Below are 115,343 nucleotides of genomic sequence, written 5' to 3'. Positions count from 1 at the left end.
TGCCCGCGTACCTGAACGCCCTCTCCGGCGACGGCGTCCACCTCATCACGGTCAACGACTACCTGGCCGAGCGCGACTCCGAGATGATGGGCCGCGTCCACAAGTTCCTGGGCCTGAGCGTCGGCTGCATCCTGGCCAACATGACGCCGGCCCAGCGCCGCGAGCAGTACCAGTGCGACATCACGTACGGCACGAACAACGAGTTCGGCTTCGACTACCTGCGCGACAACATGGCGTGGTCCAAGGACGAGCTCGTCCAGCGCGGCCACAACTTCGCCATCGTCGACGAGGTCGACTCCATCCTGGTCGACGAGGCCCGTACGCCGCTGATCATCTCCGGCCCGGCCGACCAGGCCACCAAGTGGTACGGCGACTTCGCCAAGCTGGTCACGCGCCTGAAGAAGGGCGAGGCGGGCAACCCGCTCAAGGGCATCGAGGAGACCGGCGACTACGACGTCGACGAGAAGAAGCGCACGGTCGCCATCCACGAGAACGGCGTCTCCAAGGTCGAGGACTGGCTGGGCATCGACAATCTCTACGAGTCGGTGAACACCCCGCTCGTGGGTTACCTGAACAACGCCATCAAGGCCAAGGAACTCTTCAAGAAGGACAAGGACTACGTCGTCATCGACGGCGAGGTCATGATCGTCGACGAGCACACCGGCCGTATCCTCGCCGGCCGCCGCTACAACGAGGGCATGCATCAGGCGATCGAGGCGAAGGAAGGGGTGGACATCAAGGACGAGAACCAGACGCTCGCCACGATCACCCTGCAGAACTTCTTCCGCCTCTACAAGAAGCTGTCCGGCATGACCGGTACGGCGATGACCGAGGCCGCCGAGTTCCACCAGATCTACAAGCTCGGCGTGGTCCCGATCCCGACGAACAAGCCGATGATCCGCAAGGACCAGTCGGACCTGATCTACCGCACCGAGGTGGCCAAGTTCGAGGCGGTCGTCGACGACATCGCCGAGAAGCACGAGAAGGGCCAGCCGATCCTCGTCGGCACGACGTCCGTCGAGAAGTCGGAGTACCTGTCCCAGCAGCTCAGCAAGCGCGGCATCCAGCACGAGGTGCTGAACGCCAAGCACCACGAGCGCGAGGCCTCGATCGTCGCCCAGGCCGGCCGCAAGGGCGCCGTGACCGTGGCCACCAACATGGCCGGCCGTGGTACGGACATCAAGCTCGGCGGCAACCCCGAGGACCTCGCCGAGGCGGAGCTGCGCCAGCGCGGCCTCGACCCCGAGGAGCACATCGAGGAGTGGGCGCACGCCCTGCCCGCCGCTCTGGAGCGTGCGGAGCTCGCGGTCAAGGCCGAGAAGGACGAGGTCGAGGAGCTCGGCGGTCTCTACGTGCTCGGCACCGAGCGGCACGAGTCGCGCCGTATCGACAACCAGCTGCGCGGTCGTTCCGGCCGTCAGGGCGACCCGGGCGAGTCCCGCTTCTACCTGTCGCTGGGTGACGACCTCATGCGTCTGTTCAAGGCGCAGATGGTCGAGCGCGTGATGTCCATGGCCAACGTGCCGGACGACGTGCCGATCGAGAACAAGATGGTCACGCGCGCGATCGCGTCCGCGCAGTCGCAGGTCGAGCAGCAGAACTTCGAGACCCGTAAGAACGTCCTGAAGTACGACGAGGTGCTCAACCGGCAGCGCGAGGTCATCTACGGCGAGCGCCGCCGCGTCCTGGAGGGCGAGGACCTGCACGAGCAGGTGCAGCACTTCATGGACGACACGATCGACGCGTACGTCGCCGCCGAGACCGCCGAGGGCTTCCCCGAGGACTGGGACCTGGACCGGCTGTGGGGCGCCTTCCGGCAGCTGTACCCGGTGAAGGTCTCCATCGAGGAGCTGGAGGAGGCGGCCGGTGACCGCGCCGGTCTGACCGCCGAGTTCATCTCCGAGTCCATCAAGGACGACATCCACGAGCAGTACCAGTCCCGTGAGACGCAGCTCGGCTCCGAGATCATGCGGGAGCTGGAGCGGCGGGTCGTGCTGTCGGTCCTGGACCGCAAGTGGCGCGAGCACCTCTACGAGATGGACTACCTCCAGGAGGGCATCGGCCTGCGCGCGATGGCGCAGAAGGACCCGCTGGTCGAGTACCAGCGCGAGGGCTTCGACATGTTCACCGCGATGATGGACGGCATCAAGGAGGAGTCCGTCGGCTACCTGTTCAACCTGGAGGTCCAGGTCGAGCAGCAGGTCGAGGAGGTTCCGGTCGAGGAGGTCCAGCCGGTGGCCGAGGGTGCCGTCCAGGACACGGTGCCGGCGCAGGCGGGTGCGCGTCCGGAGATCCGGGCCAAGGGGCTGGATGTTCCGCAGCGGCGGGATCTGCACTTCTCCGCGCCCACCGTGGACGGTGAGGGCGGCATCCTTGAGCGGGACCTCGAGGACGACGAGCCGGTGCGGTCCGAGGCGGACGGGCTGACGCGGGCGGAGCGGCGCCGGCAGGCCAAGCAGGGTGGGCGGCGCCGCAAGAAGTAACGCGACCTGCGGTGCCTTAGCCGTGGCCCTGGGGCCGGGCTTCCTTCGGGGAGCCCGGCCCCTTGGCTTGGGCCACTACGAGGGCCTGTGGGGTGTCAGTCCTCGGGGGTGCGTGGGGGGAGGGGGATGCCCAGGTCTACTGCTGTGCAGCGCCAGCGGAGATCTGGGCCTTTTTCGAGGCGGAAGGCCATGGCGCGGAGTCGGGAGCCGGCGGCGATGCGGGCGAAGACTTCCAGGGCGCCGGCGCTGGGGACGTAGTAACCGATGTCGTGGACGACGGGTCGGGTGCCGCGCGTGCGCAGCGGGCTGTGTTCGGCGAGGTGGGCGAGGTCGTCGTAGGCGCGGCCCGCGGTGTGGCGGAGCATCCAGTGGACGGGGCGCCGGCCGCTCAGGACGGCCAGCAGACGGTCGGCGAAGAGGTCGGTGGGCCGATAGGCCGGGACGGCTGTCGTAGTCGCCGTGGGAGGCGTGTGCGCGGTTCGGGTGGAGGGGGTCGTGCTCTGCTGCTTCGCGGTGGTGTCGCCGTTGCCCCTGATCGGAGTCCGGGGCGGTGCGCTGCCGGGGCGGCGGGAGTCGCGGCGGGTCGGTGGGCGGTGGCGCGGGCGTGGTTGCGGCTGGGGCTTGCGGCTCATGACCTTGTTCATACGGGTCCCCGTTCGGCCGGCCCGGGCGATACCGGGCGGTAACTCGCTGGTGGGGATCTTGTACGGGGGCCGGGACCAGCAGGGCAAGGAAGACGCGGCCGCGGGTCAGGGGCCTGGCGCGTTCACTTATCCGGGTGGTGCGGGAAGGCGGAATCCCCGTGGCTGCGCAGCTGGACCGGGTGAGGTGCGGGGCGTGGGGTGGACGTCGTCAGGGGTGCGGGCGGGGACTCGAAAGGGGACGGCCGCACGTATCCTGAAGGCCCGTCGGTGACCAGGAAAGAGCGGCCAGCCATGCGCGTCTACGTCCCCCTGACCCTCCCCGGTCTCGCCGAGGCGCACAAGACGGGTGAGCTGGGGAGCGGCCCCTTCGTCGCGTACGCCGTCACGCCCGCGCTGCGCGAGTGGTACGTCTCCGACGACCTCGAGGAACTGGAGTACGCCGCGCTCAGCCGGGCCGCGCTGGCCTCGCTGCGGCTGCTGGCGGTCGACGCGGGCGCGGTACGGCGCCGGGTCGTGGTCGCCGTGGACGTGCCGGACAGCGCGGCGCGCGTGGACCCGGACCGGGGGCTCGATCCGGCCACGCTGGGCGAGGTGACAGTGTCCGTCACGGTCCCGCTCGCGAAGGCGGCCGCGGTGCATGTCGACGCCGATGACGCGCAGGAGGACGTGGCCGCGGCGGCGCGGGCGCTGGAGGCGGCCGACGCCGGGGACGACGACGCGCAGTTCGTCGTGGACGGGGCCGACGACCATGAGCTGCTGTGGTTCGCCACGCAGGAGATCCCGAACCTGGTGGACCTGGGCTGACCTGCGGCGATCCGTCGCCTGCCGGGATTGTCAGAGGTGGCGGGTACGGTTCTGGGCATGGGGAAGCACGGAAGCGCGCACATTGTCTGGGACTGGAACGGGACGCTGTTCCACGACAATGACGCGATCATCGGGGCGACGAACGCCGCCTTCGCCGAGCTGGGGCTGGCGCCGATCACGCTGGAGCAGTACCGGGCGCTGTACTGCGTGCCGGTGCCGAAGTTCTACGAGCGGCTGCTGGGCCGGCTGCCGACCGATGCCGAGTGGGAGCTGATGGACAGGGTCTTCCATCAGCACTATGCCCAGCACCGGGTGCGTTGCGGGCTGACCGAGGGGGCGGCCGAGCTGCTCGCGCAGTGGGGGTCGGCGGGGCACAGCCAGTCGTTGCTGAGCATGTACGGGCACGAGGAGCTGGTGCCGCTCGTGCGGGGCTTCGGTATCGAGGCGCACTTCATACGCGTCGACGGGCGGACGGGGCCGTCCGGGGGAAGCAAGGCGCAGCACATGGTGCGGCATCTGGAGGCGCTCGCCCTGGTGGCCGGTGGGGTGCAGGCTGCGCGGACCGTGGTGATCGGGGACGCGGCGGACGACGCGGTGGCCGCTCGGCACGTGGGGGCCCGGGCCGTGCTCTACACCGGGGGGTCGCACGGCCGGGCCAGCCTGGAGGAGGTCGGGGTGCCGGTGGTGGACACGTTGGCCGAGGCGGTGGCGGAGGCACAGCGGTTGGTGGCGTGAGCGAAGCGCCCGGCCGCGGCGGCCGCGGCCGGGCGGAGATGGGCTTCGCCCGCCGCGCACAGGGCGCCCGCCGCGCACCGCCAGCCGCCCGGCGTCGGCCGCCGCTCGCCGCCTGGCGCCGCTGGCCGTCAGGTCGCTCGCCGTCGGCCGTCCGCCGCACCGTGGGGCGTCAGGTCACTGGCGCCTTGGCCCGGAGGACCTTCAGGAACTCCCGCATCCATGCCGGATGGTCCGGCCAGGCACGGGCCGAGACCAGGGTGCCGTCGACCACCGCCTCCGCGTCCTCGAAGTGGGCCCCGGCGGACTGCATGTCCAGCTCCAGCGCCGGGTACGCCGTGACCCTGCGGCCGCGCAGGCTGTCGATCGCGGCGGTGACCAGGGGGCCGTGGCAGATCTGGGCGACAGGCTTGTCCGCGTCGAAGAAGGCCTTGAGGATCTTGCGTAGTTCGGGATCGTTGCGCAGATACTCGGGGGCACGGCCGCCCGGGACGACGATGGCCGCGTAGTCGCCGGGGTCGACCTCGGAGAAGGCCAGGTCGGCGGGCCAGGTGTAGCCGGGCTTCTCGGTGTAGGTGTCGAAGCCTGGCTCGAAGTCGTGGACGACGAAGCGGAGCGTCTTGCGGGTGGGGGCCGCGATGTCGACGTCGTAGCCTTCCTCGCGCAGGCGCTGGTAGGGGTAGAGGACTTCCAGGGACTCCGCTGCGTCGCCGGTGATGATGAGGATCTTCGCGGGCATGTCGGCTCCTCCTGCACGGGCCGTACTGGGCACGGCCCCTCCGCGGGGGACGGGCGCTGTCCACGGCAACGTGCCTCGGCGCGGCGCGCTTGCCAAGAGGGCCCGTCGCTTTCAGGGTGCGTCCCCGGCCGTCCGGACGCGACCGATGCGCACGGGATCCGCGGCCTCGCAGCCCTGCACCCTGCCAGCCGGCCCCTCCCCCCGCATGCAGGCCCTGCACCGCGCATGCACCCGGCACGCAGGCCCCTGCACCCCCGTGCATCCCGCATGCACGCATGCACCCGGCACCGCCGCCACCCGCCAGATGGCTGAATACGTCACCCGGCCCCGCTCCGCCCCTGTGCAGAACGTCAAACTTCACCCCTCGGTTTTGTACACATACGGCTCATGACGGGCCCGGGGTAATGAGCGATAGCCTGGTGGCGTGATCAGCGCGATATCTCGCGGGGGCGCTTCCGCTCCTGCCCTGCGCCCGGGTTGCACGGAACACCTCCGTGACCGGGCGGCGGTCGCTGGTCCTCGCGGGCGGGACGGGGGCGCCGAAGCCCCCAGGACGCCGACGGCGGTCCGGGAGACGGCAGTGCCGAGAGCAGCGTCACACCCGGCGGATGTGTCGACAATGGCCGAATTCCCCCCGCTCATCTCACCTCGCGGCATAGCGTCGGATCGGACCGGACATCCCGGGCCGTGGCGTCGAGCCGGAGGGGAAAGCACCGTTTTTCCTTCTACGTCACGCAACGGCGCGCGACAGGAGCCAGAGGACAATGCAGACCAAGCTGGACGAAGCCAAGGCCGAGCTGCTCGAACGGGCCGCTCGGGTAGCTGAGAACAGCCCGGTCGGGGGGCACCTACCGACTGGGACGACGAGCGAGGGCACAACCGGCACCCCGGACAGCGAATCCGTGCTCGCGTTCCTCCAGCGCTACTACCTGCACACCGCACCGGAAGACCTGGCCGACCGCGACCCGGTCGACGCCTTCGGTGCCGCGGTCTCGCACTACCGTCTCGCCGAGAACCGCCCCCAGGGCACCGCGAACGTCCGGGTGCACACCCCGACCGTGGAGGAGAACGGCTGGACCTGCAGCCACACGGTCGTGGAGGTCGTCACCGACGACATGCCCTTCCTCGTCGACTCGGTCACCAATGAGCTGACCCGGCAGGGGCGCGGCATCCACGTCGTCATCCACCCGCAGTTCGTGGTCCGCCGTGACCTCACCGGCAAGCTCATCGAGGTGCTGCCGACCGCGCCCACCGGCGACCTCCCGCACGACGCGCACATCGAGTCCTGGATCCACGTCGAGATCGACCGGGAGACGGACCGCGCCGACCTGAAGCAGATCACCGTCGATCTGCTGCGCGTGCTGTCCGACGTCCGTGAGGCCGTCGAGGACTGGGAGAAGATGCGGGACGCGGCGACCCGGATCGCCGACGAGCTGGAGAGCGAGCCCCATCCGGTCGACCTGCCCAAGCCCGAGGTCGAGGAGGCCCGCGAGCTGCTGCGCTGGCTGGCCGCCGACCACTTCACCTTCCTCGGCTACCGCGAGTACCAGCTGCGCGACGACGACACGCTCGCCGCCGTGCCCGGCACCGGTCTCGGCATACTGCGCTCGGACCCGAAGCACGCCGAGGACGACCAGCACCCGGTCAGCCCCTCCTTCGAGCGGCTGCCGGCCGACGCCCGCGCCAAGGCCCGCGAGCACAAGCAGCTGGTGCTGACCAAGGCGAACAGCCGCGCCACCGTGCACCGCCCGTCGTACCTGGACTACGTCGGCGTGAAGAAGTTCGCCGCGGACGGCAGCGTCATCGGCGAGCGCCGCTTCCTCGGCCTGTTCTCGTCCGCCGCCTACACCGAGTCCGTCCGCCGCGTCCCGGTCATCCGGCGCAAGGTCGACGAGGTCCTGCACCGCGCCGGCTTCTCGCCCGACAGCCACGACGGCCGCGACCTGCTCCAGATCCTGGAGACCTACCCGCGCGACGAGCTGTTCCAGACCCCGCCCGCCGAGCTGCAGGCCATCGCGACGAGCGTCCTCTACCTGCAGGAACGCCGCCGGCTGCGGCTCTACCTGCGCCAGGACGAGTACGGCCGCTACTACTCGGCCCTCGTCTACCTGCCGCGCGACCGCTACACCACCGGCGTCCGGCTGCGGATCATCGACATCCTGAAGGAGGAGCTCGGCGGCATCAGCGTCGACTTCACCGCCTGGAACACCGAGTCGATCCTGTCCCGGCTGCACTTCGTGATCCGCGTCCAGCCCGGCACCGAGTTGCCCCAGCTGTCCGACGCCGACAAGGAGCGCATCGAGGCCCGCCTGGTCGAGGCCGCCCGCTCCTGGGCCGACGGGTTCGCCGAGGCGCTGACCGCCGAGTGCGGCGAGGAGCACGCCGCCGAGCTGCTGCGCCGCTACAACAACGGCAACTCCTTCCCGGAGGGCTACAAGGCCGACCACACCCCGCGCGCGGCGGTCGCCGACCTGGTCCACCTGGAGCGGCTCAGCGACGAGGAGGGCAACGACTTCTCGCTCAGCCTGTACGAGCCGGTGGGCGCCTCCCCGGACGAGCGCCGCTTCAAGATCTACCGCAAGGGCGGCTCGGTCTCCCTGTCCGCGGTGCTGCCGGTGCTCAACCGCCTCGGCGTCGAGGTCGTGGACGAGCGGCCGTACGAGCTGCGCTGCGCGGACCGCACCACCGCCTGGATCTACGACTTCGGCCTGCGCTTGCCCAAGTCGTCGGTCGGCGGCACCGGCGACTACCTCGGCGAGGGCGGCCGTGAGCGGTTCCAGGACGCGTTCGCCGCGACCTGGACCGGCAAGGCGGAGAACGACGGCTTCAACGCCCTCGTGCTGAGCGCCGGGCTGACCTGGCGGCAGGCGACGGTGCTGCGCGCGTACGCCAAGTACCTGCGGCAGGCCGGCTCCACCTTCAGCCAGGACTACATGGAGGACACCCTCCGCAACAACGTCCACACCACCCGGCTGCTCGTCTCGCTGTTCGAGGCGCGGATGTCCCCGGACCGGCAGAAGGCCGGCCTGGAGATCACCGACGCGCTGCTGGAGGAGCTGGACGCGGCCCTGGACCAGGTGGCGAGCCTCGACGAGGACCGCATCCTGCGCTCCTTCCTGACCGTCATCAAGGCCACCCTGCGCACGAACTTCTTCCAGGAGGCGCGCGGCGGGCAGCCGCACGAGTACGTGTCCATGAAGTTCGACCCGCAGGCCATCCCGGACCTGCCCGCGCCGCGCCCGGCGTACGAGATCTGGGTGTACTCGCCGCGGGTGGAGGGCGTGCACCTGCGCTTCGGCAAGGTCGCGCGCGGCGGTCTGCGCTGGTCCGACCGGCGCGAGGACTTCCGGACCGAGATCCTGGGCCTGGTCAAGGCGCAGATGGTGAAGAACACCGTCATCGTGCCGGTCGGCGCCAAGGGCGGCTTCGTCGCCAAGCAGCTGCCCGACCCGAGCGTGGACCGGGACGCGTGGCTGGCCGAGGGCATCGCCAGCTACAAGACGTTCATCTCGGCGCTGCTCGACATCACCGACAACATGGTGGCCGGCGAGGTCGTGCCGCCGCAGGACGTGGTGCGCCACGACGAGGACGACACCTACCTGGTGGTCGCGGCCGACAAGGGCACGGCGACGTTCTCCGACATCGCCAACGGGGTCGCCGAGAAGTACAACTTCTGGCTCGGCGACGCCTTCGCCTCCGGCGGCAGCGCGGGCTACGACCACAAGGGCATGGGCATCACCGCCCGCGGCGCCTGGGAGTCCGTGAAGCGGCACTTCCGTGAGCTGGGCGTGGACACGCAGACCGAGGACTTCACGGTCGTCGGCATCGGCGACATGTCCGGTGACGTGTTCGGCAACGGCATGCTGCTCTCCGAACACATCCGCCTGGTCGCCGCCTTCGACCACCGGCACATCTTCATCGACCCCACCCCGGACGCGGCCACCTCCTACGCCGAGCGCCGCCGTCTGTTCGAGCTGCCCCGTTCCAGCTGGGCCGACTACAACACCGAGCTGCTGTCGGCGGGCGGCGGGATCTTCCCGCGCAGCGCCAAGGCGATCCCGCTCAACAGCCACATTCGTGAGGCGCTGGGCATCGAGGACAAGATCGCCAAGATGACCCCGGCCGACCTGATGAAGGCGATCCTGGGCGCCCCGGTGGACCTGCTGTGGAACGGCGGCATCGGCACCTACGTGAAGTCGTCGGCGGAGTCCAACGCCGACGTCGGCGACAAGGCCAACGACGCCATCCGTGTCGACGGCGGGGACCTGCGGGTCAAGGTCGTCGGCGAGGGCGGCAATCTGGGCCTGACCCAGCTCGGCCGCATCGAGTTCGCCAGCCACGGCGGCAAGATCAACACCGACGCGATCGACAACAGCGCCGGCGTGGACACCTCCGACCACGAGGTGAACATCAAGATCCTGCTGAACGGCCTGGTCGCCGACGGCGACATGACCGTCAAGCAGCGCAACAAGCTGCTCGCCGAGATGACCGACGAGGTCGGCGCGCTGGTGCTGCGCAACAACTACGCGCAGAACGTGGCGATCGCCAACGCCCTCGCCCAGTCCAAGGACATGCTGCACGCGCAGCAGCGGTACATCCGCCACCTGGTCCACGAGGGCCACCTGGACCGGGCGCTGGAGTTTCTGCCGACCGACCGCCAGATCCGCGAGCGCCTCGGCGCCGGGCACGGCCTGACCGGCCCGGAGACGGCCGTCCTGCTGGCGTACACGAAGATCACGGTCGCCGAGGAGCTGCTGGCGACCTCGCTGCCCGACGACCCGTACCTGCGCGGCCTGCTGCACGCGTACTTCCCGACGGCGCTGCGCGAGCGGTTCACGGAGGCCGTGGACGGCCACCCGCTGCGCCGCGAGATCACCACGACCGTGCTGGTCAACGACACGGTCAACACGGGTGGTACGACGTACCTGCACCGCCTGCGCGAGGAGACCGGCGCCTCGCTGGAGGAGATCGTCCGCGCCCAGACCGTGGCCCGCGCGATCTTCCGCTCGGCACCGGTGTGGGACGCGGTCGAGGAGCTGGACAACAAGGTCGACGCGGCCGTCCAGACCCGCATCCGGCTGCACTCGCGCCGTCTGGTCGAGCGCGGCACGCGCTGGCTTCTCAACAACCGGCCGCAGCCGCTGGAGCTCGCCGAGACGGTCGACTTCTTCGCCGAGCGGGTCGAGCAGGTCTGGCAACAGCTGCCGAAGCTGCTGCGCGGCGCAGACCTGGAGTGGTACCAGCACGTGTACGACGAGCTGTCCGCGGCGGGCGTCCCGGACGAACTGGCCGCCCGCGTGGCCGGGTTCTCCTCGGCCTTCCCGGCGCTGGACATCGTCTCGGTGGCCGACCGCATGGGCAAGGAGCCGCTGGACGTCGCCGAGGTCTACTACGACCTCGCCGACCGCCTCGGCATCGCCCAGCTCATGGACCGCATCATCGAGCTGCCCCGCGCCGACCGTTGGCAGTCCATGGCGCGCGCCTCGATCCGCGAGGACCTCTTCGCGGCCCACGCGGCGCTCACGGCGGACATCCTCGCCGTCGGCAACGGCACGTCGACGCCCGAGCAGCGCTTCAAGTCCTGGGAGCAGAAGAACAACGCGATCCTGACCCGGGCGCGCACCACCCTGGAGGAGATCCGCAGTTCGGAGACCTTCGACCTCGCCAACCTGTCGGTGGCGATGCGGACGATGCGGACGCTGCTGCGCACGCACTCGTAGGCGTACGAGGTAGCCGTACGGCGGTGATGGCCGTACGACGCTGAAGGCGCCCCGGGCCGGTCAGGCCCGGGGCGCCTTTCTTCTTGTCTTCTTGCCGACCCTTAGGCAAAAACGCGCGGTGAATTTACCGTTTCCTGCTGATCGGTGCTTTTCCGATAGGGTCTGCGCTGTGACAGCGAACCTCACCGAGACCCGCCCGGCAGTACCGGCGCCCGCATCGGCTCCGGTCTCCGCTCCGGCCCGGTCCGTCACGCGCGTCGCGCTGGAGATCGTGAAATTCGGGATCGTCGGCGGCAGCGGTGTCCTCGTCAATTTCCTGGTGTTCAACCTGCTGCTGCACGGCCTGCTTTGGCAGGCGATGTCCGCGACGGTCCTGGCCAGCTGTATCGCGATGGCGACCAATTACCTGGGCTTCCGCTTTTTCGCCTATCGCGACCGGTCCTCGCGCACCCGCCGCCAGATCGTGCTGTTCTTCGTCTTCAGCGGACTCGGCGTGGTGATGGAAAGCGGCCTGTTCTGGATCGGTTATCGCGGGCTCGGACTGCACAGCGCGTTCGAATCGAATGCCGTGAAGGCTGGGTCGATCGTGCTGGCCTCCGCGTTCCGTTTCCTGGTCTACCGCACCTGGGTGTTCCAGCAGGATGCGCGCCGAGCCGCGTAGTGCGACGAGCGCCGGCCGGGCGCTGCCCCAGGCCGCCGCCGCGCTCGTCCTGGTCCTTGTCCTCCTGGTGATCGTCCGCCTGCCCTGGGCCGGCGACCTCGGCATGCACGCGGCGACCGTGCAGCGGCTGCGGCACAGTCTGCTGCACCCCGGGAACCCGCTGGTCGACGCGGACACGCCGAGCCCCTACTACTCGCCGTGGATGCTGGTGCTCGGCTGCGTCGCCAAGCTCACCGGACTGTCGGTCTTCGTCGTGCTGCGCCTCGGCGCGCTCGTCGGGCTCGGGCTGCTGGTCACCGGCGTCTGGAGCTACGTCCGCACGTTCACCGCCCACCGCGCGGCGCCCGCGCTGGCACTCCTGTGCCTGCTCTTCCTGTGGGGCCCGGTCCTGTTCAACTGGAGCGGCTTCATCGGCCTCAACTCCCTCGCGCTGACGGTGGCGTACCCCAGCGTGTTCGCGATCGGGCTGTCCTTCCACTTCTGGGCATGGCTCACGCGGGCGCTGCGCGCCGAGACCGGCTGGGGCGAGTGGCTGGGGCTGGGTCTGCTGTGGGCGCTGATCCTGCTGTGCCATCAGTTCACCGGCGTGGTGGCGTCCCTCGGCGCACTGGCGACGGTGATCGCGGCACGGCCGGGGAGACGGACGCTGCTGCGCCTCGGCGCCGCTCTCGCGGTGGGCGTGCTGCTGCTGGGGCTCTGGCCGTATTACGACTTCTTCTCCCTCTTCTCCGCGGGCACGGACCTGGAGGCGATCCACCGCTCCCTGTACCGCCACGTGCCCGGGCGGTTCGGCCTGATCCTCCTCGGCGTCGGGGCCCTTGTCCTGCGCTGGCGGCGGGACCACCGGGACCCCCTGGTCCTCTTCTTCCTCCTCGGCGTGCTGGTGTTCGCCGCGGGCGGCCTGACCGGGCACTACTCGTGGGGCCGCGCCCTGCCGGCGGTCCTGATCCCGGCTCAGCTCGCGGCCGCGCTGGAGGTGGTGTCGGCCGGCAAGCGGGCGGTCCGGGTCGGCTCGGCGTGCGTGCTCGGCGCCGCGCTGGCCGTGGGGGCGTGGGCGCAGGCGGGAACGCTCGGATACGTCGTCGGACGGGACGCGCTCCCCGGTGCGGTCGCGGCGAAGTACCGGACGCCGTGGGTGGGGTACCACTGGATCACGCCCTGGGTGAAGTACGGGGACGTGGTCATGGCCCCGAAGTTCCCGGCCCGGCAGATCCCCGCGTACGGGGCGTACACCGTGGCTCCCGGGTATCCCGACGTGTTCCTGCCGGATGCGGCGCGGCGGGACGCGGCGGTGCGGGAGTACTTCGCGGCGGATACGTCGTCCTCCGGGCGGCGGGCGATAGTGCGGGAGTACGGGGTGCGGTGGGTCGTGGGTGGGTCGGCTGAGCCGTGGCTCCGCAAGGTGGCCGGTGGCCCGGGCGGGCAGGTGCTGTACGAGGTACAAGGCTGACCGGCGCTGCAGCCGGCCATGGGCGGGGACGCTTACCGGCGCTTGCCGGGTGCTGGGTATCGGCCCAGCTACTTCAGCACGCTTGCCACCAGCCGCGCGGCCTCTCGGACTTTCGGGCGGGCGACTTTTTGGACCATCGGTCGGATCACGCGGGCCGTCACGCCTGCCGGGCGCCAGCGGATCTGGAGGCGGCCGGGGTTGCGGCCCTCCGGTTCGATGGTGACGTCATGGGGGGCGGTGCCGGAGCGGTAGTCGACCCGGGCAGTGGTGGCGGGGAAGTCCAGGGGGGCGAGCAGGAGGCCCGAGTGGGCCAGGCCCTGCTGTTCCAGGCGGAGCAACGGGTGGCGGATGCCCTCGAAGCCGTGGAGGGGGAGCTGAGCCCTGGTCAGGTCCAGGTGGACGCGGCCCTCGAAGACGCCGGGACGGACCGGGTCCAGCCGGAAGGGGACGGTCAGGCGGCGCCGGCCGGGGGCCAGCACCAGTGCCGCGCGCTGCGGGCCCACGGGGAGTCGTAGACCGGGGTCGTACGTGCGGATCGCGAGGGTCACCGCGGCGCCGCTCCCGCCGAAGGTCAACCCCGTGATCTCGTGCCGGAAGTGCGCGCTCGGAAACGGTCGGGTGTCCAACTCCAGGTCCGTGACGTCCAGTTCGCGGCGGGCCCGGGCCGAGGAGGGGACGGTGTCGCCCCAGTACGTGGCGCCCGTGCCGTCGGCGGTGACCCGCCTCGGCGCCACCCCGTGGCCGAGGCCCCGCGCCGCCGGCCGTACGTCGTCGAGGCGGCCGTCGCGCAGGAGTTGGAGGACCACCCGCTCCGGGCGCGGAAGGCGGGCGTACGCGCCGTCCGCCAGCGTGTCCAGGTACGGCTTCATGATCTCCGCGAAGGACTCCAGCCACTCGTCGTCCCGGTAGGGCAGGTCGCCCGCGTACATCCGGAAGTCGTGCTTGAGGAACTTGAAGTCCTTGTCCTCGCGCAGGGATCCGTGCCCCCTGCTGACGAGGAACTCGTCGATCAGGCGCTGCACATGCACCCGGTCACGGACGTTGGAGATCTTGTGCCGCTGGTTCGAGATCGACGCCGACGCCGCTTCCGCGAACGGCTCGATGTACCAGACGTACACCGGGTCCGGAATGATCGTGAACGCCCTTGCCAGGCAGTACGCCTGAGCCGAGAACAGCTGGTCCTCGTAGTGGATGCCCTCGGGGAAGCGCAGCCGGTGGCGGTCCAGGAACGCCCGTGCGTACATCTTGCTCGTCGACAGGTGCTCGAACAGCAGCCGGGGGTCGGACTCGATGCCCTCCACGGTCCGGCGCTCGGCGACCAGGTGCGGCATCCAGGTCGAGCGGCGTCCGTTGTCCACCCGGACCCGCCGTACCGCGCCCATGGTGAAGTCCACCTCGCGCTCGCGGTGGGCGGCCAGCAGCAACTCCACCGCTTTCGGCGGAAGTTCGTCGTCACTGTCCAGGAACATCAGGTACGGCGCCCGGGCGATCTCGACGGCCCGGTTGCGCGGCGCGCTGCAGCCGCCGCTGTTCTCGGGCAGGCGCAGGTAGCGGATGCGGTGGTCCTGGGCGGCCAACTCCCGCGCCACCGTGGGCGTCTCGTCGGTGGAGTGGTCGTCGCTGATGATGATCTCGATGTTTGCGTGGGTCTGCGCGCGCAGGGAGGCGACCGCGCGGGGCAGCCGGGCCGCGTCGTTGTAGACGATGACCGTGACCGTCACGTCGGGGGTCGTCATGCGGTGGCCTCCTCGGGGGTCGGGGCGGGGGTGCGGTCCTCGATCGGGAGCACCGGGGGCAGCGCGTCCTCGGGTTCGCCGAGGAACACCCGTCGTACGACCCTTTCGGCGGCGCGTCCGTCGTCGTACTCGCAGAACCGGCGCCGGAACGCGGCCCGCGCCTTGGCCGCGCCCTCGTCGCGCCAGGTGCCCGAGAGGAAGATCTCCGCCAGTTCCTCCTGGGTGCGGGCGACCCGGCCCGGCGCCTCGGCCATCAGGTCGAAGTAGACGCCCCGGGTGGTGCGGTACGTCTCCCAGTCGTCGGCGTAGATCACGATCGGGCGGTCGAGGTTGGCGTAGTCGAACATGATCGACGAGTAGTCCGTGACCAGCGCGTCGGCGGCCAGGCACAGCTCCTCGACGGGGTCGTAGGAGGAGACGTCGATGATCCGGCCGGAGCGGCGCAGGCCGGTCAGCGGGGAGGCGGCGCCGCCGTAGAAGTAGTGGGCGCGGACGAGGAGGACCGTGTCCTCGCCGAGGCGGTCGGCGAGGGCGGCGAGGTCGAGGCGGGGGGTGAAGCCGGCCTCGTAGTCGCGGTGGGTGGGGGCGTAGAGGACGGCCTTCCTGCCGGGGGCGATGCCGAGGCGCTCGCGGGCGGCGCGGACGTCGGCTGCGCCGGCGGTGTAGAAGACGTCGTTGCGCGGATAGCCGTGGTCCAGGGAGGTGTAGCGGGCCGGGTAGGCGCGCTGCCACATGCGGGTGGAGTGGCTGTTGGCGCTGACGCTGTAGTCCCACTTGTCGATGCGGGCGAGCAGCGCGGCGAAGTCCAGGCCCTTGGCGGCGGCGGGGTGGTCCATCTGGTCCAGGCCCATGCGCTTGAGCGGGGTGCCGTGGTGGGTCTGGAGGTGGATCGCGTCGGGGCGTTTGACCACCGAATTGGGGAAGTTGACGTTGTTGGTGAGGTACTTGGCGGTGGCCAGCGTCTCCCAGTAGCGGCGGGTGCCGGGGACGACGTGGTCGGTGCCGGGCGGGAGGAGGGCCGTGTTCTCCTTGCTCACCACCCACACGCTGCGGATGTGCGGGGCGAGTTCGGCGAGCTTGGCGGCGATCGCGGCCGGGTTGCAGGAGATCCCGCGGTCCCAGTAGGCCGTGAACACGGCGAGGTTCGGATCGACCGGGCGGCTCAGCGCGCGCCGGTACTGGTGGTCGCGGACCTTCGCGCCGAACTGGCGCCTACGGGACCGCACGGCCTTCCGGGCCGCGCGGCGGGTGCGGTTGGCGGCCTGGAAGGCGCGGTACCGCGTGTAGGCGCCCTCTTCGAGCAGCGCGTGCCGGATGCCCTCCAGGCCGGCCGGGCGCCGGTGGCCCTCGGGGCGCCAGCGGACGGCGGCCAGCGAGGCGCGGCGGAAGAACTCGCGGGCCACGGCGTCGGGCAGGTCCTCGCGGGCGAAGGTGCGCACCAGGTCACGGACCATCAGGTCGTACAGCACGACGCGGGCGGCGCGGCGGTCCCGGGCGAGCGGGAGCAGCGACTCGTAGCGGTCGATCAGCGCGAACCGGTCCTCGGCGCCGCGCGGCGGCAGGCTCTCGGGGCGCAGCACCCGGTTCTCGTACGCCGCCTGGTTCAGGCAGGCGACGCGGCCGGCGTACAGCAGGGCCGCGAGGGCGGCGTACGGCTCGTCGTCGGTGGTGAGCCGGTCCTCGTGCGCCCGCCAGAACGCGGCGCGCAGGACGCGGGTGCCGAGCAGCGGGGTGAGGCGGAGCAGGTCGGCCGCGTCGTTCAGGGCGAGGTCGGTGCGGCCGGCGCCGGCGAGGAGGCGGCCGTCGCGGGAGGGGGTGGCGGCGGTCCGCCAGGTGGTGGTGACGTGGTCGAGGAGGAGGACGTCCACGGCGCGCTCGGCGCTGTCCGCGTCGTCCAGCTCGGCGGTCCGCTCGATGATCAGCCGGGACGACCCGGCGGGCAGGCCGTCCTTGGCGTGGACGAAGTGCAGCCAGCGGCCGGACGCCCGCGCGGCGCCCGCCGCCCGGGCCGCCGCGTCACCGGTGCCGTCGGGCAGGGGCACCACGACCGTCTCGGGGGCGTGGGCCTCGGCGGTCTCCCGCGCCCAGTCGCCGACCGCGGCGACGATCAGCTCGGTGTCCGGGACCGGGCGGGCCTCCAACGAGTCGAGTAGCTCGGTGAGATGCCCCTGGGCGTTCGGTCCGTAGACGATCACGCTGAGTTGGGGCATCACGGAGGACTCCTTCGGCTCGTCGTCTCAGGGGCACCTTTCCTAACATACTGTGACTAGAGGGATGAAAGGGATAACCACGCCTGAGGTAAGAGCTTTGCTTACGAAGTAAGACGAGCCGAGGGCGCTTCAGGTTGTGGGTGCCGGGGCGGCTTTTTTCGGCGCGGGCTTTTTGGCCTTGTCGCTCTTGTCTCCGGTGAAGGCCTCGTACTCCTTCAGGACGTCCTCGGTCGGCCCGTCCATGCGCAGCTCGCCGCGCTCCAGCCACAGCACCCGCTCGCAGGTGTCGCGGATGGACTTGTTGTTGTGGCTGACCAGGAACACCGTGCCGGCCTGCTTGCGCAGCTCGCGGATGCGCTCCTCGGAGCGCACCTGGAACTTGCGGTCGCCGGTGGCCAGGGCCTCGTCGATGAGCAGGACGTCGTGGTCCTTGGCCGCGGCGATGGAGAAGCGCAGGCGGGCGGCCATGCCGGAGGAGTACGTCCGCATGGGCAGGGTGATGAAGTCGCCCTTCTCGTTGATCCCGGAGAAGTCGACGATGTCCTGGTAGCGCTCCTTGATCTGCTCCCGGGACATGCCCATGGCGAGGCCGCCGAGGAAGACGTTGCGCTCGCCGGTGAGGTCGTTCATCAGGGCGGCGTTGACGCCCAGCAGGGAGGGCTGGCCGTCGGTGTAGATGCGGCCGTTCTCCACGGGCAGCAGGCCGGCGACGGCCTTGAGCAGGGTCGACTTGCCGGAGCCGTTGGTGCCGATGAGTCCGATCGCTTCACCCTTGTAGGCGACGAACGACACCTTCTTCACGGCGTGCACCTTGCGCACGCCGGCCGCCTTCTCGGCCTGCTTGCGGCGCAGGATGCGGTTGAGGGCGGCGGTGGCGGAGCCGCGGCCCGCGCCGGTGCCGTTGACCCGGTAGACGATGTCGACGCGGTCGGCGACGACGGTGGGGATCTTGTCGTTCGCGGTGTCAGCCACGGCCGTACCTCTCCTCAGCCTTCCAGAAGTAGATGAAGCCGCCGACGCCGGCGAGCAGGGCCCAGAACAGGGCGGTGGCCCACACGTGCGGGGGCAGCTGGTGTGCGTGGAAGCTGTCGATCAGCGCGAACCGCATCAGGTCGATGTAGACGGCGGCCGGGTTGGCCTGCAGCAGGATCGTCACGACGTGCGGGAGATCGCCCTTCTTGGTCAGCTTGTCGATGCTCCACATCACGCCGGAGACGTACATCCAGGTACGCAGGATGAACGGCATCAGCTGGGCGATGTCCGGGGTCTTCGCGCCCATCCGCGCCATGATCATCGACACGCCGGCGTTGAACACGAACTGCAGCACCAGCGCGGGGATCGCGAGCAGCCAGGAGGCGGAGACCGGGACGCCGAAGCAGAGCAGGATGACGAGCAGCGCGGCCATCGAGAACAGCAGCTGCTGGAGCTGCTGGAGCGCGAAGGAGATCGGCAGGGCGGCGCGCGGGAAGTGCAGGGCGCGGACCAGGCCGAGGTTGCCGGAGATCGCGCGGGTGCCCGCCATGATCGAGCTCTGCGTGAACGTCCAGATGAACACGCCCGTGACCAGGAACGGCACGTAGTCGGGCACCTGCTGCTTGGTGCCGAGCAGGACGCCGAAGATGAAGTAGTAGACCGCCGCGTTCAGCAGCGGGGTCATGACCTGCCAGACCTGGCCGAGCTTCGCCTGGCTGTACTGGGCGGTGAGCTTGGCGGTGGCGAAGGCGGTGATGAAGTGACGGCGGGCCCACAGCTGGCCGACGTACTCCGGCAGGGAGGGGCGGGCGCCGCTGACCGAGAGGCCGTGCCGGGCGGCCAGCGCCGCGAGGTCGTCGTCGGCTGAGACCTGGGTCGGGGGCGGTGTGTCGAGGACCTGGCTCACATCCGCTGCTTTCGCTCGGGGGAGGGGGGTGGTGCGGGGTCCGGCTCGCGCCGGGCCTGTGCGGTCCCCGTCCGTCGCCCGGCGTTTCCTTACGCTTCTCTTCACGTTCTCTTACGTCGGGACGGGACCGTATCGTCGCAACGCGAGACTAGGCCCATCCGACGTCGGAACGCAACCGTTTCGTCGTAACGCCCTATGCTGGTCCGCATGACGACCAACGCCGACGAGCCCTCGACGCGTCCGCGCCGCCGGGCACCCGCCGGGGCCGCCGTGCTCCGGGAGGACGTGACCGAGGCCATCCGCGCGGCCGTCTTCGAGGAGCTGGCGGCCGTCGGCTACGCCCGCATGTCCATCGAGGGCATCGCGCGGCGGGCGGGTGTCGGCAAGACGGCGGTGTACCGCCGCTGGCGCTCCAAGCTGCACCTCGTCCTCGACGTGGTCTCGGCCATGGCGGTCCTGGGCCTGCCGGTCCCCGACACGGGCTCCCTGGAGGGCGACCTGCGCCTGCTCTACGAGGTGACCTCCCGCGCCCTGCGCCACCCCGTCGCCTCCCAGATCATCCCCGACCTCCAGGCCGAGGCGGCCCGCAACCCCGACATCGCCGAAGCCCTGCAGAAGGCCCTCCGGGACGGCCAGGACGGCGTCGCCAGCAAGATCGTCGCGGCGGCGGAACAGCGGGGCGAGGTCCGCGCCGGCCTCGACGCCGACCTCGCCCTCGACCTCATCTCCGGCCCCCTGTACTGGCGCTCGGTGGTCATCCGCACCCCCAAACTGCCCAAGGGCTACCTGGACAACCTGGCCCGAGCGACAGCGGGCGCACTGAAGGCGCTGTAAGAGGACCCTGCACTGCGGCAGGCCGGGGGCGTTCTGCTCGCGGTCACGCCAGTCGCCGGGCGAGGTCGGTCAGATCCCGCGCCCGGAGCACCCGCTCGCCGAACCCCGGCAGGGGCACGTGCACGGCCTCGGCCCAGCGCGGCGGCACCGCCCCGGCCCCGTGGACCGCTCCCGCCAGCGCCCCGGTGACCGCCGCCACCGTGTCCGTGTCGCCGCCGAGGTCGACGGCCGCGCGGACCGCCTCCTCGTAGGACGCCGTGGTGCGCAGGGCCCAGACCGCCGAGCCGAGGCAGGGCCAGACCGCGCCGTTGAACTCCGTGGCCAGGTCGGGGTGCCAGTCGGGGGCGAGAACGGTCGCGTACCGGTCCCGCTGGTCGGCACGGAGGACGGCGAGGGTGTCGGGTACGGCTGCGAGCGGATCCGTGCCGGTCAGGGCGACCCGGACCAGCTCGTGCAGGACGGCCGTGCCCTCCCAGGCCGCCGGATCGCCGTGGGTGAGGGCGGACAGCCGGCGGGCGGCGTCCATCGTGGCCTCCCGGCCGTGGCGGGCGAAGTGCACCGCCGAAGGGGCCGCCCGCATCAACGCCCCGTTCCCGGCCGCCCGTTGGCTGACCTGAAAGTGCAGAGCCGCCGCCGTGTCCCAGGGATCGCCGCTGCTCAGCACGGCTTCCGTCTGGAGCCCGATGTCCTTCGGCTCGGCCGCCGCCCACCGCTGGAAGCGCCGGAAGAGGTCCGGCAGGTCCAGCCCGCCCCGCTCCAGCAGCGACTCGGCGGTCAGTACCGCCATCTGCGTGTCGTCGGTCGCCTCGCCGGGATCCCAGCCGCCGCCCCCGCACATCTCGCCGCCGTGCCCGGGCCGCGGGAAGCGGGCCGAGAAGGCGCCTTCGGGGCCGAACTCGAAGGGCGCCCCCAGGGCGTCGCCCACGGCGGAGCCGAGAAGGGCGCCGACGGCGCGTTCGGTGCGTGAGAGAGCGGTCATCCGGGGAGCTTACGACCGCCGATCCGGAGAGCTTTCGGCCGCCCGTCCGGGGGAGCCTACGCTCGCGCCGCTTCTGGGTGGAGGCGGAGCCAGCCTTGCCAGGATGAGGTGATCATGTCGGAGAGGTCGTACTTGGCCTGCCAGCCCAGTTCGGTGGAGATGCGGGTGGCGGAGGCGACGACGCGGGCGGGGTCGCCGGGGCGGCGCGGGGTGACGGTGGGGGGCCGGTCGTAGCCGGTGAGCGCGTTGATCTGGTCGATCACCTCGCGGACCGAAACGCCCTCGCCGCGGCCGACGTTGAGGGTCAGGGCGCGGCCGGGGGTGGAGTGGAGGGCGCGGGCGACGGCCACGTGGGCCTCGGCCAGGTCGACCACGTGGATGTAGTCCCGGACGCAGGTGCCGTCGGGCGTGGGGTAGTCGTCGCCGAAGATGCGTGGAGGCGCGCCCTCGGTGAGCTTCTCGAAGACCATGGGGATGAGGTTGGAGACGCCCGTGTCCGCGAGCGCGGGGGTGGCCGCGCCGGCCACGTTGAAGTAGCGCAGGGAGGCCGTGGCGAGGCCCGTCGCCCGGCCCGTCGCGCGGACCAGCCACTCGCCGGCCAGCTTGGTCTCGCCGTAGGGGGAGAGGGGGAGACAGGGGGTCTCCTCCGTGACCAGGTCGACGTCCGGCATGCCGTACACCGCGGCGGAGGAGGAGAAGACGAAGGTGGGCACGTCGGCCGCCGTCACCGCTTCCAGCAGCACGCGCAGGCCTTCCACGTTCTCCCGGTAGTAGTCCAGCGGGCGGTCCATGGACTCGCCGACCTGCTTCTTCGCGGCCAGATGGACGACCCCGGTCACCTCGTGCTCGGCGAGCGTGCGCGCCACCTTCTCGCCGTCCAGGACGGAGCCCGCGACCAAGGGGACATCCTGCGGTACGCGCGCGGCGGCGCCCGAGGACAGATCGTCGTAGACGACGGTCCGCTCGCCCGCCTCCGTCATCGCGCGGACGACGTGCGCCCCGATGTATCCGGCGCCGCCGGTGATCAGCCAGGTCATGTGCGGGCGTCCCCTCGTCGGCCGGCCTGTGGGGGCCGGTGGTTCTCAGTGAAGCAGGCGGCGGAGGCGGCTGCGTGCGACGGTCAGGGCTCCTCCAAGCCCCGTCGCCACGCGCAGCGCGAGCGCGCCGGAGTGGGTGGCGTACGGCTGGACCAGCAGCAGACCGTGCCGGGCGCTCGGGACGGCGTGCCGGCGCAGGCGGCCGGCGCCCGCGCGCGCGTGGGCGGTGCCGTGCCGCCGCGTGCCGTCCGCGAACCGCACCGTCAGGCGCAGGTCCCAGGTGCCCGCGCCGAGCGCGGCCAGGTCGACGGGCACCTCGGCCGACCAGGTGTCGGTGCCGGACGGCGTGAGGGCGGTCGTCGTGCGCTGGGTCGCGCGCCCGTTCTCCCGCGACCGCCATTCCAGCTCCACCTCGCGCGGGGCGGCCTCGGCCACCCGCCCGTACAACTCGTGCAGCCGCAGACGCAGCCGGGTGTCACGCGCGCGGGGGCGCAGTTCCGCGTCCAGCGCGAGGGGCAGGACGGAGGTGGGGCGGGTCAGGAAGGGGGCGAGAGCGATCTGGGGGAGGTCGGCGGACCAGACGGGTGTGCCGTCGGGAGTGCGGGCGTAGGGCGGGAGCAGCCGGGCCGGGCGGGCCGCGAGTTCCCTCAGCCGGGGCAGGTCGACCGGCTCGGGGGACTCCAGGACGACCCGGGCGATCAGCCGGCCCGACGCCGTCGGGTCCGGTTCCCAGTCGGCGGCGTCGTAGCGCGCGAGGTACTCGCGGGTGTGCGCCCACCACGCGCGCCGGTAGTCCGCGTCGCGCAACCCCAGCTCGCGCGCGTACATGCGCATCTCGTGGTCGAGGAACTTCGCCCGCGCGGCCCGCGCCAGCTCCGTCTGCCCGGCGCCCCGCAGGATGTCGTACGCCAGCGCGCACGCCTCCGTACGCGCCTTCCAGTTGTCGATACGGTCCCGGTCCAGGGAGAGCGACAGCTGCTCGGCGGACCGGCGTACATGCCACACGTACACCCGGTCCGGTACGAGCGCGATGCGCGGCGCGGCGGCCAGCACGCGCGCGGTGAAGACGAAGTCCTCGTAGAGGAAGCGCCCTTCGGGGAACCGGATGCCGTGCTCGCGCAGGAAGCCGGTGCGGTACAGCTTGTTGACGCACAGCGTGTCGTGGACCAGCCGGGGGTGCTCGGAGGGGTGCGCGAGGACGCTGTGCGCCGTGTAGAGGGACGCCTGCCAGGGCTGTTCGCGGCCCGAGGGCAACTCCCGGCGCACGCACAGGCCGCTCGCGACCTCGGCGCGCGCCCCCGTGGCCGCCCGCAGCAGGGCGTCCACCGCACCGGGCGGCAGCACGTCGTCGCTGTCCAGGAACATCACGTACGGCATCGTCACCGCGTCGATCCCCGTGTTGCGCGGGCTGCCGCAGCCACCGCTGTTGACCTCCCGGCGCACCACCCGCAGCCGGGGCTCCTCGGCGGCCAGCCGGGCCAGCAGCTCTCCGCTGCCGTCCGTGGAGCAGTCGTCCACGGCGACGACCTCACCGACGGCGGGCCCCTGGGCGAGCGCCGAGCGGACGGCGTCGGCCACGTGGGCGGCGTCGTTGTAGCCGATGACGACGACCGCGGCCTGCGGCGCGGGGCGCTGATCCCGCGGGTCGCGTTGGTCTCGCGGGTCTGTCGGGTCTGTCGGGTCTTGCGGATCTGCCGGGTCTCGCGGGTCTGCCGGGTTTTTCGGGTCTCGCGGGTCTGGGTGCATGGGGTCCACGGACGGGGAGCGTAGAAATGTTCGGTAATACGCCGTTAAGAGATGCTCAGCACGCGCTCAGGAAGACGGTCGGAATCCGGCCGGGGTTGCGTTGTCGGCGCCGTCTTTCCGGACGGGGGCCGCGCCGCGCGCCACAGCCGGACGAAGGACAGCACGGCCGCCGCGGTCAGCAGCCCGTTGCGGGCCAGCGTCAGCAGGCAGCCGGTCCAGGTGCCGGCGACCACCTCGGCGTAGTACATCGGGAAGACCACGCTGCTCAGCGCGCTCGCCGCGAGGACGAGCAGTGCCACCGGGCGCTGGCTGGTGTGCCGCGAGGTCAGGCACACGGCGGCCAGCCCGAGCAGCCAGACCAGGTACTGGGGGCTGATCACCCGGCTGGTGACGGTGAACAGGAGCACCGCGGCGAGCGCGGCGTCGTACGGCGTGGCCGGGCTCCAGTGCCGCGCCCGCGCCCTCCACAGCACCAGCAGCCCGAACGCGGCCGCCGTGAGCGCGAGGGAGAGCGCGGCGACCGCCTCCACGTGCGGACCCACCAGCTCGATCGCGCCGTACTGGTAGTGGGCCCGGCCCGACCATCCGGCGTGCCGCGCCAGGTTGAGCGCTGTACCGCCGAGCGACTCGATCTGCACGCCCCGGCCGCCCTGCTGCCGCAGAAAGGTGAAGGGATTGTTGAACGAAACCGCCAGCAGGGCCAGGGAGGCGCCCCCGGCGGCCATCGCCCACGTCCATGCCGTCCGCGTCGCCCGCCCCCGGGGCGTGCCCAGCAGCACCAGCGCCGGCCATACCTTCACCAGGGCGCCCAGCGCCCCGAACGCCCCGCCCGCGCGCGGGAACCGCCTCAGCGTCAACAGGGAGATGACGGCGAGCGCGGTGACCTGCACGTCGTAGCGCGCCAGCGGAAGGTGCAGCAGCAGCGGCAGACCGCCCGTCCACAGGGCCGCGCCGCGCAGGCTCCGCCCGGGCCGCGTCCCCGCGCCGGCCAGCACCGCGGTGATCAGCGCGTCCGTGGCCAGCGTCAGCGCCACGAACGCCTCGAAGTACGTCAACCCCGGTACCAGGTCCGGCAGCAGCCCAGGCGCCAGCAGCACCGGTCCCGCGCCCGGAGGGTACTGCCAGGTCGTGTCGTCCACCGGGAAACTGCCGTGCGACAGAAGGCCGTACCAGTGCGCGTACAGACGCCACACCTCACGCGTCACCGAACCCTTGCCGAGCAGGCGCGCGCCGCCCTGGACGAGCAGCCACAGCATCAGGCCGCGGGTGGCGAGCCAGGCGGCGGTGAGGGCGAGGACCGGGCCGGAGGTGACACGGAGACGGTTCATCGCGTGGGAGCCTAATCCGCGCGGATGGTGTATCCCCGCAGATACGCCGTCATTAAGTGGAAAATATTGTCTCATCGTAAAAGAACGGGCCGTGGTGGACGTCGGGCCTCTCGTGGAACCACAGCCGCGTCGGGCGGCTGGAGCAACAGATGTCGCACCGGTCGGTGCGCCGGCCGGCGAGCCGGGACGAGTGCCGGGGCGCGTCCGGCGGGCCGTGGCCGTGGCCGTGCCCGCGCTGGTCATGTCCGGGTTCGGGCTCTGGGGGCTCGACCGGGGCGGGATATGGCGCGACGAGGCCGTCACCTTCCAGGTCGCGCGCCGGACGGTCCCGCAGATCTGGCGGCTGCTGCACGGCGTGGACGCGGTGCACGGCCTGTACTACCTCCTCATGCACGCCGTCCTCGCCGTCCACCCCGGCGAGGTCGTCCTCAGGCTCCCGTCGGTGTGCGCGGCCGCGGTCACCGCGGGCCTGGTCGCCGCGCTCGGCGCGCGGCTGGCGCGGCCGCGGGTCGGGTTGTGGGCCGGGCTGCTGTACGCCGTCTCGCCGATGGCCGGCCATTACGCGCAGGAGGGCCGCTCCTACGCCTTGGTCGCCGCCGGTGCGACGGGGGCGACGCTGCTGTTCGTACGGGCCGCGCGGGGCGGGCCCTGGTGGGCGTACGGCGTCCTGCTCGGACTCACCTGCTGGCTGCACGAGTTCGCGGTCCTGCTGCTGCTCGCTCATGGGGTGTCGCTGGCGATCGCCCGGGCGGGGGTGCGGGTGTGGCGGGGCTGGGGGTGTGCGGCGGTCGCGGTGGGGGTGCTGCTCGTGCCGATGGCGTTGGTGTCGCGGGCCCAGTCCGCGCAGTTGGCGTGGGTGCGGAGGCCGACGGTGGAGACGGCGCAGGGGGTGTTGCGGACGTTCTTAGGGCCGACGGACGGGGTGTACTGGACGTGCCTGGGGTTGGCCGTGGTGGGGATGGTGGGGTTGGTGGGGCGGAGGGGGGAGCTGACCTGTGCGGGGGTTGCGCTGCCGTTGGTGGTTGTGCCGCCGGTTGTGCTGATGCTGGTGTCGCAGGTTTCGCCGCTGTATGTCGATCGGTACGTGCTGTACGCGCTCAGCGGGGCGCCGGTGTTGGTGGCGGCGGGCGCGGATCGGGTGGCCGGGGTCGTCGGGCGCCTGCGGCCCGGTGGTCGCCGTGTGCCCACCCGTTCCGCCCTGCGGAACGATTGCCCACACGACGACGGCAAGTCGTATGCGCTCCCTCTGCTGCAGTCCCTCCTCACCCTCGCCGGCGTCCTCGCCGTTCTTCTCGCTGTCGTTCAGCAGTTGCCCCTGTTGCGGGACGACCGGGTTCCCGTTCACCGGCCGGATGATCTTGCCGCTGTCTCCAGGGCTGCCGCGCGGGTGTTGCGGCCCGGGGAGCCGGTGTTGTTTCTGCCGGTGCAGGCGCGGAATGCGGCGCTTGCGTATCCGGGGGCGTTCCGGGGGGTGCGGGACGTGGGGCTGGGGGTGTCGGCGGCGGAGTCGGGGACGCTGTACGGGCAAGAGGCCGATGCGGGGACCCTGCGGCGCAGGGTGGCCCGGCTGGACCGGGTGTGGGTCGTGGCGGACCGGAATCTGCTGGCGGGGCGCTGGAGCCCCAATAGCCAGGCCGAGCAGGCCAAACTCGCCCTCCTGACCCAGGAGTTCGTGCCCGTCGAGGAGTCGGTCAGCGGGGCTGTGACCGTACGGCTCTACGTCCGCCGGTCCGCCGTCAGCCGCAGCCCGGCGTCTCCTCCAGCGCCGCCGGGTCCAGCGCTGCCGAGTCCTGCGTCGCCGCGTCCAGCGCGTCGGTGAGGCGGTCGAGGCGTTCGCGCAGCTCGCCGATCTCCTCCGGCGCGAACCCGGTCGCCGCCGCGATGCGCCGCGGCACCTGAAGGGCCTGCTCGCGCAGCGCGGCGCCCTCCTCGGTGAGGCTCACCTGGACCGAGCGCTCGTCCTGCGCGCTGCGCTCCCGGCGCACGAGGCCGGCCGTCTCCAGCCGCTTGACCAGCGGGGACAGCGTGCCGGAGTCGAGGCGCAGCTGCTCGCCGAGCTTCTTGACCGGCAGCTCGCCCTGCTCCCACAGCACCAGCATCACCAGGTACTGCGGGTAGGTGAGCCCGAGGTCCTTGAGGACGATCCGGTACACGCTGTTGAAGGCGCGCGACGCGGCGTTCAGGGAGAAGCAGATCTGGCGGTCCAGGCGGAGCCAGTCCGTGTCGGGGGCGGCGGGGGTCTGGGTGGCGGTCATGGGTCCAGGGTAGCTCTTGCGAGCCATTTAGTTGTGCACAACTTAATTGTGTGCTTCACTTGCGGTCGTAACGGACCCACAGGGACCCAGGCTCAGACCCAGACTCGTAAAGGGATGGTCTTCATGGACGCGCTCTACACCGCCGTCGCCACCGCCACCCACGGCCGCGATGGCCGTGCCGTCTCCTCCGACGGCAAGATCGACCTCAAGCTGGCCCCGCCGGTGGAGCTGGGCGGCAACGGCGAGGGCACCAACCCGGAGCAGCTCTTCGCCGCCGGTTACGCCGCCTGCTTCGGCAGCGCCCTCGGCCTCGTCGGCCGGCAGGCGAAGGTGGACGTCAGCGACGCCGCCGTCACCGCCGAGGTCGGCATCGGCAAGCAGGGCGAGGGCTTCGGCCTGAAGGTGACGCTGCGCATCGAGCTGCCCGAGACCGTGGACGAGGCGACCGGCCGCAAGCTGGTCGAGACCGCCCACCAGGTCTGCCCGTACTCCAACGCCACCCGCGGCAACATCGAGGTCGACCTCGTCATCGAGTAGATCGAGCAGATCGACTCGTCAGCGAGCGGTCCCCGGGGTCAGCAGGTCACCGCTGACGGCCTGCCCCGGGATCCGCACCGACGCGGGCCCGGTCATGGACTCGCCCAGCAGCAGCGTCCGTACGACACGCTCGGCGGCGTGCCCGTCGTCGTACTCGCAGAACCGGGCCCGGAAGTCCGCCCGCAGTCGCGCGGACTCCTCGTCCCGCCAGGAGCCCGAGCCGAACAGCCGGGCCAGCTCGCGGTAGGAGTGCGCGACATGGCCCGGCGCCTCGGCCGTGATGTCGAGATAGGCGCCCCGGCTCGCGGTGAACGCGGCCCAGTCGTCGGCCAGGACCACGATCGGCCGGTCCAGGTTGGCGTAGTCGAACATCAGGGCCGAGTAGTCGGTGACCAGCGCGTCGGCGGCGAGCAGCACCTCCGCCACGTGCGGTTCGTCCGTCGCGTCGACCACGATCCCGCGCCGGGCCAGCTCCGCCAGGCCCATCCCGCGCGCGGGACCGCTCGCGAGCGTCGGATGCAGCCGCACGACGAGGGTGTGCCCCTCGCCCAGGTCGGCTGCGAACCGGGCCAGGTCGACGCGGTCCACGTGCCCGGCGCGCCGGTAGTCCCGGCGGGTCGGCGCGTACAGCACCACGGTGTGGTCCTCGGGGATGCCGTGCCGCAGCCGGAAGTCGCTTCCCTGCCCGGAATCCGCCCGCACCAGCACGTCGTTGCGGGGGCTGCCGGTGCGCACCGAGGTGAAGTGGCACGGGTAGGCCCGCTCCCAGACCAGCTCGGAGTGGCGGTTGGCGACCAGGCTGTAGTCCCAGCGGTCGGCCCGGCGCAGCATCTGCGGCACGTCGAAGCCGAGCCGCGCGCCGGGCTTGTCCAGCAGATCGGCGCCCATGTACTTCAGCGGGGTGCCCTGGTGGGTGTGGATGTGCACACTGCCGGGACGCTTGGCCAGCGTGCCGGGCCAGTTGACGTCGTTGACGAAGAACTTCGCCCGCGCGGCGACCTCCAGGAAGCGCCGGGAGCCCAAGAGCACGTGCTCGACCCCGGGCGGCAGCTCCGCCGCCGTCTCCTCGTCCCGCACCACCCACACCCCGCGCAGCTGCGGCGCGATCTGCTGGGCCTTGCGGTAGACGGCCGCCGGGTCGCCGAGCACGCCCCGGTGCGAGGACGCCGAGTACACCACCAGGTGCTCGTCCAGCGGGCGGTGCGCGTGGAGCCCCGCCCAGCCGCGTCGGGCCCGGTCTCCGGCGGCCTTGCGTACCTCGGCCGCCCGCCGCGCCGCCTCCCGGCCGGCCCGCGCCGCCTGCCGCTTCAGCCGGTACCCGGCGTAGCCGCCCTCCAGCAGGGCGACCTCCCCGTCCACGAGGGCGCCCTCCGGCCGGTGCCTGCGGAACATCTCCGCCGTACGCCGGAAGAACTCGCCCTTGTCGGCGGGCGGCAGCCGGTCCGGCTTGGCCAGGATGTCCAGGCAGTGCTCGCCCATCTTGCGGTGCAGGTACGGCCGCCAGGCCGCCAGCTCCTCGTGCCGGTCCACGAAGGCGAAGACCCGCTCGTACTGGTCGTGGATGTCGAAGTGCTTGCGGCTGGTCGTGGACAGGATGTTGCCCTGCCGGCGCTGCCGGTAGTTCAGGCAGATCCGGTCCAGGGCGGCGATCCGCCGGGCGCTGAGCAGCACCGGGAACGTCCAGGGCGTGTCCTCGTAGTACCCGGGCGGGAACGCGAAGCCGTGCTCCTCGACGAAGTCGCGCCGGTAGACCTTGTTCCACACCACCATCAGCAGGTCCAGCACCTCCGGCCGGCCGGCGGCCGTGAAGGTGTCCGCGCCGGCCTCCGCGAGCACGTGCGCCAGCACGTTGCGCCGGGTGCCGCCCCACCAGTAGGTGCGCGCGTAGTCGAAGAGCAGCACGTCCGGGTCGTCGGCCTCCGCCAGCCGGTCGGCCATGGCGCGCAGCGCGTCCGGGGTGAGTGTGTCGTCGCTGTCCAGGAAGAACAGGTAGTCGCCGGTGGCGTGCGGCATCCCGGCGTTGCGGGCGCGGCCGAGGCCGACGTTCTCCGGCAGGTGCAGCACCTTCACGCGCGGGTCGCGCTCGGCGTACTCGTCGAGGATCGCGCCGCAGCCGTCCGGCGAGCAGTCGTCCACGGCGATCAGTTCGAGGTCGCCGAAGGACTGCGACAGCACCGAGTCCAGGCACTCGCGCAGGAAGCCCTGCACCTTGAAACAGGGGACGATGACACTGAAGCGGGGCACGGCGGATCAGCTCCTCACGAGGGTCGCGGCGGCGGGGGCGGGGAGGCGCTCCGCGAGCGGGATCACCGGCGGGATCGCCTCCGGCGGCTCGCCGAGCAGCACCCGCCGTACGACGCGCTCGGCGGCCTGCCCGTCGTCGAACTGGCAGAACCGCTCCCGGAACGCGGCGCGCAGCGCCCTGGCCTTGGGCCCGGCCCACGAGCCGTCCCGGAAGAGGCGTGCCAGCTCCTCGGGGGTGCCGGCGACCGGCCCGGGCGGCTCGGCCATCAGGTCGAAGTAGACGCCCCGGGTCTCCCGGTAGACGTCCCAGTCGTCGGCGTACACGACGATCGGCCGGTCCAGGTTGGCGTAGTCGAACATGATCGACGAGTAGTCCGTGACCAGCGCGTCCGCCGCCAGGCACACGTCCTCGGCGGAGCGGTGCGCGGAGACGTCGATGATCCGGCTGATCCGGCCGGTCCGGCCCGATGCGCGGGAGAGCCCCCGGTCGTAGAAGTAGTGGGCGCGCAGCAGGACGACCACGTCCTCGCCGGCCGCCGCGCAGAACGCCTCCAGGTCGAGGCCGGACTCGAAGCCGGTGTGGTGGTCGCGGTGGGTGGGGGCGTACAGCACGGCCGTGCTGCCCTCGGGCACGCCCAGTTCCCGCCGGATCCGGGCGACGTCGTCGGCGGCCGCCGTGTAGTAGACGTCGTTGCGCGGATAGCCGTACTCCAGATGCTCGTACGAGCCGGGGAAGGCGCGCTCCCACATCTGGGTGGAGTGGCGGTTGGACGAGAGGTTGAAGTCCCAGCGGTCCACCCGCCCCAGCAGTTTGGTGAAGCTGCCGGACTGCGCGGCCACCACCGGGTACGTCGACTGGTCCACGCCCATCGTCTTCAGCGGGGTGCCGTGCTGGGTCTGCAGATGCACGCTGCCGGGCCGCTTGACGATCCCCTCGGCGAAGTTGGCGTTGTTGATCAGGTATTTCGCGCGGGCCAGCACCTCCCAGTAGCGGCGGGAGCCGATCACCGCGTATTCGACGTCCTTCGGCATCGCGTGCGCCTGGTCGGCCTCCACCAGGAACACCGAGCGGATGTGCGGCGCGAGTTCGCGGGCCTTGGCGTGGATGGCGGCCGGGTTGCAGGCGTAGCCGCGGCCCCAGTAGGCGCAGTAGACGGCGAGGCCGGGGTCGAGCGGGCGGCGCAGGTCGAGGGCGTAGCGCAGCCGGGTGCGCAGGATGCGGGGGCGCGGGACGCGCTCCAGGGTGCCGGCCGCCGCCTGGTTGGCGCCGCGCAGCGCCCGGAACGCCGTGTACGCGCCCGCCGCCAGCAGCCGGTGCTGCACGCCCAGACTGCCGCCCGGTGGCCGGAAGCCGGCGGGGCGGTGGCGGCGGTACAGCCGGCAGGCCCGGCGGAAGAACGCCCTGTGCCCGGAGGGCAGCCGCTCCGGCCGCGATGCCGTCTTCAGCACATGCGTGAACAGCTGCTCGAACAGCGCCCCCGTCCGCTCGGCGGGCAGTCCCGCCTCGGCCGCCCGGCTCAGCACCAGCTCCACCTGGTCCAGCACGGCGTGCTGGTGCGGCCCGGGCAGGTTGAGACGGCTGCCCTGCCGGCGCAGCCGGTGCCGTACGACGGGCCGGCGCAGCACGGCGATCCGCTCGGCGGCGATCGTGGTCAGGCCGCCCCAGCCGAGGTCGGTGAAGTGGCTGTCCGGGAACGCGAGTTCGTGCTCGGTGAGGAAGGCGCGGCGGTAGGCCGCGCTCCAGGCGGGCAGTTGCACACCGGTCAGCCCGGGCGCGTCACCGGGGTCGAAGGCCCCCTTCGGCGCCTTCGCCAGCAGCGGGGCCGCCGGGTTGCTCGGTTCGCTGTCCCACCAGGGGGTCCGCTCGTGCTCGACGTAGAGGATGTCGACGCCGGCGGTCTCGGTCAGCCGGGCGTCCAGCGCCGCCAGCGCGCCCGGCAGCAGCAGGTCGTCGCCGTCCAGGAACAGCACGTACGCGCCGGTCGCCGCCCGCATCCCGGCGTTGCGCGCCCCGCTCAGACCGGCGGACGGTGGTGAGTCGACCGGTGTCACCCGGGAGTCCCGCTCGGCGTGTCCGGCGGCGACGGCGGCCGCCGGGGCGTCGGGGGCGTCGCGGACCGGGATCAGCTGCAGGTCGCCGAAGGACTGACCGAGGACCGAGTCCAGCGCCTGGGACAGCCGGCCCGAGATCCCGTGGGACGGGACGATAATGCTGAAGCGGGGCATTCTGTTCTTTCTGTCGTCTTGCGGACGCGGCCGGGCCGTCCGGCGGGACGCCAGGTGGGCGGCCGGATCGGAGTGGGCCGCGTCGAGTTGAGGGGCATGGGAACTCCCGGAAGGACCAACGGTGTTCAGCGGCTCTCGGTGACGGGGAGAGGACGGGAAGGTTGCGGCACGGTGGCCAGCGGGGTGCGCCCCGACATGGCCGCCGGCACCGGATGGCGCTCGGCGAGCGGAACGAACGGCGACAGCCCCTCGGTCTCGCCCAGCACGACATGTCGTACGACGCGTCTGGCGGCGCGTCCGTCGTCGTACGGGCAGAACCGCTCCCGGAACGCGGCCCGCAGCTGGTTGGAGCGGGAGCCGCGCCAGTGGCCGGTGGCGAAGACGTCGATCAGCTCGTCCTCGGTGCGCGCGACCGCGCCCGGTGGAAAGTCCCGCAGGTCGAAGTAGATGCCCCGGGCCGCCTCGTACACCTCCCAGTCCTCGGTGTGCACGACGATCGGCCGGTCCAGATTGGCGTAGTCGAACATGATCGACGAGTAGTCGGTGATCAGCGCGTCCGAGGCCAGGCACAGGGACTCCACGCTCGGGTGGTCGCTGACGTCGATGATCCGGGGGCCGTCCCCGAGTGGACGCCCGTGCGAGTAGTGGGCGCGGGCCAGGATCACGAAGCGCGGGCCCAGGCGGCGCACGACCCGGTCCAGGTCGACGACGGGGTGCTGGGTGCGGCGGTGGTCGCGGTGGGTGGGGGCGTACAGCAGCGCGACCGTGCCCCGCGGGATGCCGAGCGAGGAACGGATACGGGCCACATCCGCCGAGGTCGCCCGCTGGAAGATGTCGTTGCGCGGATAGCCGTACTCCAGTGTGGTGTAGCGGCCGGGGTAGACGCGCTCCCAGGTCAGGGTGGTGTGGCGGTTGGCGGACAGGACGTAGTCCCACTTGTCGACGCCCCTCAGCAACTCCTCGAAGTCCATGTCTCCGGAGGCCGCCGGGCGTTCCTGCAGGTCGAGGCCCATGTGCTTGAGAGGGGTGCCGTGCTGGGTCTGGACGAAGACCTGGCCGGGCCGCTTCTTCAGCCGCCGGTCGAAGTTGACGTTGTTGACCAGGTACGTGGAGCGGGCCAGCGCCGTCCAGTAGGCGAAGGTGCCCGGGCGCAGCCGGCGCGGGCCCGGCGGGATCGTGTGCTGGTGCTCGGGGTGGGCGATCCACGCGGTGCGGATGTGCGGGGCGTGGGTGCGGAACGCCTCTTCCAGGGCGCCGGGGTTGCAGCCGTATCCGCGGTTCCAGTAGGCGGCGAAGACGGCCCGGTCGCGACGCAGGGGCAGGCGCAGCTGGATGCGGTAGTGCAGCTGGAGGACGACAGCCTTGAGGGCGCGGGTGAGCTTGTGGGCGGCCTTGAGGGTGCGGCGGCGGGCGGACATCGCCAGCTGGAGGGTGCGAAAGGTGCGGTGCAGGCCGTAGCGGACCAGGCCGTGCCGCAGTTGGGAGCGCAGGGGAACGCGGACGCCCGGGGCGCGGTGACGGCGGCAGTGGGCGCGGGCTTGGCGCAGGAACTCGGCGCGGGCGCCGCGCGGCAGCCGGTCCCGCTTGGTGAACACCGTGGAGAAGTGGTCGATCATGCGGCGGTACAGCACCGGCCGCCACCGGGCGAGCGCGGGCCGCTCGTCGAGGAACGCGAACACCCGGTTGTACTGGTCGAAGATGTCGAAGTGCCTGCGGCTGACGGTGCTGAGGATGTTGCCCTGCCGACGCTGCCGGTAGTGCACGCACACCCGGTCGAGTGTCGCGATCGACTCGGCCGCCATCAGGACCGGGTAGGTCCAGGGGGTGTCCTCGTAGTAGCCGGGCGGGAAGCGGAAGGCGTTCGCCTCGACGAACTCCCGCCGGTACGCCTTGTTCCAGGCCACCATGACGACCTTGAGCAGCCCCGGGCGGTCTTCCAGCCGGAAGGGTACGGGACCCTTCTCGGTCAGCTGGGCCGCCATCTTGTTGCGCTTCGCCTCGCCCGTCCAGTCGGTGCGCGCGTAGTCGTAGACCAGGACGTCCGGCTCGCCGGTCTCCTTGATCCGGTCGGCGACGGCGCGCAGCGCGTCCGGGGTGAGGGTGTCGTCGCTGTCCAGGAAGACCAGGTAGTCGCCGGTCGCCAGGGCCATGCCCGCGTTGCGGGCGCGGCCCAGGCCCTGGTTCTCGGCCAGGTGGACGGCCTTGACGCGCTCGTCGCGGGCCGCGTACTCATCGATCAGTGCCCCGCAGGCGTCCGGGGAGCAGTCGTCCACGGCGATCAGTTCGAGATCGTCGTACGACTGCGAGAGCACCGAGTCCAGGCACTCCGACAAGTACGCCTGGACCTTGTACGCGGGGACGATGACACTGAACCTGGGCAAGGGACATCCATGGGTCGGTCGGTTCGGGCGTTTTGCCCGGGAACGGCCGATAGGGTGGCCTGGTTACGGTTCGTGCGGCAAGTGGGGGACAAGGGTGCCGTGTTCTCCGGGGGGCACCCCCAGGCCCACGGCGAAGGGGCGGGCACCTGAAGGCCCGCCCCCCGGAGAGTGCCCCTTCCGGGGCTACTTGACCGCGCCTGCCATGACCCCGGACACGAACTGCCGCTGGAACGCGAAGAACACGACCAGCGGGATCACCATCGAGATGAACGCGCCCGGCGCGAGCACGTCGATGTTGTTGCCGAACTGCCGTACCTGCGTCTGCAGGGCGACCGTGATCGGCTGCGAGCCGGACTTGGTGAACACCAGCGCGACCAGCATGTCGTTCCACACCCACAGGAACTGGAAGATGCCGAGGCTCGCGATCGCGGGCCCGCCGAGCGGCATCACCACCCGTGCGAACAGCCGCAGTTCACCGGCGCCGTCGAGCCGGGCCGCCTCCAGCAGTTCCCTCGGGATCTCCGCGAAGAAGTTCCGCAGCAGGAACACCGCGAACGGCAGGCCGAAGCCCACGTGGAACAGGATCACCCCGAAGATCGTCCCGAACAGGCCGATGTCGCCGAACAGTTCGGCGATCGGGATCAGCGCCACCTGCACGGGCACGACCAGCAGGCTGACCACGCCGAGGAACCACCAGTCCCGGCCAGGGAACTCCATCCACGCGAACGCGTAGCCCGCCAGCGAGCCGATCACGACGACCAGGACCGTCGCCGGGACCGTGATCAGCACGGTGTTCACCAGGGAGTTGGTGATGTCGCTGTTCTCCAGCAGCTTCTGGTAGCTGTCGAAGGTCAGCTGGGACGGCTGGGAGAACACCTTCCACCAGCCGCTCGCGCTCATGTCCTCCGGTGAGCGCAGGGAGGAGATGAGCAGACCGATGGTCGGCACCAGCCAGAACAGGCCCACCACGATGAGGAAGACGCGGACCAGTCCGCCGCTGAGCTTCTCGGTGATCTTCGATCCGAGGGATTGCCGGGCCTTCACCGCCGTGTCGGCGGGTGCCACCTTCCCGACGCTTCCGGCGGTCGCCGTCATCGCCGCACCTCCCGCCGCAGCCTACGGACGTTGAACAGCATCACCGGGATCACCAGCAGCAGCAGGAACACCGCGATGGCGCTCGCGATGCCCGGCTGGCTCTCGGCGAAGCCCTTGCGGTACAGCTCCAGGGCCAGCACGTTCGCGTCGTCCTGGGAGGAGCCGGGGGCGATGATGAAGACGAGGTCGAACACCTTCAGCACGTTGATCATCAGCGTGACGACGACCACCGCGAGCACCGGCGCCAGCAGCGGCACGGTGACCCTGCGGAACACCTGCCACTCGTTGGCCCCGTCCACGCGCGCGGCCTCCAGCAGTTCCCGGGGCACCCCCGCGAGCCCCGCCGCGATCAGCACCATCGCGAAGCCCGCCCACATCCACACGTACGACCCGATGATCGCGGGGGTGACCAGCGACGGGCCGAGCCAGTCGAGGCCGTTGTACGGCTCCTTGAAGTTGCTCGCCGGAAGCCGTAGTCGGGCCCCGTCGGCCGCCGCCGGCAGCGTGAAGGTGCCGTCGCCCGCGGCCTTGGTGGAGGCAACGACCTTGCCGTCCTTCACCGCCTCGATCCGCATCCCGGCGTAGCCCAGCTCGGACGGGTCGGGGGAGCCCAGCTTCCCGACGCCCTTGCCGCGCGTGAAGTCCTGCCAGGTGGTGCCGGTGATCTTCCCCGGCTCGGCCTTGGCCGCCACGGCCTTCTTCGCGCCGTCGGGCATCTGGTCGGGGGCGACACCGACCAGCGGGAGCGTGACCGGCTGCCCGGCGTGCACCGGGGCCGTGGTGACGAACCCGCCCTGGTCCGGCCTGAGCGGCGAATCGCGGCCCGGGTGTGCCTTCGGGAACGCCGAGGACTGCGCGAACGTGTCGTGCACGCCCACCCACACCGCGTTCGCGACCCCCTTGTCCGGGTCCTGGTCGTACACCAGCCGGAAGATGATCCCGGCCGCCAGCATCGAGATCGCCATCGGCATGAAGACGACGAGCTTGAACGCCGTGCCCCAGCGCACCCGCTCGGTCAGCACGGCGAAGATCAGGCCGAGCGCGGTGGAGACCGTGGGCGCGAAGACCACCCAGATGATGTTGTTCTTCAGCGCCGTACGGATGCCGTCGTCCGTGAACAGCGCCTTGTAGTTGTCGACCCCGGCGAAGCCGTCACCGGAGGCGTTGTAGAAACTGCGGACGACCGAGTACCCGATCGGGTAGACCACGAGCGCGCCGAGCAGCACCAGCGCCGGCAGCAGGAACAGGGCTGCCACCGTCCGGCGCGTGCCGGTCACGCTCTTGCGGCTCTTCGGCACGGCGGGACCCGCGGGGGTCCCCGCCGCCGCTGCCGACGTCATCGCCGGATCAGCCCCCGTTCCCGTACGCGGCCGCCGCGTCCTTCTCCAGCTGCGCCTGGGCGCCCGCGACGTCCTTGGGGTTCTTCAGGAAGTCCTGCAGATCCTTCCACTCGCCCTTGCCCGGCGTGCCGCCGAAGGCCTGCGGGGCCTGGTCGGACATGTCGAAGCGGAAGTTGTCACCGGACGCGATCAGCGCCTTGGCGATGGTCTGCTGCACCTGGTTCGGGTACGCCGACACCGGGACGTTCTTGTTCGGCGAGAGATAGCCGCCCAGCCTGGCCTGGATCGTCGCCGCGTCCGGGGAGGCCAGGAAGGTGACCAGCGCCTGCGCCGCCTTGGAGTCCTTGAGGATCACCGCCGCGTCGCCACCGGAGACCACCGGCGCGCTGGAGCCGACCGCCGGGAACGGGAACACCTTCGCGTCCGTTCCCACCTTCGCCTTGGTGTCACCGATGTTGACCTGCACGAAGTCGCCCTCGTAGACCATCGCCGCCTTCGGCTGGTCGCCTCCGGTGAAGGTCTGCGTGACCGACGCCGGGAACTCGGTCTGCAGGGCGCCGTCCGCGCCGCCCGCCACATAGTCCTTCTTGCCCCAGATCTGGGCGAGCGTGGTCAGGGCCTGCTTCACCGACGGATCGGTCCACTTGATCTTGTGCTGGGCGAGCTGATCGTACTTCTCCGGACCGGCCTGGGAGAGATAGACGTTCTCGAACCAGTCCGTCAGCGTCCAGCCGTCCGCGCCACCCACCGAGAACGGCGTGACCCCGGAGTCGTACACCGCCTGCGCGGTGCTCAGCAGCTCCGGCCAGGTCTTCGGCTCCTTGGCCCCCGCGTTCTCGAACGCCTTGGCGTTGTACCAGATCAGCGACTTGTTGGCGGCCTTGTAGTAGGCGCCGTACTGCTTGCCGTCGACCTTGCCGATGTCCTGCCAGCCCTGCGCGTAGTTCTTCTGCAGCTCCTGGAGCGCCTCCGGGCCGAGGGGCTTGGCCCACTTCTTCTCCACGGCCTGCTTGATCGCGCCCGGCTGCGGCAGGAGCGCCACGTCCGGCGGCTGACCGCCCGCGATCTTCGAACCGAGGAAGTTGATGATCGGGTCCTGCGCGGGCACGAAGGTCACCTTCGCGCCGGTGCGCTTCTCGAACTCCGCGAGGACCTTCTTGAAGTTCGCCTGTTCGGTGCCGGTCCAGACGGCGGCGACCTCCAGGCTCTCGCCGTTCAGTTTCGGCAGGGAGACGGTGGAGCCGCTCGCACTGGCGCTGCTCTTGTCGCCGCTGTCCTTCTTGTCGTCGCTGCTGGAGCACGCGGTGAGCGCGAGGGCTCCCGCGAGCAGCGCGGCGAGGGTGGTGACGGTCCTGCTTGTCCGGATGGTGCTGCTCTGGTTACGCATCACTTCCCCGTTCGTCGTTCTCCGTTGAACGTCAGAAGACTGTCCCGTGCGCTCCGGTCTACGCCGGGCCGCACAGGGGCGGCAAGAGCGCCGACGCCGTCCGGCGGGTCATCGTGACCCGCTCGTGATCAGGGACGTATGCGTGCCGGTTCCGGCTACAGCAGCGAGGGCACCTCCGCCGCCGAGACCTCGCGGGCCGCCCGCTCCACGGCGCTGGCCAGCAGGGCCAGGTCGGTGGGGCCGTTGCCCAGCTCGCGCACCGGCCGGCGGGCCGGCGGATCGCCCATCCGCTGCCACTCCAGCGGCAGCACCGTGGGCCGCTGGGTCGCGGTGCGCGGGATGCGGCCCGTCACCCGGCCGCCCTGGAACGCGGTGCCCCGCCCGTCCGGGTGCGTCAGCCTGCCCCGCCCCGGCGCCGGGTCGTCCGGTCCGGCGGACGGCGCGTCGAGCGTCACCCGGAGCGTGGCCCGCCGGGCCGGTTCCGTCTCCGCCGTACGACCGCCCGTCCCGGCCGCCGCCACCAGGTGCACGCCGAGCCGCTCGCCCTCCCGGGCCACCGCCTCCAACGCCCGCATCACCGACCCGGCGGCGGGCCGGCCCGGCGACCCCAGCGCCGGGGAGACCAGCGCGTCCAGGTCGTCCACGACCACCACGAGCCGGGGCAGCGGCGGCGCCGCCTCGGTCCGCTGCCGGGCCGCGGCACCGGGCCGCAGCCGCAGCGTGGAGCTGGGCGGCGCGTCTATGTCGCCGGCACCGGAGCCGGGTGCGGCCGGCCGCCCGCCCGGGGTGCGCTGCGCGACGATCCGGCCCGACACCTCGCGTCCCGTGTGCCACTGGGCGAAGTCGGTCATGCCCAGCAGCTCGGCCCGCCGCTTCAGCTCGGCGCTCAGCGACTGCGCGAACTCCCGCATGCGCACAGGGTCGTTGGCGATCAGATGGGTCGTCACATGGGGTATGTCCGTGCACACCCGCAGTCCCTCGCCGCGGCCGGCGGCCGTGCCGACGCCGTCCCGGCCGTCGATCAGCACCATGCCCAGCCGGTCGGGCCGCTCGGCGGCGGCCAGCGAGGCGACCACGGCCCGCAGCAGCTCGGTACGGCCACTGCCGGCCGGGCCCTCGATCAGCAGATGCGGCCCCTCGGCCACCAGGTCGGCGGTGAGCGGGCCGCGCGGCCCGGCACCGAGCACCGCCCGGGCCCGGCCGCCCAGCGACTCCGTGTCGTCCGCCGCGTCTGCCCAGCGGGCCATCAGGGACGCCGGGGTGGCCCGGGCCAGCCCCAGCTCGTCCAGCAGACGGGCCGACTGCGGCAGTGGTACGGCCACGCGCGCGTGCCGCTCTCCGGCGGGGCCGTCCGGACGCAGCGGCGCGAGCGCCCGCGCGAACCGCTCCGCCCACGCGGGGGAGACGGCGTCCACGGCGGCGAGCACGCCCGGGCCGACGGGGCCGCCGCGCGCCACGCGCATCAGATGCAGCACGCTCGCCACATCACCGCCGAGCAGCGCCGCGGCCCCGCAGTGCCGGAAGGTGGGCGTCACCGCGCAGGCGGCCTCGTACACCTCCGCGACCGGAGAAGAGGGGGAGGCGGCCGGGGTCTCGGCGAGGCACACCACGTGGATCCCGGCCCGCGGCCCGGCCACGGCCAGCCGCGCCACGGCCTCCCGCAGCGCGGCCCCACCGGGATCACCGTCCACGACGACCACGGTGTACGGCCCCGGGTACCCACTGACACCGTCCGGACCGGCATCGTCGCGGGCCCAGGAGGGACGGCGGGTTCCGTGGGCGGGGGTGGCGTTCGGGTGGGTGGTACCGGGCGAGGCCGTGGCGGCGGGGGCCGTGGCCGTCGGGGACGCGTCGGCGCCGAGCGGGCCCGCGCCTGCCGGCGAGGCCGCCCCTGTGGGCGTCGGAGCAATCCGTGCCGTCGCCGGCCGGGCCGCGCTTCTGCCCGTCGCCGCGTGGTCCTCGACCCGGCGCAGGAGTTCCTCCGTGCGGGCCGCCGCCTGTTCGCGGTCGTAGGCCAGCAGCAGGCGGCAGTCCTGGCCGTGGCCCGGACGGACGTGCGGGAGCCAGCCCAGCCAGGACCACTCGGCCGTGCGCTCCTCCACCGGGCGGGAGCGGTCCGCGCTGATCAGCACGATCTCCAGCAGGTCGGGGGAGTGCAGCGCGGCGAGCTGGGCCAGCACCGCGCGGGCCAGCCCGGACAGCCGGGGGCGCGGACCGGCCAGGCCCAGCGCGCCCGCCTCGCGCAGCGCTGCGGTCACCGGTACGGCGGGCAGCAGACCCGAGCCGTCCGGCGCGGCCCGGTCGGCCGTCCCGAGCCGTACCACCAGCGTCTCCGGATGCCCCGCTCCCCGCTCCCACAGCCGGGGCCCGGGCCCCAGTGCCGTCAGCAGCAGCGCGGCGGGGTCGGGCCAGGTGTCGGGCTGCTGCGGGACGGCACCGGCCGGGGTGCCGGCGGTACCGGTGGCGGCGGCCCCGGCTCCGTAGGCCTTCTGCTCGGCCGCCGTCTGCTCCCCGCGCCCCCCGGCGAGCCTGCGCGCCCACGCACCGAGTCCACCCCGGCGCCGGGCGCCCTGGGGAACGTCGGTGCCTCGGACGGGAGTGCTCTTACGACCACCGGAGCCGGTGTTCCCGCCCGGGTGTGCGCCGTTGTCGCGCGGCCCTGGGCCGCCGGTCGTCGTACCGGCGTACGGGTCCTGGGACGGCCCGCCGGAACCCGTGCTGCCGACGCCCGCGCGCGAGCCGGTGTCGTGCGGCATCGGGGCGTGGGCCGTCGTACCGGCTGCGTACGGGCCCTCGGCCAGGCCGCCGGGGCCACAGATGCCGTGGCGTCCCGCGTGCGTGTCCCCGCTGCCGGAAGCCGGGCCGGGAGTCCCGGGCGTCCGGAGATCCCTGCCAGGCTCGCCCGCTCCGAAGCGGACCGCGCCCGTGTGGCCATCGGGGGCCGTGACGGAACCGGATGCCCCGGCCGCCCCGAGTCCGCCGCCGAGACCGTCGGTCCCGAGGGGGCCCGCGGTCGTGTACCCGTGAGCCGAGCTCACGGCCGAACCAGGTGCCCCTGCCGATGCCCCGGCCGACCGCTGCCCACTGCCCGGCTCGCCGGTCCCGGAGCCGCCAGTGGCCCAGCCGACAGAAGCCGTGCCCGCGCCCCGGCTCTCGATGCTCGGTGTCCCCGCCTGGCCGGGGACGGAGGGCTGCTCGCCGTACCCGTGCTCCTGGGCGCCCGCGCCCGAGGCGCCCCAGGCCGCCGTGCCGTACGCGTGATGGATGGGCCCGGACGGGCCCGTGGCCGCGGAGTGCTCCACGCGCGCGTGCCCCGCGTCGACGCCGGCTCCGGCGCCTTCCGCCGTACCGACCGTGGCGCCCGTACCGGCCGTATCGACCATGCCGCCCGTCGCGCCCGCCGCACCCGCACCGCCCGTACCCCGAGACGTCCCCGCGCCCGGTACCGCGTCAGCTCCGGAACCGGCGGACGTGCCCGGCGCGCCGGCGCCCTCCGCGCTCCCGGCCCCCAGCGGGAACCGTACGCACCCCTCGCCGTCCGGGACCGTGCGCACGCGGGCCCCGGGGCCCCCGGACGGCGTAACTCGCAGGGCGGATTCGCCGAGCCTCAGCAGGGCCCCCGCGGGGAAGCGCTGGGGGCGGTCGGTGACACGGGCGCCGTCGAGGGTGGTGCCGTTGGTGGAGCCGAGGTCGGTGACGGAGACGGCGCCGTCGGCGGCGACCGTGACCGCGCAGTGCAGGCGGGAGACGTCCGGGTCGTCCAGCGGGACGTCGGCGTCGACAGAGCGGCCGACCGTTATGCGGCCGCCGTGCAGGAGGTGGACGCCGCCCGCGTCCGGGCCCGCGACCACGTGCAGCTGGGTCGGGGCGTCGTCCAGCTCGGGATGGGGCTCGGGGGCCGCAGGGGCGCCCAGGGACAGCACGGCGCCGTCGACCAGCGGGGGCTCGCCGAGGGTGCGGCGGCGGGCGTCCAGCCGCTCCGTGCCCGCGTACAGGACCACCGGCGCGCCGGAGGCCTCCCGGCCCGCGCCGCCGTCTCCGGTGACCGCCGCGGCCAGCGCCGACGCCACCGCAGCCAGGTCCGTGCCCACGGGCGCCGTGACCAGCACGTCCCGGCTCGCGGGGCGGCTCCGCTGCGGGGCCGGGCCCAGCGGGTCTACGACGGTCAGCCGGATCTGCATCGCCGTCAGCGGTCCCTTCTGCCCGGGCGCGGACTCCCCACCCCACACGAGCACGTCGGCCAGTACTGCAGGCATCCTCGCACCTGTCACTGACAACACGCCCGCGACCCGGCATCAAGTGATCTTGATTGGTCAGCTCTGCCCCCAAAAGTGCCTGACCAGGACCGCGTCGGCGATCACTTGAGATCGGTCACGTCCCGGACCTGGCAACCAGGGGACCGAGGTGAGCGTCTTTCCTTCGAACATGGACGGGAACGCTTACGTAGTGCCCTGGGGGGCGGCACTACAGTGGAGCGGAACACCGGAACCACAGCCGAACAGACAGCAGGGAGCGCGGAACGTGCGGCCAGTCGGCAGCAAGTACCTGCTCGAGGAGCCGCTCGGACGCGGCGCCACGGGCACCGTCTGGCGTGCCCGCCAGCGCGAGACCGCGGGCGCCGAGGCGGCCGTGCCCGGCCAGCCCGGCGAGACGGTCGCGATCAAGGTCCTCAAGGAGGAGCTGGCGAGCGACCCGGACATCGTGATGCGCTTCCTGCGCGAGCGCTCCGTCCTGCTCCGCCTCACCCACCCGAACATCGTCCGGGTCCGCGACCTGGTCGTCGAGGGCGATCTGCTGGCCCTGGTCATGGACCTCGTCGACGGCCCCGACCTGCACCGCTACCTGCGCGAGAACGGCTCCTTCACGCCGGTCGCCGCCGCGCTGATGACCGCGCAGATCGCCGACGCGCTCGCCGCGAGCCACGCCGACGGCGTCGTCCACCGCGACCTGAAGCCCGCCAACGTGCTGCTCCAGCAGTACGACGGCCGGATGCACCCGATGCTGACCGACTTCGGCATCGCCCGCCTCGCCGACTCCCCGGGCCTGACCCGCACCCACGAGTTCGTCGGCACGCCCGCGTACGTGGCGCCGGAGTCCGCCGAGGGCCGCCCGCAGACCTCCGCCGTCGACATCTACGGCGCCGGCATCCTGCTGTACGAGCTGGTCACCGGCCGTCCGCCGTTCTCCGGCGGCACCGCCCTCGAAGTGCTGCACCAGCACCTGAGCGCCGAGCCGCGCCGCCCCTCCACCGTCCCGGACCCGCTGTGGACGGTCATAGAGCGCTGCCTGCGCAAGAACCCCGACGAGCGGCCCAGCGCCGAGAACCTCGCGCGCGGGCTGCGGGTCGTGGCCGAGGGCGTCGGCGTGCACGCGAACGCCGCCCAGATCGCCGCCGCCGAGGGCGTCGGCGCCCTGCTCGCGCCCGACCCGGCCCCGACCGCCGTCCCGGGCGTGCCCGGCGCCGCCGACCCCACGCAGGTGCTGCCGACCAACGCGCCGCAGGGGTCGTACGGCGGGCACGATCCGAACGCGGCGACCAGCGTCCTGCCGCACACCGGGGGCCCCGGCGACCCGATGGGCGCCGCCGACCCCACCGCCGTGCTGCCGAACACGGGCGCGGCCGACCCGACCGCCGTCCTCCCGCCGATGCCCCAGGGCCGGCCGGGACAGCAGGGCCAGGGGCCCCAGCCCGAGCAGCCGCACCCCTGGCAGACCCAGCTGCGCGCCGCCCGCGACCGCAACGAGCAGACGCAGATCCAGTACCTCGACCCGAACGAGGACCCGCTGCGCCGCCGCCCCCAGCGGCAGGTCGCCCGCCCGCAGCAGCAGCCGCGCCAGGCCCCGCAGGCCCGCCCGCAGCAGCCGCAGCAGCGCCGTCCCGCCGGGTACGGCCACGCGCCGCAGCAGCCCCAGCAGTACGCCCCGCAGCCGCAGCAGTACGCCCCCCAGCCGCAGCGGTACGCGCCGGAGCCGCAGCGGCCCGTGCGCGAGCCCCGGCCGCCGCGGCAGCGCAGCGCCAACCCGATGAAGATCCCCGGGCTCGGCTGCCTCAAGGGCTGCCTGTTCACGATCGTCATCCTGGTCGTCGCGAGCTGGCTGGTCTGGGAGCTGACCCCGCTGCACACCTGGGTCGGACAGGGCAAGGGCTACTGGGACCAGATGAGCGACTGGGCCGGAAAGGTCGGCCACTGGGTCAAGAAGCTGGGGAGCTCCTCCGGCAACGGCAACTGATCGCAGGGCGCCAACTGATCGCAGGTTTGGGGATTTGTCGACATCTGGCGGGTGATTTCTGTCTCCGCGGTGAAGGTTGGCTCGTCGGACGCGTAGTTTTAACGACACCACGCGACAACACGCGTCTGTAGGAGCAGTCTTGGCACGGAAGATCGGCAGCCGGTACACCGCGAACCAGATCCTGGGGCGGGGCAGCGCCGGCACGGTGTGGCTGGGCGAGGGACCGGACGGTCCCGTCGCGATCAAGCTGCTGCGCGAGGACCTCGCGTCCGACCAGGAGCTCGTGGGGCGCTTCGTGCAGGAGCGCACCGCGCTGCTCGGCCTGGAGCACCCGCACATCGTCACCGTGCGCGACCTGGTGGTCGACGGCAACGACCTGGCGCTGGTCATGGACCTCGTCCGGGGCACGGACCTGCGCACCCGGCTGGAGCGGGAGCGGCGGCTCGCGCCGGAGGCGGCCGTGGCGATCGTCGCGGACGTCGCCGACGGGCTCGCGGCCGCGCACGCCGCCGGGGTCGTCCACCGGGACGTGAAGCCCGAGAACGTCCTGCTGGACATGCAGGGCCCGCTGGGGCCGGGCGGGGCGCACCCGGCCCTGCTGACGGACTTCGGCGTCGCCAAGCTGATCGACTCGCCCAGGCGGACCCGGGCCACGAAGATCATCGGTACGCCGGACTATCTCGCCCCGGAGATCGTCGAGGGCCTGCCGCCGCGGGCCGCCGTGGACATCTACGCGCTGGCCACGGTCCTGTACGAGCTGCTGGCCGGCTTCACCCCCTTCGGCGGCGGGCATCCGGGCGCGGTCCTGCGCCGGCACGTCACCGAGACCGTCGTACCGCTGCCCGGCATCCCCGAGGAGCTGTGGCAGCTGATCGTGCAGTGCCTGGCGAAGGCCCCCGCCTCCCGGCTGCGGGCCTCGGAGCTGGCGGCGCGGTTGCGGGAGCAGCTGCCGACGCTCGCGGGGATGCCGCCGCTGGACGTGGACGAGCCGGAGTCCGAGGCGGCCGAGGAGGGCCCGGAGGAGGCGTCGGCACCGCCGGCCGACTCCGGGGAGCCCGTACGGCGCCGTGGCGCGGTGTCGCTGGTGCCGGGCGCCAAGCCCGACTCCAACCGGGACACGCACACCTCGATGCGGGTACCGGGGCCCGACGAGCTGGCGGGCGGCGCGCGCGGTACGGCCCGGGCGCCGCGGGCCTCGGGAGCACCACGGCCCGGCTCCGCCCGCCACCGCGCGGCCGCCCGGCGCCGCAGGATCACCCTGAGCGTCGCCGCCGTCGTCCTCGCCGCGGCCATCGGCATCGGCGCCTGGGCCGCGACCTCGGACGACGACACACCTCCCCAGGACACCCACAGCACCTCCACCCCGTGAACCCCGGGCTCCGCCCCGTGAGCCCCGGGCTCCGCCCCGTGAGCCCCGGGCTCCGCCCGGTGACCCAGGGCTCCACCCCGTGAACCCAGGGGGCTCCGCCCGGTAACCCACAGGGGGCTCCGCCCGGTGACCCCGGGCTCCGCCCTGTGAACCCGGGGGCTCCGCCCCGTGAACCGCTCCGCCCTGTGAACCCGGGGGCTCCGCCCCGGACCCCCGCCCCGCACGCCGCTTCGCACCCGCTCCCGTCCAGCGAGCGGTGCCGTCGATCAGCCCTTCAGCCGTTACGGCGGCCGAGGACGAGGCCTGTTCAGGGCCCCTGCGGGGGTCCGGGGGAGGCAGTCCCCGGCAGGGGCCCAGGGGCGGCAGCCCCGGCCCGGGCTTCGTCGCCCGGCGGAGCCGTTACGCTGGAGGCGTGGCAGTCGTCGATGTATCCGAAGAGCTGAAGTCCCTCTCCTCGACCATGGAGTCGATCGAGGCCGTCCTGGACCTCGACAAGCTGAGGGCAGACATCGCCGTGCTCGAGGAGCAGGCGGCCGCGCCGTCCCTCTGGGACAACCCGGACGAGGCGCAGAAGATCACCAGCAAGCTCTCCCACCTCCAGGCCGAGGTCAGGAAGGCGGAGGCGCTGCGCGGCCGGATCGACGATCTCGCCGTCCTCTTCGAGATGGCGGAGGAGGAGGACGACCCGGACACCCGCGCCGAGGCCGAGTCCGAGCTGGCCGCCGTGCGCAAGGCGCTGGACGAGATGGAGGTCCGGACGCTCCTGTCCGGCGAGTACGACGCCCGTGAGGCGCTCGTCAACATCCGCGCCGAGGCCGGTGGCGTCGACGCCGCCGACTTCGCCGAGCGGCTCCAGCGCATGTACCTGCGCTGGGCCGAGCAGCACGGCTACAAGACCGAGGTCTACGAGACGTCGTACGCCGAAGAGGCCGGCATCAAGTCGACCACCTTCGCCGTGCAGGTGCCGTACGCCTACGGCACCCTCTCCGTCGAGCAGGGCACCCACCGGCTCGTCCGGATCTCGCCCTTCGACAACCAGGGCCGCCGCCAGACCTCCTTCGCGGGTGTCGAGGTGCTGCCCGTCGTGGAGAAGACCGACCACATCGAGATCGACGAGTCCGAGCTGCGGGTGGACGTGTACCGGTCGTCCGGACCCGGTGGTCAGGGCGTGAACACCACCGACTCCGCGGTGCGGCTCACGCACATCCCCACCGGCATCGTGGTCTCGTGCCAGAACGAGCGGTCGCAGATCCAGAACAAGGCCACCGCGATGAACGTCCTCCAGGCCAAGCTGCTGGAGCGGCGCCGGCAGGAGGAGCAGGCCAAGATGGACGCCCTCAAGGGCGACGGCGGCAACTCCTGGGGCAACCAGATGCGTTCGTACGTGCTGCACCCCTACCAGATGGTCAAGGACCTGCGCACCGAGCACGAGGTCGGCAACCCCGAGGCCGTGTTCAACGGCGAGATCGACGGGTTCCTGGAGGCCGGCATTCGCTGGCGCAAGCAGCAAGAGAAGTAACTTTGTCGACATGACAACTGCCGCCCCTGTGGCGGCAGTTGTCATATGTCTGGGTTTTACATCACACTCACAGGCTCCAACTCCCGGCAAACGCCGCCCCATCGGACATTGCGCGCGCAACGACCTTGACGTTGCTTTGAAAAATGGGAAGGGTGAAGCGTGGCATGCGTATCTCTGGGGCGCATGTGAACCGGGGGAATAGGGTGACGTGGATGCCGGCGCCGACACTGGTGTCGACTCCGGCGTCATCGGCTGCCCCCGTCGATCACGGCCTGCCCCCGAGCGCGGCCCACATTGACGAATAGCTACTGGGGGTAGCAACCATATGACCAAGAAGACGCGGATCCGCGTCGCGCGGATAGCGGCCGGTGCCGTGATCGCGGCCGGCGCCTCGCTGACCGCCGCGGGTGCGGCGTCCGCCCTGGACCTCGATGTCAAGGCCGGCCCGCTCAGCGTTGGCGCGAGCACGAAGGCCGCCGGCGCGGACGGTGACTGCGACCTCGTCGCCGTCTGCACCGACGGCGGCACCTCGGACGGTGGGAACTCCGACGGGGGCAACTCCGACGGCGGGGACTCCGACGGGGGCAACTCCGACGGTGGTGACGCGAGCATCGGCGGCGACGCCTCGATCGGCGGTGTCATCGCCGGCACCGACGGTGGCGACGCCTCCATCGGCGGCAACGACGGCGGTGACGCCAGCATCGGTGGCAACGACGGCGGTGACGCCTCCATCGGCGGTAACGACGGTGGCGACGCGAGCATCGGTGGCAACGACGGCGGTGACGCCTCCATCGGCGGTAACGACGGCGGTGACGCGAGCATCGGTGGCAACGACGGCGGTGACGCCTCCATCGGCGGCAACGACGGCGGCAACGGCTCCAACGGCGGTGACGCCAGCATCGGTGGCGGCAACGGCAACGGTGGCAACGGCTCCAACGGTGGCGGCAACGGCAACGGTGGCGGTCACGGCAACAGCGGCGGCAACGGCTCCGGTGGCGGCTCCAGCACCGACGGTGGCAACGGCCACACCACCCCGAACGGTGGCGGCAACGACAACGGCACCCAGGAGGAGGGCTCCTCGGCCCTCACCGACACGGGCTCGGACACCTCGGCCCAGGGCGGTGACAAGCAGCTCGCCGAGACCGGTGCCGGTCAGACCGCGTTCCTGCTCGTCGGCGCCGCGACGATGATCGCCGGCGGTATCGCCTTCCGCGTGCTGCCGCGTCTGGTGAACGGCCGGGGCGGCGCGGCCGCCTGAGCGTAGCCTCACGCTCACGCACTGTGCGCAACGCGTAGACGGAAGGGCCCGGAGCGTCGCGCTCCGGGCCCTTCCGCCGTTCTTGAGGTCTGTCTTCTCGGTGCCTGCTTACGCGGTCTGGTGCGCCAGCAGCGCCACCGCGGCGATCAGCACCGCGAGCAGCGCGATCAACGCCATCGGGTTCAGCCCCGCGAAGAAGCCCTGCTGCTGCAGTCGCTCGCGGTTGGCGCGGCACACCGGGCACCGGCCCTCGCTCACGGGCGCCGCGCAGTTCGCGCACACCAACCGGTCGTACGTCATGCGCTCGCCCTCCTTGCACCGGCCATCATGCATACAACGCTTGCGGGAACCAGAACGTTCCCCCTCCACTCTGCCAGGTTCCCCGGGAAAGGGCGCGGGCGTCCGGAGAAGCCCGGTTCCCGCCCGGCGCAAACTCGGATCCGGTTCCGTACAAAAAGACACAAGTCTGCCCCAAGCGCAACCGGCGACTGCACTTGCGCACCTGGTTCGCGTATGGTCACGCTCATCTACCCCCGGCGACCCGTGGTGCATCCGTGATCCGATTCGACAACGTCTCCAAGGTCTACCCCAAGCAGACTCGTCCAGCCCTCAGGGATGTCTCCCTGGAGGTGGAGAAGGGCGAGTTCGTCTTCCTCGTGGGGTCCTCCGGCTCCGGAAAGTCCACCTTCCTGCGGCTCATCCTCCGCGAGGAGCGGTGCAGCCACGGTCAGGTGCACGTTCTGGGCAAGGATCTCGCGCGCGTCTCCAACTGGAAGGTGCCGCAGATCCGTCGCCAGCTCGGGACGGTCTTCCAGGACTTCCGCCTCCTGCCCAACAAGACGGTCGCGGAGAACGTGGCCTTCGCGCAGGAGGTCATCGGCAAGTCCCGCGGCGAGATCCGCAAGTCCGTGCCGCAGGTGCTCGACCTCGTCGGCCTCGGCGGCAAGGAGGACCGGATGCCGGGCGAGCTGTCCGGCGGTGAGCAGCAGCGCGTGGCCATCGCGCGGGCCTTCGTCAACCGGCCCAAGCTGCTCATCTGCGACGAGCCCACCGGCAACCTCGACCCGCAGACCTCCGTCGGCATCATGAAGCTGCTCGACCGGATCAACCGGACGGGCACCACCGTCATCATGGCGACGCACGACCAGAACATCGTGGACCAGATGCGCAAGCGCGTCATCGAGCTGGAGAAGGGCCGCCTCGTCCGCGACCAGGCCCGCGGCGTCTACGGCTACCAGCACTGACCCGCCGCCCGAGCCCCGTCCACGGAAAGGCTTAACCAGACGCCATGCGCGCCCAGTTCGTCCTGTCGGAGATCGGTGTCGGTCTCCGCCGCAATCTGACGATGACCTTCGCCGTCATCGTCTCCGTCGCCCTGTCCCTGGCCCTGTTCGGCGGTTCGCTGCTGATGAGCGACCAGGTGAGCACCATGAAGGGCTACTGGTACGACAAGGTCAACGTCTCGATCTTCCTGTGCAACAAGAGTGACGCGCAGTCGGACGTGAACTGCGCCAAGGGCGCGGTCACCGAGGACCAGAAGAAGCAGATCCTCTCCGACCTGCACAAGATGTCGATCGTCGAGAAGGTCTCGTACGAGTCGCAGGACCAGGCGTACAAGCACTACAAGGAGCAGTTCGGCAACTCCCCGCTGGCCAGCTCGCTCACGCCGGACCAGATGCAGGAGTCGTACCGGATCAAGCTCAAGGACCCGCAGAAGTACCAGGTGATCGCGACCGCGTTCAACGGCCGTGACGGTGTGCAGTCGGTGCAGGACCAGAAGGGCATCCTGGACAACCTCTTCCAGTTGCTCAATCTGATGAACCGCGCGGCACTCGGCGTGATGGCGCTGATGCTGCTCGTCGCGCTGCTGCTGATCGTCAACACCGTGCGTGTTTCGGCGTTCAGCCGTCGGCGTGAGACCGGGATCATGCGCCTGGTCGGCGCCTCGGGCTTCTACATCCAGGCGCCGTTCATCATGGAGGCCGCGGTCGCCGGTCTCATCGGCGGCGGCCTCGCCTGCGTCTTCCTCGTCGTGGGCCGGTACTTCACCATCGATCACGGCATGGGCCTGTCCACCAAGCTCACGCTCATCAACTTCGTCGGCTGGGACGCGGTGTTCACCAAGCTCCCGCTGATCTTGGCCACGAGTGTCCTGATGCCTTCGTTGGCGGCGTTCTTCGCGCTGCGCAAGTACCTGAAGGTGTGACGCATCCCAAGAGGGCCGTACGGACATCCGACCGTACGGCCCTTCGCGTTGTCCTAGACTCACCGCCATGTCAGGTCGTGACCTGTTCTGTCAGCCCCGCCGCAAACGCCGCGGGGCCGCCCTGACATTGGTCTTCGCCGGCCTGCTCGCCGCCGGCGCCGCCACCGGCTCGTTCCCGGACGCCGGACAGGCGGCCCAGCCCGGCCAGTCGGGCCGCAGGAGCAGCGCCGGGCCGTCGCCCGCGGCCACCCGGCACGAGGCCGTGCGCAAGGCCGCCGCCGAGGCCATGGCCGACGGCACGTCCCCGATGGAGGCCGCCGAGCGGGCCGTCAGCCGCAGCGGGGACCGCTGGGCCGCCGTCTACTCCGAGGGCGAGTACCAGGAGTTCCAGGAGGCGTTGGACGGTGAGTACACCGGCGTCGGCCTGTGGGCGCGGCGCGAGCGCGACGGCCGTATCGAGGTGACCCGGGTGCAGCCCGGCTCGCCCGCCGCCGACGCCGGGATCCGCAGCGGCGACGGGCTGCGCAGCGTCGACGGCGAGAAGGTCGACGGCCGGCCGGTCACCGAGGTCGTCTCCTTACTGCGCGGCGACGCCGAGGACGCGGCCGCAGGTACGACGGTCACGCTCGGTCTGCAGCGCGGCACGCGCACGTGGACGCGGACCCTGCACCGCGCGCGCCTGTCCACCGACTCCGTGACCGTCCGCAGGCCGGCCGCCGGGGTCGTCGTGATCCGGGTCGCCGCCTTCACCAAGGGCTCCGGCGAGGCCGTGCGCGCCGCAGTACGGCAGGCGCCGGCGGACGCCGGACTCGTGCTCGACCTGCGCGGCAACTCCGGCGGCCTGGTCACCGAGGCGGTCGACGCGGCCTCCGCCTTCCTCGACGGCGGTCTGGTCGCCACCTACGACGTCGACGGCGCCCAGCGCGCCCTGCACGCCGCGCCCGGCGGCGACACCGCCCGCCCCCTCGTCGCCCTGGTCGACGGCGGCACCATGAGCGCGGCCGAGATGCTCACCGGCGCCCTCCAGGACCGGGGCCGCGCGGTGGTGATCGGCTCCCGCACCTTCGGCAAGGGCTCCGTCCAGATGCCGACCGCCCTGCCCGACGGCTCGGTCGCCGAGCTGACCGTCGGCCACTACCGCACCCCTTCCGGCCGCGCGGTCGACGGCCGGGGCATCACTCCGGACCTGGAGGCGGGCGCGGAGGCGCTGCAGCGGGCGGAGACGGTGCTGACGGGCCTCGGCGACCCGTCGTAGCCCCCTCGAACTGTCGCAGTCCCCTTAAATACGCTTCCCTCGCACCCCTGGTGTGGTGAGAAAATGTCGTCACTATGAGCAAGGGAATGTACGTACCGAAGGAGTCCCAGCCCAAGCAGGGCGGAGGGGCCGCGAAGGCCAGGGACGGCGAGAAGGGCGGCAAGCGCAAGATCGTCGCCCAGAACAAGAAGGCCCGGCACGACTACGCGATCGTCGACACCTACGAGGCCGGGCTCGTGCTGACCGGCACCGAGGTCAAGTCGCTGCGCGAGGGACGGACCTCGCTGACCGACGGCTTCGTCCAGATCGACCGGGGCGAGGCGTGGCTGCACAATGCCCACATCCCCGAGTATCACCAGGGCAGCTGGACCAACCACTCCGCGCGCCGCAAGCGCAAGCTGCTCCTGCACCGCGAGGAGATCGACAAGCTGGAGTCCAAGGCCCAGGAGACGGGTCACACGATCGTGCCCCTCGCGGTGTACTTCAAGGACGGCCGGGCGAAGGCCGAGATCGCCCTCGCCCGAGGCAAGAAGGAGTACGACAAGCGGCAGACCCTGCGGGAGAAGCAGGACCGGCGGGAGTCGGACCGCGCGATGGCGGCGGCCAAGCGCAGGCAGCGCGGCTGAGCGGGGAATACGCTGGCACAGCCATGCGTTGTTCCCGTACGATGGCACTGCACCTCACAGAGGGTGCACGCCCCCTCCTCGGAGGGTTTGAAAAATCAACATGGGGATGATCGGTTTCGACAGCGGCTGTCGAAGCAGGGGAAGCGTGTCGAGGAAGCGGCAATGATCTCGTAAACCACATGTCGCAAAAAATAATCGCCAACACCAAGCGCGATTCCTTCGCCCTCGCTGCCTAAGTAGCGACTTGCGAAGTGTCAGCCCGGGGCTGTTCCCGACCCGGATCCTGGCATCAGCTAGGGAACTAAACCTCTAGACCCGGTCACGGGGTGTAGAGGGAAACCAAACAGTGGCTGAGCCCGTCGGAGACTTGTTCGCGTGATCTCCGGGGCCGAGAAAAGCGCAGCGAACTGCACACGGAGAAGCCCTGATTCCGCACCGTTGGACGCGGGTTCGATTCCCGCCATCTCCACCAACCCCCTCCGGGGGTACCCCATGTGGGCACAGGCCCCGTCGCTCGAAGCGGCGGGGCCTTCGCCGTACCCGGGCCGGCCCGTCGCGGCTTCCGCGCAAAAGGTTGTACGGCGCACGGTTTCACTTGCGTCCCACTTTTGTCCCGCCTTCTTCACAGGGCGGAGACTTCGTTGACATGTAAAGGACAGGTATACGGATCATGGAGGCTTCCTGTTCCTTGCGACCCACTGGAGGACCCACGTGGTCAAAAGCTCGGGCCTGAACGCGCGGAGCGCCCTGGCGCGCGGCACGGTCGCGGCGCTCACCGCCGCGCTGGTGGCGACCGGCACGACCGCCGCCTTCGCCGCCGACGCGAACGGCCGGTCCGTGTCTCAGGTCTCCGCCCAGGCCAAGCCGTCGGGCGTGTCGAAGTTCAGCCTCACCAGCGAGACCGCCGACGCCCAGGTCAACGCGCTGTACGGCGTGGACAGCAGTGGCAGGCTCTGGGGCTACCCGCCCAACGGCCAGGGGGGCCTGGACTCTCGCGTCCAGACCGGTTACGGCTGGCAGACCGCCAAGTTCATCACGCAGACGGACAACGACGCGGACGGCTCCGCGGACGGCATCTGGGATGTCACCGGAAGCCGGCTCACCTACACGAACTGGGACAGCGACACCCCGCTGACGGTCGGTAGCGGCTGGAACATCTACAACCGCCTCCTGTCGGCCGGGAACCTCGGTGGTGCCGCCGCCGACGACCTGATCGCCCGCGACAGCTCCGGCGTCCTGTGGCTCTACCTCGGCTACGGCAACGGCAAGCTGACCACGCGTTACAAGGTCGGCACCGGCTGGAACATCTACTCCGACCTCGCCGGCAAGGGCGACCTGACGGGCGACGGCAAGGACGACATCGTCGCCAAGGACAGCTCCGGCGTGCTGTGGCTGTACAAGGGCACCGGCAACTACAAGGCCCCCTTCGCGTCCCGCACGCGCATCGGCGCCGGCTGGAACACGTACAACAAGCTGATCTCCGTCGGTGACATCAACCTCGACGGGACCACCGACCTGATCGCCCGTGACACGGCCGGCGCCCTGTACCTGTACAAGGGCACGGGCAACGCCACCGCCCCCTACGCGTCCCGCGTGAAGATCGGCACCAGCGGCTGGAACACCTACCGCATCCTGTTCTGATCCGGATTCCGGGCCGGGCTCACCGGCTCGGCTTCAGGCGCGTCATGGGCCGCTCCCCTCACCGGGGGCGGCCCTTCGCGTCGCCGGGAGCGTCCCCCTCACGTCGCCGGGGCATGGGCGTCGCGCGGCCGCCCGGCGAACCAGACCAGCCCCGCCAGCGCCGCCGCTGACGCCGGCACACCGTAGGCGGCCGTCGGCGAGAGGTGCTCGACCACCCAGCCGCCCGCCGCGCTGCCGCAGGCGACGCCGGTGAGGAGGGCGGTCACGACCAGGCTCATGCCCTCGTTGAGGCGGTCGGCCGGGGTGCGGGACTGGACCAGGGTCATCGCGGTCACCATCGTCGGCGCGGTGGCCATGCCCGCCACCAGCAGCGCGCCCGCCAGAGCGGGGAGCGAACCGGCGGTGGTGGCCGCCAGCCACGGCAGGGTCATCAGCGCGGCCATCGCCAGGAGGCACCGGGAGAAGCCGAGGCCCGCCGGTCTCCGCGCCCCGAACAGCAGGCCCGCCGCGCCCGAGCCCGCCGCCTGGAGGGCGAGGACCACCCCGGCCGCCGCGCGGTGTCCCCGCCCGTCGGCGAAGGCGATGGTGACGACCTCCATCGAGCCGAACACCGCGCCGGTGGCCACGAAACAGGCCAGCAGGGGCGGGATGCCGGGGCTCCGCAGCGGCGACGGCGCCTTGCTGCGGGCCACCGGCGGCGGCTCGGTCGCCCGCTGGGCGGTGAACAGCAGCATGCCGGCCCCCAGCAGCACGGCCGCGGTGAGCGTGCCCGCCTCCGGGAAGAAGGTGCCGGTCAGGAAGGACGCCAGCACCGGGCCGAGCATGAAGCACAGTTCGTCGGCGGCCTGCTCGAAGGAGTTCGCGGTGTGCAGCGCGCCGGAGTCCTCCCGCAGCAGATGGGCCCAGCGGGCGCGGGACAGTCCGCCGACGTTGGGGGTCGCGGCGGTGGCCGCATACGCGGCGAACAGGGTCCAGTCCGGGGCGCCGTAGCGCACGCACAGCAGCAGCGCGAGGCTCCCGAGCACGGCCGTGAGCGTGGCCGGCAGGGCCACCCGGGCCTGCCCGTGCCGGTCGACGAGCCGCGCGATCCAGGGCCCGGCCACCCCGGTCGCCGTGAGACCGATGGCGGTGACGGCGCCGGCGAGGGCGTACGAGCCCCGGGACCCGGCGATCATCACGACCGCGCTCACACTGAACATGCCTATGGGCAGACGGGCGATGAGGTTGCCCGCGGTGAAGGCGAGGGCGCCGGGGTGGGAGAACAGTCGGCGGTATCCGGTGGGTCGGCCGTGGCCGACCGGTATCCGGTCGTCGTGGGTGGCCAGTCGCTCGTAGACGGTGGCCAGTCGCTCGACGGCAGCGGTCATTGGGCCGTCGCCAGTGGCCGCCTCTCGGTCGTCGTCGGTGGTCGCCTGTCGGTCGTCGTCGGTGGTCGGTGGTCTCGGCATGGCTCCACGCTCGCCCCGAGCGGATCACTGCGTCCAACACTTAATGAGCGGCCATTCACGCACCCGTGTTGTAAGTTCGCCGCCATGTCCGCGCCCGCCGCCATAGAACCCCGCCTCCTGCGCTCCTTCGTCGCCGTCGCCGAGGAGCTGCACTTCACCCGGGCCGCGGCCCGGCTGTACGTCGCCCAGCAGGCGCTCAGCCGGGACGTGCGGCGGCTGGAGCGGGAGCTGGGCGCCGAGCTGTTCGTACGGACCACCCGGCAGGTGACGCTGACCTCGGACGGCGAGCGCCTGCTGCCGTACGCCCGCCGGGTCCTCGCCGCCCAGGACGACCTGCTCGCCGCCTTCCGGCAGGCCCGGCCGCTGCTGGTCGACCTCAACTCCCCGGGCCTGGTCACCGGACGCCGGGTCCTGCACCGGGCCCGGGAGCTGGCGCCCGACTGCGAACTGATGGCCCGCTACGAGAGCGGGCTCACCGGGGCGGCGGCCGAACTGCTGTCCGGACGCCTGGACGTTTCCTTCGGCCGTTACGCCGGCCTGGACCCGGCCCTGCGCTCCGGCCTCGACCACCAGCCCGTGCGCTGCGAGCCGATGGCCGTCGTCCTGCCCGAGGAGCATTCCCTGGCCGCCCTGCCCGAGGTGCCGCTGGCCGCGCTCGCCGGCGAAACGGTCTACGCTGGGGCCGGCAATCCGCGCACCCCGGAGTGGACCGACCTCGCTCTTCATCTCTTCGAGGGACACGGCATCCGACTCGCCCCACCCCTTCCGCTGGCAGTCGGGGACGAGGAGTTCGAGCGGATCATGGCCAAGACAGGGAACCCGATCCTGGCCGTGGTGGACTTTCCGGCCATGCCCCGCACGGTGGTGCGACCCCTCGTCGCCCCCGTCCCGCTCTCGCCCGTCTCACTGGTGTGGCGGAAGGGGCTGGTCCACCCCGGGCTGGCCGCGCTGCGCCGGGCGGCGACCGAGATCGCCCGGACCGAGAACTGGCTCCGACAGCCCCCGGACCGATGGATTCCAGCCATTGATATAGAAGTGATGCGCGTCCACACCTGAGACGTGGCGAACACGGCACCTCCACCTGCGCTACATTCTTGGCCTGAGCACGGTGTGGTACAGGGGGCGCTCGGACCGGGTGGGGGCCTGGTTCGGTCGACGGGTGCTCGAGTCGTAGCGCACCCGGAACAGTCCCGTGGGGGGATGTGCGCGCGTGAAAGAGTGGCGAGAAGACGCCCAACCGACAGGGCCGGAAGTCTCATCCGGGGCCGGGGGCCTGCGAGTGACGGGTGCCTCCACCCGAACCTTCCCGGAGACCCGGACCTTCCCGGAGACCGGAATGTTTCCGGACACCGGTGATTCCACCCACGATCCGCACGAGGTGACCATCCAGCTCGACGCCGTCCAGCTCGGCGACGTCCGGCTGAGCCCGGCCGCCGAACCGCACGGGGCCGGGCGGGACGCTTCCGACGGGCCGGTGTTCGTCGACGCGTCCGGCCGCCGCGGCCGCACCTTCCGCCGCCTCGGCGTGCTCCTCGCCGTCGCCTGCGCTGTCTACGCCGTCGTCATCATCAGCACCCTGCTGTCCGGCAGCTCGGACGCGCCCTGGCTGCCGGTACCGCAGAACAAGGACAATCCCGCCGGCCAGGTGGACATCTCGCCGCTGCCGCAGGTCTCCACCCCGCCGTCCGGCACCGGCACCGCCTCCCCCGACCCCGGCACGACCGCGAGCGCGGGTACGACGCCGTCGTCGGCTGCCACCGCTCAGGCGCCCAGCGGCAGTTCCGGTTCGGCCGCGGCCAAGCCGGGCGCCTCGGCCGACGCCCGCCCGACGGCGACCAGGTCCACGTCCGCCACCGGCGGCGGCACCAGTGGTTCGTCCCCCGACGCCGGCCCCTCCACCCCCGCCGGCGGCACCAAGCCGAGCCAGAGCACCCCGGCCGGCGGCTCCGGCTTCCCCAGCCCCTCGTTCCCGATCGGCGGCAGCGCCGGTACCGGTCACGGCGGCGGTGCCGTGGCCTACGGGAACGCGCTCGGCGCCTGATCCAGACGACGCCCCCTAGCGGCAGGCCCCGGCCTCCTCCTCCACCCCTCGAACGTCCCGGAGCACACTCTCTGATGGCAACCCGCACCCGCCGTCACGATGCCGGACCCGGAGCCCGTGACGGCTTCCGGCGCCGGCGCCTGCCCCTTCGCCTGCTGCTGCCGCTGCTCGTCCTCGTCGCGCTCATCGCGATGCTGATGCTGCGCGGCTTCGTCCACAGCGAGATCCTCGCCGACCACCGCATCCAGCCCGAGGCCGCCTCCGACAAGGTGCCGGAGAAGATCCTGGACGGCGGCCCGGTCATCGACACCCGCAGCGGCCGCACCACCAGCATGGGCATCCCCGAGCACCGCCTGGTCCTCACCTTCGACGACGGTCCCGACCCCACCTGGACCCCGAAGGTGCTCGACGTGCTCAAGAAGCACCACGCGCACGCCGTCTTCTTCGTCACCGGCACCATGACCTCCCGCTACCCGGAGCTGGTCAAGCGCATGGTGGACGAGGGCCACGAGGTCGGCCTGCACACCTTCAACCACCCCGACCTGTCCTTCCAGAGCCACAAGCGCATCGACTGGGAGCTGTCCACCAACCAGCTCGCCATCACCGGCGCCGCCGGCATCCGCACCTCCCTGTTCCGGCCGCCGTACTCCTCCTTCGCCGACGCCATGGACGACAAGTCCTGGCCGGTGACCGAGTACATCGGCACCAAGGGCTACATCACCGTCGTCAACAACACCGACAGCGAGGACTGGCAGAAGCCCGGCGTCGACGAGATCATCCGCCGCGCCACCCCGCACGGCGGCAAGGGCGCCATCGTCCTGATGCACGACTCCGGCGGCGACCGCCACCAGACCGTGCAGGCGCTGGACAGGTTCCTGCCGATGCTCCAGCAGCAGGGCTACGCCTTCGACAACCTCACCGAGGCCCTGGACGCGCCCAGCGCGCACACCAAGGTGACCGGCCTCGGCCTGTGGAAGGGCAAGGCGTGGATCTTCCTCGTCTCCGCCGCCGACGACATCACCGGCGTGCTGGTCGTCGGCCTCGCGGTGATCGGCGTCCTCGTCATCTCCCGCTTCGGCCTGATGCTCCTGCTCTCCGGAGCCCACGCCCGCCGCGTGCGCCGCAAGGACTTCAGCTGGGGAGCGCCGGTCACCGAGCCGGTGTCGGTGCTGGTCCCGGCGTACAACGAGGCCAAGTGCATCGAGAACACGGTCCGTTCCCTGATGGCGAGCGAGCACCCCATCGAGATCGTCGTCGTCGACGACGGCTCCACGGACGGCACCGCCCGGATCGTGGAGGCCATGGGCCTGCCGAACGTCCGGGTCGTGCGCCAACTGAACGCGGGCAAGCCCGCCGCCCTCAACCGGGGCCTGGCCAACGCCCGTTACGACCTGATCGTGATGATGGACGGCGACACCGTCTTCGAGCCGTCCACGGTCCGCGAACTCGTCCAGCCCTTCGGTGACCCGCGCGTCGGCGCCGTCGCCGGCAACGCCAAGGTCGGCAACCGCGACTCGCTCATCGGCGCCTGGCAGCACATCGAGTACGTGATGGGCTTCAACCTCGACCGCCGCATGTACGACATCCTGCGCTGCATGCCGACGATCCCGGGCGCGGTCGGGGCGTTCCGGCGCTCGGCCCTGGAGCGCGTCGGCGGCATGAGCGACGACACCCTCGCCGAGGACACCGACATCACCATGGCCCTGCACCGCGACGGCTGGCGCGTGGTGTACGCCGAGAAGGCGCGGGCCTGGACCGAGGCCCCGGAGTCGGTCCAGCAGCTGTGGTCCCAGCGCTACCGCTGGTCGTACGGCACCATGCAGGCGATCTGGAAGCACCGGCGTGCCGTGGTGGAGCGGGGCCCCTCGGGCCGCTTCGGCCGCGTGGGCCTGCCGCTGGTCTCCCTCTTCATGGTGGTCGCCCCGCTGCTGGCCCCGCTCATCGACGTGTTCCTGCTCTACGGCGTCGTGTTCGGCCCGACGCAGAAGACCATCGTGGCCTGGCTCGGCGTGCTCGCCGTCCAGGCGGTCTGCGCGGCCTACGCCTTCCGCCTGGACAAGGAACGCATGACCCATCTCATCTCGCTGCCCCTGCAGCAGATCCTCTACCGCCAACTCATGTACGTCGTGCTGCTCCAGTCCTGGATCACAGCCCTCACCGGCGGCCGCCTGCGCTGGCAGAAGCTGCGGCGCACGGGCGTCGTCGAGGCCCCAGGCGGGCCGGTGCCGACCCAGCGCAGACGCGAGAGCAGCAGTGATCGGAGGCCCGTGGCATGACCCACGGATACACGACCGGGACCCCGGAGTCGACGCCGTCGTACGGCATCCCGCAGCAGCGGGCCGCCGAGCCGGTCCCGGCACCGACCCCGGCCCCCGCCCAGGCCCCGGCTCCGGCCCCGAAGAAGCCGGGCCGGGACCGCTACCTGGACCTGCTGCGCTCCATCGCCCTGGTCCGCGTGGTCGTCTACCACCTGTTCGGCTGGGCCTGGCTGACGGTCCTGTTCCCGTCCATGGGCGTGATGTTCGCGCTCGCGGGCTCGCTGATGGCGCGGTCCCTGAACCGCCCCGCGTTCAGCGTGATCAGGAGCCGTGTCCGACGGCTGCTGCCACCGCTCTGGGCGTTCAGCGCGGCGGCACTGACGCTGATGTTCGCGGGCGGCTGGAACCCGGTGAAGGACCCGGACAACGGGGGCACCTGGGGCCTGGTCAAGCTGATCGACTACGTCGTCCCGGTCGGCGCCCCGCCCTTCCCCTGGCACCTCGGCTCGAAGTCCGGCCTGCTGGAGGACACCTGGGCCGTGCAGGCGGCGGGTCCGCTGTGGTACCTGCGCGCATACCTGTGGTTCGTGGTCGCGTCCCCGCTGCTGCTGTGGGCGTTCCGCCGCTTCCCCTGGCCCACGCTGCTGGCCCCGCTCGGCCTGACGGCGATCGTCGGCACGGGCATCGTCACCATCCCCGGCGAGACCGGCAACGCGGTCTCGGACTTCGCGGTCTACGGCGGCTGCTGGGTCCTGGGCTTCGCCCACCACGACGGCCTGCTCGCGCGGATCCCCCGCTACGTCGCGGTCTCCTGCTCGGCCCTGCTGATGGCCTTCGGCCTGTGGTGGGCCTCCGGCCACCTGGGCCCCGACGGTTGGGACCTCAACGACATCCCGCTGGCGCAGGCCTGCTGGTCCTTCGGGTTCGTGGTCATCCTGCTCCAGTACTCCCCGTCCTGGCAGGAACTGCCCGGCCGGCTGGCCCGCTGGGACAAGCTGGTCACGCTCTCCAACAATCGCGCCGTCACGATCTACCTGTGGCACAACTTCCTGATCATGGCCACGGTCCCGATCATCGACCAGGCTTACAACCTGCCCTTCATGCAGAGCGACCGCGCGGTGGCCGCGCTCGACACCTCCTACATGGTGTGGATGTTCTTCCTGGTCTGGCCGCTGATCGGGCTGACCATCCTGGCCTTCGGCTGGATCGAGGACATCGCCGCGAAGCGGAGCCCGAGACTGTGGCCGAACGGGGCGAAGCGGGGGGCGGGCCGGCGGCAGGCCGCGTAAGGGCAGGGAACCCCGGGATTTCCCTCACGGAGCGCTTCCCCCGTACGTGAGAGCAACGTTCCCTTCCGGTCACCCACAGCCACAGGTCAGAAACGCGTCCTCCCTACCTTCGGGCTCAGTCCCCTCGTCGACAGAGCGAGCACCCGGAACCCCCGTGGAGGCGTCATGACAGCCCCGAGTACAGCCCCCGCACCCAGCAGCAGGGGAGGCCGCTGGATCGAGCACTGGGATCCGGAGGACGAGACCTTCTGGAACGAGACAGGGGAGAAGGTCGCCCGCCGGAACCTGCTGTTCTCCGTCCTCTCGGAGCACATCGGGTTCTCGGTCTGGACCCTGTGGTCCGTGCTGGTGCTCTTCATGGGCCCGGAGTACGGGCTGACCCCCGCCGACAAGTTCCTGCTCACGTCGATGGTGACGCTGGTCGGGGCCGCCGTCCGGATCCCCTACACCTTCGCCGTCGCGATCTTCGGCGGGCGGAACTGGACGATCATCTCGGCCGGTCTGCTGCTCATCCCGACCGTCGCCGCGTACACGGTCATGAAGCCGGGGACCTCCTTCGACACGTTCCTGTGGATCGGCCTGCTGGCCGGTTTCGGCGGCGGCAACTTCGCCTCCTCCATGACCAACATCAACGCCTTCTTCCCCCTCCGTAAGAAGGGGTGGGCGCTCGGGCTCAACGCCGGCGGCGGCAACATCGGCGTCCCGGTGATCCAGCTGGTCGCGCTCGCGATCATCGGGGCGAGCGGCGGGCCGCGCCTGCTGCTCGGCATCTACATCCCGCTCATCCTCGTCGCCGCCGTCCTCGCCGCGCTCTTCATGGACAACATCGCGTCCGTGAAGAACGACACCGGCGCCGCCAAGGACGCGGCGAAGGACGCGCACACCTGGATCATGTCGTTCCTCTACGTCGGCACGTTCGGCTCCTTCATCGGCTACAGCTTCGCCTTCGGGCAGGTGCTGACGAACCAGTTCGGCCGGACCCCGCTCCAGGCGGCGTACCTCACCTTCATCGGCCCGCTGCTCGGCTCCCTCATCCGCCCCGTCGGCGGCTGGCTCGCCGACCGCTACGGCGGCGCGCGGATCACGCTGTGGAACTACGTGGGCATGGCCGCCGCCACCGCCGTCCTCGTCGTCGCGAGCATGCAGAAGTCACTGGCGCTGTTCGTGCCCGTGTTCGTCGTCCTCTTCGTGCTCAGCGGACTCGGCAACGGGTCGACGTACAAGATGATCCCCGGCATCTTCCAGACGAAGGCCCTGGCCAAGGGGCTGACGGGGGAGGAGGCGGCCGCCTACGGCCGTCGTCTCTCCGGTGCCTCCATGGGCCTCATCGGCGCGGTCGGCGCGCTCGGCGGTGTCGGCATCAACCTCGCCTTCCGCCAGTCCTTCCTCTCGTACGGCACCGGCACCGGCGCCTTCGTCGCCTTCCTCGCCTTCTACGGCGCATGCTTCGTGGTCACCTGGGCCGTATACCTTCGCCGCCCGGCCGCCGTGACGCAGGCCACGGAGGCCGCTTCGGAGGCGAAGCCGCAGCTCAGCTACGCAGAGGTGTGACGTAACACCCGCGACATCATGGCGAACCGAGCCTGTCACGCGCCGTTGACAGGCTCGTTCGACATGCGGGTCAGCTAGGAGAACCAGAACCATGGACGATGAACTGCAGCAGGCGGCCGGACGGCTCGAACACGGCCCCCTCGCCGGATTCACCGTGGGCGTCACCGCCGCGCGCCGCGCCGACGAGCTGGGCGCGCTGCTCCAGCGGCGCGGCGCCGCCGTCCTGCACGCGCCCGCCCTCCGCATCGTTCCGCTCGCCGACGACGGTGAACTGCTCGCCGCCACCAAGGAGATCATCGACCAGGTGCCGGACGTGGTCGTGGCCACGACCGCCATCGGGTTCCGGGGCTGGATCGAGGCCGCCGACGGCTGGGGCCTCGGCGAGCAGCTGCTGGCGCGGCTGCGCGGGGTCGAACTGCTGGCCCGCGGCCCCAAGGTCAAGGGGGCGGTCCGCGCCGCCGGCCTGACCGAGGAGTGGTCGCCGTCGAGCGAGTCCATGGCCGAGGTGCTCGACCGGCTGCTGGAGGAGGGCGTGGACGGCCGCCGTATCGCCGTACAGCTGCACGGGGAACCGCTGCCCGGCTTCGTGGAGGCACTGCGGGCCGGGGGAGCGGAGGTCGTCCCGGTGCCGGTGTACCGCTGGCTCCCGCCGGAGGACATCACCCCCGTGGACCGCCTCCTGGACGCGGCCGTCTCCCGGGGCCTGGACGCCCTCACCTTCACCAGCGCGCCCGCCGCGGCCTCCCTGCTGTCCCGCGCCGAGGAACGCGGACTCCTCCCCGAACTGCTCACCGCACTCGGCCACGACGTCCTGCCCGCCTGCGTCGGCCCCGTCACCGCTATCCCCCTCCAGGCCCGGGGCGTGGACACCGTCCAGCCGGAGCGCTTCCGCCTCGGCCCGCTCGTCCAGCTCCTCTGCCAGGAACTGCCGGGCCGGGCACGGTCGTTGCCCATCGCCGGCCACCGCGTGGAGATCCGCGGCCACGCGGTCCTGGTCGACGACGACCTCAAGCCGGTCCCCCCAGCCGGCATGTCCCTCCTACGCGCCCTCTCCCGCCGCCCGGGCTGGGTGGTCGCCCGCGCCGACCTCCTCCGCGCCCTCCCCGGCGCCGGCCGCGACGAACACGCCGTGGAGACAGCCATGGCCCGACTGCGCACGGCCCTGGGCACACCCAAGCTGATCCAGACCGTGGTCAAGCGCGGCTACCGCCTGGCCCTGGACCCCGCAGCAGACGCGAAGTACGCGGACGCGTGAGGTGAAGGCCGGGGCGTCCGCGCAGCAGTAGTGCGCGGGTCAGCAAACCGAGCGCCACTGTCGAGCCAACTGCCCGTGCCACGTTCCAGGCCACCCATGGGCCTTCGAAGTGGTCTCGCAGGCTCGTCGGGTTGCCCTTGGACGCCAGGGCGTTGTTCAGCGGGATGTTGAAGGCCATCGTGATGAGGAAGACGAGGGCGTACGACGCCAGGGCGGCCCAGATCCAGCGGGCGGAGGGTGAGCCACGGAGCTGCCAGGCCGATACCGCCGTCAGCACCAGCGCGCCCATGAAGCTCAGGAAGAACACCGGGTTCTGGATCACGGTGTTGATGTTCCGCATGACCTCGACGTACGTCCGGTCGTCGCTGCGGGCCAGCGCCGGCATCACCGCGCAGGCGAAGATGTAGAAGACCCCGGCGATCAGGCCCATGGCGATCGTGGCCGCGCTCAGTACGACAGTGCTGCCGTTCCTGTTCCTCGGATCCGTCGTATGCCTCGTATGTGTCGTCGTCGTCATGTCCTTCAGCCAACCGGAACGGCCCGGCGCCGGACATGGCCGAAGCGCGCGCCCTCATACGCATGCGTCCAGGCCGGGATGAGGGGTTCGGCGCAGAGGGGTGCGTTCGGCTCATCACTCGGGTCGGTTCCTCCCCCGCGCGGGTTCGGCCGCCTCGCGCGTCCGTGCCCGTGCGACCTCGCGTGCCCCGGCGGGCCGAACGTGCGCTCTGCCCGCTGCCCTCGGCCGACGGCAGGCTGACGTGCCGGGCCGCCTCGCGGGGGTGGGGCGGCGAGCACGTGGGGGGAACGAGAAATGACACGCTGGCAGCCTCTGCCGGACGCGCTGCCGCGCGAGGTCCGGCACCTGGTCGAGCAGCTGCGCGTGCTGAAGGACCGCACCGGGCTGAGCCTCGCCGAGCTGGCCCGCCACACGGCGTACAGCAAGTCGTCCTGGCAGCGGTACCTCAGCGGGGCCAAACCGCCGCCGAGGGGAGCGGCACAGGGGCTCGGCCGGCTCGCGGGCGCGGACCAGCCCCGGCTGCTGGCGCTGTGGGAACTGGCCGATCAGGCGTGGGTGCGGGGTACGACGACACCCGCCGGGCAGCCCGAAGTCGCAGTCGAAACAGAGGGGGTGGCAGAGCCGGGCCCGGTGCCGGTGGCGCCCGGCATCGGGCACGGGACGACATGCCGGAAGGCGGCCCTGGCCGGGGCCGCCTTCCTCGTGCTGCTGGTGACGCTGCTGCTGCGCCGGGTCCTCAGCCCAGCTTGTCGTAGTACGCGTTCTTCCAGGGGCCGGTGCCCTTGATCCGTACGCGGTACTTGCCGCTGACGCGCTTGAAGGTGACGTTGCGTACGTCGCCGGCGTAGGTCACGTTGCCGCCCGAGGTGGGGCCGGAGAGCCAGCGCTGGGCGAACACCCAGCTCGGGTCGGTGACGACACCGTCGTTCTCGTTGATGTTGTAGTGCTCCTGCCACCACTGGGTGGCCGACTCGGTCTCCGGGCCGAAGGTGCCGTCGATCTGGCCCTTCGTGAAGTTGTGCTCGTCGCCGTCGTCGTCCTGCCACTTGGCGCCGTCCGCGTACAGGACGGTCTGCCACAGGGCCGTGGCGTTGCTCGCGGTGTAGTCGTCGACGCCGAGGTTCTCCTCGTCCTGCCAGTCGTTGCCGACGGCACCGCTGCCGTCGATGCCGTGGTACGCGGCGGCGTCGGCGGCGGGTGCCAGGGCGATGCCGGTGGCCCCGGCGCCCAGCAGCGCGGCCGTCGTCAGGGCGACGGCCCTGGTGCGCATGCTCATGCAGGTGTCCTTTCTGAACCGCCGTCCCCTGCGGGGTCCCCCCTGGGGCGGCTCCGGTGCTTTCGCAGGACACAGCGTGGTGGCCGGGGGCGGCGCCGACGAGGGCTGACGGCCTTTCTGGACCGGAAGGGGACGGCCCCCGCTCCGGGCTCCGCCGACCCCGCCGGGGACGGGCCGGGCGGGGACGTCGTGGGCCGGTGCGGACGGCGTGGGACGGCGCGGCCCGAGCGGGCGTACCGGTGGCGGTACGAGGGGTTCCGGAGACGGGTGCGGGGCGGGCACTGTGAGAGAGGGAAAACGGATGCCCACCCTGTGACCCTAGGCGGTGGAAGGCACATGGCACTGGGTACGGCCACGGCGGCCACAGCGGCTACGGCGGCTACGGCGGCTACGGCGACGACGGCCCCGTACGAGCTGCGGTTCGACGCCGGACGGATCTGTCTGGATCTCCTCGCGACCACGCACCCGGCCGAACGGCTCGACGCCGTCGGCCCGTTGTGCGCCTGGATCACCGGCGCCGGTCTGGTGCCGCCCCGCACCCCGCTGGGCCACGCCGACGCCTCCTGGCTGGCCGGATTCCGGGAACTGCGGGCGTGTATCGGGCAGTTGGTGCGAGGAGCGGTATCGACCGGCGTGCCGTTGTACGACACGGCATCGGCGAGTGTGCCGTCGTACGAGCTCGCGCTCGGCCGGGTCAACGAGATCGCCCGGGCCGCGCCCCCGGTCCCGCGCGCGGTGCGGGGCGAGGACGGCACGTTGGTGCGGGAGTTGGCCGGGGCGCCGGCCTGCGCGGCGCTGCTCGCCGTCGTCGCCCGGGACGCCGTGGAACTGCTCACCGATCCGGTGGCGCGGGCGGCCGTGCGGGAGTGCGAGGGGGACAACTGTCCCGTCGTGTACGTGGACACCTCCCGTGGGCGCCGGCGGCGCTGGTGCTCCAGCGAGATCTGCGGGAACCGCGAGCGGGTCGCCCGGCACCGGCGCCGGGCAGCCCTCGCGCGCGCCTGAAGGGCCACCTCAAGGTCACCCGAGGTCCATCTGAGGGCCCGACACTCCCGGGTCGGCCGGAGTGATTTGCGTAACACCGGGTTTGTCGCGGGCTCCGCGCGGGCAGCCCGGAGGTCCGCGCCCACCCCCGGCAATGTGCCGGAATTGTAAAGATCACGCGGTGGGAATGTGCGCCCATGTCCCGCTCGTCACGTCACTCCCGCGAAAACTTTCGCCCCACGTTGAACACCAACCCGCCTCCGCCCGTACGGGTGGGCGAGCGACCGACTGGGGGAACCCCCGGACACCGGAGGTGGGCGTGCGCAAGGATGCGGCCGTGGCCAATGAACGTGGATCGAGGGCCCGACATCGCATGTCCTCACAGCCCTCGGAACCGGATGAGGAGCTGATGCGTGCCCTGTACAGGGAGCACGCGGGACCGTTGCTCGCGTATGTCCTCAGGCTGGTCGCCGGTGATCGACAGCGCGCCGAGGACGTCGTGCAGGAAACCCTCATCCGAGCCTGGAAGAACGCCGGTCAGCTCAATCGGGCGACCGGCTCGGTACGCCCCTGGCTGGTGACGGTCGCGCGCCGCATCGTCATCGACGGCCACCGCAGCCGGCAGGCCCGGCCGCAGGAGGTCGATCCGTCGCCGCTGGAGGTCATCCCCGCGGAGGACGAGATCGACAAGGCGCTGTGGCTGATGACGCTGTCCGATGCGCTCGACGACCTGACCCCGGCCCACCGGGAGGTTCTCGTCGAGACCTATTTCAAGGGGCGTACCGTCAACGAGGCGGCCCAGACGCTGGGCATACCCAGCGGCACGGTCCGCTCCCGGGTGTTCTACGCCCTGCGTTCGATGAAGCTGGCACTGGAGGAGCGGGGGGTGACGGCGTGATGAGTGTGTACGGGGGCAATCAGGGATTCGGTGCGGGTGGTACGGGTATGTCTGGGTCCATGCGGGGATCTGGGGGATCTGAGGTGCCGAACGAGCACGAGACCGTCGGCGCCTACGCCCTCGGGCTTCTCGACGACGCCGAGGCAACCGCTTTCGAGGCCCATCTCGCCGGCTGCGAGTGGTGCGCCCAGCAGCTGGACGAGCTGGCCGGGATGGAGCCGATGCTGGCCGCCCTCGCGGACCTGCCGGGCACCGGCAGCACGCCCGCGATCGGCGAGTCGCTGTCCGCCCGGCCCAGCCCGCGCCTCGTGGAGAAGCTGGTCGACGAGGTCTCCGAGCGCCGGGCACAGAAGCGGCGCAAGGGCTTCTACCTGGTCGCGGCCGCGGCCGCGCTGATCATCGGCGGCCCGCTGGTCGTCATGGCGACGAACGGCGGCGGCGACTCGGGCCAGCAGGCCACCCCGCTGGCGGCCACCGCGCAGTCCCACTTCGACGCGCTGACCGACAAGGTCTCGGCCACGGACTCCACGACCGGCGTCTCGGCCACCATCGCCATGGCCGAGAAGAAGTGGGGCACTGACGCGGTCCTCCAGCTCAAGGGCGTCAAGGGGCCGCTCAAGTGCTCCCTGGTCGCCGTCGGCAAGGACGGCGAGCGCCAGACGCTCAGCTCCTGGTCCGTCCCGAAGTGGGGCTACGGCATCCCGGAGGCCAAGCAGGAGGAGTCCAAGAACCCGCTGTACATCGGCGGTGGCGCGGCGCTCAAGCCGAACGAGATCGCCCACTTCGAGGTCATGACCTTCGACGGGAAGAAGCTCGTCCAGGTGGACGCGTAACGCGGCCGCCGTAGCTTTGCCGGGTCCCCTTCGCGTACGGTTGACGGCTGCCCAGCACGTCAGAAGGGGGCCCGGTGGCCGCTCAGGTTCAGCAGTCCGCGGTCGGCTCGGTACGCGATGCACACGATTCCGTGCGTGACCGAGAGATCGGCGTCGAACAGGAACACCTGGACCGGGTGTACCGGCGGCTCGAGGAGAAGATCCACGAGGCCGAGTTCCTGATGAACGACGCCGCCAAGCGCGGCCAGGTCGGCACGCCGGGCGCGCTGGCCGAGCGGGACGCGCAGGTCTTCCGGGCCGGCGTCCACCTGAACCGGCTCAACAACGAGTTCGAGGACTTCCTCTTCGGCCGGATCGACCTGCTCCAGGGCAAGGACGGCAAGAAGGGACCCGACGGCGCGTACACGGCGGTGGAGCCCGCGGAGGGCGCGGTGCGGGACGACAACACCGCCGACATCGCCGAGACCCTGCACATCGGCCGGATCGGCGTGCTCGACGAGGACTACTCTCCGCTGGTCATCGACTGGCGGGCGCCGGCCGCCGCGCCCTTCTACCGCTCCACGCCGGTCGACCCGGGCCGGGTCGTACGACGCCGGGTCATCCGCTCCAAGGGCCGCAGGGTCCTCGGCGTCGAGGACGACCTGATGCGCCCCGAGCTGAAGGCCTCCCTCGACGGCCGGGAGCTGCCCGTCATCGGCGACGGCGCCCTGATGGCCGCGCTCGGTCAGGCCCGCGGCCACACCATGCGGGACATCGTCTCCTCCATCCAGGCCGAGCAGGACCTGGTCATCCGCGCCCCCGCCGCCTCCGTGACCTACGTCGAGGGCGGCCCGGGCACCGGCAAGACCGCGGTCGCCCTGCACCGCGCGGCCTACCTGCTCTACCAGGACCGCAGACGCTACGCGGGCGGCATCCTGATCGTCTCGCCGACCCCGCTGCTGGTGGCCTACACCGAGGGCGTGCTGCCCTCGCTCGGCGAGGAGGGCCAGGTCGCGATCCGCGCGATCGGCTCGCTCGTGGACGGCGTGGAGGCCACGCTGTACGACTCCCCGTCCGTGGCCCGCGCCAAGGGCTCGTACCGGATGCTGAAGGTGCTGCGGAAGGCGGCCCGGGGCGCGCTGGAACTGGGCCGTGGCGGCGGCGCCCCGGCCGGGCAGCTCGCCCTGGACGACACCCTGGGCGACGGGGACGCCGAGCGCTCCGGCACGGCGGCCGGGGCCCCCGCGGGCCCGCCCACGCGGCTGCGCGTGGTCGCCTTCGGTCGCCGGCTCGAACTGGAGGCCGGTGAGCTGGAACGTATCCGCCGTACCGCCCTCGGCGGCACCGCGCCCGTCAACCTGCTGCGCCCGCGCGCCCGCAAGCTCCTGCTGGACGCCCTGTGGGCGAAGTCCGGCGCGGCCGGCCGGCACAGCGACCCGGAGCTGGCCGCCGAGCTGCGCTCCTCCTTCGACGAGGACATCACCACCGAGGACGCCTTCCTCGCCTTCCTCGACGCCTGGTGGCCCGAGCTGACCCCGAAGGGCGTCCTCGCCGCCATGGCCGACGAGCGGCGGCTCGGCCGCTGGGCCCGCCGGATCCTCAACCCCGGCGAGGTCCGCAGGGTCGCCCGCTCGCTGAAGCGGGACGGGTACTCCGTGCACGACATCGCCCTGCTGGACGAGCTCCAGGCGATCCTCGGCCTCCCGGCCCGCCCGCGCAAGAAGCGCGAGCTGGACCCGCTCGACCAGCTCACCGGGCTGGAGGAGCTGATGCCGGTGCGCGAGGAGACCCAGCGGGAACGGGCCGAGCGCCTCGCGCAGGAGCGCACCGAGTACGCGCACGTCATCGTCGACGAGGCGCAGGACCTCACGCCGATGCAGTGGCGCATGGTCGGCCGCCGCGGCCGGCACGCCACCTGGACGGTCGTCGGCGACCCGGCCCAGTCCTCCTGGTCCGACGTGGACGAGGCGGCCGAGGCCCGCGACGAGGCCCTCGGCACCCGCCCGAGGCGCCGCTTCCAGCTCACCGTGAACTACCGCAACCCGGCCGAGATCGCCGAGCTGGCCGCCCGGGTCCTCGCCCTCGCCATGCCCGGCTCCGAGGCGCCCTCCGCCGTACGGTCCACCGGGGTCCGGCCGCGCTTCGGCCTGGTCGGCGACTCGCTGGAGAAGACCGTGCGGGCCGAGGCCGAGCGGCTGCTGGGGCTGGTGGACGGCACGGTCGGCGTCGTCGTCGCCATGAACCGGCGCGAGGAGGCCCGGCGCTGGCTGGCCGGGCTCGGCGACCGGGTGGTGGCGCTCGGCAGCCTGGAGGCCAAGGGCCTGGAGTACGACGCCACGGTGGTCGTGTCCCCGGCGGAGATCGCCGACGAGTCCCCGGCCGGTCTGCGCGTGCTGTACGTGGCGCTCACCCGGGCGACCCAGCAGCTCACGGTGGTGTCCGGCGAACGGGACGAGCCGGACGCGGCCGGGGTGCCGGACCTGCTCAGGGACTGATTCCTGTGAAGTCCCCACAGAGGGAATGGCCCTCGGCATCTGTTTGTTAGCCTTGTCGTGGCACCGGCTCGATCCAAGCCCCCGGGCCCAACCTTCGTCCCTGCGAGGGACCACTTGCCGCGAGGCGAGCATGGCGGGTCGGTGTCATGAACGTGTGGGAGGCCCACGTCACCTATGTGACGTGGGCCTCTCGCTTTGCCCGGACGGCCCCTTTCCCTGCCTGATCGTTTCTCGTATGGTGGAAGTGGTTTTCCGAAAGCGCACGCGCAGCGCGCGTCTCCTGTGAACAAAACGTCCGCAATCCGGGGCGACTACCACGTACTCAGTGGTAGGTGCGACGATCGGACGGCATAACTCGCGACACGGTGAAAGCAGAGGAAGTCGGCCATGGCAACGGCGCCCAGCGTCTCCTACTCGATGACCATCCGGCTGGAGGTGCCCGCGAGCGGAACCGCCGTCTCGCAGCTCACCACCGCCGTGGAGTCCTCCGGAGGCTCGGTCACCGGCCTCGACGTCACCGCGTCCGGCCACGAGAAGCTCCGCATCGACGTCACCATCGCGGCCACCTCCACGGCCCACGCCGAGGAGATCGTCGAGAAGCTGCGCGGCATCGAGGGCGTCACCCTCGGCAAGGTCTCCGACCGTACGTTCCTGATGCACCTCGGCGGCAAGATCGAGATGGCGTCGAAACACCCCATCCGCAACCGTGACGACCTGTCCATGGTCTACACGCCCGGCGTGGCCCGCGTCTGCATGGCGATCGCCGAGAACCCCGAGGACGCCCGCCGCCTCACCATCAAGCGCAACTCGGTTGCGGTCGTGACGGACGGCTCCGCCGTGCTGGGCCTCGGCAACATCGGCCCCAAGGCCGCGCTGCCCGTCATGGAGGGCAAGGCGGCCCTCTTCAAGCGCTTCGCCGGCATCGACGCCTGGCCGCTGTGCCTCGACACCCAGGACACCGACGCCATCGTCGAGATCGTCAAGGCGATCGCCCCCGGGTTCGCCGGCATCAACCTCGAGGACATCTCCGCGCCCCGCTGCTTCGAGATCGAGGCCCGGCTGCGCGAGGCCCTCGACATCCCCGTCTTCCACGACGACCAGCACGGCACCGCGATCGTCGTCCTTGCCGCCCTGACCAACGCGCTGCGCGTCACCGGCAAGGCGATCGAGAACATCCGCGTCGTCATGTCCGGCGCCGGCGCGGCCGGCACCGCCATCCTCAAGCTGCTGCTCGCGGCCGGCGTGAAGCACGCCGTCGTCGCCGACATCCAGGGCGTCGTGCACTCCGGCCGCGAGGACCTGGTGGACGCCCCCGCCGACTCCCCGCTGCGCTGGATCGCCGACAACACCAACATCGACGGCCTCACCGGCACCCTCAAGGAGGCCGTGCGCGGCGCCGACGTCTTCATCGGCGTCTCCGCCCCGAACGTCCTGGACGGCGACGACGTGGCCGCCATGGCGGACGGTGCGATCGTGTTCGCTCTCGCGAACCCCGACCCCGAGGTCGACCCGGCAATCGCCCGCCAGACCGCGGCAGTTGTGGCCACCGGCCGCTCCGACTTCCCGAACCAGATCAACAACGTGCTGGTCTTCCCGGGCGTCTTCCGCGGCCTGCTGGACGCCCAGTCCCGCACCGTCAACACCGAGATGATGCTCGCCGCCGCCAAGGCCCTCGCCGACGTGGTGACCGAGGACGAGCTGAACCCGAACTACATCATCCCGAGCGTCTTCAACGACAAGGTCGCGGGCGCGGTGGCCGGCGCGGTGCGCGAGGCGGCGAGGCCGGCCGGAGCGGGCGTCCTGAGGACGGCCGTAGCCGGCGCCTGAGGGCGGCCGGAGCCGGTATTCGGGGGCGGCCGGAGCGGCGTCCTGGCGGGACGTGCCGTAGGGTGCGAGGCTGTGAGGATCGATACGGCAGCCCTCGCACCGGCGCGTCGCGAAACCCCCCACCACCGGGCGCCCTCTAGGGTGACGGCCGAGCAGGCGCTTTTCGTGTGACTCCCTAGGGTGTTCTCACGACTCCTACGGGTGCCGGATTGGCTTTCCCGCCGCAGGTAGGGGCAGGATGCGTCTTTGGGCGCGAGCGCATCGGCATCGATTCTCACCTCACGCCTCAATGGCAAGAAGAACACGGGAGTAACAACATGAACCGCAGTGAGCTGGTGGCCGCGCTGGCCGACCGCGCCGAGGTGACCCGCAAGGACGCCGACGCCGTTCTGGCCGCGTTCGCCGAGGTCGTCGGCGACATCGTCTCCAAGGGCGACGAGAAGGTCACCATCCCCGGCTTCCTGACCTTCGAGCGCACCCACCGTGCCGCTCGTACCGCGCGCAACCCGCAGACCGGTGAGCCCATCAACATCCCGGCCGGCTTCAGCGTGAAGGTCTCCGCGGGCTCCAAGCTCAAGGAAGCGGCCAAGGGTAAGTAAGCGCTGGCGCTCCGCTGAGAACGCCGATGGGGCGGTACCCGGACTTCGGGTGCCGCCCCATCGTGGTTGCCGTCAAGAACAGGCTGCCGGACTCAGCCGAGCGCCTTGCCCGGGAGTTCGACCTTCGCGCCGAGTTCGACGAGTTTCTCCATGAAGTTCTCGTAGCCGCGGTTGATCAGGTCGATGCCGTGGACGCGGGAGGTGCCCTCGGCGGCGAGGGCCGCGATGAGGTAGGAGAAGCCGCCGCGCAGGTCGGGGATGACCAGGTCGGAGCCCTGGAGCTTGGTGGGGCCGGAGACGACCGCGGAGTGCAGGAAGTTGCGCTGGCCGAAGCGGCAGTCGGAGCCGCCCAGGCACTCGCGGTAGAGCTGGATGTGGGCGCCCATCTGGTTGAGCGCGGAGGTGAAGCCGAGCCGGGACTCGTAGACCGTCTCGTGGATGATCGAGAGGCCGGTCGCCTGCGTCAGGGCCACCACCAGCGGCTGCTGCCAGTCGGTCTGGAAGCCGGGGTGCACGTCCGTCTCCAGCGCGATGGACTTCAGCTGGCCGCCCGGGTGCCAGAAGCGGATGCCCTCGTCGTCGATCTCGAAGGCACCGCCCACCTTCCGGTAGGTGTTCAGGAACGTCATCATCGAGCGCTGCTGGGCGCCGCGGACGTAGATGTTGCCGTTGGTCGCGAGCGCCGCCGACGCCCAGGACGCGGCCTCCAGGCGGTCCGAGAGGGCGCGGTGGGTGTAGCCGCCGAGCTTGTCCACACCGGTGATGCGGATCGTGCGGTCGGTGTCGATCGCGATGATCGCGCCCATCTTCTGCAGAACGCAGATCAGGTCCTCGATCTCCGGCTCGACGGCCGCGTTGGACAACTCGGTGACGCCCTCGGCCAGTACGGCCGTCAGCAGCACCTGCTCGGTCGCGCCGACCGACGGGTACGGCAGCCGGATCTTCGTGCCGCGCAGACCCTTCGGCGCCTCCAGGTACTGGCCGTCCGCCCGCTTCTCGATGGTCGCGCCGAACTGCCGCAGCACGTCGAAGTGGAAGTCGATGGGCCGGCCGCCGATGTCGCAGCCGCCCAGGCCCGGGATGAACGCGTGGCCCAGACGGTGCAGCAGCGGACCGCAGAACAGGATCGGGATACGGCTCGAACCCGCGTGGGCATCGATGTCAGCGACGTTCGCGCTCTCCACATGGGTCGGGTCGAGCACCAGCTCGCCGGGCTCCTCACCCGGACGCACCGTCACCCCGTGCAGCTGCAGCAGGCCGCGTACGACACGCACGTCACGGATGTCCGGAACATTGCGCAGTCGGCTCGGCTCGCCGCCCAGCAGGGCGGCGACCATGGCCTTCGGTACGAGGTTCTTCGCACCGCGGACACGGATCTCGCCCTCCAGCGGGGTTCCGCCGTGGACAAGCAGGACATCGTCGTTGACGGTCATGTATCTCGCGTTCCGATGAGTCGGGCAGGGGTCGGCCGATCACTGTGCGCGGGGGCCGGAGAAGACAGGGTAATCGCCGATCACCCCCCTCCCGTAAGCCCAAGCGCGGCCCAGTCGCGTCATAGCTGTGTCACAACACGAACGGTTCCATTGCGGGCACATGGGGTCACCGCCCAGAGCCGTGCGCCGGGGCGCGCATCCTTACGACCTTTACGCCCTGAGCTGCATTCACTCCCGCATACCGATTGGCTCCCCACAGGAAGGCAAGATGCGGGATCATGTCTGGCATGACCGAGGTGTCCTCGCTCACAGGGCGGCTGCTCGTGGCAACGCCCGCCCTGGCGGACCCGAACTTCGACCGTGCGGTGGTGCTCCTTCTCGACCACGACGAGGAGGGTTCCCTCGGTGTCGTCCTCAACCGCCCCACTCCGGTGGACGTGGGCGACATCCTGGAGGGCTGGGCCGACCTCACGGGCGAGCCCGGCGTGGTCTTCCAGGGCGGCCCCGTCTCGCTGGACTCGGCGCTCGGCGTCGCGGTCATCCCCGGCGGGGCGAACGGCGACCAGGCCCCTCTCGGCTGGCGGCGGGTGCACGGCGCGATCGGTCTGGTCGACCTGGAGGCCCCGCCCGAGCTGCTCGCCTCGGCCCTCGGCTCCCTCAGGATCTTCGCCGGATACGCCGGCTGGGGCCCGGGCCAGCTGGAGGACGAGCTGGTCGAGGGCGCCTGGTACGTCGTCGAGTCCGAACCGGGGGACGTCTCCTCCCCGGCCCCGGAGAGACTCTGGCGCGAGGTCCTGCGCCGCCAGCGGAACGAGCTCGCGATGGTGGCCACATATCCGGACGACCCGTCGCTCAACTGATACCTGTGGGCTTCAGTACTCTTGCTGATATGAGCACTCTTGAGCCCGAGCGCGGGACTGGTACGGGGACCCTCGTAGAGCCGACACCACAGGTGTCCCACGGCGACGGCGACCACGAGCGCTTCGCCCACTACGTCCAGAAGGACAAGATCATGGCGAGCGCCCTCGACGGCACCCCCGTCGTGGCGCTCTGCGGCAAGGTGTGGGTGCCGGGCCGTGATCCGAAGAAGTACCCCGTGTGCCCCATGTGCAAAGAGATCTACGAGTCCATGGGCAGCGGCGGCGACGACAAGGGCGGCGACAAGAAGTAAGGCGTTTTCCGTCCACCTGAATACGGCCGGGCCCCCGGAGGCGCTTCGACGCGCGTCCCGGGGGCCTTTGCGTTGTTGCGGGGACGGGGACGGTTGTCGCACGAGGCGCAACACCTGGTCTTGATTTTGTTTCCGCTTCGGGGCCACCCTGCTGATCATGCGTCCGGTGGCCGCTTTACCCGCTCGTGATGCCATCAGGCGGCCCTGCTGATCTTCTTCGGGCGGTAAAGGACTGACATGGTGGATGTGATTCCGGCCCCGGTGAGCTGTGCGTGGAACGCCGCCGGGTACACGAGCCTCGACGCCGATACGGCCCTGGAGGCGCGGCCCGGCACGGAAGGGGTCGGGCGCTGGCTGCGGGCGACGGTCGGCGCGGCGACCGGCCTGCCTTTTCCGGAGGCGCGTGAGGGCGGCATTCCGGAGGCGGGTGAACCTGGCATTCCGGAGGCGCGCGAAGGTCACGACCGGATCGTGCTGAGCATCGAAACGGATCTGCCGGCCGAGGGTTACCGCCTGGTCAACGACGAAGGGCCGTACCGCATTCAGGGCGGCAGCGCGGCCGGTGTCTTCTGGGGGGCCCAGACCTTCCGGCAACTGCTCGGGCCCGACGCCTTCCGCCGGGCACCCGTGCGACCCGGGCAGCACTGGGACCTTCCGCAGGTCACCGTCGAGGATTCCCCCCGGTTCGCCTGGCGTGGCCTGATGCTCGACGTGGCCCGGCACTTCATGCCCAAGGACGGCGTCCTGCGCTACCTGGATCTGATGGCGGCGCACAAACTCAACGTGCTGCACCTCCACCTGACCGACGATCAGGGCTGGCGGATCGAGATCGAGCGGTACCCGAGGCTCACCGAGGTCGCCTCCTGGCGGGCGCGGACGAAATTCGGACACCGGGCCTCACCGCTGTGGGAGGAGAAGCCGCACGGGGGTTACTACACCCACGACGACATCCGGGAGATCGTCGCCTACGCCGCCGAGCGGCATATCACCGTCGTCCCCGAAATCGACGTACCGGGACACTCGCAGGCCGCGATCGCCGCGTATCCGGAACTCGGCAACACCGACGTCATCGACACCACCGCCCTCACCGTCTGGGACAACTGGGGAATCTCTCCCAACGTACTGGCCCCCACCGACACCACCCTGCGCTTCTACGAGGGGGTGTTCGAGGAGGTGCTGGAACTCTTCCCCTCCCCGTTCGTGCACATCGGGGGCGACGAATGCCCCAAGGAACAGTGGCGCCGGTCGTCCGCGGCACAGGCGCGCATCAAGGAACTCGGGCTCGCGGACGAGGACGAACTCCAGTCCTGGTTCGTCCGCCATTTCGACAACTGGCTCTCCGCACGCGGACGCAGGCTCATCGGCTGGGACGAGATCCTCGAAGGCGGGCTTGCTGCGGGGGCCGCGGTGTCGTCCTGGCGGGGCTACGGGGGCGGGGTCGCCGCCGCGCGGGCCGGGCACGACGTCGTCATGTGCCCGGAGCAGCACGTCTACCTGGACTACCGTCAGGCCCCCGGCGAGGACGAGCCGGTGCCGATCGCCTACGTGCGCACCCTGGAGGACGTCTACCGGTTTGAACCCGTGCCGCCCCAACTCACCGACGAGGAGGCCCGGCACGTGGTGGGCACCCAGGCCAACGTGTGGACCGAGGTGATGGAGGACGCCGCACGCGTGGACTACCAGGCCTTCCCCCGGCTCGCCGCGTTCGCCGAGGTCGCCTGGAGCCGCCTGCCCGCCCCGCGTGAGCGCGACTTCGGTGACTTCGAACGCCGGATGACCGCCCACTACGGGCGGCTCGACGCCCTCGGCGTCGCCTACCGGCCGCCCGCCGGGCCCCGGCCGTGGCAGCGCCGGCCGGGCGTGCCGGGCCGCCCCGTCGAAGGCGCGCCTCCGAACAGGTAAGTGAAAAAAGGGCGCCAAGGGTCACCGAAGAGTGTCAATCGGGCCGCAATGACGATGCCGGATGAAATCGGACCATCTCCCCGGTGAGGTGGGCGAATGCCTCCTAGCGGACCCCCGCGTTCGGGCCTCGCGAAGATGTGCCAGAGTTGCCACGTCCGCCCTGTGAGCACGTACCGTACGGCCACACAGGTGGGACCAGGTGGGGCAGCGGGAAGGGGCAGCCGGTTTGACCACGCACGCACCGCAGGCGGCGCAGGCCGTCACGCTGCCCACGACACTGGACGAGGCCGTGGCGGCGCTCACCGCCATGCCCACCGCCGTGCCCGTGGCGGGCGGCACCGATCTGATGGCCGCCGTCAACTCCGGTCAGCTCAGGCCCGCCGCCCTGGTGGGTCTCGGGCGGATCAGCGAGATCCGCGGCTGGCAGTACCAGGACGGCCATGCGCTGCTCGGCGCCGGCCTCACGCACGCACGCATGGGCCGCCCCGACTTCGCGGCCCTGATCCCGGCGCTCGCCGCCGCCGCGCGCGCCGCCGGCCCGCCGCACATCCGCAACGCCGGCACCCTCGGCGGCAACATCGCCACGGCCGCCCCCACCGGGGACGCGCTGCCGGTGCTGGCCGCCCTGGAGGCGACGCTGATCATCGCGGGCCCGGGCGGAGCCACCCGGGAGATCCCGGTGTCGCACCTGCTGGCCGGCGTGGAGATGCTGCGCGGCGGCGAACTCATCGGCTACGTGCGCGTGCCGCTGCTGCACGCCCCGCAGGTCTTCCTGAAGGCCACCGGACGCACCGGCCCCGGCCGCGCGGTGGCCTCCGTCGCGCTGGTCCTCGACCCCGCCCGGCGCGGCGTGCGGTGCGCGGTCGGCGCCATAGCGCCGATGCCGCTGCGGCCCCTGGAGGCCGAGCAGTGGGTCGCGCAGCTCATCGACTGGGACAACGACCGCGCGCTCGTCCCGGAGGCCCTGAACGCCTTCGGGGAGTACGTCGCCGCGGCCTGCATCCCCGACCCGGCCCCGGAACCGGACGGCACCGTGGCCGCGCTTCCGCCCGCCGTACTGCACCTGCGGCGCACCGTCGCCGCGCTGGCCCGACGAGCACTGGGGAGGGCGCTGTCGTGACCGACGACCAGCACGGAGAGGGCGCGCCCCGGAGCGGCGGCCGCTGGGACCCGCTGCCCCAGGGCGACTACGACGACGGCGCCACCGCCTTCGTCAAGCTCCCCGAGGGCGGCATCGACGCCCTCCTGGCCGGCGACAGCCCGCTGGCCGCGCCCGGTCACGGCTACGTACCGCCGCGGATAGCGCCGACCCCGGGGACCGGCGACCCCGCCGACGGCGGCTGGGGCACGCCCGCCGACGGACAGCGGTGGCCCGACCCGAACGCCGTACCGCAGGACCAGGCCGGGGGCGACCGGTTCACGTACAACCCCGCCGCCACGCAGCAGTGGACCTTCGATGAGCCCGCCGCGCCCTCCGCGCCCGGGCACGACGTCACCGGGCAGTGGTCCATCCCCGTCGCGGGCGGCGATCTTCCGGACGAATCGGGCGAGTTCACCACCTCCTCGCTGGTCGAGCAGTGGGGCGGCACCCCGCCGGCCACCCTCCCCGGCGGCGCGCCCGCGCCCTGGGCGACGGAGGGCGCGGGACAGCCGTGGGGCCGGCCGGAGACGGCACCGCGGCAGGGCGAGCCCGAGGGGGCGAGCCTGCCGGGACACGCGCCTCAGGGGTTCGCGCCCGAGGGGGCGTACGCCGGGGGTACGGCGGATCACGCGTCCACGCCCGCGCCCCACGACGCTTCCACGCATCCCGGGTACGCGCCCGACGGCGCCGAGGGTCCCGAGCGCGCGGCGCAGGGCGGCCACGGCGAGGCGCCCTTCGCCCAGGACGGCACGCTGGGCGGGCACGGCCCCGCACAGGGCCCTGAGAGCCCCGCTGGCGGCCCGGCAGCCCGTACCGCGGCCCAGGAGACCCGGCATGCACCGGAGGCCGTCGAAACGCCGGACACGGCCGCCGCGTCCGGCACGCCCGACCCGACGGGCTCCAACGAGTCGACCGGCTCGGCAGACCCCTCCGGCACGCGCACGCGTGCGGCCGCCTCGGCGGACACGCCGGGCCCCGCCGACGCGGAAGGCGCGCACGGCACCCCGGAGCCGGGGGACGACCCGGCGGCCTCCCGGGCCCCGCACGAGGACCCGGACGCCGACGCGCCCGCCGCGACCGACGCCCCGGCCCCGGCGGACGCCGCCCCGCTCCCGCCCAACGACGACCACCCGCTCGCCTCCTACGTCCTGCGGGTCAACGGCGCCGACCGCCCCGTCACCGACGCCTGGATCGGCGAGTCCCTGCTGTACGTCCTGCGGGAGCGGCTCGGCCTGGCGGGTGCCAAGGACGGCTGCTCGCAGGGCGAGTGCGGGGCCTGCAACGTGCAGGTGGACGGGCGGCTGGTGGCCTCCTGCCTGGTCCCGGCGGTCACCGCGTCCGGTGCCGAGGTCCGCACCGTCGAGGGCCTGGCCGTCGACGGGCAGCCCTCCGACGTCCAGCGGGCGCTCGCCCGGTGCGGCGCCGTGCAGTGCGGTTTCTGCGTGCCCGGCATCGCGATGACCCTGCACGACCTGCTGGAGGGCAACCCCGCGCCCACCGAGCTGGAGACCCGGCAGGCCCTCTGCGGCAACCTGTGCCGCTGCTCCGGCTACCGGGGCGTCCTGGAGGCCGTCGAGGCGGTCGTCGCCGAACGCGAGGCGCACACCGCCGCCGATGCCGAGACGGACGCCGACGAGGCGCGTATTCCGCACCAGGCGGGCCCGGGGGCAGGCGGCGTCAACCCGGCGGCGTTCGAGACCCCGGGCGTGTTCGACGGCTCCCAGGGCTACGAGGGCTCCCAGGCCTTCGACGGCTCCCAAGCCTTCGGCGTACCCGGACCGCACGATCCGCATGACCCGCACGACCCGAACATGGGCGTGCACGACCCGCACTCCGGACCGCACGACCAGCACTACGGCCAGGACGGAGGCCAGGCGTGAGCAACGAAGCCGCCACCGCGACCACCCCTGCGGAAGCGGCCCCCGCGGCCGAGCCGTTGCCGCACGGCCTCGGCGCCTCGCTGCCGCACGCCGACGCCCGCGCCAAGACCGAGGGCACCTTCCCGTACGCCGCCGACCTGTGGGCCGAGGGCCTGCTGTGGGCGGCCGTCCTGCGCTCCCCGCACGCGCACGCGCGCATCGTGTCCATCGACACCACCCACGCGCGCGAGATGCCCGGCGTGCGGGCCGTCGTCACCCACGAGGACGTGCCCGGCACGCCTCGCCACGGCCGGGGCACCCCCGACCGGCCGGTCTTCGCCTCCGAGGTCGTACGCCACCACGGGGAGCCCATCGCCGCCGTCGCCGCCGACCATCCGGACACCGCGCGGATGGCCGCCGCCGCCGTCATCGTCGAGTACGAGGTGCTCGACCCGGTGACCGACCCCGAGCAGTCCTTCGAGGCGGAGCCGCTGCACCCCGACGGCAACCTGATCCGGCACATCCCGCTGCGCCACGGCGACCCGGACGTGGTCGGCGAGGTCGTCGTCGAGGGCCAGTACCGCATCGGCCGCCAGGACCCGGCCCCGATCGGCGCCGAGGCCGGCCTCGCGGTGCCGCGGCCCGACGGCGGCGTGGAGCTGTACATGGCCTCCACCGACCCGCACACCGACCGCAACACGGCCGCCGCCTGCTACGGCCTGCCCGCCGACCGCGTCAAGATCGTCGTCACCGGGGTGCCCGGCGCCACCGCCGACCGCGAGGACCAGGGCTTCCAGCTCCCGCTCGGCCTGCTGGCGCTCAAGACCGGCTGCCCGGTCAAGCTCACGGCGACCCGCGAGGAGTCCTTCCTCGGCCACACCCACCGCCACCCCACCCTGCTGCGCTACCGCCACCACGCGGACGCCGAGGGCAAGCTGGTGAAGGTCGAGGCGCAGATCCTGCTGGACGGCGGCGCGTACGCCGACACCTCCGCCGACGCGCTGGCCGCCGCCGTCTCCTTCGCGTGCGGCCCGTACGTCGTCCCGAACGCCTTCATCGAGGGCTGGGCCGTCCGCACCAACAACCCGCCCTCCGGCCATGTGCGCGGCGAGGGCGCCATGCAGGTGTGCGCCGCCTACGAGGCGCAGATGGACAAGCTGGCGAAGAAACTGGGCCTGGATCCGGCGGAACTGCGCCTGCGCAACGCGCTCGCGACCGGGGACGTCCTCCCGATCGGCCAGACCGTGACCTGCCCGGCCCCGGTGGCCGAACTCCTCCAGGCGGTCCGGGACTTCCCGCTGCCCGCGCTGCCCAAGGACACCCCCGAGGAGGACTGGCTGCTGCCCGGCGGCCCCGAGGGGGCGGGCGAGCCGGGCGCGGTGCGCCGGGGCGTCGGCTACGGCCTGGGCATGGTGCACATGCTCGGCGCGGAGGGCGCGGACGAGGTGTCCACGGCCACCGTCAAGATCCACGACGGGGTGGCCACGGTGCTGTGCGCGGCCGTGGAGACCGGCCAGGGCTTCACCACCCTCGCCCGCCAGATCGTCCAGGAGACGCTCGGCGTCGACGAGGTGCACGTGGCACCGGTCGACACCGACCAGCCGCCGGCCGGCGCGGGCTGCCGGGGCCGCCACACCTGGGTGTCCGGCGGAGCGGTGGAGCGGGCGGCCAAGATGGTCCGCACCCAGCTCCTGCAGCCCCTGGCGCACAAGTTCGGCATGTCCACCGAGCTGCTCCAGATCACGGACGGCAAGATCACCTCGTACGACGGCGTGCTGTCGACGACCGTCACCGAGGCGATGGAGGGCAAGGAACTGTGGGCCACGGCCCAGTGCCGCCCGCATCCCACGGAGCCCCTCGACGCCTCCGGCCAGGGCGACGCGTTCGTCGGCCTCGCCTTCTGCGCGATCCGCGCGGTGGTGGACGTCGACGTCGAACTGGGCTCGGTCCGGGTGGTCGAGCTGGCGGTCGCCCAGGACGTCGGCCGCGTCCTCAACCCGGCCCAGCTGACGGCCCGCATCGAGGCGGGCGTCACCCAGGGCGTGGGCATCGCGCTCACCGAGAACCTGCGCACCCCCCGGGGCCTGGTCCGCCACCCCGACCTCACCGGCTACGCCCTGCCGACCGCGCTGGACGCACCGGACATCCAGATCGTGAAACTGGTCGAGGAACGGGACGTGGTCGCCCCGTTCGGCGCCAAGTCGGTCAGCGCGGTCCCGGTGGTGACGTCCCCGGCGGCGATCGCCTCCGCCGTCCGCGCGGCGACGGGCCGCCCGGTCAACCGCCTCCCGATCCGCCCCCAGGCCGCGGTGGTGACCCCGCAGTGACCACACCGCCCGAGGAACCGCGCTACGAACCTCCGCCCAGCGTGGGCAAGTTGTTCGGGTGGATCCTGCTGTTCCTGGTGGCGGCACTGGCCGTGGTGCTGGGCGGCATCTACCTCACCTGAGCCACGCAACGCGCGGGGCTCGCCCGGCGTCCTTATTCCTCGAGCGTTGTCAGTGGTGCCGCGTAGTGTGCTGAGCAGTGGGGGACGGCCGCGCTTCCGACGGGAGCCCGGGGCCGGCCGGGCATGCCCTGCCCAGGGACGCACGCATCGATGAAGATCGCGGGGGAGCGATGAGCACGACCGAGGCCGGGATTCCGGCGATCACGCTGACCGAGGCGGAACTGGACAGGCTCGTCACGCACGCGCCGACACACGAACTTCTCACCGGTCCCGGACTGCCCACGGACGCCGGCCTGCTGACGTTCTCCCCCCTCCGCACCCACGGCCTGCGCACGCTCGGGGACGCCACGGACGGTCCCTTCCACCTGGCGGAGGAGCTGCGCAACCGCCTGGTGATCGGCGAACTCCTCAACCCCGCGGGCATGGAGCGCGAGTCGATCCTGCTCGACGGCGTCACGGGCGAGCTGACGACGGCCTACCTCTTCGACCCGTCCGACCCCCGCCCCTTCGCCCCCTCGCTGGACACCCTCCTGCGCTTCGCCGCGGTCACCGAGGAACTGGCGGGCCTGCGCGGCCGGTTCGCCTCCCTCGCGGGCCGGTACGGCCCCAAGACGGTGACCGAGGCCACCCGCCGCCTCCTCACCCTCTTCGAGGAGGGCACGGACGGCCGGGTCCCGCCGTACTGGAAGGCGGCGGCCCTGATCCGCCCGCTCGCCCTCATCGCCGGCCCCGGCACGGCCTCCGGCCTCACCCTGGACGTGCCCGCCCGCCTCCTTGACCAGGAGTTCGGCGCCGGCCGGGTGTCCCGCTTCGAGGAGGTCGACTTCCCGGCCACGCTCACCCACGAGCCGACCCGCCGCTTCCTGCGCGAGACGGGGCTGCCGGAAGAGGCGGTCCTCTTCCACGCCGACACCGACGTCCCGCTGCCCACCCTCACCGAGTACGTCACCGGCGAGCGCGCCGACGACTACCCCCTGGACGCCCTCCCCGCCCACTCCGACCACCTCATCCGCCTCGGCTACCTCGTCGAGGACAACAGCCTGGTGATCGACGGCAGAACGGGCGCGATCCTCACCTTCAGCGAGCCCGAGGCCACGCTCTACCCGCTGAACACCGACATCTCCACCCTCGCCTTCACGCTCTGGCTCCTGCACCACGAGCGGACGATCGACGAACACCTCGGCCACGAACTGACGACAGCCGCCTACGACCAGCTGGCCGCAGCCATGATCCACACCCTGACCGCGATAGACCCCACGGCCCTGTCCCCCGACATCCACTGGCACTACTGGACGGAACTGTTCCAGGACGAGGCGGGCGGCGTCCTCTGACCCCGGCGACCCCGGCTACCCCTGCGACCTCGGCGGCCCCGCACGCGGCGAAGGGGCGACACCCTCGCCGGATGCCGCCCCTACGCCGTACTGGAGGCCGTGGCGGGAATTGAACCCGCGTACCGCGCTTTGCAGGCGCGTCCCTGAGCCACTCGGGCACACGGCCGTGTTCGTGGAATGAACGTACGGGGGCGGTCGGAGGGGGCTCAAGGGAATGGCCCGGGCTGCAACGGGACTGCCATACGGCGTTCATGAAGCGGGGGAAGCGAGGGAAGCCGGGGAAGCGGGGGATGTACGACCAAGGTCGCAGTGCCCCCGGGACCACCGACAGGAGCCAAACGCACTGGTGGGCCTTACGCTGACGAGCATGACCGCCCTTGAGTCCTCTGATGCCGCTGTTGTGGATGATGCCGCTGACAGAGAGGGCGGCGTGCTGAGCCGGTCGTACCGGGCGCTCAGTGTCGGGATCGTGTCCGTCGTGCTGCTCATCGCCTTCGAGGCGACCGCCGTCGGCACCGCGATGCCGGTCGCGGCGCGGGAGCTGGACGGGGTGGCGCTGTACGCGTTCGCCTTCTCCGGGTACTTCACGACCAGCCTGTTCGGGATGGTGCTGTCCGGGCAGTGGTCCGACCGGCGGGGCCCGCTCGGGGCCCTGACCACGGGGATCGGCGCCTTCGCGGCGGGGCTCGTGGTCGCCGGGACCGCGCAGGGCATGTGGGTGTTCATCCTGGGGCGGGCGGTGCAGGGCTTCGGCGGCGGGCTGGTCATCGTCGCGCTGTACGTCGTCGTCGGGCGCGCCTACCCCGAGCGGCTGCGGCCCGCGATCATGGCGTCCTTCGCCGCCGGGTGGGTCGTACCGTCCATCGTGGGCCCCCTCGCCTCGGGCGCCGTGACGGAGCACCTGGGCTGGCGGTGGGTCTTCCTCGGGATCCCGGCCCTGGTGGTCTTCCCGCTCGCCCTCGCGCTGCCCCAGATACGGCGGCGGGCGTCGGGGCCCGTGGACGGCACCGCCGGCTCCGCCTCCTTCGACCGGCGGCGCATCCGGCTCGCCCTCGCCATCTCCCTCGGCGCGGGACTCCTCCAGTACGCCGCCCAGGACCTGCGGTGGCTGTCGCTGCTCCCCGGTCTCGCCGGGGCGGCCCTGTTGGTGCCCGCGGTCCTCGGCCTGCTGCCTCGCGGCACGTACCGGGCCGCCCGCGGGCTGCCCTCCGTGGTGCTGCTGCGCGGGGTGTCCGCGGGGTCGTTCATCGCGGCCGAGTCCTTCGTGCCGCTGATGCTGGTCACCCAGCGGGGGCTGTCGCCGACGCTGGCCGGGTTCTCGCTCGCCGCGGGCGGGGGCACCTGGGCCTTGGGGTCGTGGGTGCAGTCGCGGTCGCGCGTGGAGCCGTACCGGGAGCGGCTGATGACGGCCGGGATGGTGCTGGTCGCCGCCGCGATCGTCACCGCACCCAGCGTGCTCGTGCACTCCGTGCCCGTCTGGATCGTCGCCGTCGCCTGGGCCTTCGGCTGCTTCGGCATGGGGCTGGTGATCTCCTCCACCAGCGTGCTTCTCCTGCACCTCTCCGCCCCGGAGGAGGCCGGCGCCAACTCCGCCGCCCTCCAGATCTCCGACGCCCTCTCCAACGTCGTCCTCCTGGCGGCGACCGGCGCGGCCTTCGCGGCGCTGGGCGGCGGCAGCGCGGCGGCCACCACGGCGACCACCTCCGACGGCACCCATCCCGCCGCCTTCGCCGCCGTGTTCCTGCCGATGGCGGGCGTGGCGCTGGTGGGGGCGTGGGTGACGACGCGGTTGCGGGCGCGGTGAGGGCCGGTGCCCCGAGGAGGATGGTCGTAAATCGGTCGTGGGCGGTCGAGCGCGGGGCATAACCTCCCGCCATGGACGACCTCATCCTCCGTCTCGACACCGCCGTCCGGCGGGAGCTCGACGATCTCGCGGACGCCACCGGTCGGCTCCCCGAGGACATCGCCCTGGACGCCGTACTGCAGTGCCTGGCACGCGAGTCGTCGCCGGTGCGCGTCACGGCCGAGTCGCTCGCCGGCGCGCACGCCGATCTGCTGCGGAGGCTCGGCGAATGACCAGGCACCTCACCGTCGCGGAGGTCACGGAGATCGCCCGGATCGCCTTCGGCGGGCGTACTCCGGAGGTCCGGGAGAGCGGGCTGTTCGTGTCCGCCGTGCACCGGCCCCGCGCCCGCATGTTCGGCACCGCGGCCTACGAGGACCTCCACGAGCAGGCAGCCGCGCTGCTGCACGCCATCGCGACGAACCACCCGCTCGTCGACGGGAACAAGCGCACGGCCTGGCTGGCCGCCGCGACGTTTCTCGGCGTCAACGGCGTCGACCTCGAGGGCTGTGCCCAGGACAGCGCATACGACCTGGTCATCGACGTGGCCTCCGGCAACCTCGGTGACATCCCGCAGATCGCGGAACGGCTGCGGCAGTTGTGACGTGGGTCCCACCCACGGGCGACCCGGCCTCGTCCGGGCGTTGACAGGGGTGGGCCGCCGGTAGGGTGGCCCGGTTGTCATACGTAGCCGAGCCGCCCTACCCCCCAACCACGGAGACCGTGACTACCACCGCCGCTTCCTCGACGCACTCCCACCACCTTTCCCCCGCCTTCCCGGGCCGCGCGCCCTGGGGTACGGCCAGCAAGCTGCGTGCCTGGCAGCAGGGGGCGATGGAGAAGTACATCCAGGAGCAGCCGCGTGACTTCCTCGCCGTCGCCACGCCCGGCGCCGGCAAGACGACCTTCGCGCTGACCCTCGCCTCCTGGCTGCTGCACCACCACGTCGTGCAGCAGGTCACCGTGGTCGCGCCGACCGAGCACCTGAAGAAGCAGTGGGCGGAGGCCGCGGCGCGGATAGGGATCAAGCTCGACCCCGAGTACAGCGCGGGCCCGCTCGGCAAGGACTACGACGGGGTCGCCGTCACGTACGCCGGTGTCGGCGTGCGGCCGATGCTGCACCGCAACCGGGTCGAGCAGCGCAAGACGCTCGTGATCCTCGACGAGATCCACCACGCCGGTGACTCCAAGTCCTGGGGCGAGGCGTGCCTGGAGGCGTTCGAGCCCGCGACCCGGCGACTCGCGCTGACCGGTACGCCGTTCCGGTCCGACACCAACCCCATCCCCTTCGTGACGTACGAGGAGGGGACGGACGGGATCCGGCGGTCCGCCGCCGACTACACGTACGGGTACGGCAACGCCCTCGCCGACCACGTCGTCCGGCCGGTGATCTTCCTCAGCTACAGCGGCAACATGCGCTGGCGCACGAAGGCGGGCGACGAGATCGCCGCCCGGCTCGGCGAGCCGATGACCAAGGACGCCATCAGCCAGGCCTGGCGTACCGCCCTCGACCCGCGCGGCGACTGGATGCCGAGCGTGCTGCGCGCCGCCGACCAGCGGCTGACCGAGGTCAGGAAGGCCATTCCGGACGCCGGTGCGCTGGTCATCGCCTCCGACCAGGACTCGGCGCGTGCGTACGCCAAGCTGATCCGCGAGATCACGGGGACCAAGGCGACCCTGGTGCTGTCCGACGACGCCGGCGCCTCGAAGCGGATCGACGAGTTCAGCGGCAGCAACGACCGCTGGATGGTCGCGGTGCGCATGGTGTCCGAGGGCGTCGACGTGCCCCGGCTCGCGGTGGGCGTGTACGCCACCACCATCTCGACCCCGCTGTTCTTCGCCCAGGCCGTCGGCCGTTTCGTACGGTCCCGGCGGCGCGGCGAGACCGCGTCCGTGTTCCTGCCGACCGTGCCCGACCTGCTGACCTTCGCCAACGAGATGGAGAAGGAGCGGGACCACGCCCTCGACAAGCCGAAGAAGGAGGGCGAGGAGGACCCGTACGCCGAGTCCGAGAAGGAGATGGACGAGGCGAACAAGCAGCAGGACGAGGACACCGGCGAGCAGGACATGCTGCCCTTCGAGGCGCTGGAGTCCGACGCCGTCTTCGACCGGGTGCTGTACGACGGCGCCGAGTTCGGCATGCAGGCCCACCCGGGCAGCGAGGAGGAGCAGGACTACCTGGGGATTCCGGGGCTCCTCGAACCCGAGCAGGTGCAGCTGCTGCTGCAGAAGCGGCAGGCCCGGCAGATCGCGCACAGCCGGAAGAAGCCGGACTCCGAGGCGGACCTGCTGGAGCTGCCCGCCGAGCGGCGGCCGGTGGTCAGCCACAAGGAGATGATGGAGCTGCGCAAGCAGCTCAACACGATGGTCAGCGCGTACGTCCATCAGAGCGGCAAGCCGCACGGGGTGATCCACACCGAGCTGCGCCGGGTGTGCGGGGGACCGCCGAGCGCGGAGGCGACGGCGGGACAGCTGCGGTCGCGGATCGCGAAGGTCCAGGAGTGGGCCACCCGTATGAGGTGACGGCCGTATGAGGTGACGGTCCCGGCAGCCCCGGACCCCCTCATGGTCGCCCCGCACCCCCCTCATGTTCATGGGGTTCATGTTCATGGGGCATGTGCGTATCCGGACGAATGCAGGCAGGCCGGATCTGGTCTTGCCCGGATTCTGGACCGAGACTTCCGCTCAGCGAACCCCCTTCGCTACTGTCCCGCTACGCACACGCCCCGTGGCAGCGCCGCCGCGGAGCGCAGCCGTGAAGCGACATTGGCCCGGAGCCGCCGGGCCGTCCTGCCGATCGGCGGCCTCTGAAGCGCGTCGCCGACGGGACTCGACGACGCATCTCTCGCTCAGGGGTCGCCGACCTCATCGCAAAAGGAGTGGGCGTCGTGACCGCGGAGACCTCTCAGACGCTCGATCGGGGACTGCGCGTCCTCAAGCTGCTGGCCGACACGGACCACGGGCTGACCGTCACCGAGCTTTCCAACAAACTGGGCGTGAACCGGACCGTCGTGTACCGGTTGCTCGCCACGCTGGAGCAGCACGCGCTCGTACGGCGTGACCTGGGCGGCCGGGCCAGGGTCGGGCTCGGGGTGCTGCGGCTCGGCCGCCAGGTGCATCCGCTGGTACGGGAGGCCGCGCTGCCCGCGCTGCGCTCGCTGGCCGAGGACATCGGGGCGACGGCACATCTGACACTGGTCGACGGCACCGAGGCGCTGGCCGTCGCGGTGGTCGAGCCGACCTGGACGGACTACCACGTGGCCTACCGGGCCGGTTTCCGCCACCCGCTGGACCGCGGCGCCGCCGGCAAGGCGATCCTCGCGGCGCGACAGTCGCAGTCGGTCGACCCCGGCTACACCCTGACGCACGGCGAGCTGGAGGCCGGTGCGAGCGGGGCCGCCGCGCCGCTGATCGGGGTGACGGGCGTCGAGGGCAGCGTGGGTGTGGTGATGCTGGCGGACTCCGTGCCGGAACGGGTGGGCGCGCGGGTGGTCGAGGCGGCCAAGGAGGTCGCCGAGGCGTTGCGCTGACCGTGCTTTGGTCGTCTCGACAATGACCGTCCCTTAGCTTTGGCCGATCCCTGCACCTTCTCCCGTCCACCCCTCCGCATCATCAAGGGCCATACAAGCCCCGAGGCGGAGGGAGCCGGACGGTGGAGAGAGTCGACAGTCGGCCACAGGTCGGACAACAGGCGGGCCGCGCACATCGGCTGACCCGGCGGCAAGCCGTGGGCACACTGGTGGGGGAGGCCGCCGGGAGTCCGTTGAAGCGGACCATGGGGGTCGCGCAGCTCACGCTGCTCAGCGTGGGCGCCACCCTCGGCACCGGCATCTTCGTCGTGCTCGGCGAGGCCGTGCCCGAGGCCGGGCCCGCCATCGTCGTGTCCTTCGTCCTCGCCGGAGTGACCGCGCTGTTCTCGGCCCTCTCCTACGCGGAGCTGGCCGGCATGATCCCGGGATCGGGGTCGTCGTACAGCTACGCCTACGCCACCCTCGGCGAGCTGGTGGCCTGGGTGTGCGGGTGGTGTCTGATCCTGGAGTACGGGGTGTCGGTGGCCGCCGTGGCCGTGGGCTGGGGGCAGTACGTCAACGAGCTGCTCGACCTCACCTTCGGCGTGACCCTGCCCGAATCGCTCAGCGCGCCGCCCGGTGCCGGCGGGACCCTCAACATCCCGGCCGCCCTCATCGTCGTCCTCGCGATGGTGGTGCTGTTGCGCGGGGCGAAGGAGAGCGCCGTCGCCAACACCGTCATGGTCGCCGTCAAGATCGCCGCTCTCGTCCTCTTCTGCGCGGTCGCCTTCACCGCGTTCCGCGCCGGGAACTTCCAGCCCCTCTTCCCGCTCGGCGCCGCGGGCATGAGCGCCGGCGCGGCCTCGCTCTTCTTCTCCTACATCGGCTTCGACGCCGCCTCCACCGCGGGTGAGGAGGCGCGGAATCCGCAGCGCGACCTGCCCCGCGCGATCATCCTCTCCCTCGTCCTCGTCACCGCCCTGTACGTCCTCGTCGCCGTGGCCGCGCTCGGCGCGATGCCGTGGAAGAAGTTCGAGGGGACCGAGGCCACGCTGAGCGAGGTGCTCGTGCAGTCCGTCGGCGGCGGGAACCTGTGGCCGATCCTGCTCTCCATCGGTGCCGTCGTCGCCACCACCAGCGTGGTGCTGACCGTGCAGTACGGGCAGATCCGCATCCTGTTCGCCATGGCCCGGGACGGGCTGGTGCCGCCGCTGTTCGCCAAGGTGCACCCGCGCACCGGGGTGCCGCGCGCCAACACCGTGATCGTGTCCGGGTTCATCGCCGTGCTCGCCGCGCTCGTCCCGCTCGGCAGCCTCGCCGACGCCACCAGCATCGGCACCCTCTTCGCCTTCATGCTGGTCAACCTGGCGGTCGTCATCCTCCGTCGGCGCAGCCCCGACACCCCCCGCTCCTTCCGCGTCCCCTTCTCCCCGGTCGTCCCCATCCTCGGCGTCGGCTTCTGCGCCTACATGCTGTTCAGCCTGGGCGTCGACACCTGGATCGCCTTCGGTGGCTGGATGGCCGTCGGACTCGTCGTCTACGGCCTCTACGGCATCCGGCACTCCAAGCTCAACCAGAGCCCCGACAGCCCCCACATCCCCCAGGACCTCGCATGACCGCCGCCCCCGGCCTCACCGCCGCCCCCGGCCTCACCGCCGCCCTCGACCTCACCGCCGCCCTCGACCTCACCGCCGACCTGGTCGGCCTCACCCGCGCCCTGGTCGACCTCCCGTCCGAGAGCGGGGACGAGGCGCTCATCGCGGACGCCGTGGAGGAGGCCCTGCGCGCGCTTCCGCACCTCACCGTGGAGCGGATCGGCAACTCGGTCGTCGCCCGCACGGACCTCGGCCGCCCCGAACGGGCGCTGATCGCGGGCCACCTGGACACCGTCCCGGCCGCCGGGAACCTCCCCTCCCGGCTCGCCGACGGCCGGGTCCACGGGCTCGGAGCCTGCGACATGAAGGGCGGGGTCGCGGTGGCCCTGCGGCTCGCGGCCACCGTCACCGCGCCGACCCGCGATCTCACCTACGTGTTCTACGAGTGCGAGGAGGTCGAAGGAGACCGGAACGGGCTGGCGCGGATCGCCGCCGCCCGGCCCGGACTCCTCGAAGAGGCCGGCCTGGCGATCCTGATGGAGCCCTCCGACGCCGGCGTCGAGGCCGGCTGCCAGGGCATCCTCACCGCCGACATCGTCGTCAAGGGCGCCCGCGCCCACACCGCCCGCGCCTGGCAGGGCGTCAACGCCGCCCACAAGGCGGCCCGGGTGCTCCAGCTGCTGGACGACCACACGCCCGAGCGGGTCGTCGTGGACGGGCTGGAGTACCGGGAGGGGTTGAGCGCCGTCGCGGTGCGCGCCGGGGTGGCCGGGAACGTCGTACCGGACGAGTGCGTCGTGACCGTCAACTGCCGGTTTGCACCGAGCCGTTCGGCGGAGGAGGCGGAGGCGTACGTGCGCGGGCTGTTCCCCGGGTACGAGGTGCGCGTCACCGAGGTCGTCGCGGGAGCCCTGCCGCACCTGGACCGGGTCGGCGGGCTGGTCGCGGCGCTGGGCGCCGAGCCCCGGCCCAAGCTGGGCTGGACGGACGTGGCCCGGTTCGCCGCGCTCGGTGTGCCCGCCCTCAACTACGGCCCGGGGGACCCTTCGCTGGCCCACACGGCGGGGGAGTACGTCCCGGTCGCGCACCTGGAGCAGTGCGAGGAGCGGCTCAGGGCGTGGCTCCGCTGAGCCCGGCCAGCGTCCTCAACTGAAGCCAGAGCACCAGCCGTTCGTCGGGGTCGTCCAGGTCGACCCCGGCGTGCTGCTGGAGCTGCCTCAGGCGGTAACGGCAGGTGTTGGGGTGTACGGCGAGGAGCTTCGCCGCGCCCGCCATGTCGCAGCCCGCGTCGAACCAGCAGACGAGCGTGCGGGCGTACTCCGTGCCGTGCTCGGCGTCGTACGCCAGCACCCGCCGCCAGGCGCCCGCGGCCAACTCCCGCCGCTCGCCCATCACTTCGGCCAGCCGCAGCAGGGTCACGCGCGGGCGCACCTCGTCCACCGTGGCGACCGGCCGGGTCGCGTCCAGTATCCGCAGCACCAGGTCCGCGTCCGCCCGCGAGTCCGCGAGGCCGCCCGCGTCCGCCGCCACCTCGCCCAGTGCCGCCCGCACCGGCACCCGCAGCGCCTGCCCGGCCCGCCCCACGATGTCCTCGGCCAGCCGCTTGTGCCGTTCCCCGGGCCCGGGGATTACCGCGTACACCACCCCGTCCAGCAGCACGCACGCGTGCCGTCCGTAGCGGGCCTCGCACTGGAGGCGTACGACGTCCAGCAGGCGCAGTGCGGTGCGCTCGGCGTCCGGGACGCTCGCGGCGGAGTCCAGCACGAAGGCGGCCACCCGGGCCGGGCCGTCGACGCCCAGGCGCTGGGCGGCCGTCGCCGCGTCCGCGGTGCCGTCCAGCAGACGGCGCAGCAGGTCGGTGCCGCGGTGCCGGGCCAACTCGCGGGCGGCGCGGGCCCGGAGCAGGAGCAGCGCGGCCGTGGAGGCGCCCTGGGCGAGGGTGTCCTCGGCGTCCGGGGCGAGCGAGCCGTCGTCGACCACCCAGACCGAGCCGAGGGTCTCCCCGCCGGCCCGGACCGGCATCGCCAGGCGGGGCAGGCCCGAGCCGGACAGCGCGGGCAGCCGCACCGGCCGGTCGGCGGCGAACAGCCGCCGGTACTGCTCGGTGTTCTCCGCGCTGGCCGGCACCTGGAGGCCCAGGATGCCCTGTCGACGGTCCTCGTCCACCGGCTGACCGGGGACGGTCGAGTAGGCGAGGATCCGCTGCCGGGGATCCTCGATGGCGGTGGCCCCGCCGACCCCCGCCGCGATCGCGTCGGCCAGCGCGAACAGGTCCCCGAGGCCGGTGTCGGAGGCGACGGCGGGCCGGGCGCCGATGGCCGAGGCCAGCAGCAGGTGCACCTGGTGCCAGGCGGCGTCCTCGGCGACCGACAGCAGTGCCACGCCGTGTGCCTCCGCCTCCCCGACCGGCCCGTCGACACCGCGCACCACGACCCCGGTCAGCCCCGCCTCGGCGGCCGCCCGCACCAGCGGCCCGGCCTCCGCGGCCGGCACCCCGACCGCCAGCAGCAGCGCGCCCGGCAGCCGGGGGAGCGGGGCGTGCGCGTCGTACAGCACCGCCTCGGTGACCGGCACACCGGGCCCGGCGGGGGCGGTGTGCAGGCGCAGGGCGGGACCGCCGACCACGTCCAGCAGGTCACCGAGGGTGCAGGTGGCCATGGCGTCCATGAGATTCCCCAGCAGGCTGTTGGCGGATGGTGAAACGACGGTACGTACGCCTTGGCCGCTCGCACAACACACATGGACCCGGCTCCTTCGAGACTCGTGCCATGACAGCAGGAGCCGTGACAGCAGAAGTCACCGTCCGTACCGTCCACGACGTGGCCGGGCTCGCGGCCGTCGCCGACTACTTCAGCGACGTCTGGCACACCCCCCGCACCGCCCCGCCCTACCCGGCCGAGGTGCTGCACAGCCTGGTGCACGCGGGCGGCGCCGTGCACGCCGCGTACGACGGCGCGCGGCCGGCCGGGGCCTCCGTCGCCGTGCTCGGACCGGAACGGAGCACGTACTCCCTGGTCGCCGCCGCCGACCGGGGCCTCGGACACTCGGTGAAGCAGGCCCAGCGCGCCTGGGCGGCCGGCCTCGGCGCCCGCACCATGCGCTGGACCTTCGACCCGCTGGTCGGCCGCAACGCCCGCTTCAACCTGGCCAAGCTGGGCGCGGTCGGCACGGAGTACCTGGTCGACTTCTACGGCCCCATGACGGACGGCGTGAACGACGGCGACGAGAGCGACCGGCTGACGGTGACCTGGGATCTGACGGCGCCGACCCCGTCGTACGACACTCCTTCGTACGACATCCCGGACCACGCGCCCGGCGGGCTCGTGACGCACACCGCCCCCGACGGCGCCCCGCTCGCCCGCCGCGGCGACACGCACCTCTTCTGCCGCGTCCCCGACGACATCGTCGCGCTGCGTGCCGCCGACCCGGCGCTCGCCCTGCGCTGGCGGCACGCGGTGCGCGAGGTGTTCGTGGGTGCCTTCGAGGAGGGGTTCCGGGCGACCGGCATGTCCCGCGACGGCTGGTACACGCTGACCCGTACGACGGAGACCCGTACGTCCGAGGGGAGCGCCGCATGAAGCTGGAGCGCGTCGAGATCGTGCACGTGGCGATCCCCTTGGTCACCCCCTTCCGTACGTCCTTCGGCACGATGACGACGAAGGACACCTTCCTCCTGCGCGTCGTCACGGACGCGGCCGAGGGCTGGTCCGAGTTCGCCGCCGACCCCGAGCCGCTGTACTGCTCGGAGTTCGTGGCCGGCGCCGAGATCGTGCTGCGCGACTTCCTGCTGCCCCGCGTGGCCGCCCTCCCGCACCTCACCACGGCCGCGCTGGCCCCGGCGATGGCGAAGATCAAGGGGCACGAGCTGGCCAAGGCGGCCCTGGAGACGGCCGTCCTGGACGCCGAGCTGCGGGCCCACGGCATGCCGCTCGCCGTGTATCTCGGCGCCGTACGGGACCGGGTGCCCGCCGGTGTCTCCGTGGGCATCAAGAACTCCGTCCCCGAGCTGCTGGACGACGTCGAGCGGTACCTCGCCGAGGGGTACGTCCGCATCAAGCTGAAGATCGAGCCCGGCTGGGACGTCGAGCCGGTCCGGGCGGTCCGCGAACGCTTCGGCGCCGAGCTGCCCCTGCAGGTCGACGCCAACACCGCTTACACCCTCGCGGACGCCGAGCACCTGCGGCGCCTGGACGAGTTCGGGCTGCTGCTCATCGAGGAGCCGCTGGAGGAGAACAACCTCCACGCCCACGCCCAGCTCCAGCGGCGCATCGCGACCCCGGTCTGTCTGGACGAGTCCCTGCACCACGCCACCGACACCGCCTCCGCGATCGCCATGGACGCCTGCCGGGTGGTCAACGTGAAGCCCGCCCGGGTCGGCGGCTATCTGGAGGCCCGCCGCGTCCACGACGTGGCCCACGCGCACGGGGTCCCGGTGTGGTGCGGCGGCATGCTGGAGACGGGCATCGGCCGCGCCCCCAACCTGGCCCTCGCGGCCCTGCCCGGCTTCACCCTGCCCGGTGACACCTCGGCCTCCTCCCGCTACTTCGCGGAGGACGTCACCGAGCCGTTCGTCCTCGAGGACGGCCACCTTCCGGTTCCGGCCACGCCCGGCATCGGCGTCGAGCCGCTCCCGGAGGCGCTGCGCCGGTTCACCCGGGAGCGCCGGGACCTGTACGTACGGGGCGGGGGAGGGGTGTGACCGTCGCGTTAGTGTGATCCCGTGCTCTCACGTCTCACGCGCCCCCAGGCCGTCGCCGTCTGCGCCCTGCCCGTCGTGGCCCTGCTCGCCACGGCGCTGTTCGCGCCGCTGCCGTTCGCGGTGGCGCAGCCGGGCATGACGGCGAACGTGCTCGGCAAGAACAAGGGCACCCCGGTGATCACCGTCTCCGGCGCGCCGACCCGCCCGACCAGCGGGCAGCTGCGGATGACGACCATCGTGGCGACCGGCCCGGACACGCCGGTGCGCCTCGGGGACGTGCTGGGCAACTGGTTCCGCACGGACCGGGCGGTCATGCCGCACGACTCGGTCTACCCGACGGGCAACAACGTCAAGGAGATCGAGAAGCACAACGTGCAGCAGATGCGGGAGTCCCAGGACGCGGCGACCCAGGCGGCGCTGAAGTACCTGGACCTGAGCCCCGACAAGGTCAAGGTCACGCTGAAGCTCGCGGACGTGGGCGGGCCCAGCGCGGGGCTGCTGTTCACCCTGGGGATCATCGACAAGCTGGACGGCGACGGCAGCGGCGGCGACCTCACGGGCGGCCGCACCATCGCCGGTACGGGCACGATCGACGCCGGCGGCAAGGTCGGCGCGGTCGGTGGGGTGGCCCTGAAGACACAGGCCGCCCGGCGCGACGGCGCGACCGTCTTCCTGGTCCCGAAGGCCGAGTGCGCCGATGCCCGAGCCGAACTGCCCAAGGGACTGCGCCTGGTCCCGGTCACCACGCTGAAGAGCGCGGTGAACTCCCTGGTCGCCCTGGAGCAGGGGCACGGCCCGGTACCGAGCTGCTAGGGGCCTGGGGCCTGTCTTTTTACGCGCTTACGCGCCTACGCGCCTACGCGACCACCGGCTTCGGGGCGGCCGCGAGGCGCAGGCCGACCTCCACGAGGGTCCAGCCGACGCGGGCCCGCAGCTCGAAGGGCGGCACGTCGATCAGGTCGTGCATCTTCTGGACCAGCTCGGCGTCGCCGGTGCGGGACCACTCCTCGGACCAGCGGTCCTGGGTGCTGAGCCAGGTGGACAGCTCGCGGGCGTGCGTGTTCGCGATCTCGTGGAGGTACATCTCGGCCATGCCCCGGACCTCGGGGCCGGCGCTCTTGAAGTCCTCGGCGTCGAAGACCAGCCCCTCGTCCACCGCCCACCACCAGCGCTCCCGCCCCTTGCCGTGTCCGGGTGCGTCCTCGACGAAGCCGTGGGCGGCCAGCTGATCAACTTCTTTGGAAGTCGTCGTCCTCCCCGGCGGCCTGTTCCACCAGCGGGATGATGCGCAGGGGTACGGGGTTCTCCATGACGATCGCCGTGGAGGCCCGGACGATGCCCTCGATGCCGACGACCCGGTCGATCACCCGCTGGAGGTCGGCGTTGGAGCGGGCCACCAGCCGGCACAGCATGTCCCCGCTGCCGGTGGTGGTCAGCAGTTCCAGCACCTCCGGCACGGTCGCCAGGTGTGCCCGGACGTCGGCGCCCTGCCCCTGCCGGATCTGCAGCGTGGCGAACGCGGTGACCGGGTAGCCGAGGGCCGCCGGGTCCACCTGGGGCCCGAATCCGCGGATGACCCCCGTCGACTGGAGGCGGTCGAGCCGCGCCTGGACCGTCCCCCGGGCGACCCCCAGCCGCCGGGACATCTCCAGCACCCCGATGCGCGGCTCGCGCGCGAGCAGCACGATGATCCGCCCGTCCAGATGATCGATCGCCACGGCCCCTGCTCCTTCTCCGGGTCGGGGTGGTCATCCTGTACAGAAGGGCCGCCGAGACGGCCGTACGACTGAACAGATTGCCCAGTGAATACGCAAACTATTGCGCACCTTGCAGACCGGGGCCACCCTTCCGCTATGACGCAGACCACTCACCACACTCCCGACGCGACCGCCCGGCAGGCCGATCCCTTCCCGGTCAAGGGAATGGACGCGGTCGTCTTCGCCGTGGGCAACGCCAAGCAGGCGGCGCACTACTACTCCACCGCCTTCGGCATGAAGCTGGTCGCGTACTCCGGACCGGAGAACGGCAGCCGCGAGACCGCGAGTTACGTGCTGGAGAACGGATCGGCCCGGTTCGTCCTCACCTCGGTGATCAAGCCGAGCACCCCCTGGGGCGAGTTCCTCTCCCGGCACGTGGCCGAGCACGGCGACGGTGTCATCGACCTGGCCATCGAGGTCCCGGACGCGCGCGCCGCCCACGCCTACGCCGTCGAGCACGGCGCCCGCTCCATCGAGGAGCCGTACGAGCTGAAGGACGAGCACGGCACCGTCGTCCTCGCCGTGATCGCCACCTACGGCGAGACCCGCCACACCCTGGTCGACCGCTCCGGCTACGACGGCCCGTACCTGCCCGGATACGTCGCCGCCGCCCCGATCGTCGAGCCCCCCGCCCAGCGCACCTTCCAAGCCATCGACCACTGCGTCGGCAACGTGGAACTCGGCCACATGAACGAGTGGGTCGGCTTCTACAACAAGGTCATGGGCTTCACGAACATGAAGGAGTTCGTGGGCGACGACATCGCCACCGAGTACAGTGCGCTGATGTCGAAGGTCGTCGCGGACGGCACCCTCAAGGTCAAGTTCCCGATCAACGAGCCCGCGATCGCCAAGAAGAAGTCCCAGATCGACGAGTACCTGGAGTTCTACGGCGGCGCCGGCGTCCAGCACATCGCGCTGAACACCAACGACATCGTCGCCACCGTCCGCACCATGCGCGCGGCCGGAGTCCAGTTCCTCGACACCCCGGACTCCTACTACGACACCCTCGGCGAGTGGGTCGGCGACACCCGCGTGCCGATCGAGACCCTGCGCGAGCTGAAGATCCTCGCCGACCGCGACGAGGACGGCTACCTCCTGCAGATCTTCACCAAGCCGGTCCAGGACCGTCCGACCGTGTTCTTCGAACTCATCGAACGCCACGGCTCGATGGGCTTCGGCAAGGGCAACTTCAAGGCGCTCTTCGAGGCGATCGAGAGGGAGCAGGCCAAGCGGGGCAACCTGTAGGGCAAGCCGAGTCCTACTCCGGCAGGGGCTCGTCCGGCACGTCGCCCAGTTCCTGCAGCGCGGTCCGCGCTGCAGGAACCGCCAGCGGCGAGAAGTGCGGATTGATCCGCAGCGCCTCCTGGAGATGCCGCCGCGCCGACGACTCCTGATCCAGCTCCCTCTCGATCATGCCCCGGTGGTACGCGTACAGCGCACTGCGCACCCCGCCGCCCTCCGCCTTGTCCGTCGCGGTCTTGGCGTACGTCAGCGCCTCCTTGTCGTCGCCGGCGCGGTGCAGCGCCCAGCCGAGGGCGTCGGCCACCTCGATCCCGGGCTGGTTGCGCCACTCCTCCTCCAGCCGCAGCACCGCCTCCTGCGGGTCTCCGTGGTCCGCCTCGTACTGCCCGATCAGCAGCTCCTCGTCGACCCCGCCCGCCGTCGCCTGCCCCGCCCGCTCGCGCATGACGTCGTACTGCCGCTCGGCGTCCCGGTTCAGGCCCAGCGACTCGTACAGCTCGCCCAGCTCCAGCGCGTACCGCGGGTCCGGCTGCTTGGCGAGGGCCTCCTGGTACGCGGCCAGCGCCTGCGAGGTGCGCCCCATCGCGGCCAGCGTCCGCCCCTGCCCGGCCAGCGCCGCCTGCTGCCCGGCGTCGAGCCGCTGGGCACCCTCGAAGTGCCGCAGCGCGTCCGTCAGGTCCCCCCGTTCCCAGGCCAGCTGCCCCAGCCCGGTCAGATAGGCGGCCTGCTCGGCGGGCGTACGGGCGGCCGCCGCCGCGTCCGTCAGCTGGGCCACCGCGTCCTCGCGCCAGCCCCGGTCCCGGTACACGGCCGAGGCCCGCGCCATCACCGCCGGCCGGGCGGCCGCGTCGGTCTTCAGCCCCAGCAGCTTGTCCAGCGTGGAGCGCGCGTTCTTGTAGTCACCGAGCCCGGTGTAGGCGTCGATCAGCGGCGGATACGCCGTCCACTGCTTCGGCGTCAGCTTCAGCAGCTGCTCGCCGTACCGTTTGGCCTCCGGGAAGTCCCGGCGGGCGTTCGCCAGCGCGGCCATCCCGCCCAGCGCCGCCGCCTTGTCCGCGGTCCGCAGGCCCTGCATGTCCAGCGCGGCCCGCAGCGCCCGTTCGGCCTTCGGATAGTTCGCCGCGTCGGCGCTCAGCCGCCCCTGCTCCACATACGCGGTCCCCAGCACCGCCCAGGCCCGCGCGTTGCGCGGCTGCGCCCGCACCGTGCTCTCCTGCCGCCCGATGAGCGTCTCCAGGTCGGTGAGCGTGGCCGGCACCCCGGCGGTGACCGTCGTCAGCGCGGGCGCCCGGGGACCCGCCGCCGGCTTCGGAGCCGCGGCCGGGGGCTTGGCGCGGTGCTCCGGCCCCGAAGCCGGCAGCAGCATCAGCGCCGCGCCCGCGGCGGTACCACCCGCCACCGCCGTGACCAGCGCCCATCGCAGCCACCGCCGGGGACGGCGCGGCCGGGGCGGCTCGGTCACCAGGGACGTACCGGGGAGGGAGTGTCCGTTTTGTCGGTTCTCCATATCGCTCACTGTGCGCCAGCGCGCCGAGGACGTCCGGGTGGCCCAAGGGCGGCGCGACGGGGTTCACACCGATGGCCCCGAGTGCGACGCTGTGATCATGAGCCGTATCGAAGCACCCCGCGACGACGACGTCGCGCACACCGGTAACCTCACCGACCGGCTCCTGGCCGGCCTGCCCGCCGAGGCCGTGCTGACCGACCCCGACGTCACCGCGTCCTACGCCAACGACATGGCGAGCTTCTGCCCGGCCGGCGCCCCGGCGGTGGTCGTGCTGCCGCGCACGGTCGAACAGGTCCAGCACGTCATGCGCACCGCCACCGAGCTGCGCGTCCCGGTCGTCCCGCAGGGCGCCCGCTCCGGCCTGTCCGGCGGTGCCAACGCCACCGACGGCTGCATCGTGCTGTCCCTCACCAAGATGGACCGCATCCTGGAGATCAGCCCCGTCGACCGCATCGCCGTGGTCGAGCCGGGCGTCATCAACGCCACCCTGTCCCGGGCGGTCGAGGAACACGGCCTGTACTACCCGCCGGACCCCTCCAGCTGGGAGATGTGCACCATCGGCGGCAACATCGGCACGGCCTCCGGCGGGCTGTGCTGTGTGAAGTACGGGGTGACGGCGGAGTACGTCCTCGGCCTGGAGGTCGTCCTCGCCGACGGCCGCCTGATGTCCACCGGCCGTCGCACCGCCAAGGGCGTGGCCGGCTACGACCTCACGCGGCTCTTCGTCGGCTCCGAGGGCTCGCTCGGCATCGTCGTCCGCGCCGTCCTGGGCCTGCGGCCCAAGCCGCCCCAGCAGCTGGTGCTGGCCGCCGAGTTCGGCTCCGCCGCCACCGCCTGCGACGCCGTGTGCCGGATCATGGAGGGCGGTCATGTGCCGTCCCTCCTCGAACTGATGGACCGTACGACCGTGAAGGCGGTCAACGACCTCGCCCACATGGGCCTGCCCGAGACCACCGAGGCACTGCTGCTGGCCGCCTTCGACACCCCGGACCCCACCGCCGACCTCGCCGCACTCGGCGCCCTGTGCGAGGCCGCCGGAGCCACCCAGGTGGTCCCCGCCGAGGACGCCGCCGAGTCCGAACTCCTGCTGCAGGCCCGGCGGCTCTCGCTGACCGCGCTGGAGGCGGTCAAGGGCACGACGATGATCGACGACGTGTGCGTGCCCCGCTCCAAGCTCGGCGCGATGCTGGAGGGGATCGACCGGATCGCCGAGAAGTACGGGCTGACCATCGGGGTCTGCGCCCACGCGGGCGACGGCAACACACACCCCACCGTCTGCTTCGACGCCCAGGACCCCGACGAGTCCCGGCGCGCCCGCGAGTCCTTCGACGAGATCATGGCCCTCGGTCTCGAACTCGGCGGCACCATCACCGGCGAGCACGGCGTGGGCGTCCTGAAGAAGGAGTGGCTGGCGCGGGAGATCGGGCCGGTCGGGATGGAGATGCAGCGGGCGGTCAAGCAGGTCTTCGACCCGCTCGGCATCCTCAACCCGGGCAAGCTGTTCTGACCTCGCGCGGGCGCCCGCGGCACTGGTCTCACCGGCCCCACCGGCCTTTGCCGGCCCCACCGGCCTCACTGGGCGAGCAGTTGGTCGAGCGCGTCGTCGATCCTCAGCTGCTCGCCCTCCGTCCCCGGGGGCACCACCCGCAGCGTGCGTTCCAGCCAGGCCGACACCTGCGGCGTCGGGGCTTCCAGCAGGGCGTCGCCGTCGGGCGAACTCAGCGCCATCAGGACGACACTGCGCCCGTCGGCCTTCGTCGGCCACACCCGCACGTCCCCGCGCCCGCACGGCCGGAACACCCCCTCCACCAGGAGTTCCCGGGCGAACGTCCAGTTGACGGGGGACTCGGAGTTGATGTGGAACGTGATGTGCACCGCGTAGGGGTCGTCCGAGCGGTAACCGAGCCGGGCCTGGACCGGGACGCTCCGCTCGGGCGAAAGGATGAGCTTCAGTTCGAGTTCGCGCTCCACCACCGTGTGCTGCATGACCTGCGTTTCCTCTCTCGCGGGGGCCGCTCGGAGTGGGCCCGTGCCAGGAGAGAGGGGGCAGGTGCGCGGCCATTACGCGGGTTCCGGGAAATTCTTTTCGTGAGGTGCGCGTGGAGATGTGCGCGGACGTGCGAGAGGCGTGCCCGGCGTCGCCCGGAAAGGGGTGGGTCCGGCGGGACTGGCGGTGGCGGGAGCCCGCGTCTGATAGATGTGGAGCCCCCTTACCACCCCCGAGCAGATACGGGACGACGGACATGAGCGCCCCAACCCCGGCCCCCGGTGACGACAGGCCCCGCGAGGGCTACTACCCGGACCCGTCCATCCCCGGCTACGTCCGGTACTGGAACGGCGCCTCCTGGGTGCCGGGCACCAGCCGGCCGGCGCCGAAGGACGGCGAACCGCTCACCCCGCCGCCCGGCGTCCGTCCCGCCGCCCCGGCCGTGGAGGAGACGGGCCCGCACTTCTTCGACGAGGACCTGCGGCCGGGGGCCTCCGGGCAGCAGCAGCCCTGGGGCACCGACCCGAGGATCCCCGCGGAGTCGCCCCTCCCGCAGCAGCAGGAGGAGGGCGCGGCCCCCGACCCCGGCACGTTCATCTTCCGGCGCCCGGTCCCGGGCCCCGCGGCCGTCCAGGACGACGGCACGATGACCTTCCGCCCGACACCGGGCGCGCACCCCGGCACCTCCGGCCGACCCGCCGCCGACGGCTCCGCCGCCCAGCCTTCGGGTCCGGCGGCCTCCGGCACGCCCGGCTTCGGGGCGCACGGCACCGACCCACGCTCGGCGGACCCCGGTCCGGCCTTCGGCCCGCAGACCTCCGGCCCGGTGGCGGCCGGCCCCGGCGCGCAGGCACCCAACTCCGGTGCGGGCGGCTTCGGTCCGGCGGCGGGCGGGGCCGCCGCCGGTGGCTTCGGGGAACAGGGGCCGGTGGGGGCGGCGCCCTCCGCGCAGGCCGGATCGCCTGCCGCACAGTCCGGATCGCCTGCCGCGGCCTCCGGTTTCGGGGCCGGGAAGGCGGCCGCCGCCCGGGCCGCGGGCGCGCAGACGCCCCAGGGTTCCGCAGCGGCCGTAGCCCCGTCGGTGCCGCAGCAGGGCGGGGCCGCGGGCCCGGTGACCTCGGGTCCCGGTGGCGGTCAGGCCTCCTGGGCGCAGCAGGTGCACCAGCTGGCCGGCGGGGCGGACGAGCAGCCCGTGGCGCCGTGGAAGCCGGTGGTGGAGGACCCGTTCCAGGCGGCCGCCCGCCGACAGGCCGCGGCCCGACCGGCCGGACTCGGCAAGCGCCTCGCCGCCCGCCTGATCGACAGCGTGATCCTCGGTGCCGTCACGGCCGCTGCGGCGGTCCCGCTCGGCACCAAGGCCCTCGACCACGTCCAGCACAAGATCGACGAGGCCAAGCTGTCCGGCCGTACCGTCACCGTCTGGCTGCTCGACGGCACCACCGGCACCTCCCTCGGCATCGTCCTCGCCGTCCTCCTCGTCGTCGGCGTCCTGTACGAGGTGCTGCCGACCGCAAAGTGGGGCCGCACCCTCGGCAAGAAGCTGTGCGGTGTGGAGGTGCGGGACATCGAGGCCCACGAGCCGCCGACGTTCGGCGCGGCCCTGCGCCGCTGGCTGGTCTACAGCGTTCCCGGTCTGCTCGGCATCGGGATCGTCGGCGTGCTGTGGTGCCTGTTCGACCGGCCCTGGCGCCAGTGCTGGCACGACAAGGCGGCCCACACCTTCGTCGCGGGCTGACCGTCCGGCCCGCCCGTCCTCCCCCGTACGGCGGCTCTTGGCGTGCGGAACCGGGGCGGTCGCGGTGCACTCGGGCCATGAGCAGCGAACCGCCCCCCGGCTCCGGAGAACAGCCCCCCGAAGAAGACCCGTTCAAGAAGCGGCCCCCGTCGGACGAGAGGGCGGGCTCGCCGTACGACACCCCGTACGGATCCCAGCAACCCCCGCCCCCCGGCGGCCAGCCCCCACCCGGTGGCCCGCCCCCGCCCGGCGGCCCGCCCCCGCCTCCGGGCGGCGAGCAGCCGCCTCCCTACGGCGGTCAGCAACCGCCCCCGTACGGCGGTGGCGGCGGTCCCTACGGCCAGGGCGGCTACCCCGCCGACCCCCTCGCCGGCATGCCCCCGCTCGCCGACAGCGGCAGGCGCACCCTCGCCCGCATCATCGACATGATCCTCGTGGGCATCGTCGTCTGGCTGCTCACCTGGGCGTTCGGCGTTCGCGAGTACGAGGTGAACGGGGACAAGATCGAGGTCGGCAAGTCCTTCGCGCAGTCGATCACCGCCGCCGTCCTCTACGTCGCCTACGACACGATTCTGATCGCCAAGACGGGACAGACCCTCGGCAAGAAGTGGCTCAGCATGCGGGTGGCCAACCTGGAGAACGGCTCCACCCCCTCGACGCAGACCTCGCTCACCCGCGCCCTGGTCCTGTGGATCCCGTTCGCCTTCTGCTGTGCCTGCGTCTGGACCGCGATCTGCGGCGGCTGGAGCTTCTTCGACAAGCCGTACAAACAGGGCCTGCACGACAAGGCGGCCAAGACGGTGGTGGTCAGCACCCGTTGAGGCCCCGGTGGTAGGGCGCCTGTCTCATACCTGAGCGGCGGGTCCGGCACGATGCCCGGATCCGCCGCTCACGTGTGTGCTCCGTATGCCCTTCAGGGCGCCGTCGGTTCGCGCACCGGTTCGGCCGTCGCGGCGACCGGCTCGCGCGGCGCGGGCACCCGCGCGGCCTCCGGCTCCGCCGCGGGCGCGGTCGGCGTCGCGTCCGTACGCGGACGGGGCAGGGGCACGGTCATGGCCACGAGCAGCCCGAGCGCGAGCGCGGCCAGGGCGATGACGGCGATCCCGAGGCCCGAACTCGTCTGGGACAACAGCAGCATGGCGAGCGTCGAGAAGATCACGGTGCACGAACCGTAGGCGAACTGTGCGGCGGTCGGACGAGGCATGGCAATCGTGTCCTCGCTAGGTGAAGATGGGGGCGCCATTCGATTCTCTGGGCCTGCGTGTCTCTTGGCGTGCATGCCCGACCGGGACGGCCGGTAAGCGTGACCTAACCCACGGTACCGGTGCACGGGGGGCGCACGGAGTCATGGGGTCCGGCAAGTGGGCAGACTCACGCGCCCGTTGGGCGGTCATCGAGCTGTCCGTTAAACCGAACGTCGGCTCCGCATAGTGCACTTGTCCATGGCAAGTCAAGATCTTGTCTTTTCTTCTAAACCTCTAGTCAAATGTCGTCACTTGATTACACGCGTTGATCGTGCGCCCGCGGACCCATCCATGACCAGGATCCCCCTGTCCGCGTGCGCGGCGCGGGGGAGGACCTCAAGTGACCAGCAGACCCTGGACGTTCAGAGCCGCGGCGATCGGTGTCGTACTCGCCACGGCTTCCGCCGGCTTCGCGACCTTCGCGGTCGCGGAGGCGAGCACCACGGCCGCGTCGGCAGCCGCGAACCGGCACGACCCGGCCCCGGTGAAGCAGCAGGAGCACGACCTCGACGGCCCTCTGAGCAAGACCCAGGAGGCCCAGCGCCAGGAGGCCCTGAACCAGCTCATATCGGGCAAGGCCAAGGCGCAGGAGCGTAACGGCTCCAAGGTCGTCCAGCTCAAGAGCAAGAAGGGCGACAGCAAGTACGTCGAGCTGAGCCGCGAGAAGACCGACAAGATCTTCACGATCCTCGTGGAGTTCGGGAACCAGACGGACCCCAAGTTCGGCGGCACCGCGGGCCCGCTGCACAACAAGATCGCCGCGCCGGACCGCAAGAAGGACAACAGCACGGCCTGGCAGAAGGACTACAACCGGAAGCACTACCAGGACCTCTACTTCGGCACCGGCAAGAACGTCGAGTCGATGAAGAAGTTCTACGAGAAGGAGTCCTCGGGCCGCTACTCGGTGTCCGGCGAGGTCTCCGACTGGGTCAAGGTGCCCTACAACGAGGCCCGTTACGGCAACAACGCCTGCGGCTCCACGAACTGCCCGAGCGTGTGGAACGTCGTCAGCGACGGCGTGACCTCCTGGGTGGCCAAGCAGAAGGCGGCCGGCAGGACCGACGCGCAGATCAAGGCGGACCTGGCCAAGTACGACCAGTGGGACCGCTACGACTACGACGGCGACGGCAACTTCAACGAGCCCGACGGCTACATCGACCACTTCCAGATCGTGCACGCCGGTGAGGACGAGTCCGCGGGCGGCGGCGCCCAGGGCAAGGACGCGATCTGGGCGCACCGCTGGTACGCCTTCGGCACCGACGCGGGCTCCACCGGTCCCGCGAACAACAAGCTGGGCGGCGCGCAGATCGGCGACACCGGCATCTGGGTCGGCGACTACACCATCCAGCCGGAGAACGGCGGCCTCGGCGTCTTCGCGCACGAGTACGGCCACGATCTCGGCCTGCCGGACCACTACGACACCACCGGCAACGGCGACAACTCCACCGGCTTCTGGACCCTGATGTCCTCCGGCTCCTGGCTCGGCCGGGGCAAGGACTCCATCGGTGACCTGCCGGGCGACTTCAGCGCCTGGGACAAGCTGCAGCTCGGCTGGCTGAACTACGACACGGCCAAGGCGGGCAAGCAGTCCACGCACAAGCTGGGTGTCGCCGAGTACAACACCTGGGACAAGCAGGCCCTCGTGGTCTCCCTGCCGGACAAGGCGGTCACCACCACGATCGTCGCCCCGGCGCAGGGTGCGATCCAGTGGTGGAGCGGCAGCGGCGACAACCTCAAGAACACGCTGACCCGTTCGGTGGACCTCACCGGCAAGTCCTCGGCCGCACTGACCCTGGACGGCTGGTACGACATCGAGGCCAACTACGACTTCCTCTACGCCGAGGTGTCGACGGACGGTGGCGCCAACTGGACCGCGCTCGACGGCACGGTGGACGGCCAGGCCATCCCGCGTGACGCCAGCGGTGCGCCGGCACTGACCGGCACGGTCGACGCGTACAAGAAGCTGTCGTACTCGCTGGACGCCTACGCGGGCAAGAAGATCGACGTCCGCTTCCGTTACCAGACCGACGGCGGTGTGGCGCAGAAGGGCTTCGCGGCGGACGAGATCACGCTGACCGCGGACGGCGCGACGGTGTTCTCGGACAACGCCGAGAGCGCGGACGCCGGTTGGACCGCGAGCGGCTTCTCCCGGATCGGCGCGTCCTTCACCAAGGACTACGCGCAGTACTACATCGCCGAGAACCGCCAGTACGTCTCGTACGACAAGACCCTCAAGGTCGGCCCGTACAACTTCGGCTTCTCGACGACCCGTCCGGACTGGGTGGAGCACTACCCGTACCAGAACGGCCTGCTGATCTGGAAGTGGGACACCTCCCAGGCGGACAACAACACCAGCGTCCACCCGGGTGTCGGCCTGGTCCTGCCGGTCGACTCGCACCCGAAGGCCCTGAAGTGGTCCGACGGCACGCTGATGCGCACCCGCATCCAGTCCTATGACTCCCCGTTCAGCCTGTACGGCACCGACGGCATCACGCTGCACAACGCGGACGTCGTGACGAAGATCAAGTCGTCGAAGGGCGTGTCGGTGTTCAACGACCACGCCAGCACGTACTACGACCCGTCGACCCCGACCGCCGGTGTCAAGATCACTGACACCAATACCAAGATCAAGATCGTCAAGGAGGCCAAGGACGGCTCCACGATCCTGCTCAAGGTCGGCCCCGCGGTGAAGTAAGCGGTATTTCCGCAGGTCAGAAGCGTATCGGCGGTGACCCCCTGGCGGGTCGCCGCCGATCGTGTTTAGGTGCGTCCTATGGCTCGCTTATTGACGCCGAACGAAACGGGGATGTGACTTCATGGCCGCAGGAGGCTTCTGCAAGCTGCCGAACGGCACGGTGGTGGTGGCACTCAACCTGCCGCATGTCGCCGACGGCACGACCGGGGTACGGGTCCTGGTGCACGCCCAGAACCGCGCCCGAGCCCTGACCAGGCTCCGCAACCTGGGCTTGCGCGCGATCTACCTGCGGGGCAACGCCGCCCCGCCGACCCCGGACGAGATCACGGCGGTGCTCCACCACCCCGACGGCCTCATATGGCGCACCACACCGGACAACAGCGTCACCGCACCCGAGCTGTGGCACCCCATCCGAGCCCTGCTCCGGGGTCCCGCGGTGCCGGTCCCGCCGAAGGCCGCCGTCGTCCAGCCCGCCGGCGGCTCGCTGGCCGCCAACAGCTGACGGCTAACCGCTGACGACCGGCTTGCCGGTGAGTTCCACGCCCGCCTCGCGCAGCTCCTCCAGGGCTCGCTCGGTGGTCTCCGGCGAGACACCCGCGGTGAGGTCCAGGAGGACCTGCGTGCGGAAGCCCTCTCTCACCGCGTCCAGCGCGGTGGCGCGCACACAGTGGTCGGTGGCTATGCCGACCACGTCGACCTCGCTGATGTCGCGGGCGCGCAGCCACTCCGCGAGGGGGACGCCGTTCTCGTCGGCGCCCTCGAAGCCGCTGTAGGCCGCGGAGTACGCACCCTTGTCGAACACCGCGTCCACCGCGCCGGAGGCGACCGCGGGCGCGAAGTTCGGGTGGAAGCCGACCCCCTCCGTGCCCGCGACACAGTGCGCGGGCCAGGAGTGCACGTAGTCGGGGTTGTCCGCGAAGTGCCCACCCGGCGCGATGTGGTGGTCACGGGTGGCGACCACATGGCGGTACCCAGCACCCGCCGCCTGGCCGATCAGCTCGGTGATGGCGGCGGCCACGTCGGCACCACCGGCCACCGCGAGGCTGCCCCCCTCGCAGAAGTCGTTCTGCACATCTACGACGATCAAGGCGCGACGCATGGTGGGTGTCCTTCGACTGTGGGTTAAGTAATTGAGCCTAGAGACTTTGCGGCCCCAGCGGGAGAGGGCCTTCACGGCTGCGGACGACGTCCCGATCTAGCTACCCGACCGCACGTTGACGTACTCCGTCGGAATGACGGGTTCCCCTCGCGACAGCTGGGTAGCGGACAGCGGAAGGTTCGCCCGCGCCGCGATGTGCCGCTCCCGGGGCGCGTCGAGCGGCTCGCGCGCGACCACCTCGCCGCCCTTGACCAGCTGCACCAGCAGCTGCCGATCGGCCAGCTCGTCCGGCACCGGCCCGGTGCCCACCACCTCGGCCTCGGCCACCCCCTCCGGGTCCAGCCGGCGCGCCGCCCACTTGCGCCCGCCGAGGGACGTCTTGCCGCTGCTGGCCTTCTTCGCGACTGGCACCAGCGGCTCCGCCGGATCGGCGGACTCGGCACGCGCGACCAGCTTGTAGACCATCGAGCAGGTCGGGTGCCCGGAGCCGGTCACCAGCTGGGTGCCGACGCCGTACGCGTCCACCGGTGCCGCCGCGAGCGAGGCGATCGCGTACTCGTCCAGGTCCGAGGTCACGACGATCTTCGTGTTCCGCGCGCCCAGCTCGTCCAGCTGCTGCCGCACCCGGTGGGCGACGAGCAGCAGGTCGCCGGAGTCGATCCGGACCGCGCCCAGCTCGGTCCCGGCCACCTCCAGCGCCGTACGGACCGCCTCGGCCACGTCGTAGGTGTCCACCAGGAGGGTCGTGCCCCGGCCGAGGGTGTTCACCTGGGCCTGGAAGGCGTCCCGCTCCCGGTCGTGCAGCAGGGTGAAGGCGTGCGCGGAGGTGCCGACGGTCGGGATGCCGTAGCGGAAGCCCGCCGCCAGGTCGGAGGTGGTGGCGAAGCCGCCGACGTACGCGGCGCGCGCGGCGGCCACGGCGGCCAGCTCGTGGGTGCGGCGGGCGCCCATCTCGATCAGCGGCCGGTCGCCCGCGGCGGAGGCCATCCGGGAGGCGGCGGCCGCGATCGCCGAGTCGTGGTTGAGGATCGAGAGGATCACGGTCTCCAGCAGCACGCACTCGGCGAAGCTGCCCTCGACCCGCATGATCGGCGAGCCCGGGAAGTAGACCTCACCCTCGGGGTAGCCCCAGATGTCACCGCTGAAGCGGTATCCGGCGAGCCAGTCGAGGGTCTCCTCGTCGACGATCTTCCGCTCGCGCAGAAAGCCCAGGACACCCTCGTCGAAGCGGAAGTTCTCGACCGCGTCCAGGACCCGCCCGGTGCCCGCCACCACGCCGTAGCGGCGCCCCTCGGGCAGTCGCCGGGTGAAGACCTCGAACACGCTGCGCCGCAGGGCCGTACCGGCCTTCAGCGCGGCCTGCAGCATGGTCAGCTCGTACTGGTCCGTGAAGAGCGCCGTCGAGGGAACGTCCACCGGCAGCCCAAGGTCCGCTGTGTTCATGACGAGGATGGTACTCCATTTTCGTCAGTGTGACGATTTATCGCGAGCGTGGCAGCATGGGCACTGTGACGTCACCCGCGCCCGTAGAGATCGAACGCACCGAGTCGGCGGAGGAGGTCTTCGCCGTACCCGAACCCGACGTCCCCTGGGTCACGATCGTCCACAACGACCCGGTCAACCTCATGAGCTATGTGACGTACGTCTTCCAGATGTACTTCGGCTACACCAAGGACAAGGCCACCAAGCTGATGCTGGACGTCCACCACAAGGGCCGGGCGGTCGTCTCCAGCGGCACGCGCGAGGAGATGGAACGCGACGTGCAGGCCATGCACGGCTACGGTCTGTGGGCCACCCTGCAGCAGGACCGGAAGTAGCGACCCACTCAGATGCCAGGACACTTCGAACCGCTCCCCGGCGGCGGCGCGGCCGTCGCGCTCGACGACGTCGAGATCTCCATCATCCGGTCGCTGGCGGTCCAGCTCCTGGAGCTCATCGGGCCCGGCCCCGCCGAGGACGCCCCCGCCGACCCGCTCGCCGAGTTGTTCGCCGAGGGCCCGAGCGAGCCGCCCGCCGACCCGGTCCTCAGAAGGCTCTTCCCGGACGCCTACAGCGACCCGGAGAAGGCGCCCGACTCCCCGGCCGCGGCCGAGGAGCAGCAGGTCCACTCCGCCGAGTTCCGCCGCTACACCGAGAACGACCTCCGGGCCGGCAAGCGGGACAACGCCCTCGCGGTGATCCGCAGCCTGGACGCGCTGGCCCCGGTGGACGAGAGCGGCACGGTCCTGAAGCTCGCCCCGGACGAGTCCCGGCAGTGGCTCGGCGCCCTCAACGACCTCCGGCTGGCGATCGGCGCCCGCCTGGAGATCACCGACGAGGACGACACCGATCTGCTCTTCCGGCTGCCGGAGGAGGACCCGCGCAAGCCGATGGTGCTGGCCTATCTGTGGCTGGGCGGCCTCCAGGAGACGCTCGTGACCACCCTTATGCCGTAATTTGCGGCGTTTTTTTGTTCGCTCAGAGGACGCTCAAATCCGGATAACGATCGCGTCACCGTTGCGGCCTGTTCTGTCATGCTTGTGCGCTCTTTGTCCGCTTCTTCCTGTGTGATACGCCACAGCGGCCCCCTGCGCTGAATATTGCGGCCGTGATAAATCTTCACGACCGCCCGACCGAACACCACCCATGTTCGGCGGGTGCGCCACCGCGCCGGCGACCGTCGGCCAGGCACGGGCGGGTGAGTGAAACCCGCTCAGCTCCATCAATCCGGGGGGATCGAAACCCGATCCGAGGCCGACGAAAGGCCCGGGTCGGCATGGAGAAAGGCGCACACACACATGACCTCTGAGAGGGTCACCGAAGCCCCAGAGGAGGGCTACGAGCGCGGGCTCGGCAGCCGTCAGGTCCAGATGATCGCGATCGGCGGCGCCATCGGCGTCGGCCTGTTCCTGGGAGCCGGGGCGAACATCGCCAAGGCCGGTCCCAGCCTCATCCTGATGTACGCCCTCGCGGGCGTGATCATCTTCTTCATCATGCGGGCACTCGGCGAGCTGCTGCTCTACCGCCCGGTCTCCGGTTCCTTCGCGGAGTACTCCCGCGAGTTCCTGGGCCCGTTCTTCGGTTACTTCACCGGCTGGACGTACTGGCTGATGTGGGTCGTCACCGGTATGGCCGAACTGACGGCCGCCGCGATCTACGTCAACTACTGGTTCCCGGCCGTCCCTCAGTGGGTGACGGCGCTGGTCTTCCTGGTCGTCCTGTTCGTGGCCAACCTGATCTCGGTGAAGCTGTTCGGCGAGATCGAGTTCTGGTTCTCCATGGTCAAGGTCACCGCCCTGGTCGGCATGATCGTGATCGGTCTCGGCGTGCTCACCTTCGGCTTCAGCGCCGCCGGTGACACCGCCTCCGTGTCCAACCTGTGGCAGTTCGACGGCTTCTTCCCCAAGGGCATCGGCTCCTCGCTGATGACCCTGCAGGGCGTGATGTTCGCCTACCTCGCCGTCGAGCTGGTCGGTGTGACCGCGGGCGAGTCCGAGAACCCGGAGAAGACGCTCCCGAAGGCGATCAACACCCTGCCCTGGCGTATCGCCCTCTTCTACGTCGGTGCGCTCACGGTCATCCTGTGCGTGGTCAAGTGGACCCAGTTCGCGGCGGGCGTCAGCCCCTTCGTGAAGGCGTTCGCCATGATCGGCATCCCGGCCGGCGCCGGCATCGTCAACTTCGTGGTGCTCACCGCGGCCCTGTCGTCCTGCAACTCGGGCATGTACTCCACGGGCCGCATGCTGCGCACCCTCGCGGACAACGGCGAGGCGCCGCGCGTCTTCTCCAAGCTGTCCGCCACCAAGACCCCGGCGCTCGGCATCACCGTCTCGGTGGCCTTCATGGGCATCGGCGTGATCCTCAACTACATCGTCCCGGAGAAGGCGTTCGGCTACGTCACCTCCGTCGCCACCGCGGCCGGCATCTGGACCTGGCTGATGATCCTGGTCAGCCACGTGCTCTACCGCCGCGCGGTGGTCTCGGGCCGGCTGCCCGCCTCGTCCTTCCCGGCGCCGGGCGGCGCGGTGTGCTCGTACATCGCCATCGCCTTCCTGCTCTTCGTCACCGGCCTGATCGCGTACGATGCCGACTCCCGCGTCTGCCTGTACGTGATGGCCGTCTGGGCGGTCGCGCTCGGCATCGGCTGGCTGTTCCTGAAGAACCGCACGCCGGGGATCGCCGACCGTCAGGAGCAGGTCTTCGAGAACGTGGGCTGACCCCTCGGGAAGCCCGGGGAGACCACCCCCTGGACGTCCGGCCGCCGGGAGTACTCGTGGCGCTCCCGGCGGCTGCCGCTCAGGACGTCCACCATGTGGGCCGCCCTGTACCACACCTCGGTACGGGGCGGCCCATCTGCTTATCCTGACCCCCATGCTGACCATCACCCAGGCCCTCGTCGACCAGATCGTCGCGCACGCGCGCAAGGACCACCCCGACGAGGCGTGCGGCGTCGTCGCGGGCCCGGCGGGCTCGGACCGCCCCGAGCGCTTCATCCCGATGCTGAACGCCGCCATGTCGCCGACGTTCTACGAGTTCGACTCCGGCGACCTCCTCAAGCTCTACCGCGAGATGGACGACCGCGACGAGGACCCGGTGGTCGTCTACCACTCCCACACCGCGACCGAGGCCTACCCCTCCCGCACCGACATCTCCTACGCCAACGAGCCGGGCGCCCACTACGTCCTGGTCTCCACCGCCGACACCGACGGGCTCGGCGACTTCCAGTTCCGCTCGTTCCGGATCGTGGAGGGCGAGGTCATGGAGGAGGAGGTCAAGGTCGTGGAGGCGTACTAGTGGGGGCGTACCAGGCGCGTACGAGAGGGGCGCCGAGCGCGGCCCAGGGGGTGACCTGACCACAGTTCGGTCAGAGTTCATCCACCATGCGAGATCACATTCCAGGACCCGGACCGGGAATCGATACGATGAGCCCATGGTTCTGAACGACGTGAGCGAGAAAGCGCCGGGCATGCTGCTCGTGGCGCGGCTGCACGTCGACCTGTGCAGGCTGAACAGCGCCATCTGTTGACGCTCCCTGCCGCCGTACGGCCGTGAGCCGCGGCGCGCTGCCGCGCGCCCACACCGAATCGTCGAACCACACCTTTTCCGACAGGAGCCCGCCACCATGGCCATCGAGGTCCGCATCCCGACCATCCTCCGCCAGTACACCGACGGTCAGAAGGCGGTGGAGGGCAGCGGTGACACCCTCGCCGACCTGTTCGCCGACCTCGAGAGCCGGCACGCGGGCATCCAGGCCCGCATCGTGGACGAGGGCCAGCTGCGCCGCTTCGTCAACGTCTACCTGAACGACGAGGACGTCCGCTTCGTCGACGGCATCAACACCAAGCTGTCCGACGGCGACACCGT

91 protein-coding genes, 1 tRNA gene, 1 other RNA gene and 1 pseudogene (2 of these 94 cut by a window edge) are annotated in these 115,343 nt (G+C 71.7%); 62 read left to right on the top strand and 32 right to left on the bottom strand.

Annotation, left to right across the window (positions count from 1 at the left end; genetic code table 11):
- A protein-coding gene (gene secA, locus ABZ865_RS28580; RefSeq protein WP_361236292.1) for a preprotein translocase subunit SecA crosses the window boundary here: on the top strand, positions 1–2,483 show its 3' portion. 334 nt of this gene lie to the left of the window's left edge; the window shows 2,483 of its 2,817 coding nt (coding positions 335–2,817); its start codon lies beyond the left edge, outside the window; it ends in the stop codon at positions 2,481–2,483.
- 95 nt (positions 2,484–2,578) lie between these two features.
- On the opposite strand, the gene ABZ865_RS28575 is transcribed toward secA, so the two are convergent.
- Positions 2,579–3,127 carry an Rv3235 family protein gene (locus ABZ865_RS28575; RefSeq protein ID WP_361236289.1) on the bottom strand — a complete coding sequence of 183 codons (549 nt, stop codon included), beginning with the start codon at positions 3,125–3,127 and terminating at the stop codon, positions 2,579–2,581.
- Between the two features lie 291 nt (positions 3,128–3,418).
- Between ABZ865_RS28575 and ABZ865_RS28570 the strand changes: the two genes are divergently transcribed.
- Both ABZ865_RS28570 and ABZ865_RS28565 read left to right on the top strand, forming a co-directional pair.
- Positions 3,419–3,931 carry a hypothetical protein gene (locus ABZ865_RS28570; protein ID WP_361236286.1) on the top strand — a complete coding sequence of 171 codons (513 nt, stop codon included), beginning with the start codon at positions 3,419–3,421 and terminating at the stop codon, positions 3,929–3,931.
- Between the two features lie 57 nt (positions 3,932–3,988).
- Complete coding sequence (locus tag ABZ865_RS28565) at positions 3,989–4,666, top strand: HAD family hydrolase (protein WP_361236284.1); 678 nt, start codon at positions 3,989–3,991, stop codon at positions 4,664–4,666.
- Between the two features lie 169 nt (positions 4,667–4,835).
- Here the strand turns inward: ABZ865_RS28565 and ABZ865_RS28560 are convergent, their stop codons facing one another.
- A complete protein-coding gene (locus ABZ865_RS28560; RefSeq protein ID WP_361236281.1) occupies positions 4,836–5,402 on the bottom strand; it encodes a DJ-1/PfpI family protein in 567 nt (188 codons plus the stop codon).
- Between the two features lie 764 nt (positions 5,403–6,166).
- Between ABZ865_RS28560 and ABZ865_RS28555 the strand changes: the two genes are divergently transcribed.
- The 3 genes from ABZ865_RS28555 to ABZ865_RS28545 all read left to right on the top strand — a co-directional run bounded on the left by ABZ865_RS28555 (position 6,167) and on the right by ABZ865_RS28545 (position 13,233).
- Complete coding sequence (locus ABZ865_RS28555) at positions 6,167–11,122, top strand: NAD-glutamate dehydrogenase (RefSeq protein WP_361236278.1); 4,956 nt, start codon at positions 6,167–6,169, stop codon at positions 11,120–11,122.
- Positions 11,123–11,291: 169 nt separating this feature from the next.
- The gene (locus ABZ865_RS28550; RefSeq protein ID WP_361236275.1) at positions 11,292–11,783 is read left to right on the top strand and encodes a GtrA family protein; all 492 of its coding nucleotides are present in this window, start codon (positions 11,292–11,294) and stop codon (positions 11,781–11,783) included.
- Positions 11,764–13,233, top strand: a complete 1,470-nt coding sequence (locus ABZ865_RS28545; RefSeq protein ID WP_361236272.1) for a hypothetical protein — start codon at positions 11,764–11,766, stop codon at positions 13,231–13,233. The genes ABZ865_RS28550 and ABZ865_RS28545 overlap by 20 nt, the downstream gene beginning before the upstream one ends.
- A gap of 68 nt (positions 13,234–13,301) precedes the next feature.
- Here ABZ865_RS28545 and ABZ865_RS28540 read toward each other — a convergent pair whose 3' ends face one another.
- The 4 genes from ABZ865_RS28540 to ABZ865_RS28525 all read right to left on the bottom strand — a co-directional run bounded on the left by ABZ865_RS28540 (position 13,302) and on the right by ABZ865_RS28525 (position 19,058).
- The gene (locus tag ABZ865_RS28540) at positions 13,302–14,969 is read right to left on the bottom strand and encodes a glycosyltransferase family 2 protein (RefSeq protein ID WP_361236269.1); all 1,668 of its coding nucleotides are present in this window, start codon (positions 14,967–14,969) and stop codon (positions 13,302–13,304) included.
- Positions 14,966–17,179: a CDP-glycerol glycerophosphotransferase family protein gene (locus ABZ865_RS28535; RefSeq protein WP_361236266.1), complete on the bottom strand. Its 2,214-nt coding sequence runs from the start codon at positions 17,177–17,179 to the stop codon at positions 14,966–14,968. The genes ABZ865_RS28540 and ABZ865_RS28535 overlap by 4 nt, the downstream gene beginning before the upstream one ends.
- A gap of 129 nt (positions 17,180–17,308) precedes the next feature.
- Positions 17,309–18,151, bottom strand: coding sequence for an ABC transporter ATP-binding protein (locus ABZ865_RS28530; RefSeq protein WP_361236263.1), 843 nt, complete (start codon positions 18,149–18,151; stop codon positions 17,309–17,311).
- Positions 18,144–19,058: an ABC transporter permease gene (locus tag ABZ865_RS28525; protein ID WP_361236260.1), complete on the bottom strand. Its 915-nt coding sequence runs from the start codon at positions 19,056–19,058 to the stop codon at positions 18,144–18,146. Before ABZ865_RS28525 ends, ABZ865_RS28530 begins: the two co-directional genes overlap by 8 nt.
- A gap of 207 nt (positions 19,059–19,265) precedes the next feature.
- Here ABZ865_RS28525 and ABZ865_RS28520 point away from each other — a divergent pair, with 207 nt between their 5' ends.
- Positions 19,266–19,892, top strand: a complete 627-nt coding sequence (locus tag ABZ865_RS28520) for a TetR/AcrR family transcriptional regulator (RefSeq protein WP_361236257.1) — start codon at positions 19,266–19,268, stop codon at positions 19,890–19,892.
- Positions 19,893–19,935: 43 nt separating this feature from the next.
- On the opposite strand, the gene ABZ865_RS28515 is transcribed toward ABZ865_RS28520, so the two are convergent.
- The 4 genes and pseudogenes from ABZ865_RS28515 to ABZ865_RS28500 form a co-directional block, all read right to left on the bottom strand.
- Entirely contained in the window at positions 19,936–20,871 is a 936-nt protein-coding gene (locus tag ABZ865_RS28515; protein ID WP_361236254.1) for an ADP-ribosylglycohydrolase family protein, read from the bottom strand.
- 56 nt (positions 20,872–20,927) lie between these two features.
- Positions 20,928–21,908, bottom strand: a complete 981-nt coding sequence (gene galE, locus ABZ865_RS28510; protein WP_361236251.1) for a UDP-glucose 4-epimerase GalE — start codon at positions 21,906–21,908, stop codon at positions 20,928–20,930.
- Between the two features lie 45 nt (positions 21,909–21,953).
- Positions 21,954–23,522 (bottom strand): annotated as a pseudogene (locus ABZ865_RS28505) (glycosyltransferase family 2 protein); the annotation flags it as partial.
- Between the two features lie 176 nt (positions 23,523–23,698).
- A complete protein-coding gene (locus tag ABZ865_RS28500; protein WP_361236248.1) occupies positions 23,699–24,982 on the bottom strand; it encodes a glycosyltransferase 87 family protein in 1,284 nt (427 codons plus the stop codon).
- Positions 24,983–25,172: 190 nt separating this feature from the next.
- Here ABZ865_RS28500 and ABZ865_RS28495 point away from each other — a divergent pair, with 190 nt between their 5' ends.
- Positions 25,173–26,801 carry a glycosyltransferase family 39 protein gene (locus tag ABZ865_RS28495; RefSeq protein WP_361236245.1) on the top strand — a complete coding sequence of 543 codons (1,629 nt, stop codon included), beginning with the start codon at positions 25,173–25,175 and terminating at the stop codon, positions 26,799–26,801.
- Here ABZ865_RS28495 and ABZ865_RS28490 read toward each other — a convergent pair.
- The gene (locus ABZ865_RS28490; protein ID WP_361236242.1) at positions 26,719–27,237 is read right to left on the bottom strand and encodes a MarR family transcriptional regulator; all 519 of its coding nucleotides are present in this window, start codon (positions 27,235–27,237) and stop codon (positions 26,719–26,721) included. The genes ABZ865_RS28495 and ABZ865_RS28490 overlap by 83 nt on opposite strands.
- A gap of 123 nt (positions 27,238–27,360) precedes the next feature.
- Here ABZ865_RS28490 and ABZ865_RS28485 point away from each other — a divergent pair, with 123 nt between their 5' ends.
- Positions 27,361–27,774 carry an organic hydroperoxide resistance protein gene (locus tag ABZ865_RS28485; RefSeq protein WP_361236239.1) on the top strand — a complete coding sequence of 138 codons (414 nt, stop codon included), beginning with the start codon at positions 27,361–27,363 and terminating at the stop codon, positions 27,772–27,774.
- An 18-nt stretch (positions 27,775–27,792) separates the two neighbouring features.
- On the opposite strand, the gene ABZ865_RS28480 is transcribed toward ABZ865_RS28485, so the two are convergent.
- From ABZ865_RS28480 to ABZ865_RS28450, 7 genes are all read right to left on the bottom strand, one after another.
- Entirely contained in the window at positions 27,793–30,018 is a 2,226-nt protein-coding gene (locus ABZ865_RS28480) for a CDP-glycerol glycerophosphotransferase family protein (protein WP_361236237.1), read from the bottom strand.
- A 6-nt stretch (positions 30,019–30,024) separates the two neighbouring features.
- Positions 30,025–32,244: a CDP-glycerol glycerophosphotransferase family protein gene (locus tag ABZ865_RS28475; protein ID WP_361236234.1), complete on the bottom strand. Its 2,220-nt coding sequence runs from the start codon at positions 32,242–32,244 to the stop codon at positions 30,025–30,027.
- Positions 32,245–32,369: 125 nt separating this feature from the next.
- Complete coding sequence (locus tag ABZ865_RS28470; RefSeq protein WP_361236231.1) at positions 32,370–34,625, bottom strand: bifunctional glycosyltransferase family 2 protein/CDP-glycerol:glycerophosphate glycerophosphotransferase; 2,256 nt, start codon at positions 34,623–34,625, stop codon at positions 32,370–32,372.
- Between the two features lie 183 nt (positions 34,626–34,808).
- Positions 34,809–35,720, bottom strand: coding sequence for a carbohydrate ABC transporter permease (locus ABZ865_RS28465; protein WP_361236228.1), 912 nt, complete (start codon positions 35,718–35,720; stop codon positions 34,809–34,811).
- Positions 35,717–36,997 (bottom strand): sugar ABC transporter permease, encoded by a 1,281-nt coding sequence (locus ABZ865_RS28460; protein WP_361236385.1) that lies wholly within the window; start codon positions 36,995–36,997, stop codon positions 35,717–35,719. Before ABZ865_RS28460 ends, ABZ865_RS28465 begins: the two co-directional genes overlap by 4 nt.
- 70 nt (positions 36,998–37,067) lie before the next feature.
- A complete protein-coding gene (locus tag ABZ865_RS28455) occupies positions 37,068–38,447 on the bottom strand; it encodes an ABC transporter substrate-binding protein (RefSeq protein WP_361236225.1) in 1,380 nt (459 codons plus the stop codon).
- Positions 38,448–38,602: 155 nt separating this feature from the next.
- A complete protein-coding gene (locus ABZ865_RS28450; RefSeq protein ID WP_361236382.1) occupies positions 38,603–42,628 on the bottom strand; it encodes an FtsK/SpoIIIE domain-containing protein in 4,026 nt (1,341 codons plus the stop codon).
- A 340-nt stretch (positions 42,629–42,968) separates the two neighbouring features.
- Between ABZ865_RS28450 and ABZ865_RS28445 the strand changes: the two genes are divergently transcribed.
- The 4 genes from ABZ865_RS28445 (at position 42,969) to ABZ865_RS28430 (ending at position 48,824) form a co-directional block, all read left to right on the top strand.
- Positions 42,969–44,678, top strand: a complete 1,710-nt coding sequence (locus ABZ865_RS28445; RefSeq protein ID WP_361236222.1) for a serine/threonine-protein kinase — start codon at positions 42,969–42,971, stop codon at positions 44,676–44,678.
- A gap of 139 nt (positions 44,679–44,817) precedes the next feature.
- A complete protein-coding gene (locus ABZ865_RS28440) occupies positions 44,818–46,047 on the top strand; it encodes a serine/threonine-protein kinase (protein ID WP_361236219.1) in 1,230 nt (409 codons plus the stop codon).
- Between the two features lie 412 nt (positions 46,048–46,459).
- A complete protein-coding gene (prfB, locus tag ABZ865_RS28435; protein ID WP_361236216.1) occupies positions 46,460–47,566 on the top strand; it encodes a peptide chain release factor 2 in 1,107 nt (368 codons plus the stop codon).
- Positions 47,567–47,891: 325 nt separating this feature from the next.
- Entirely contained in the window at positions 47,892–48,824 is a 933-nt protein-coding gene (locus tag ABZ865_RS28430; RefSeq protein WP_361236213.1) for a hypothetical protein, read from the top strand.
- 108 nt (positions 48,825–48,932) lie between these two features.
- Here ABZ865_RS28430 and ABZ865_RS28425 read toward each other — a convergent pair whose 3' ends face one another.
- Positions 48,933–49,124, bottom strand: a complete 192-nt coding sequence (locus ABZ865_RS28425; protein WP_361236210.1) for a hypothetical protein — start codon at positions 49,122–49,124, stop codon at positions 48,933–48,935.
- A gap of 254 nt (positions 49,125–49,378) precedes the next feature.
- On the opposite strand from ABZ865_RS28425, the gene ftsE reads away from it, so the two are divergent.
- The 6 genes from ftsE to ABZ865_RS28395 all read left to right on the top strand — a co-directional run bounded on the left by ftsE (position 49,379) and on the right by ABZ865_RS28395 (position 54,552).
- Complete coding sequence (ftsE, locus tag ABZ865_RS28420; protein WP_361236207.1) at positions 49,379–50,068, top strand: cell division ATP-binding protein FtsE; 690 nt, start codon at positions 49,379–49,381, stop codon at positions 50,066–50,068.
- A 44-nt stretch (positions 50,069–50,112) separates the two neighbouring features.
- Entirely contained in the window at positions 50,113–51,030 is a 918-nt protein-coding gene (gene ftsX, locus ABZ865_RS28415; protein WP_361236204.1) for a permease-like cell division protein FtsX, read from the top strand.
- Positions 51,031–51,097: 67 nt separating this feature from the next.
- On the top strand, positions 51,098–52,285 hold the full coding sequence (locus ABZ865_RS28410; protein WP_361236201.1) for a S41 family peptidase: 1,188 nt from the start codon (positions 51,098–51,100) through the stop codon (positions 52,283–52,285).
- An 86-nt stretch (positions 52,286–52,371) separates the two neighbouring features.
- Positions 52,372–52,911, top strand: coding sequence for an SsrA-binding protein SmpB (gene smpB, locus ABZ865_RS28405; protein WP_361236379.1), 540 nt, complete (start codon positions 52,372–52,374; stop codon positions 52,909–52,911).
- Positions 52,912–53,013: 102 nt separating this feature from the next.
- Positions 53,014–53,383: a transfer-messenger RNA gene (gene ssrA / locus ABZ865_RS28400) on the top strand.
- Positions 53,384–53,622: 239 nt separating this feature from the next.
- Entirely contained in the window at positions 53,623–54,552 is a 930-nt protein-coding gene (locus tag ABZ865_RS28395) for a VCBS repeat-containing protein (protein ID WP_361236199.1), read from the top strand.
- A gap of 98 nt (positions 54,553–54,650) precedes the next feature.
- On the opposite strand, the gene ABZ865_RS28390 is transcribed toward ABZ865_RS28395, so the two are convergent.
- Complete coding sequence (locus ABZ865_RS28390; RefSeq protein WP_361236196.1) at positions 54,651–56,000, bottom strand: MFS transporter; 1,350 nt, start codon at positions 55,998–56,000, stop codon at positions 54,651–54,653.
- Between the two features lie 84 nt (positions 56,001–56,084).
- Between ABZ865_RS28390 and ABZ865_RS28385 the strand changes: the two genes are divergently transcribed.
- The 6 genes from ABZ865_RS28385 to ABZ865_RS28360 all read left to right on the top strand — a co-directional run bounded on the left by ABZ865_RS28385 (position 56,085) and on the right by ABZ865_RS28360 (position 64,394).
- Complete coding sequence (locus ABZ865_RS28385) at positions 56,085–57,056, top strand: LysR family transcriptional regulator (protein ID WP_361236193.1); 972 nt, start codon at positions 56,085–56,087, stop codon at positions 57,054–57,056.
- Positions 57,057–57,336: 280 nt separating this feature from the next.
- Positions 57,337–58,041, top strand: coding sequence for a hypothetical protein (locus tag ABZ865_RS28380; RefSeq protein WP_361236189.1), 705 nt, complete (start codon positions 57,337–57,339; stop codon positions 58,039–58,041).
- A 74-nt stretch (positions 58,042–58,115) separates the two neighbouring features.
- On the top strand, positions 58,116–60,317 hold the full coding sequence (locus ABZ865_RS28375; RefSeq protein ID WP_361236186.1) for a glycosyltransferase: 2,202 nt from the start codon (positions 58,116–58,118) through the stop codon (positions 60,315–60,317).
- Entirely contained in the window at positions 60,314–61,588 is a 1,275-nt protein-coding gene (locus ABZ865_RS28370) for an acyltransferase (protein ID WP_361236183.1), read from the top strand. Before ABZ865_RS28375 ends, ABZ865_RS28370 begins: the two co-directional genes overlap by 4 nt.
- A 165-nt stretch (positions 61,589–61,753) precedes the next feature.
- Entirely contained in the window at positions 61,754–63,139 is a 1,386-nt protein-coding gene (locus ABZ865_RS28365) for a nitrate/nitrite transporter (RefSeq protein ID WP_361236180.1), read from the top strand.
- Positions 63,140–63,230: 91 nt separating this feature from the next.
- Positions 63,231–64,394, top strand: a complete 1,164-nt coding sequence (locus tag ABZ865_RS28360; RefSeq protein ID WP_361236177.1) for a uroporphyrinogen-III synthase — start codon at positions 63,231–63,233, stop codon at positions 64,392–64,394.
- On the opposite strand, the gene ABZ865_RS28355 is transcribed toward ABZ865_RS28360, so the two are convergent.
- Positions 64,333–64,911: an anthrone oxygenase family protein gene (locus ABZ865_RS28355; protein WP_361236174.1), complete on the bottom strand. Its 579-nt coding sequence runs from the start codon at positions 64,909–64,911 to the stop codon at positions 64,333–64,335. The two genes, ABZ865_RS28360 and ABZ865_RS28355, sit on opposite strands and share 62 nt — an antisense overlap.
- Positions 64,912–65,205: 294 nt before the next feature.
- Between ABZ865_RS28355 and ABZ865_RS28350 the strand changes: the two genes are divergently transcribed.
- Positions 65,206–65,697 carry a helix-turn-helix transcriptional regulator gene (locus ABZ865_RS28350; protein ID WP_361236171.1) on the top strand — a complete coding sequence of 164 codons (492 nt, stop codon included), beginning with the start codon at positions 65,206–65,208 and terminating at the stop codon, positions 65,695–65,697.
- Here ABZ865_RS28350 and ABZ865_RS28345 read toward each other — a convergent pair.
- A complete protein-coding gene (locus ABZ865_RS28345) occupies positions 65,648–66,187 on the bottom strand; it encodes a peptidoglycan-binding domain-containing protein (protein WP_361236168.1) in 540 nt (179 codons plus the stop codon). The genes ABZ865_RS28350 and ABZ865_RS28345 overlap by 50 nt on opposite strands.
- A gap of 336 nt (positions 66,188–66,523) precedes the next feature.
- Here ABZ865_RS28345 and ABZ865_RS28340 point away from each other — a divergent pair, with 336 nt between their 5' ends.
- The 6 genes from ABZ865_RS28340 to ABZ865_RS28315 all read left to right on the top strand — a co-directional run bounded on the left by ABZ865_RS28340 (position 66,524) and on the right by ABZ865_RS28315 (position 73,802).
- Positions 66,524–67,192: an ABATE domain-containing protein gene (locus ABZ865_RS28340; RefSeq protein WP_361236165.1), complete on the top strand. Its 669-nt coding sequence runs from the start codon at positions 66,524–66,526 to the stop codon at positions 67,190–67,192.
- A gap of 292 nt (positions 67,193–67,484) precedes the next feature.
- Positions 67,485–68,069 carry a sigma-70 family RNA polymerase sigma factor gene (locus ABZ865_RS28335; protein ID WP_037932079.1) on the top strand — a complete coding sequence of 195 codons (585 nt, stop codon included), beginning with the start codon at positions 67,485–67,487 and terminating at the stop codon, positions 68,067–68,069.
- 47 nt (positions 68,070–68,116) lie between these two features.
- Positions 68,117–68,902 (top strand): zf-HC2 domain-containing protein, encoded by a 786-nt coding sequence (locus tag ABZ865_RS28330; RefSeq protein ID WP_361236160.1) that lies wholly within the window; start codon positions 68,117–68,119, stop codon positions 68,900–68,902.
- A 74-nt stretch (positions 68,903–68,976) separates the two neighbouring features.
- The gene (locus tag ABZ865_RS28325; RefSeq protein WP_361236157.1) at positions 68,977–71,376 is read left to right on the top strand and encodes a UvrD-helicase domain-containing protein; all 2,400 of its coding nucleotides are present in this window, start codon (positions 68,977–68,979) and stop codon (positions 71,374–71,376) included.
- A 387-nt stretch (positions 71,377–71,763) separates the two neighbouring features.
- Positions 71,764–73,203 carry an NAD-dependent malic enzyme gene (locus ABZ865_RS28320; protein ID WP_361236154.1) on the top strand — a complete coding sequence of 480 codons (1,440 nt, stop codon included), beginning with the start codon at positions 71,764–71,766 and terminating at the stop codon, positions 73,201–73,203.
- 317 nt (positions 73,204–73,520) lie between these two features.
- Positions 73,521–73,802, top strand: a complete 282-nt coding sequence (locus tag ABZ865_RS28315; RefSeq protein WP_018549700.1) for an HU family DNA-binding protein — start codon at positions 73,521–73,523, stop codon at positions 73,800–73,802.
- A gap of 92 nt (positions 73,803–73,894) precedes the next feature.
- On the opposite strand, the gene murA is transcribed toward ABZ865_RS28315, so the two are convergent.
- On the bottom strand, positions 73,895–75,235 hold the full coding sequence (gene murA, locus ABZ865_RS28310) for a UDP-N-acetylglucosamine 1-carboxyvinyltransferase (protein ID WP_361236151.1): 1,341 nt from the start codon (positions 75,233–75,235) through the stop codon (positions 73,895–73,897).
- 287 nt (positions 75,236–75,522) lie between these two features.
- Between murA and ABZ865_RS28305 the strand changes: the two genes are divergently transcribed.
- The 8 genes from ABZ865_RS28305 to ABZ865_RS28270 all read left to right on the top strand — a co-directional run bounded on the left by ABZ865_RS28305 (position 75,523) and on the right by ABZ865_RS28270 (position 85,088).
- Positions 75,523–76,095, top strand: a complete 573-nt coding sequence (locus ABZ865_RS28305) for a YqgE/AlgH family protein (RefSeq protein WP_361236148.1) — start codon at positions 75,523–75,525, stop codon at positions 76,093–76,095.
- 29 nt (positions 76,096–76,124) lie between these two features.
- The gene (locus ABZ865_RS28300; protein ID WP_031159440.1) at positions 76,125–76,406 is read left to right on the top strand and encodes a DUF3039 domain-containing protein; all 282 of its coding nucleotides are present in this window, start codon (positions 76,125–76,127) and stop codon (positions 76,404–76,406) included.
- A 237-nt stretch (positions 76,407–76,643) separates the two neighbouring features.
- Complete coding sequence (locus tag ABZ865_RS28295) at positions 76,644–78,308, top strand: beta-N-acetylhexosaminidase (protein WP_361236145.1); 1,665 nt, start codon at positions 76,644–76,646, stop codon at positions 78,306–78,308.
- A gap of 226 nt (positions 78,309–78,534) precedes the next feature.
- Positions 78,535–79,428, top strand: a complete 894-nt coding sequence (locus ABZ865_RS28290; RefSeq protein WP_361236142.1) for an FAD binding domain-containing protein — start codon at positions 78,535–78,537, stop codon at positions 79,426–79,428.
- Positions 79,425–81,329 carry a 2Fe-2S iron-sulfur cluster-binding protein gene (locus ABZ865_RS28285; protein ID WP_361236138.1) on the top strand — a complete coding sequence of 635 codons (1,905 nt, stop codon included), beginning with the start codon at positions 79,425–79,427 and terminating at the stop codon, positions 81,327–81,329. Before ABZ865_RS28290 ends, ABZ865_RS28285 begins: the two co-directional genes overlap by 4 nt.
- A complete protein-coding gene (locus ABZ865_RS28280) occupies positions 81,326–83,635 on the top strand; it encodes a molybdopterin cofactor-binding domain-containing protein (RefSeq protein WP_361236135.1) in 2,310 nt (769 codons plus the stop codon). Before ABZ865_RS28285 ends, ABZ865_RS28280 begins: the two co-directional genes overlap by 4 nt.
- Positions 83,632–83,757 (top strand): hypothetical protein, encoded by a 126-nt coding sequence (locus ABZ865_RS28275; protein WP_361236132.1) that lies wholly within the window; start codon positions 83,632–83,634, stop codon positions 83,755–83,757. Before ABZ865_RS28280 ends, ABZ865_RS28275 begins: the two co-directional genes overlap by 4 nt.
- A gap of 170 nt (positions 83,758–83,927) precedes the next feature.
- Positions 83,928–85,088 carry an SUKH-4 family immunity protein gene (locus tag ABZ865_RS28270; protein WP_361236130.1) on the top strand — a complete coding sequence of 387 codons (1,161 nt, stop codon included), beginning with the start codon at positions 83,928–83,930 and terminating at the stop codon, positions 85,086–85,088.
- 91 nt (positions 85,089–85,179) lie between these two features.
- Here the strand turns inward: ABZ865_RS28270 and ABZ865_RS28265 are convergent.
- Positions 85,180–85,254: transfer RNA gene (locus ABZ865_RS28265), tRNA-Cys, on the bottom strand.
- 201 nt (positions 85,255–85,455) lie between these two features.
- Between ABZ865_RS28265 and ABZ865_RS28260 the strand changes: the two genes are divergently transcribed.
- The 7 genes from ABZ865_RS28260 to dapE all read left to right on the top strand — a co-directional run bounded on the left by ABZ865_RS28260 (position 85,456) and on the right by dapE (position 93,165).
- Complete coding sequence (locus ABZ865_RS28260) at positions 85,456–86,892, top strand: MFS transporter (protein WP_361236127.1); 1,437 nt, start codon at positions 85,456–85,458, stop codon at positions 86,890–86,892.
- Positions 86,893–86,963: 71 nt separating this feature from the next.
- On the top strand, positions 86,964–87,164 hold the full coding sequence (locus ABZ865_RS28255) for a hypothetical protein (RefSeq protein WP_361236124.1): 201 nt from the start codon (positions 86,964–86,966) through the stop codon (positions 87,162–87,164).
- The gene (locus ABZ865_RS28250; RefSeq protein ID WP_361236121.1) at positions 87,161–87,535 is read left to right on the top strand and encodes a type II toxin-antitoxin system death-on-curing family toxin; all 375 of its coding nucleotides are present in this window, start codon (positions 87,161–87,163) and stop codon (positions 87,533–87,535) included. Before ABZ865_RS28255 ends, ABZ865_RS28250 begins: the two co-directional genes overlap by 4 nt.
- A 119-nt stretch (positions 87,536–87,654) precedes the next feature.
- Entirely contained in the window at positions 87,655–89,454 is a 1,800-nt protein-coding gene (locus ABZ865_RS28245; RefSeq protein WP_361236118.1) for a DEAD/DEAH box helicase, read from the top strand.
- Positions 89,455–89,819: 365 nt separating this feature from the next.
- The gene (locus tag ABZ865_RS28240) at positions 89,820–90,461 is read left to right on the top strand and encodes a helix-turn-helix domain-containing protein (protein ID WP_361236115.1); all 642 of its coding nucleotides are present in this window, start codon (positions 89,820–89,822) and stop codon (positions 90,459–90,461) included.
- 122 nt (positions 90,462–90,583) lie between these two features.
- Positions 90,584–92,056 (top strand): amino acid permease, encoded by a 1,473-nt coding sequence (locus ABZ865_RS28235; protein WP_361236112.1) that lies wholly within the window; start codon positions 90,584–90,586, stop codon positions 92,054–92,056.
- The gene (dapE, locus tag ABZ865_RS28230; RefSeq protein ID WP_361236109.1) at positions 92,053–93,165 is read left to right on the top strand and encodes a succinyl-diaminopimelate desuccinylase; all 1,113 of its coding nucleotides are present in this window, start codon (positions 92,053–92,055) and stop codon (positions 93,163–93,165) included. The genes ABZ865_RS28235 and dapE overlap by 4 nt, the downstream gene beginning before the upstream one ends.
- On the opposite strand, the gene ABZ865_RS28225 is transcribed toward dapE, so the two are convergent.
- Positions 93,146–94,693, bottom strand: coding sequence for a helix-turn-helix domain-containing protein (locus ABZ865_RS28225; protein WP_361236106.1), 1,548 nt, complete (start codon positions 94,691–94,693; stop codon positions 93,146–93,148). The two genes, dapE and ABZ865_RS28225, sit on opposite strands and share 20 nt — an antisense overlap.
- 110 nt (positions 94,694–94,803) lie before the next feature.
- On the opposite strand from ABZ865_RS28225, the gene ABZ865_RS28220 reads away from it, so the two are divergent.
- Genes ABZ865_RS28220 through ABZ865_RS28210 form a run of 3 tightly spaced genes read left to right on the top strand, consistent with a single transcriptional unit; the run spans position 94,804 to position 97,547 of the window.
- Positions 94,804–95,613, top strand: coding sequence for a chorismate synthase (locus ABZ865_RS28220; protein ID WP_361236103.1), 810 nt, complete (start codon positions 94,804–94,806; stop codon positions 95,611–95,613).
- Positions 95,610–96,734, top strand: coding sequence for an o-succinylbenzoate synthase (gene menC, locus ABZ865_RS28215; protein ID WP_361236100.1), 1,125 nt, complete (start codon positions 95,610–95,612; stop codon positions 96,732–96,734). Before ABZ865_RS28220 ends, menC begins: the two co-directional genes overlap by 4 nt.
- Positions 96,735–96,755: 21 nt before the next feature.
- The gene (locus ABZ865_RS28210; protein ID WP_361236097.1) at positions 96,756–97,547 is read left to right on the top strand and encodes a S16 family serine protease; all 792 of its coding nucleotides are present in this window, start codon (positions 96,756–96,758) and stop codon (positions 97,545–97,547) included.
- Between the two features lie 43 nt (positions 97,548–97,590).
- On the opposite strand, the gene ABZ865_RS28205 is transcribed toward ABZ865_RS28210, so the two are convergent.
- Positions 97,591–97,890, bottom strand: coding sequence for a hypothetical protein (locus ABZ865_RS28205; RefSeq protein ID WP_361236094.1), 300 nt, complete (start codon positions 97,888–97,890; stop codon positions 97,591–97,593).
- Positions 97,891–97,963: 73 nt separating this feature from the next.
- On the bottom strand, positions 97,964–98,452 hold the full coding sequence (locus ABZ865_RS28200) for an Lrp/AsnC family transcriptional regulator (RefSeq protein ID WP_361236091.1): 489 nt from the start codon (positions 98,450–98,452) through the stop codon (positions 97,964–97,966).
- 135 nt (positions 98,453–98,587) lie between these two features.
- Here ABZ865_RS28200 and hppD point away from each other — a divergent pair, with 135 nt between their 5' ends.
- Complete coding sequence (gene hppD / locus ABZ865_RS28195; protein ID WP_361236088.1) at positions 98,588–99,736, top strand: 4-hydroxyphenylpyruvate dioxygenase; 1,149 nt, start codon at positions 98,588–98,590, stop codon at positions 99,734–99,736.
- A gap of 13 nt (positions 99,737–99,749) precedes the next feature.
- On the opposite strand, the gene ABZ865_RS28190 is transcribed toward hppD, so the two are convergent.
- Positions 99,750–101,240: a tetratricopeptide repeat protein gene (locus ABZ865_RS28190; protein WP_361236085.1), complete on the bottom strand. Its 1,491-nt coding sequence runs from the start codon at positions 101,238–101,240 to the stop codon at positions 99,750–99,752.
- A gap of 91 nt (positions 101,241–101,331) precedes the next feature.
- Here ABZ865_RS28190 and ABZ865_RS28185 point away from each other — a divergent pair, with 91 nt between their 5' ends.
- Positions 101,332–102,747 carry an FAD-linked oxidase C-terminal domain-containing protein gene (locus ABZ865_RS28185; protein WP_361236377.1) on the top strand — a complete coding sequence of 472 codons (1,416 nt, stop codon included), beginning with the start codon at positions 101,332–101,334 and terminating at the stop codon, positions 102,745–102,747.
- A gap of 65 nt (positions 102,748–102,812) precedes the next feature.
- Here ABZ865_RS28185 and ABZ865_RS28180 read toward each other — a convergent pair whose 3' ends face one another.
- Positions 102,813–103,226 (bottom strand): SsgA family sporulation/cell division regulator, encoded by a 414-nt coding sequence (locus ABZ865_RS28180; RefSeq protein WP_361236083.1) that lies wholly within the window; start codon positions 103,224–103,226, stop codon positions 102,813–102,815.
- 257 nt (positions 103,227–103,483) lie between these two features.
- Between ABZ865_RS28180 and ABZ865_RS28175 the strand changes: the two genes are divergently transcribed.
- Complete coding sequence (locus tag ABZ865_RS28175; RefSeq protein WP_361236079.1) at positions 103,484–104,962, top strand: RDD family protein; 1,479 nt, start codon at positions 103,484–103,486, stop codon at positions 104,960–104,962.
- 77 nt (positions 104,963–105,039) lie between these two features.
- Entirely contained in the window at positions 105,040–105,783 is a 744-nt protein-coding gene (locus ABZ865_RS28170; protein ID WP_361236076.1) for an RDD family protein, read from the top strand.
- A gap of 92 nt (positions 105,784–105,875) precedes the next feature.
- Here ABZ865_RS28170 and ABZ865_RS28165 read toward each other — a convergent pair whose 3' ends face one another.
- Entirely contained in the window at positions 105,876–106,166 is a 291-nt protein-coding gene (locus tag ABZ865_RS28165; protein WP_361236073.1) for a hypothetical protein, read from the bottom strand.
- Positions 106,167–106,546: 380 nt separating this feature from the next.
- On the opposite strand from ABZ865_RS28165, the gene ABZ865_RS28160 reads away from it, so the two are divergent.
- Complete coding sequence (locus ABZ865_RS28160) at positions 106,547–108,901, top strand: immune inhibitor A domain-containing protein (RefSeq protein WP_361236070.1); 2,355 nt, start codon at positions 106,547–106,549, stop codon at positions 108,899–108,901.
- 121 nt (positions 108,902–109,022) lie between these two features.
- The gene (locus ABZ865_RS28155; protein WP_361236067.1) at positions 109,023–109,403 is read left to right on the top strand and encodes a hypothetical protein; all 381 of its coding nucleotides are present in this window, start codon (positions 109,023–109,025) and stop codon (positions 109,401–109,403) included.
- A gap of 3 nt (positions 109,404–109,406) precedes the next feature.
- On the opposite strand, the gene ABZ865_RS28150 is transcribed toward ABZ865_RS28155, so the two are convergent.
- Together ABZ865_RS28150 and ABZ865_RS28145 are read right to left on the bottom strand one after the other, a co-directional pair.
- Positions 109,407–110,000, bottom strand: a complete 594-nt coding sequence (locus tag ABZ865_RS28150) for an isochorismatase family protein (protein ID WP_361236063.1) — start codon at positions 109,998–110,000, stop codon at positions 109,407–109,409.
- Between the two features lie 96 nt (positions 110,001–110,096).
- On the bottom strand, positions 110,097–111,443 hold the full coding sequence (locus ABZ865_RS28145; protein WP_361236060.1) for a nicotinate phosphoribosyltransferase: 1,347 nt from the start codon (positions 111,441–111,443) through the stop codon (positions 110,097–110,099).
- Positions 111,444–111,499: 56 nt separating this feature from the next.
- On the opposite strand from ABZ865_RS28145, the gene clpS reads away from it, so the two are divergent.
- From clpS to ABZ865_RS28115, 6 genes are all read left to right on the top strand, one after another.
- Positions 111,500–111,817, top strand: coding sequence for an ATP-dependent Clp protease adapter ClpS (clpS, locus tag ABZ865_RS28140; RefSeq protein ID WP_031159507.1), 318 nt, complete (start codon positions 111,500–111,502; stop codon positions 111,815–111,817).
- Positions 111,818–111,829: 12 nt separating this feature from the next.
- The gene (locus ABZ865_RS28135; RefSeq protein WP_361236057.1) at positions 111,830–112,435 is read left to right on the top strand and encodes a DUF2017 domain-containing protein; all 606 of its coding nucleotides are present in this window, start codon (positions 111,830–111,832) and stop codon (positions 112,433–112,435) included.
- Positions 112,436–112,777: 342 nt separating this feature from the next.
- On the top strand, positions 112,778–114,196 hold the full coding sequence (locus tag ABZ865_RS28130) for an amino acid permease (protein ID WP_361236054.1): 1,419 nt from the start codon (positions 112,778–112,780) through the stop codon (positions 114,194–114,196).
- A 154-nt stretch (positions 114,197–114,350) separates the two neighbouring features.
- Positions 114,351–114,773, top strand: coding sequence for a M67 family metallopeptidase (locus ABZ865_RS28125; protein ID WP_361236051.1), 423 nt, complete (start codon positions 114,351–114,353; stop codon positions 114,771–114,773).
- Positions 114,774–114,909: 136 nt separating this feature from the next.
- Complete coding sequence (locus ABZ865_RS28120) at positions 114,910–115,005, top strand: putative leader peptide (RefSeq protein WP_023550193.1); 96 nt, start codon at positions 114,910–114,912, stop codon at positions 115,003–115,005.
- A gap of 96 nt (positions 115,006–115,101) precedes the next feature.
- On the top strand, positions 115,102–115,343 hold the 5' portion of the coding sequence (locus ABZ865_RS28115; RefSeq protein WP_361236047.1) for a MoaD/ThiS family protein. 37 nt of this gene lie beyond the right edge of the window; the window shows 242 of its 279 coding nt (coding positions 1–242); the start codon lies at positions 115,102–115,104; its stop codon lies off the right edge, out of view.

Origin of the sequence: Streptomyces sp. NPDC047085 (assembly GCF_040643735.1) — a bacterium.
Classification (GTDB): domain Bacteria; phylum Actinomycetota; class Actinomycetes; order Streptomycetales; family Streptomycetaceae; genus Streptomyces.
The sequence above is the reverse complement of the archived record's forward strand: the minus strand, read 5'-3'. Positions and strand labels throughout refer to the sequence as shown.

Coding starts and splice junctions, on each gene's coding strand:
- ABZ865_RS28575 (WP_361236289.1), bottom strand. CDS start 3,127: ATGAACAAGGTCATGAGCCGCAAGCCCCAGCCGCAACCACGCCCGCGC.
- ABZ865_RS28570 (WP_361236286.1), top strand. CDS start 3,419: ATGCGCGTCTACGTCCCCCTGACCCTCCCCGGTCTCGCCGAGGCGCAC.
- ABZ865_RS28565 (WP_361236284.1), top strand. CDS start 3,989: ATGGGGAAGCACGGAAGCGCGCACATTGTCTGGGACTGGAACGGGACG.
- ABZ865_RS28560 (WP_361236281.1), bottom strand. CDS start 5,402: ATGCCCGCGAAGATCCTCATCATCACCGGCGACGCAGCGGAGTCCCTG.
- ABZ865_RS28555 (WP_361236278.1), top strand. CDS start 6,167: ATGCAGACCAAGCTGGACGAAGCCAAGGCCGAGCTGCTCGAACGGGCC.
- ABZ865_RS28545 (WP_361236272.1), top strand. CDS start 11,764: ATGCGCGCCGAGCCGCGTAGTGCGACGAGCGCCGGCCGGGCGCTGCCC.
- ABZ865_RS28540 (WP_361236269.1), bottom strand. CDS start 14,969: ATGACGACCCCCGACGTGACGGTCACGGTCATCGTCTACAACGACGCG.
- ABZ865_RS28535 (WP_361236266.1), bottom strand. CDS start 17,179: ATGCCCCAACTCAGCGTGATCGTCTACGGACCGAACGCCCAGGGGCAT.
- ABZ865_RS28520 (WP_361236257.1), top strand. CDS start 19,266: ATGACGACCAACGCCGACGAGCCCTCGACGCGTCCGCGCCGCCGGGCA.
- ABZ865_RS28515 (WP_361236254.1), bottom strand. CDS start 20,871: ATGACCGCTCTCTCACGCACCGAACGCGCCGTCGGCGCCCTTCTCGGC.
- galE (WP_361236251.1), bottom strand. CDS start 21,908: ATGACCTGGCTGATCACCGGCGGCGCCGGATACATCGGGGCGCACGTC.
- ABZ865_RS28500 (WP_361236248.1), bottom strand. CDS start 24,982: ATGAACCGTCTCCGTGTCACCTCCGGCCCGGTCCTCGCCCTCACCGCC.
- ABZ865_RS28490 (WP_361236242.1), bottom strand. CDS start 27,237: ATGACCGCCACCCAGACCCCCGCCGCCCCCGACACGGACTGGCTCCGC.
- ABZ865_RS28485 (WP_361236239.1), top strand. CDS start 27,361: ATGGACGCGCTCTACACCGCCGTCGCCACCGCCACCCACGGCCGCGAT.
- ABZ865_RS28475 (WP_361236234.1), bottom strand. CDS start 32,244: ATGCCCCGCTTCAGCATTATCGTCCCGTCCCACGGGATCTCGGGCCGG.
- ABZ865_RS28465 (WP_361236228.1), bottom strand. CDS start 35,720: ATGACGGCGACCGCCGGAAGCGTCGGGAAGGTGGCACCCGCCGACACG.
- ABZ865_RS28455 (WP_361236225.1), bottom strand. CDS start 38,447: ATGCGTAACCAGAGCAGCACCATCCGGACAAGCAGGACCGTCACCACC.
- ABZ865_RS28450 (WP_361236382.1), bottom strand. CDS start 42,628: ATGCAGATCCGGCTGACCGTCGTAGACCCGCTGGGCCCGGCCCCGCAG.
- ABZ865_RS28430 (WP_361236213.1), top strand. CDS start 47,892: ATGACCAAGAAGACGCGGATCCGCGTCGCGCGGATAGCGGCCGGTGCC.
- ABZ865_RS28425 (WP_361236210.1), bottom strand. CDS start 49,124: ATGACGTACGACCGGTTGGTGTGCGCGAACTGCGCGGCGCCCGTGAGC.
- ftsX (WP_361236204.1), top strand. CDS start 50,113: ATGCGCGCCCAGTTCGTCCTGTCGGAGATCGGTGTCGGTCTCCGCCGC.
- ABZ865_RS28410 (WP_361236201.1), top strand. CDS start 51,098: ATGTCAGGTCGTGACCTGTTCTGTCAGCCCCGCCGCAAACGCCGCGGG.
- smpB (WP_361236379.1), top strand. CDS start 52,372: ATGTACGTACCGAAGGAGTCCCAGCCCAAGCAGGGCGGAGGGGCCGCG.
- ABZ865_RS28390 (WP_361236196.1), bottom strand. CDS start 56,000: ATGCCGAGACCACCGACCACCGACGACGACCGACAGGCGACCACCGAC.
- ABZ865_RS28385 (WP_361236193.1), top strand. CDS start 56,085: ATGTCCGCGCCCGCCGCCATAGAACCCCGCCTCCTGCGCTCCTTCGTC.
- ABZ865_RS28380 (WP_361236189.1), top strand. CDS start 57,337: ATGTTTCCGGACACCGGTGATTCCACCCACGATCCGCACGAGGTGACC.
- ABZ865_RS28375 (WP_361236186.1), top strand. CDS start 58,116: ATGGCAACCCGCACCCGCCGTCACGATGCCGGACCCGGAGCCCGTGAC.
- ABZ865_RS28370 (WP_361236183.1), top strand. CDS start 60,314: ATGACCCACGGATACACGACCGGGACCCCGGAGTCGACGCCGTCGTAC.
- ABZ865_RS28365 (WP_361236180.1), top strand. CDS start 61,754: ATGACAGCCCCGAGTACAGCCCCCGCACCCAGCAGCAGGGGAGGCCGC.
- ABZ865_RS28360 (WP_361236177.1), top strand. CDS start 63,231: ATGGACGATGAACTGCAGCAGGCGGCCGGACGGCTCGAACACGGCCCC.
- ABZ865_RS28355 (WP_361236174.1), bottom strand. CDS start 64,911: ATGACGACGACGACACATACGAGGCATACGACGGATCCGAGGAACAGG.
- ABZ865_RS28350 (WP_361236171.1), top strand. CDS start 65,206: ATGACACGCTGGCAGCCTCTGCCGGACGCGCTGCCGCGCGAGGTCCGG.
- ABZ865_RS28345 (WP_361236168.1), bottom strand. CDS start 66,187: ATGAGCATGCGCACCAGGGCCGTCGCCCTGACGACGGCCGCGCTGCTG.
- ABZ865_RS28340 (WP_361236165.1), top strand. CDS start 66,524: ATGGCACTGGGTACGGCCACGGCGGCCACAGCGGCTACGGCGGCTACG.
- ABZ865_RS28330 (WP_361236160.1), top strand. CDS start 68,117: ATGTCTGGGTCCATGCGGGGATCTGGGGGATCTGAGGTGCCGAACGAG.
- ABZ865_RS28320 (WP_361236154.1), top strand. CDS start 71,764: ATGGCAACGGCGCCCAGCGTCTCCTACTCGATGACCATCCGGCTGGAG.
- ABZ865_RS28315 (WP_018549700.1), top strand. CDS start 73,521: ATGAACCGCAGTGAGCTGGTGGCCGCGCTGGCCGACCGCGCCGAGGTG.
- murA (WP_361236151.1), bottom strand. CDS start 75,235: ATGACCGTCAACGACGATGTCCTGCTTGTCCACGGCGGAACCCCGCTG.
- ABZ865_RS28305 (WP_361236148.1), top strand. CDS start 75,523: ATGACCGAGGTGTCCTCGCTCACAGGGCGGCTGCTCGTGGCAACGCCC.
- ABZ865_RS28300 (WP_031159440.1), top strand. CDS start 76,125: ATGAGCACTCTTGAGCCCGAGCGCGGGACTGGTACGGGGACCCTCGTA.
- ABZ865_RS28295 (WP_361236145.1), top strand. CDS start 76,644: ATGGTGGATGTGATTCCGGCCCCGGTGAGCTGTGCGTGGAACGCCGCC.
- ABZ865_RS28270 (WP_361236130.1), top strand. CDS start 83,928: ATGAGCACGACCGAGGCCGGGATTCCGGCGATCACGCTGACCGAGGCG.
- ABZ865_RS28260 (WP_361236127.1), top strand. CDS start 85,456: ATGACCGCCCTTGAGTCCTCTGATGCCGCTGTTGTGGATGATGCCGCT.
- ABZ865_RS28255 (WP_361236124.1), top strand. CDS start 86,964: ATGGACGACCTCATCCTCCGTCTCGACACCGCCGTCCGGCGGGAGCTC.
- ABZ865_RS28250 (WP_361236121.1), top strand. CDS start 87,161: ATGACCAGGCACCTCACCGTCGCGGAGGTCACGGAGATCGCCCGGATC.
- dapE (WP_361236109.1), top strand. CDS start 92,053: ATGACCGCCGCCCCCGGCCTCACCGCCGCCCCCGGCCTCACCGCCGCC.
- ABZ865_RS28225 (WP_361236106.1), bottom strand. CDS start 94,693: ATGGCCACCTGCACCCTCGGTGACCTGCTGGACGTGGTCGGCGGTCCC.
- ABZ865_RS28220 (WP_361236103.1), top strand. CDS start 94,804: ATGACAGCAGGAGCCGTGACAGCAGAAGTCACCGTCCGTACCGTCCAC.
- menC (WP_361236100.1), top strand. CDS start 95,610: ATGAAGCTGGAGCGCGTCGAGATCGTGCACGTGGCGATCCCCTTGGTC.
- hppD (WP_361236088.1), top strand. CDS start 98,588: ATGACGCAGACCACTCACCACACTCCCGACGCGACCGCCCGGCAGGCC.
- ABZ865_RS28190 (WP_361236085.1), bottom strand. CDS start 101,240: ATGGAGAACCGACAAAACGGACACTCCCTCCCCGGTACGTCCCTGGTG.
- ABZ865_RS28180 (WP_361236083.1), bottom strand. CDS start 103,226: ATGCAGCACACGGTGGTGGAGCGCGAACTCGAACTGAAGCTCATCCTT.
- ABZ865_RS28175 (WP_361236079.1), top strand. CDS start 103,484: ATGAGCGCCCCAACCCCGGCCCCCGGTGACGACAGGCCCCGCGAGGGC.
- ABZ865_RS28170 (WP_361236076.1), top strand. CDS start 105,040: ATGAGCAGCGAACCGCCCCCCGGCTCCGGAGAACAGCCCCCCGAAGAA.
- ABZ865_RS28165 (WP_361236073.1), bottom strand. CDS start 106,166: ATGCCTCGTCCGACCGCCGCACAGTTCGCCTACGGTTCGTGCACCGTG.
- ABZ865_RS28155 (WP_361236067.1), top strand. CDS start 109,023: ATGGCCGCAGGAGGCTTCTGCAAGCTGCCGAACGGCACGGTGGTGGTG.
- ABZ865_RS28150 (WP_361236063.1), bottom strand. CDS start 110,000: ATGCGTCGCGCCTTGATCGTCGTAGATGTGCAGAACGACTTCTGCGAG.
- ABZ865_RS28145 (WP_361236060.1), bottom strand. CDS start 111,443: ATGAACACAGCGGACCTTGGGCTGCCGGTGGACGTTCCCTCGACGGCG.
- clpS (WP_031159507.1), top strand. CDS start 111,500: ATGGGCACTGTGACGTCACCCGCGCCCGTAGAGATCGAACGCACCGAG.
- ABZ865_RS28135 (WP_361236057.1), top strand. CDS start 111,830: ATGCCAGGACACTTCGAACCGCTCCCCGGCGGCGGCGCGGCCGTCGCG.
- ABZ865_RS28130 (WP_361236054.1), top strand. CDS start 112,778: ATGACCTCTGAGAGGGTCACCGAAGCCCCAGAGGAGGGCTACGAGCGC.
- ABZ865_RS28125 (WP_361236051.1), top strand. CDS start 114,351: ATGCTGACCATCACCCAGGCCCTCGTCGACCAGATCGTCGCGCACGCG.
- ABZ865_RS28120 (WP_023550193.1), top strand. CDS start 114,910: ATGGTTCTGAACGACGTGAGCGAGAAAGCGCCGGGCATGCTGCTCGTG.